108 protein-coding genes, 1 tRNA gene and 1 pseudogene (1 of these 110 only partly in view) are annotated in these 113,706 nt (G+C 68.8%); 64 read left to right on the forward strand and 46 right to left on the reverse strand.

Annotation, left to right across the window (positions count from 1 at the left end):
• Positions 1-301: 301 nt before the first annotated feature.
• The 8 genes from ACYVF6_RS12225 (at position 302) to ACYVF6_RS12260 (ending at position 9,611) form a co-directional block, all read left to right on the forward strand.
• Entirely contained in the window at positions 302-1,642 is a 1,341-nt protein-coding gene (locus ACYVF6_RS12225; RefSeq protein ID WP_460520342.1) for a DUF4185 domain-containing protein, read from the forward strand.
• Between the two features lie 13 nt (positions 1,643-1,655).
• Complete coding sequence (locus ACYVF6_RS12230; protein WP_460520344.1) at positions 1,656-2,147, forward strand: hypothetical protein; 492 nt, start codon at positions 1,656-1,658, stop codon at positions 2,145-2,147.
• Positions 2,144-3,715 (forward strand): hypothetical protein, encoded by a 1,572-nt coding sequence (locus ACYVF6_RS12235; protein ID WP_460520347.1) that lies wholly within the window; start codon positions 2,144-2,146, stop codon positions 3,713-3,715. The genes ACYVF6_RS12230 and ACYVF6_RS12235 overlap by 4 nt, the downstream gene beginning before the upstream one ends.
• Entirely contained in the window at positions 3,693-4,634 is a 942-nt protein-coding gene (locus tag ACYVF6_RS12240; RefSeq protein WP_460520350.1) for a polyprenyl synthetase family protein, read from the forward strand. The genes ACYVF6_RS12235 and ACYVF6_RS12240 overlap by 23 nt, the downstream gene beginning before the upstream one ends.
• The gene (locus ACYVF6_RS12245; protein WP_460520353.1) at positions 4,631-6,463 is read left to right on the forward strand and encodes an FAD-dependent oxidoreductase; all 1,833 of its coding nucleotides are present in this window, start codon (positions 4,631-4,633) and stop codon (positions 6,461-6,463) included. Before ACYVF6_RS12240 ends, ACYVF6_RS12245 begins: the two co-directional genes overlap by 4 nt.
• Before the next feature lie 101 nt (positions 6,464-6,564).
• Positions 6,565-7,878 (forward strand): multidrug effflux MFS transporter, encoded by a 1,314-nt coding sequence (locus ACYVF6_RS12250; RefSeq protein ID WP_460520356.1) that lies wholly within the window; start codon positions 6,565-6,567, stop codon positions 7,876-7,878.
• Positions 7,862-8,233: a nuclear transport factor 2 family protein gene (locus ACYVF6_RS12255; RefSeq protein WP_460520359.1), complete on the forward strand. Its 372-nt coding sequence runs from the start codon at positions 7,862-7,864 to the stop codon at positions 8,231-8,233. Before ACYVF6_RS12250 ends, ACYVF6_RS12255 begins: the two co-directional genes overlap by 17 nt.
• 43 nt (positions 8,234-8,276) lie before the next feature.
• On the forward strand, positions 8,277-9,611 hold the full coding sequence (locus tag ACYVF6_RS12260; protein WP_460520362.1) for an FAD-binding oxidoreductase: 1,335 nt from the start codon (positions 8,277-8,279) through the stop codon (positions 9,609-9,611).
• Positions 9,612-9,624: 13 nt separating this feature from the next.
• Here ACYVF6_RS12260 and ACYVF6_RS12265 read toward each other — a convergent pair whose 3' ends face one another.
• On the reverse strand, positions 9,625-10,203 hold the full coding sequence (locus ACYVF6_RS12265) for a hypothetical protein (protein ID WP_460520365.1): 579 nt from the start codon (positions 10,201-10,203) through the stop codon (positions 9,625-9,627).
• Positions 10,204-11,057: 854 nt separating this feature from the next.
• Between ACYVF6_RS12265 and ACYVF6_RS12270 the strand changes: the two genes are divergently transcribed.
• From ACYVF6_RS12270 to ACYVF6_RS12300, 7 genes are all read left to right on the forward strand, one after another.
• A complete protein-coding gene (locus tag ACYVF6_RS12270; RefSeq protein WP_460520368.1) occupies positions 11,058-11,975 on the forward strand; it encodes a sugar transferase in 918 nt (305 codons plus the stop codon).
• 202 nt (positions 11,976-12,177) lie between these two features.
• Complete coding sequence (locus tag ACYVF6_RS12275) at positions 12,178-13,248, forward strand: glycosyltransferase family protein (RefSeq protein WP_460520371.1); 1,071 nt, start codon at positions 12,178-12,180, stop codon at positions 13,246-13,248.
• The gene (locus tag ACYVF6_RS12280) at positions 13,245-14,600 is read left to right on the forward strand and encodes an O-antigen ligase family protein (protein WP_460520374.1); all 1,356 of its coding nucleotides are present in this window, start codon (positions 13,245-13,247) and stop codon (positions 14,598-14,600) included. The genes ACYVF6_RS12275 and ACYVF6_RS12280 overlap by 4 nt, the downstream gene beginning before the upstream one ends.
• Entirely contained in the window at positions 14,593-15,543 is a 951-nt protein-coding gene (locus ACYVF6_RS12285) for a glycosyltransferase family 2 protein (RefSeq protein WP_460520376.1), read from the forward strand. The genes ACYVF6_RS12280 and ACYVF6_RS12285 overlap by 8 nt, the downstream gene beginning before the upstream one ends.
• Positions 15,543-16,763: a glycosyltransferase family protein gene (locus tag ACYVF6_RS12290; RefSeq protein WP_460520379.1), complete on the forward strand. Its 1,221-nt coding sequence runs from the start codon at positions 15,543-15,545 to the stop codon at positions 16,761-16,763. Before ACYVF6_RS12285 ends, ACYVF6_RS12290 begins: the two co-directional genes overlap by 1 nt.
• Positions 16,760-18,274, forward strand: a complete 1,515-nt coding sequence (locus ACYVF6_RS12295; protein WP_460520382.1) for a hypothetical protein — start codon at positions 16,760-16,762, stop codon at positions 18,272-18,274. Before ACYVF6_RS12290 ends, ACYVF6_RS12295 begins: the two co-directional genes overlap by 4 nt.
• Entirely contained in the window at positions 18,268-19,815 is a 1,548-nt protein-coding gene (locus tag ACYVF6_RS12300) for a lipopolysaccharide biosynthesis protein (RefSeq protein WP_460520385.1), read from the forward strand. The genes ACYVF6_RS12295 and ACYVF6_RS12300 overlap by 7 nt, the downstream gene beginning before the upstream one ends.
• 39 nt (positions 19,816-19,854) lie before the next feature.
• Here ACYVF6_RS12300 and ACYVF6_RS12305 read toward each other — a convergent pair whose 3' ends face one another.
• Positions 19,855-20,295, reverse strand: coding sequence for a MarR family winged helix-turn-helix transcriptional regulator (locus ACYVF6_RS12305; protein ID WP_460520388.1), 441 nt, complete (start codon positions 20,293-20,295; stop codon positions 19,855-19,857).
• Between the two features lie 55 nt (positions 20,296-20,350).
• Here ACYVF6_RS12305 and ACYVF6_RS12310 point away from each other — a divergent pair, with 55 nt between their 5' ends.
• Positions 20,351-20,857: a hypothetical protein gene (locus ACYVF6_RS12310; RefSeq protein ID WP_460520390.1), complete on the forward strand. Its 507-nt coding sequence runs from the start codon at positions 20,351-20,353 to the stop codon at positions 20,855-20,857.
• Between the two features lie 40 nt (positions 20,858-20,897).
• Here the strand turns inward: ACYVF6_RS12310 and ACYVF6_RS12315 are convergent, their stop codons facing one another.
• A complete protein-coding gene (locus ACYVF6_RS12315; protein ID WP_460520392.1) occupies positions 20,898-22,037 on the reverse strand; it encodes a cysteine desulfurase family protein in 1,140 nt (379 codons plus the stop codon).
• On the reverse strand, positions 22,034-22,696 hold the full coding sequence (locus ACYVF6_RS12320; RefSeq protein ID WP_460520394.1) for an ArsR/SmtB family transcription factor: 663 nt from the start codon (positions 22,694-22,696) through the stop codon (positions 22,034-22,036). Before ACYVF6_RS12320 ends, ACYVF6_RS12315 begins: the two co-directional genes overlap by 4 nt.
• A gap of 52 nt (positions 22,697-22,748) precedes the next feature.
• On the opposite strand from ACYVF6_RS12320, the gene ACYVF6_RS12325 reads away from it, so the two are divergent.
• Positions 22,749-24,098 carry an MBL fold metallo-hydrolase gene (locus ACYVF6_RS12325; protein ID WP_460520396.1) on the forward strand — a complete coding sequence of 450 codons (1,350 nt, stop codon included), beginning with the start codon at positions 22,749-22,751 and terminating at the stop codon, positions 24,096-24,098.
• A complete protein-coding gene (locus tag ACYVF6_RS12330; RefSeq protein WP_460520398.1) occupies positions 24,095-25,342 on the forward strand; it encodes an MFS transporter in 1,248 nt (415 codons plus the stop codon). Before ACYVF6_RS12325 ends, ACYVF6_RS12330 begins: the two co-directional genes overlap by 4 nt.
• A 199-nt stretch (positions 25,343-25,541) precedes the next feature.
• On the opposite strand, the gene ACYVF6_RS12335 is transcribed toward ACYVF6_RS12330, so the two are convergent.
• Genes ACYVF6_RS12335 through ACYVF6_RS12345 form a run of 3 tightly spaced genes read right to left on the reverse strand, consistent with a single transcriptional unit; the run spans position 25,542 to position 28,395 of the window.
• Entirely contained in the window at positions 25,542-25,817 is a 276-nt protein-coding gene (locus ACYVF6_RS12335) for an SPW repeat protein (RefSeq protein ID WP_460520400.1), read from the reverse strand.
• 31 nt (positions 25,818-25,848) lie between these two features.
• Positions 25,849-26,676 (reverse strand): class I SAM-dependent methyltransferase, encoded by an 828-nt coding sequence (locus tag ACYVF6_RS12340; RefSeq protein ID WP_460520402.1) that lies wholly within the window; start codon positions 26,674-26,676, stop codon positions 25,849-25,851.
• A 60-nt stretch (positions 26,677-26,736) separates the two neighbouring features.
• Entirely contained in the window at positions 26,737-28,395 is a 1,659-nt protein-coding gene (locus tag ACYVF6_RS12345) for a LuxR C-terminal-related transcriptional regulator (RefSeq protein ID WP_460520404.1), read from the reverse strand.
• 126 nt (positions 28,396-28,521) lie between these two features.
• On the opposite strand from ACYVF6_RS12345, the gene ACYVF6_RS12350 reads away from it, so the two are divergent.
• Entirely contained in the window at positions 28,522-28,764 is a 243-nt protein-coding gene (locus tag ACYVF6_RS12350; protein WP_460520406.1) for an acyl carrier protein, read from the forward strand.
• A 6-nt stretch (positions 28,765-28,770) separates the two neighbouring features.
• On the opposite strand, the gene ACYVF6_RS12355 is transcribed toward ACYVF6_RS12350, so the two are convergent.
• On the reverse strand, positions 28,771-29,031 hold the full coding sequence (locus tag ACYVF6_RS12355) for a hypothetical protein (RefSeq protein ID WP_460520408.1): 261 nt from the start codon (positions 29,029-29,031) through the stop codon (positions 28,771-28,773).
• A 226-nt stretch (positions 29,032-29,257) separates the two neighbouring features.
• Between ACYVF6_RS12355 and ACYVF6_RS12360 the strand changes: the two genes are divergently transcribed.
• Together ACYVF6_RS12360 and ACYVF6_RS12365 are read left to right on the forward strand one after the other, a co-directional pair.
• Positions 29,258-29,449 carry a hypothetical protein gene (locus ACYVF6_RS12360; protein WP_460520410.1) on the forward strand — a complete coding sequence of 64 codons (192 nt, stop codon included), beginning with the start codon at positions 29,258-29,260 and terminating at the stop codon, positions 29,447-29,449.
• Positions 29,424-30,119, forward strand: a complete 696-nt coding sequence (locus tag ACYVF6_RS12365) for a CBS domain-containing protein (RefSeq protein WP_460520412.1) — start codon at positions 29,424-29,426, stop codon at positions 30,117-30,119. The genes ACYVF6_RS12360 and ACYVF6_RS12365 overlap by 26 nt, the downstream gene beginning before the upstream one ends.
• 150 nt (positions 30,120-30,269) lie before the next feature.
• On the opposite strand, the gene ACYVF6_RS12370 is transcribed toward ACYVF6_RS12365, so the two are convergent.
• From ACYVF6_RS12370 to ACYVF6_RS12395, 6 genes are all read right to left on the reverse strand, one after another.
• Positions 30,270-32,282 carry a glycosyltransferase family 2 protein gene (locus ACYVF6_RS12370; protein ID WP_460520415.1) on the reverse strand — a complete coding sequence of 671 codons (2,013 nt, stop codon included), beginning with the start codon at positions 32,280-32,282 and terminating at the stop codon, positions 30,270-30,272.
• Between the two features lie 210 nt (positions 32,283-32,492).
• Positions 32,493-32,699 (reverse strand): ferredoxin, encoded by a 207-nt coding sequence (locus ACYVF6_RS12375; protein WP_460520417.1) that lies wholly within the window; start codon positions 32,697-32,699, stop codon positions 32,493-32,495.
• A gap of 5 nt (positions 32,700-32,704) precedes the next feature.
• Positions 32,705-33,964 (reverse strand): NADH-ubiquinone oxidoreductase-F iron-sulfur binding region domain-containing protein, encoded by a 1,260-nt coding sequence (locus tag ACYVF6_RS12380; RefSeq protein ID WP_460521620.1) that lies wholly within the window; start codon positions 33,962-33,964, stop codon positions 32,705-32,707.
• Between the two features lie 5 nt (positions 33,965-33,969).
• Entirely contained in the window at positions 33,970-34,533 is a 564-nt protein-coding gene (locus ACYVF6_RS12385; RefSeq protein ID WP_460520419.1) for a ferric reductase, read from the reverse strand.
• Positions 34,530-35,480 (reverse strand): FAD:protein FMN transferase, encoded by a 951-nt coding sequence (locus tag ACYVF6_RS12390; protein ID WP_460520421.1) that lies wholly within the window; start codon positions 35,478-35,480, stop codon positions 34,530-34,532. Before ACYVF6_RS12390 ends, ACYVF6_RS12385 begins: the two co-directional genes overlap by 4 nt.
• A complete protein-coding gene (locus ACYVF6_RS12395; RefSeq protein WP_460520423.1) occupies positions 35,477-35,827 on the reverse strand; it encodes a hypothetical protein in 351 nt (116 codons plus the stop codon). The genes ACYVF6_RS12390 and ACYVF6_RS12395 overlap by 4 nt, the downstream gene beginning before the upstream one ends.
• A gap of 126 nt (positions 35,828-35,953) precedes the next feature.
• Between ACYVF6_RS12395 and ACYVF6_RS12400 the strand changes: the two genes are divergently transcribed.
• Genes ACYVF6_RS12400 through ACYVF6_RS12410 form a run of 3 tightly spaced genes read left to right on the forward strand, consistent with a single transcriptional unit; the run spans position 35,954 to position 38,435 of the window.
• A complete protein-coding gene (locus ACYVF6_RS12400; protein WP_460520425.1) occupies positions 35,954-36,631 on the forward strand; it encodes a response regulator transcription factor in 678 nt (225 codons plus the stop codon).
• The gene (locus ACYVF6_RS12405; protein ID WP_460520427.1) at positions 36,628-37,842 is read left to right on the forward strand and encodes a sensor histidine kinase; all 1,215 of its coding nucleotides are present in this window, start codon (positions 36,628-36,630) and stop codon (positions 37,840-37,842) included. Before ACYVF6_RS12400 ends, ACYVF6_RS12405 begins: the two co-directional genes overlap by 4 nt.
• 41 nt (positions 37,843-37,883) lie before the next feature.
• Complete coding sequence (locus ACYVF6_RS12410; RefSeq protein WP_460520429.1) at positions 37,884-38,435, forward strand: DUF2231 domain-containing protein; 552 nt, start codon at positions 37,884-37,886, stop codon at positions 38,433-38,435.
• A 71-nt stretch (positions 38,436-38,506) separates the two neighbouring features.
• On the opposite strand, the gene ACYVF6_RS12415 is transcribed toward ACYVF6_RS12410, so the two are convergent.
• On the reverse strand, positions 38,507-40,036 hold the full coding sequence (locus tag ACYVF6_RS12415; protein WP_460520431.1) for an ABC transporter permease: 1,530 nt from the start codon (positions 40,034-40,036) through the stop codon (positions 38,507-38,509).
• Entirely contained in the window at positions 40,033-40,683 is a 651-nt protein-coding gene (locus ACYVF6_RS12420; protein WP_460520433.1) for an ATP-binding cassette domain-containing protein, read from the reverse strand. Before ACYVF6_RS12420 ends, ACYVF6_RS12415 begins: the two co-directional genes overlap by 4 nt.
• A gap of 350 nt (positions 40,684-41,033) precedes the next feature.
• On the opposite strand from ACYVF6_RS12420, the gene ACYVF6_RS12425 reads away from it, so the two are divergent.
• The 7 genes from ACYVF6_RS12425 to ACYVF6_RS12455 all read left to right on the forward strand — a co-directional run bounded on the left by ACYVF6_RS12425 (position 41,034) and on the right by ACYVF6_RS12455 (position 46,203).
• Positions 41,034-41,546 carry a hypothetical protein gene (locus tag ACYVF6_RS12425; protein ID WP_460520435.1) on the forward strand — a complete coding sequence of 171 codons (513 nt, stop codon included), beginning with the start codon at positions 41,034-41,036 and terminating at the stop codon, positions 41,544-41,546.
• Between the two features lie 27 nt (positions 41,547-41,573).
• Entirely contained in the window at positions 41,574-41,960 is a 387-nt protein-coding gene (locus tag ACYVF6_RS12430) for a hypothetical protein (protein ID WP_460520437.1), read from the forward strand.
• An 86-nt stretch (positions 41,961-42,046) separates the two neighbouring features.
• Complete coding sequence (locus ACYVF6_RS12435; protein WP_460520439.1) at positions 42,047-42,343, forward strand: PadR family transcriptional regulator; 297 nt, start codon at positions 42,047-42,049, stop codon at positions 42,341-42,343.
• 133 nt (positions 42,344-42,476) lie between these two features.
• On the forward strand, positions 42,477-43,205 hold the full coding sequence (locus ACYVF6_RS12440; protein WP_460520441.1) for an ABC transporter ATP-binding protein: 729 nt from the start codon (positions 42,477-42,479) through the stop codon (positions 43,203-43,205).
• Positions 43,202-43,993: an ABC transporter permease gene (locus tag ACYVF6_RS12445; protein WP_460520443.1), complete on the forward strand. Its 792-nt coding sequence runs from the start codon at positions 43,202-43,204 to the stop codon at positions 43,991-43,993. Before ACYVF6_RS12440 ends, ACYVF6_RS12445 begins: the two co-directional genes overlap by 4 nt.
• Positions 43,994-44,009: 16 nt before the next feature.
• On the forward strand, positions 44,010-44,642 hold the full coding sequence (locus tag ACYVF6_RS12450; RefSeq protein WP_460521622.1) for a substrate-binding domain-containing protein: 633 nt from the start codon (positions 44,010-44,012) through the stop codon (positions 44,640-44,642).
• 469 nt (positions 44,643-45,111) lie between these two features.
• The gene (locus ACYVF6_RS12455; RefSeq protein WP_460520445.1) at positions 45,112-46,203 is read left to right on the forward strand and encodes an asparaginase; all 1,092 of its coding nucleotides are present in this window, start codon (positions 45,112-45,114) and stop codon (positions 46,201-46,203) included.
• Positions 46,204-46,384: 181 nt separating this feature from the next.
• On the opposite strand, the gene ACYVF6_RS12460 is transcribed toward ACYVF6_RS12455, so the two are convergent.
• Together ACYVF6_RS12460 and ACYVF6_RS12465 are read right to left on the reverse strand one after the other, a co-directional pair.
• On the reverse strand, positions 46,385-46,711 hold the full coding sequence (locus ACYVF6_RS12460; RefSeq protein WP_460520447.1) for a cupin domain-containing protein: 327 nt from the start codon (positions 46,709-46,711) through the stop codon (positions 46,385-46,387).
• A gap of 31 nt (positions 46,712-46,742) precedes the next feature.
• Positions 46,743-47,378 carry a class I SAM-dependent methyltransferase gene (locus ACYVF6_RS12465; protein WP_460520449.1) on the reverse strand — a complete coding sequence of 212 codons (636 nt, stop codon included), beginning with the start codon at positions 47,376-47,378 and terminating at the stop codon, positions 46,743-46,745.
• A gap of 487 nt (positions 47,379-47,865) precedes the next feature.
• On the opposite strand from ACYVF6_RS12465, the gene ACYVF6_RS12470 reads away from it, so the two are divergent.
• The 3 genes from ACYVF6_RS12470 to ACYVF6_RS12480 all read left to right on the forward strand — a co-directional run bounded on the left by ACYVF6_RS12470 (position 47,866) and on the right by ACYVF6_RS12480 (position 50,727).
• Positions 47,866-48,339 (forward strand): ester cyclase, encoded by a 474-nt coding sequence (locus ACYVF6_RS12470; protein ID WP_460520451.1) that lies wholly within the window; start codon positions 47,866-47,868, stop codon positions 48,337-48,339.
• 277 nt (positions 48,340-48,616) lie between these two features.
• A complete protein-coding gene (locus tag ACYVF6_RS12475) occupies positions 48,617-49,762 on the forward strand; it encodes a monooxygenase (protein ID WP_460520453.1) in 1,146 nt (381 codons plus the stop codon).
• A complete protein-coding gene (locus tag ACYVF6_RS12480) occupies positions 49,759-50,727 on the forward strand; it encodes a Rieske 2Fe-2S domain-containing protein (protein ID WP_460520455.1) in 969 nt (322 codons plus the stop codon). Before ACYVF6_RS12475 ends, ACYVF6_RS12480 begins: the two co-directional genes overlap by 4 nt.
• On the opposite strand, the gene ACYVF6_RS12485 is transcribed toward ACYVF6_RS12480, so the two are convergent.
• Entirely contained in the window at positions 50,711-51,697 is a 987-nt protein-coding gene (locus tag ACYVF6_RS12485; RefSeq protein ID WP_460520457.1) for a helix-turn-helix domain-containing protein, read from the reverse strand. The two genes, ACYVF6_RS12480 and ACYVF6_RS12485, sit on opposite strands and share 17 nt — an antisense overlap.
• A gap of 71 nt (positions 51,698-51,768) precedes the next feature.
• On the opposite strand from ACYVF6_RS12485, the gene ACYVF6_RS12490 reads away from it, so the two are divergent.
• The 4 genes from ACYVF6_RS12490 (at position 51,769) to ACYVF6_RS12505 (ending at position 55,693) form a co-directional block, all read left to right on the forward strand.
• Positions 51,769-53,166 (forward strand): MFS transporter, encoded by a 1,398-nt coding sequence (locus ACYVF6_RS12490; RefSeq protein ID WP_460520459.1) that lies wholly within the window; start codon positions 51,769-51,771, stop codon positions 53,164-53,166.
• A gap of 129 nt (positions 53,167-53,295) precedes the next feature.
• Positions 53,296-54,537 (forward strand): sensor histidine kinase, encoded by a 1,242-nt coding sequence (locus ACYVF6_RS12495; RefSeq protein WP_460520461.1) that lies wholly within the window; start codon positions 53,296-53,298, stop codon positions 54,535-54,537.
• On the forward strand, positions 54,534-55,226 hold the full coding sequence (locus ACYVF6_RS12500; protein WP_460520463.1) for a transcriptional regulator: 693 nt from the start codon (positions 54,534-54,536) through the stop codon (positions 55,224-55,226). Before ACYVF6_RS12495 ends, ACYVF6_RS12500 begins: the two co-directional genes overlap by 4 nt.
• Before the next feature lie 56 nt (positions 55,227-55,282).
• Entirely contained in the window at positions 55,283-55,693 is a 411-nt protein-coding gene (locus ACYVF6_RS12505) for a VOC family protein (protein ID WP_460520465.1), read from the forward strand.
• Between the two features lie 86 nt (positions 55,694-55,779).
• On the opposite strand, the gene ACYVF6_RS12510 is transcribed toward ACYVF6_RS12505, so the two are convergent.
• The gene (locus tag ACYVF6_RS12510; protein WP_460520467.1) at positions 55,780-56,496 is read right to left on the reverse strand and encodes an MFS transporter; all 717 of its coding nucleotides are present in this window, start codon (positions 56,494-56,496) and stop codon (positions 55,780-55,782) included.
• Between the two features lie 500 nt (positions 56,497-56,996).
• Complete coding sequence (locus tag ACYVF6_RS12515) at positions 56,997-57,206, reverse strand: hypothetical protein (RefSeq protein ID WP_460520469.1); 210 nt, start codon at positions 57,204-57,206, stop codon at positions 56,997-56,999.
• Between the two features lie 485 nt (positions 57,207-57,691).
• On the opposite strand from ACYVF6_RS12515, the gene ACYVF6_RS12520 reads away from it, so the two are divergent.
• The 3 genes from ACYVF6_RS12520 (at position 57,692) to ACYVF6_RS12530 (ending at position 62,666) form a co-directional block, all read left to right on the forward strand.
• Entirely contained in the window at positions 57,692-59,755 is a 2,064-nt protein-coding gene (locus ACYVF6_RS12520) for a hypothetical protein (RefSeq protein WP_460520471.1), read from the forward strand.
• A 76-nt stretch (positions 59,756-59,831) separates the two neighbouring features.
• Complete coding sequence (locus tag ACYVF6_RS12525) at positions 59,832-62,144, forward strand: alpha/beta fold hydrolase (RefSeq protein WP_460520473.1); 2,313 nt, start codon at positions 59,832-59,834, stop codon at positions 62,142-62,144.
• A 138-nt stretch (positions 62,145-62,282) separates the two neighbouring features.
• Positions 62,283-62,666 carry a VOC family protein gene (locus ACYVF6_RS12530; protein ID WP_460520475.1) on the forward strand — a complete coding sequence of 128 codons (384 nt, stop codon included), beginning with the start codon at positions 62,283-62,285 and terminating at the stop codon, positions 62,664-62,666.
• A gap of 97 nt (positions 62,667-62,763) precedes the next feature.
• Here ACYVF6_RS12530 and ACYVF6_RS12535 read toward each other — a convergent pair whose 3' ends face one another.
• From ACYVF6_RS12535 to ACYVF6_RS12570, 8 genes are all read right to left on the reverse strand, one after another.
• Positions 62,764-65,562, reverse strand: a complete 2,799-nt coding sequence (locus tag ACYVF6_RS12535) for an ATP-binding protein (RefSeq protein ID WP_460520477.1) — start codon at positions 65,560-65,562, stop codon at positions 62,764-62,766.
• Between the two features lie 329 nt (positions 65,563-65,891).
• Positions 65,892-66,431 (reverse strand): DinB family protein, encoded by a 540-nt coding sequence (locus tag ACYVF6_RS12540; protein WP_460520480.1) that lies wholly within the window; start codon positions 66,429-66,431, stop codon positions 65,892-65,894.
• A 101-nt stretch (positions 66,432-66,532) separates the two neighbouring features.
• Positions 66,533-67,396 (reverse strand): Rossmann-fold NAD(P)-binding domain-containing protein, encoded by an 864-nt coding sequence (locus ACYVF6_RS12545; protein WP_460520482.1) that lies wholly within the window; start codon positions 67,394-67,396, stop codon positions 66,533-66,535.
• A 74-nt stretch (positions 67,397-67,470) separates the two neighbouring features.
• Positions 67,471-67,914 (reverse strand): YybH family protein, encoded by a 444-nt coding sequence (locus ACYVF6_RS12550; protein WP_460520484.1) that lies wholly within the window; start codon positions 67,912-67,914, stop codon positions 67,471-67,473.
• Between the two features lie 283 nt (positions 67,915-68,197).
• Positions 68,198-68,677 carry a carboxymuconolactone decarboxylase family protein gene (locus tag ACYVF6_RS12555; RefSeq protein ID WP_460520486.1) on the reverse strand — a complete coding sequence of 160 codons (480 nt, stop codon included), beginning with the start codon at positions 68,675-68,677 and terminating at the stop codon, positions 68,198-68,200.
• Between the two features lie 299 nt (positions 68,678-68,976).
• On the reverse strand, positions 68,977-69,888 hold the full coding sequence (locus ACYVF6_RS12560) for a hypothetical protein (RefSeq protein WP_460520488.1): 912 nt from the start codon (positions 69,886-69,888) through the stop codon (positions 68,977-68,979).
• Positions 69,889-69,938: 50 nt separating this feature from the next.
• The gene (locus tag ACYVF6_RS12565) at positions 69,939-70,277 is read right to left on the reverse strand and encodes a hypothetical protein (protein ID WP_460520490.1); all 339 of its coding nucleotides are present in this window, start codon (positions 70,275-70,277) and stop codon (positions 69,939-69,941) included.
• A gap of 378 nt (positions 70,278-70,655) precedes the next feature.
• Positions 70,656-71,240 (reverse strand): helix-turn-helix domain-containing protein, encoded by a 585-nt coding sequence (locus ACYVF6_RS12570; RefSeq protein ID WP_460520492.1) that lies wholly within the window; start codon positions 71,238-71,240, stop codon positions 70,656-70,658.
• Positions 71,241-71,333: 93 nt separating this feature from the next.
• Between ACYVF6_RS12570 and ACYVF6_RS12575 the strand changes: the two genes are divergently transcribed.
• Positions 71,334-72,518: an MFS transporter gene (locus tag ACYVF6_RS12575; protein ID WP_460520494.1), complete on the forward strand. Its 1,185-nt coding sequence runs from the start codon at positions 71,334-71,336 to the stop codon at positions 72,516-72,518.
• Here ACYVF6_RS12575 and ACYVF6_RS12580 read toward each other — a convergent pair.
• The gene (locus ACYVF6_RS12580) at positions 72,493-72,666 is read right to left on the reverse strand and encodes a mycothiol transferase (RefSeq protein WP_460520496.1); all 174 of its coding nucleotides are present in this window, start codon (positions 72,664-72,666) and stop codon (positions 72,493-72,495) included. The genes ACYVF6_RS12575 and ACYVF6_RS12580 overlap by 26 nt on opposite strands.
• 144 nt (positions 72,667-72,810) lie before the next feature.
• Entirely contained in the window at positions 72,811-73,305 is a 495-nt protein-coding gene (locus tag ACYVF6_RS12585) for a hypothetical protein (RefSeq protein ID WP_460520498.1), read from the reverse strand.
• A gap of 293 nt (positions 73,306-73,598) precedes the next feature.
• Between ACYVF6_RS12585 and ACYVF6_RS12590 the strand changes: the two genes are divergently transcribed.
• Together ACYVF6_RS12590 and ACYVF6_RS12595 are read left to right on the forward strand one after the other, a co-directional pair.
• Positions 73,599-73,802, forward strand: a complete 204-nt coding sequence (locus ACYVF6_RS12590; RefSeq protein ID WP_460520500.1) for a helix-turn-helix domain-containing protein — start codon at positions 73,599-73,601, stop codon at positions 73,800-73,802.
• Between the two features lie 409 nt (positions 73,803-74,211).
• A pseudogene (locus ACYVF6_RS12595) lies at positions 74,212-74,283 on the forward strand (hypothetical protein); the annotation flags it as partial.
• 417 nt (positions 74,284-74,700) lie between these two features.
• Here the strand turns inward: ACYVF6_RS12595 and ACYVF6_RS12600 are convergent.
• The 4 genes from ACYVF6_RS12600 to ACYVF6_RS12615 form a co-directional block, all read right to left on the reverse strand.
• Positions 74,701-75,927 carry an epoxide hydrolase family protein gene (locus tag ACYVF6_RS12600; protein ID WP_460520502.1) on the reverse strand — a complete coding sequence of 409 codons (1,227 nt, stop codon included), beginning with the start codon at positions 75,925-75,927 and terminating at the stop codon, positions 74,701-74,703.
• On the reverse strand, positions 75,924-76,424 hold the full coding sequence (locus tag ACYVF6_RS12605; RefSeq protein WP_460520504.1) for a MarR family winged helix-turn-helix transcriptional regulator: 501 nt from the start codon (positions 76,422-76,424) through the stop codon (positions 75,924-75,926). Before ACYVF6_RS12605 ends, ACYVF6_RS12600 begins: the two co-directional genes overlap by 4 nt.
• Before the next feature lie 153 nt (positions 76,425-76,577).
• Positions 76,578-76,997: a DUF4267 domain-containing protein gene (locus ACYVF6_RS12610; protein ID WP_460520506.1), complete on the reverse strand. Its 420-nt coding sequence runs from the start codon at positions 76,995-76,997 to the stop codon at positions 76,578-76,580.
• Between the two features lie 34 nt (positions 76,998-77,031).
• Positions 77,032-77,670: a hemerythrin domain-containing protein gene (locus tag ACYVF6_RS12615; RefSeq protein WP_460520508.1), complete on the reverse strand. Its 639-nt coding sequence runs from the start codon at positions 77,668-77,670 to the stop codon at positions 77,032-77,034.
• 102 nt (positions 77,671-77,772) lie between these two features.
• Between ACYVF6_RS12615 and ACYVF6_RS12620 the strand changes: the two genes are divergently transcribed.
• Together ACYVF6_RS12620 and ACYVF6_RS12625 are read left to right on the forward strand one after the other, a co-directional pair.
• Positions 77,773-80,988, forward strand: coding sequence for a BTAD domain-containing putative transcriptional regulator (locus ACYVF6_RS12620; protein WP_460520510.1), 3,216 nt, complete (start codon positions 77,773-77,775; stop codon positions 80,986-80,988).
• A 498-nt stretch (positions 80,989-81,486) separates the two neighbouring features.
• A complete protein-coding gene (locus tag ACYVF6_RS12625; RefSeq protein ID WP_460520512.1) occupies positions 81,487-82,881 on the forward strand; it encodes an alpha/beta hydrolase family protein in 1,395 nt (464 codons plus the stop codon).
• 312 nt (positions 82,882-83,193) lie between these two features.
• Here the strand turns inward: ACYVF6_RS12625 and ACYVF6_RS12630 are convergent, their stop codons facing one another.
• Positions 83,194-83,787, reverse strand: a complete 594-nt coding sequence (locus tag ACYVF6_RS12630) for a TetR/AcrR family transcriptional regulator (RefSeq protein WP_460520515.1) — start codon at positions 83,785-83,787, stop codon at positions 83,194-83,196.
• Positions 83,788-83,883: 96 nt separating this feature from the next.
• On the opposite strand from ACYVF6_RS12630, the gene ACYVF6_RS12635 reads away from it, so the two are divergent.
• The 3 genes from ACYVF6_RS12635 (at position 83,884) to ACYVF6_RS12645 (ending at position 86,106) form a co-directional block, all read left to right on the forward strand.
• Entirely contained in the window at positions 83,884-84,780 is an 897-nt protein-coding gene (locus tag ACYVF6_RS12635; protein WP_460520517.1) for an LLM class oxidoreductase, read from the forward strand.
• Positions 84,777-85,352, forward strand: a complete 576-nt coding sequence (locus ACYVF6_RS12640; RefSeq protein WP_460520519.1) for a DinB family protein — start codon at positions 84,777-84,779, stop codon at positions 85,350-85,352. The genes ACYVF6_RS12635 and ACYVF6_RS12640 overlap by 4 nt, the downstream gene beginning before the upstream one ends.
• 217 nt (positions 85,353-85,569) lie before the next feature.
• Positions 85,570-86,106, forward strand: a complete 537-nt coding sequence (locus ACYVF6_RS12645; RefSeq protein ID WP_460520521.1) for a tetratricopeptide repeat protein — start codon at positions 85,570-85,572, stop codon at positions 86,104-86,106.
• A 426-nt stretch (positions 86,107-86,532) separates the two neighbouring features.
• Here ACYVF6_RS12645 and ACYVF6_RS12650 read toward each other — a convergent pair whose 3' ends face one another.
• Positions 86,533-87,420 (reverse strand): helix-turn-helix transcriptional regulator, encoded by an 888-nt coding sequence (locus tag ACYVF6_RS12650; RefSeq protein WP_460520523.1) that lies wholly within the window; start codon positions 87,418-87,420, stop codon positions 86,533-86,535.
• Positions 87,421-87,593: 173 nt separating this feature from the next.
• Between ACYVF6_RS12650 and ACYVF6_RS12655 the strand changes: the two genes are divergently transcribed.
• A complete protein-coding gene (locus tag ACYVF6_RS12655; protein ID WP_460520525.1) occupies positions 87,594-88,619 on the forward strand; it encodes a zinc-dependent alcohol dehydrogenase family protein in 1,026 nt (341 codons plus the stop codon).
• Complete coding sequence (locus tag ACYVF6_RS12660) at positions 88,619-89,878, forward strand: multidrug effflux MFS transporter (RefSeq protein WP_460520527.1); 1,260 nt, start codon at positions 88,619-88,621, stop codon at positions 89,876-89,878. The genes ACYVF6_RS12655 and ACYVF6_RS12660 overlap by 1 nt, the downstream gene beginning before the upstream one ends.
• 10 nt (positions 89,879-89,888) lie before the next feature.
• On the opposite strand, the gene ACYVF6_RS12665 is transcribed toward ACYVF6_RS12660, so the two are convergent.
• The 5 genes from ACYVF6_RS12665 to ACYVF6_RS12685 form a co-directional block, all read right to left on the reverse strand.
• Entirely contained in the window at positions 89,889-90,416 is a 528-nt protein-coding gene (locus ACYVF6_RS12665; RefSeq protein WP_460520529.1) for a hypothetical protein, read from the reverse strand.
• A gap of 1 nt (position 90,417) precedes the next feature.
• Complete coding sequence (locus ACYVF6_RS12670) at positions 90,418-90,879, reverse strand: MarR family winged helix-turn-helix transcriptional regulator (protein WP_460520531.1); 462 nt, start codon at positions 90,877-90,879, stop codon at positions 90,418-90,420.
• Positions 90,876-91,235 (reverse strand): DNA glycosylase AlkZ-like family protein, encoded by a 360-nt coding sequence (locus tag ACYVF6_RS12675; protein ID WP_460521624.1) that lies wholly within the window; start codon positions 91,233-91,235, stop codon positions 90,876-90,878. Before ACYVF6_RS12675 ends, ACYVF6_RS12670 begins: the two co-directional genes overlap by 4 nt.
• A 619-nt stretch (positions 91,236-91,854) precedes the next feature.
• Positions 91,855-91,938 (reverse strand) — tRNA-Leu (locus tag ACYVF6_RS12680).
• A gap of 104 nt (positions 91,939-92,042) precedes the next feature.
• Positions 92,043-92,261 carry a three-helix bundle dimerization domain-containing protein gene (locus ACYVF6_RS12685; protein WP_460520533.1) on the reverse strand — a complete coding sequence of 73 codons (219 nt, stop codon included), beginning with the start codon at positions 92,259-92,261 and terminating at the stop codon, positions 92,043-92,045.
• 375 nt (positions 92,262-92,636) lie between these two features.
• Between ACYVF6_RS12685 and ACYVF6_RS12690 the strand changes: the two genes are divergently transcribed.
• Positions 92,637-92,915 carry a hypothetical protein gene (locus tag ACYVF6_RS12690; RefSeq protein ID WP_460520535.1) on the forward strand — a complete coding sequence of 93 codons (279 nt, stop codon included), beginning with the start codon at positions 92,637-92,639 and terminating at the stop codon, positions 92,913-92,915.
• 700 nt (positions 92,916-93,615) lie between these two features.
• On the opposite strand, the gene ACYVF6_RS12695 is transcribed toward ACYVF6_RS12690, so the two are convergent.
• A complete protein-coding gene (locus ACYVF6_RS12695; protein WP_460520537.1) occupies positions 93,616-96,405 on the reverse strand; it encodes an AAA domain-containing protein in 2,790 nt (929 codons plus the stop codon).
• A 367-nt stretch (positions 96,406-96,772) separates the two neighbouring features.
• Here ACYVF6_RS12695 and ACYVF6_RS12700 point away from each other — a divergent pair, with 367 nt between their 5' ends.
• Positions 96,773-98,401, forward strand: a complete 1,629-nt coding sequence (locus ACYVF6_RS12700; RefSeq protein WP_460520539.1) for an FAD-binding oxidoreductase — start codon at positions 96,773-96,775, stop codon at positions 98,399-98,401.
• Positions 98,402-98,439: 38 nt separating this feature from the next.
• Here the strand turns inward: ACYVF6_RS12700 and ACYVF6_RS12705 are convergent, their stop codons facing one another.
• Entirely contained in the window at positions 98,440-100,638 is a 2,199-nt protein-coding gene (locus ACYVF6_RS12705) for a HelD family protein (RefSeq protein ID WP_460520542.1), read from the reverse strand.
• Between the two features lie 165 nt (positions 100,639-100,803).
• Positions 100,804-102,015 carry an aminotransferase class I/II-fold pyridoxal phosphate-dependent enzyme gene (locus tag ACYVF6_RS12710; RefSeq protein WP_460520544.1) on the reverse strand — a complete coding sequence of 404 codons (1,212 nt, stop codon included), beginning with the start codon at positions 102,013-102,015 and terminating at the stop codon, positions 100,804-100,806.
• 186 nt (positions 102,016-102,201) lie between these two features.
• Between ACYVF6_RS12710 and ACYVF6_RS12715 the strand changes: the two genes are divergently transcribed.
• Both ACYVF6_RS12715 and ACYVF6_RS12720 read left to right on the forward strand, forming a co-directional pair.
• Positions 102,202-103,089, forward strand: a complete 888-nt coding sequence (locus ACYVF6_RS12715; RefSeq protein WP_460520546.1) for a sulfotransferase domain-containing protein — start codon at positions 102,202-102,204, stop codon at positions 103,087-103,089.
• A 28-nt stretch (positions 103,090-103,117) separates the two neighbouring features.
• A complete protein-coding gene (locus ACYVF6_RS12720) occupies positions 103,118-104,272 on the forward strand; it encodes a winged helix-turn-helix domain-containing protein (RefSeq protein ID WP_460520548.1) in 1,155 nt (384 codons plus the stop codon).
• 21 nt (positions 104,273-104,293) lie between these two features.
• Here the strand turns inward: ACYVF6_RS12720 and ACYVF6_RS12725 are convergent, their stop codons facing one another.
• Complete coding sequence (locus tag ACYVF6_RS12725) at positions 104,294-105,055, reverse strand: IclR family transcriptional regulator (RefSeq protein ID WP_460520550.1); 762 nt, start codon at positions 105,053-105,055, stop codon at positions 104,294-104,296.
• Between the two features lie 282 nt (positions 105,056-105,337).
• On the opposite strand from ACYVF6_RS12725, the gene ACYVF6_RS12730 reads away from it, so the two are divergent.
• The 9 genes from ACYVF6_RS12730 to ACYVF6_RS12770 all read left to right on the forward strand — a co-directional run.
• Positions 105,338-106,741, forward strand: coding sequence for a type 2 periplasmic-binding domain-containing protein (locus tag ACYVF6_RS12730; protein ID WP_460520552.1), 1,404 nt, complete (start codon positions 105,338-105,340; stop codon positions 106,739-106,741).
• Between the two features lie 2 nt (positions 106,742-106,743).
• Positions 106,744-107,691, forward strand: coding sequence for a carbohydrate ABC transporter permease (locus ACYVF6_RS12735; protein ID WP_460521626.1), 948 nt, complete (start codon positions 106,744-106,746; stop codon positions 107,689-107,691).
• Positions 107,688-108,527, forward strand: a complete 840-nt coding sequence (locus ACYVF6_RS12740) for a carbohydrate ABC transporter permease (protein ID WP_460520554.1) — start codon at positions 107,688-107,690, stop codon at positions 108,525-108,527. Before ACYVF6_RS12735 ends, ACYVF6_RS12740 begins: the two co-directional genes overlap by 4 nt.
• A gap of 29 nt (positions 108,528-108,556) precedes the next feature.
• Positions 108,557-109,006, forward strand: coding sequence for a Rieske (2Fe-2S) protein (locus ACYVF6_RS12745; protein ID WP_460520556.1), 450 nt, complete (start codon positions 108,557-108,559; stop codon positions 109,004-109,006).
• Between the two features lie 25 nt (positions 109,007-109,031).
• On the forward strand, positions 109,032-110,132 hold the full coding sequence (locus tag ACYVF6_RS12750; protein ID WP_460520558.1) for an amidohydrolase family protein: 1,101 nt from the start codon (positions 109,032-109,034) through the stop codon (positions 110,130-110,132).
• A gap of 28 nt (positions 110,133-110,160) precedes the next feature.
• Positions 110,161-111,270: an amidohydrolase family protein gene (locus tag ACYVF6_RS12755; protein ID WP_460520560.1), complete on the forward strand. Its 1,110-nt coding sequence runs from the start codon at positions 110,161-110,163 to the stop codon at positions 111,268-111,270.
• On the forward strand, positions 111,267-112,355 hold the full coding sequence (locus tag ACYVF6_RS12760) for a mandelate racemase/muconate lactonizing enzyme family protein (protein WP_460520562.1): 1,089 nt from the start codon (positions 111,267-111,269) through the stop codon (positions 112,353-112,355). Before ACYVF6_RS12755 ends, ACYVF6_RS12760 begins: the two co-directional genes overlap by 4 nt.
• 81 nt (positions 112,356-112,436) lie before the next feature.
• Positions 112,437-113,087 (forward strand): DAPG hydrolase family protein, encoded by a 651-nt coding sequence (locus tag ACYVF6_RS12765; RefSeq protein WP_460520564.1) that lies wholly within the window; start codon positions 112,437-112,439, stop codon positions 113,085-113,087.
• A gap of 65 nt (positions 113,088-113,152) precedes the next feature.
• Positions 113,153-113,706 carry the 5' portion of a phytanoyl-CoA dioxygenase family protein gene (locus ACYVF6_RS12770; RefSeq protein ID WP_460520566.1) on the forward strand. The gene runs 301 nt beyond the window's last position, so 554 of the gene's 855 nt are visible here — the first part of the coding sequence; the start codon lies at positions 113,153-113,155; the stop codon falls past the right edge of the window.

Genomic DNA, 113,706 nt, shown 5'->3' on the forward strand with positions numbered 1-113,706 from the left:
CCAGTCTCGCGGTATCCGATGTCGCGGTCATCCCGACTCCTTCTCCGCCAGCCCATCAGGCCGGCGAGTCAAGCCGGAAACACCGTTCGATCCACAGTCCCCAGCGCTGCGCCAGCGGTGCTCGCCATTGTGTACGCGAGACCTTCGGTTGAGGGTCGCGCCAGGTGGTGTTCGTCCGCGTGTGGGGAGGGACGGGGTCGTGTGGGGTAGATCGAGACGTCTTTCGTACGTGTGTCTTGCGGCTTGTGCGTTGGTGCTCGCCGCGGCTCAGGTCGCGGTCGCGGATCCACCAACGGTACTTGTGGAGAAGGTGACCGGGCCGGGCTCGCCCAACAACACCGAGACGAGGTTCGGCCTGAAGGCCACCGACGTCGGGCTGATGTGGGAGGACAGCCGCGGGCGGATCCTCACCGCGTTCGGTGACAGCTACGGCTCCGGATGGACCGGACCGGGCGGCCCGGGCGATCCGTTCGCGCCGGGAATGGACTGGCGGTGCAACACCCTGGCCGTCAGCACTGACAACACGCTCGCCGACGGTATGCGGCTCGACTCGATGATCACCGATCAGCCAGGCCATGCCAAGCAGGTGCTTCCCTGCAAGAAAGAGCAAGAGCCCCAGGGCGAGCACACGGTGATCCCGACCGGTGGCGTGAGCATCGGCGGCAAGGACTACCTGGCCTACATGACCGTTCGGCAGTGGAAGCCCGGCGGTGAGTGGCTGACCAACTGGGGCGGCATCGCCGGCTCCACCGACGGCGGCCAGAACTGGGCCGACGTGTCCACCCTGCGCTGGGTCAACAACATCGGCTACACCGACCACTTCCAGCAACTCACGTTCGTCAAGCGATCCGGCTATGTCTACGTCTTCGGAACGCCGAACGGCCGCAACGGCAGTGTCTACGTCGCCCGTGTTCTCGAGACCGACTTCGAGCACAAGGACAGCTATCGCTACTGGAACGGCAGCGACTGGGTGGCCGGCTCGGACGAGCAGGCCGTGCCGATCTCAGGCCCCGCCGGCGAGTTGTCCGTGCAGTACAGCCAGTACTCCCAGACCTGGCTGATGATGAACCTCGACAACTCCAGGGCCGAGATCGTGCTGCGGGAGGCGACCAACCCGCAGGGCCCGTGGACGAGCCGGCGCGTGGTCGCCAGCGGCCAGAACTACCCCGGTCTCTACGGTGGTTTCATCCATCCGTGGTCGACCTCGACCTGCGACCTCTACTTCACGATGTCGCAGTGGGATCCCTACAACGTCTTCCTGATGCGCACGCCGCTCGGCTCGGCAGACTCTCGCAGCACGACACGGGTGAACATCCCCGACGCCAGCAGTACCGCACCCGGCACGCCGGTGGCGAGCAACGTGACGCTCGCGAACTGCGCGCGTCAGGCGTCCAACCAGACGTCTGTCGAGGTGCACATCAAACACACCTACGTGGGCGATCTCAAGATCACGCTGCGCGGGCCGAACGGGTTCAGCAAGGTCGTGAAGAACCCCGACCAAAGTGATGGCCGGACAGCGCTCGACGCGACCTACACCGTCGACGCCTCGGCCACGATCGCGAACGGCCAATGGAGCCTGGAGGTCCAGGACATGGCCTGGGTCGACACCGGTTACATCGAGAGCTGGGCCATCACGGCCTGAGAGGGGACTCGACATGGATCTCAGCCGACGCCGTTTCCTCGGCGCATCCGGCACAGCGGCACTCACCGCCGGCGGACTGTTCGTGACAACGGCGCAGCCGGCCGCCGCCATACCCGCTGCCGGCCCAGCGTTCAGTTCCGTCGACGCCGCCGTGATAGCCCGGCTGGCCCGCCTGATGTCGGTGTTCCCGATGCCGTTCCCGAACATCGGGGCGGAGCACACCGACCGGATCGCCAGGCCCGATCTCGACGGGCTGACGGCGAGCTTCACCCGCGCCCGGCGACAGCGGGTACGGGTGGCGATCCAGCGGCTGGCACCGTACGCCAATGCTGTGGACGCCCAGTTGCTCGCGGCCATCGCTCGTATCGACAGCGCCGGGATCGTTCCCGCCGTCGCCGTGGCGGCGCGCCTGGTGAGCGACCGCTCCGACCCCGCCCGTGACGACGGTGCGACCGTCTGGCTGGCAGCCGTCCGCCGCCACGTCGGAGAAGGAGGGGCGCGATGATCCAGGAAGAGTTCGACCGCGACCATCGCGGAACGCTTCGCCACGGCCGCGACGAGTTGGCGAGAGCGTTCCGTTCGGACCGCAACGTCACAGCGGTCGGCCTCGGTTACCGGCACCGCGACGGCGAGCCCACCGACGAACCCGTGGTGATAGCCGCAGTCGCCAAGAAACGGCCCGAGGCTCACGTCGCCCGGACGCGAATGCTGCCACAACACGTCGACATCGACGGAACGCGCTACGGGGTCGACGTCATCGAGGCCGGCCCGTTCCGCACGGGACCCGCGGTGGCCGGCGGCGAACCGATGGTGCGCAACGCCGCCAACACCGCCTGGCAACCGCTCCAGCCGATCCTCGACCGGCTCCGGCCGGCGCTGGAGGGTGCGCAGATCGGAAACGAGGCGGGCATCGGCGCCGGAACGTTCGGCTGCCTGGTGCGTGACCGGACCGACGGCACGCTCGGCCTGCTGAGCAACAACCACGTGCTGGCCAACCTCAACGGCTCGGTCGCTGGACGTGCGATCCTGCAACCGGCGTTCGACGCCAACCTCGCCAACACGATCGCCAATCTGAAACGCTACGTGCCGGTCGGGTTCACGCAGGCAACCGCGGGCACGGTCGACTGTGCGATCGCACAGGTCACCGATCCGGCTCTGGTCAGCAAGAACGTCGCGTTCGGGTTGATGCCGCCGATCTCCAGCGCGCACCCGGCGGTCGGGTTGCTGTTCGCCGGCGACTCCTACGCCAACATCATGATCTGCGACATGGGTCAGGTGCTGAGTCAGCTCAACGTCGATCTGCTGGCGACCAGTGCCGTCCGCACGGCGACGCTCGGGATGAACGTCGACAAGGTGGGCCACACGACGCGATACACCGCCAGCAAGGTCGCCGGGCTCGACTTCACCCTCGAGATTCAGCACGGCATGCCCGGTCTGCCCGCGACCTACTGGATCAAGGGCGTACACCTGGTCGCCTACGCGGGATGGGCAGGCGACTCGGGCTCGGTGGTCTGCGCCGGCGGCAACGCCGACCGGCCGGTCTACACCAAGGCCGGGCCGTGCTTCGCGTTCCCGAACATTCCCAACATGTACGACCTCCCCGCGACCGCGACAGCGGCGTTCGGTGACCGGATCCGCGACGAGTTCCTCGCGCTCACTCCCGTCGGGCGGCTGCTCATCCAGGTGCTGTATCTCAACTCCGACAAGGTGATCAGCCGCACGAGCGGTGTGGAGGCATCGGACGCGGAGAAGATCTACGCGAACAACCTCTACACGAAGTACCGCACGTTCATGGAGCAGGCGCTCAACGCTCCCGACGATCCGCGATTCGTCTTCACGCAGGAGCACTACAACGACACCAATCAGGCGTTGTACGGATTCTCGCTGCGCGCCACCCGGGAGGAGGCCGACGCGGCGAACAAGCTGTACACCCAGGTGCTCAACCGTGCGATCGGCATGACCTACCGCCAGTTGCTCGCGTTCATGAGCGACATCTCGGTCTACAACGAGGTCTACAACATCCTCGCGGTCGTCCCCGGAGTCGTGATGCGTGAACGAGCAAAGACGTTCTGACGGCCCGTTCATCTCCGGGGTCGAGGAACGGCTGGCCGAGCTCGCCAGGGACCTGCCACCGGCGTCGCGGTCGCTGATCGCGGACCTGATTTCCCAACCTGGTAAGGGAGTCCGGCCGCGGCTGTTGTACGCGTGCGCGGCGTTGGGCAGCCCTTCGTCCGGCCGGCTGGTGCGGGCCGGAGCGGTGGTCGAGCTCGTTCATCTCGCGTCGCTGCTGCACGACGACGTGATCGACCGGGCCGAGCTGCGGCGCGGGCTGCCTGCCGCTCATGTGGTCGCCGGGCACGAGCAGGCGATGCTGGCCGGACTGGCGTGCTTCGCCTGTGCGGGCAAGGAGGCCGCCGACCTCGGTCCGGCTGTCAACGACGCGGTCAGCCGCTCGGTCGCGGCATTGGCGTACGGCGAGATGCTCGATGTCGAGCGGGCGTTCGACGTCACGTTCCCGGCCGACGACTACGAGGAACTCGTCGCGCGAAAGACCGGCGAGTTGTTCCGGCTGGCCTGTGCGCTCGGTGCTTTGGAGGGCGGGCTGCGGGCCGAGGCAGCTGTCGCGGTGGCCGAGTTCGGGCTGCGGCTCGGTGTCGCCTTCCAGGTGCTCGACGATTGTCTGGACCTCGATCTGGCTGCCCGCGACAAGCCCGCGGGTACGGACCTGCTGCTCGGGTTGTTCGGGGCTCCCGTCCTGTTCGCGCTGCGGTCGGACTCGTCTCGTCAGCTCGCGTCGGTCCTGCTCGATCCGGCGTTGAGCGTTGCCGATCTGCCGTTCGTGGCGTCTCTGGTGGAACGGCTCGGCGGTCTGGCGGCCGCGCGAGAACTCGCCGTCGCGCGTTACCGGGAAGCGGTCGCGGAGCTGGCGAGCGTTCCCGGAACGGTGAGCCTGTTGGAGGACGTCGACTCCCTGTGGCGGTCTCTGCGATGACCGACGTGGTGGTCGTCGGGGCCGGCCCGGCCGGTTGCGCGGCAGCGCTCACGCTCGCGCAGGCCGGCCTCGACGTTGTCGTCCTGGACCGGGAAGCACCAGTCGGAGCTTACGACGTGTTCGTCACCGGACCCGCCGCGGAACTGTCCGACGCGTTGTCGCGGCGAGTCCCGCTGGCCGGACTCTCGTTGCGCTTTGGCGGGGAGCAGGCCCGAACGTTCCGCGAACCGCTGGGATTCTCCTGCGACCTGCGCTCGTTCGTCGCCACATTGTGTTCGCACGCCCGGCTCGCCGGCGCCCGCTTCCTGAGTCGTGTCGCGGTTTCGGTGGACGACGCTTGTGTCAGGCTCGCGGACGGGTCGAGGATCGCGGCCCGGCACGTGGTCTGGGCTGCCGGTGCGTCCCGTGCCGATGGGATCGTCCTGGCACAGCGCTACACAGATGTCGCGATCGACGACAAGCTCTCCTTGACGTTCGAACCTCCAAACGCCTCGGGCGGCCTGCGCTGTGTCGCGGTCCTACCGGCCGGCCCACGCGCCTGCACGCTGCTGGTCGTCGCGCACGGCGACGTCGCTGACGCCGGGATCCCCGTGCCCGCGTGTGGCCGGCCGGTCGGCCGGGTCTTCCGCGGCCGGATGAACAGCAGCTTCGCGCCGGAACTCGCCGTCCGCGACGGGCGCCTTCAGGTCGGCGATGCCGCGGGCTTGACCAATCCCTTCACGGGTGAGGGACTGAGCTACGCCGTACAGAGCGGACGGCTCGCCGCGGAGGCCATCGTCGAGTACCGCGACGACCCGGACGGTGCGATGGCGGCCTATGCGTCACGGTTGGAGCAGGCGTTCGTCGGCTACTTCGAGACCGCTCGGCACGCCTCCCGCCGCTACCAACTCGCCTGGCGGACGCTCGCGGCGACCGCACACAGCGACAACGCGTTCTTCGTCAAGGGCCGGCGAGCGATCCTGCTGCCAAGCGGCATGCCTGCCCTGGGCGGAGGGCTACGGATGGCGTTGACCTCGGCGGAAGACCTGATGGTGCGCCCGTTCCTGGCAGCTTGCGAGACCGTTCAGGTGGCGGCCGTCCGGTCGGAGTGGCCGTTCCTCGCCCGCCTGGCGGCTTCCGGTACCGGCCCGACGGGGACGCAGGTACGGCCGGCGGCGCTGTTCCTGGCCGCGTCGGTGTCCGGTGGAGCGATGCCGCCGGTGCACCTCGCACCGGTCGCCGCCGCGATCGAGCTCGCCACGCTGGGCGCGCTGGCATTCCTCCGTCCGCCGCGGGGACGGCCGATTCGCGGTGTCGACTGGGCGTCGACAACCGCGGTGCTCGCGGGCGACTTCCTGCTGAGCGTGGCCGCGAGGCTCGTGGCGTCGACCGCACCAGAGGCGTCGTGGGCATTCGCGGACTGGCTCGCCGAGCTGACCCGGCTGCGCGTTCTGCGGCTCTCGGAAGGTGGTGCGGCGGTGGACCTGTTCGCGACCCTGTTCGAGTTCCCGGCACGGATCGGCGCCTGGCTGACCGGGGCTCCGGTGGCCGCCGTACGAGAGGTGGGCTATCAGGCCGGCCGGGCATTCCTCTACACCGAGGACCTGCTCGCGCTGACAAACGCCGAGACCAGGCTGGGGTCTCCACTCGCCGAACTGCTCGCCGCGCGCATCTCGTCCGTACCGGACATCTTCGGCGGTGCGCAGCCGGACCCAGCCGTCATGGCATCCCTGGCGCGCAAGGCGCGAGCGCTGGCGGATGCCGCGGCGGCGGATGTGCCGACCCCGGAGGGCCGCCGCCTGCTGACCGCGTTCACCGCCGCTGTCACCGAGCCGTCGTCACCGCGGTGATCACGCTCGCCTCCGAGATTTCTCACGTTTTTCGGCGCGGTTTTGTCCATCGGCGGTCCGCTCGTTCGACGTCCTGTGTGAAGGCGCTTCGAAGGAGCGCGGTGACGGAAGGAACCCTGATGACCCAGTTGATCGCCGAACCGGCGGCGACGGACGACCGTCTGGTGGAGGAGGCTCACTCCCCTGGTGGGCGGCGTGGGTGGCGGCTGATCGCGGTCCTGGGTGCGCTGATCGCGCTGGGTCCGCTGTCCGTCGACCTGTACCTGCCTTCGCTGCCGGCGATTCGAACCGGTCTGCACACCACACCGGCCGGGGTTCAGCTGACGCTGACCGGCATCATGGCCGGGATGGCGGTGGGCAACCTCCTGGTCGGACCGCTGTCGGATGCGCTGGGAAGGCGCCGGCCGTTGCTGGCAGGTCTCGGCCTCTACGCGATCGCGTCCGCGCTGTGCGGCCTCGCCCCCACCATCGCGGTCTTCGGAGTGCTACGCGTGCTGCAGGGCGTTGGCGTGGCCGCTGCATCCGTGATCGCCACTGCCGTGATTCGTGACCTGTTCGACGGCTCGGCGCTGGCTCACCTGATGTCCCGGATCCTGCTCGTCCCGCTGGCCGCGCCCGTGGTGGCACCCAGTATCGGTGGCGCCCTGCTGCACTGGACCCAGTGGCGGGGCGTCTTCGTCGTGCTCGCCGTACTCGGCCTGCTCCTGATCGCACTTGCCGCGGCCCGAGTCGCCGAGACTCTCCCACCGCGGCTGCGCCGGCCCGCGCGGCTGGGCGCCATGCTGTACTCGTATCGGGTCCTGCTGGGCGATCGTAGGTTCGTCGCGCTGACGTTGATGACCGGCTTGGCGATGGCCGCGCTGATGGCCTACGTCGGCGGTGTCTCGTTCGTACTGCAGCAGGAGTACGGGCTGAACCAGCAGCAGTTCGGGCTCGCGTTCGGCGCCGGTGGGCTCGGCCTCGTGGTGGTCAGCCAGGTCAACGTGCTGTTGCTGCGTCGGCTGGCTCCAGGGCCTATCCTGCTCGGCGCTCTGGTGGTGGGCTCGACGGCTGGGCTGGCGTTGCTGGTGTTCGGCAGCACAGGGACGGGTGGTCTGGCCGGCGTGCTGGTTCCGTTGTGGGTCATGGTCGCGGCGATCGGGCTCACGTTCCCCAACGGCCCGGCGTTGGCGCTGTCCCGTCACGGCGAGATAGCCGGCGCTGCCGCGGCTCTGCTGGGCGCGGTGCAGTTCGGTCTTGGCGGGGTGGCCGCGCCGCTGGTGGGACTGCTCGGCGGCGGCATCGTTGCGATCGCCGTCGTCAGCGCCACCGCGATGCTGGCGGCGACCGGGCTCAGCGTCCTGGTCCTCTCGGCCGGGCCTGCCAGAGTGGGATCCAGTTCATCGATCAGGAGGACAGATGACCGTCGAGGATGAGATCCGTGCCGTCTCCCTCGCGTGGGACAACGCTCTGGTGAGCAACGACGCCGAGCTGATCGCAACCTTCATGACCGACGACTGGGTGTACGTCGGTCCGTCCGGCGCCGCAGCCAAGTCCGACGTCATAGCCTGGATCGCGGCGGGCCGGCTGGCACACCACACGATGCGAGTGGTCGGCGGTGAACGGCTGACCCGGGCCGGCTCCACCGTCGTCCTCACCGCCCGCAAGTCCAGCTCAGGCACCTGGGACGGAACCCCGTACGCCGCCGACGAGTGGATCAGCGAGCTCTTCATCCCCACCGACACCGGTTGGCGGTGCGCGTTCAGCCAGAAGACCGACGCCGCCGGGTGACCCGGACCGATGAGTTTGCGGCACTTTCGTGGTCCAACCACGCATGACAGAGCTGATGATTCAGGGCTTCGACGGTGTGCTGATCCGGCCGGGCGATGAGGAGTACGACGCGGGCCGGGCGGTGTGGAACGCGATCGTGGACCGGCGGCCGGCGGCGATCGCGCGATGTGGGAGTACGGCGGACGTGGTGGCGGCGGTCCGGTACGGGCGGGAGGCCGGGCTGGAGATCGGCGTTCGGTGCGGCGGGCACAGCTTCCTCGGCCTGCCGGTCGCCGACGGCGGGCTGGTGATCGACCTGTCCGGGCTCACCGCCGTACGCGTGGACCCGGCCGGCCGACGGGCGTGGGTGGGCGGCGGTGCGCTGCTCGGGGCGCTGGACGTCGCGGCGCAACGGCACGGGCTGGCCACCACCGCGGGCAACGTGTCGCACACCGGGGTCGGTGGGCTGACGCTTGGCGGCGGAATCGGCTGGCTCGCCCGGATGTACGGCCTGACCTGCGACAACGTGATCTCCTACGAGATTGTGACCGCGGACGGTGAGGTGCTGCGCGCCAGCCGGGACGAGCACCCCGACCTGTTCTGGGCGCTGCGCGGTGGCGGCGGGAACTTCGGTGTCGTGACCGAGTTCGAGTTCCGGCTGCACCCGGCCGGCACGCAGGCGCTGACCGCGAACCTCTACTACGAGCTGGACGACGCGGCCTCGGCGCTGCGCGGCTGGCGGGACCTGCTCGCCGATTCGCCGCGGCAGGCCACACCGGTAGCCCGGGTCGGCCGGCGGGAGGAGTTCGGCGGGCGACCCGTTGCGAGCATCGGGTACGTCTGGGTGGGTGACCCCGCCGACGGCCGGAGGCTGCTCGAAGCCTACGAACGGATCGGCCGCCCGATCGCCGTCCAACTGCAGGAGATGACCTACCTCGACCTGCAGACCAAGGACGACGACGATGAGGGACATGCACTGCGCAGGTATGCCAAGGGTCTCTACCTGCAGTCGCTGCCGGACGCCGCGATCGACGCGTTCCTCGCCTGGAGCGGCGACCCGTTCCGGCCCGGCGCGCGGCTGACTCTGAACGGCGGCGCGATCTCCGACGTGCCCGACGAGGCATCCGCGTTCAGCCACCGCGACGCGTTGTTCGAGTTCACCACCTCCGCCGGCTGGACCGACCCGGACGAGGACGCCGCCCGGATCGCCGCCGCGCGTACGTATGCGGCCGGCCTCGAACCGTTCGCCAGCGGCGTGTACGTCAACACCGTCTCCGACCCCGGCGACGGCGTACTCAAGAGCGTGTACTCCCCCGCCAAGCTCGCCCGGCTCCAGGCCGTCAAGCGCACCTACGACCCGACCAACACCTTCCACCTCACCCAGAACATCCGTCCCTGACCTGTCGGCGTGGTCATCCGGCCGTCGGGGCCGGTTCGCTCGCGGCTTCGGACTTCAGGTAGGCCACGACCAGACGTGACAGGTCCTGGACTCTCGGCGGGTTCAGCAGACGGCGCGACCCGAGATTCCCGTACGGATCGGTTTCGGAGAACTCGGCAAGCACCTGAGCCGCCGGTCCCACCGCCTCCCGGAGGAGCCAGAGGCCCTCGCCGAGCAGGCAGGGTGGCACGGCGCCCAGGAACGTGGAGCGTTGCAGCGCCATCCATACACCGAACCGCTTCGCCAGCGGGTGCGCCGACCACTGGAACAGCAGGAACAAGCCAGGCAGGTCGATCCACAACGATGGTTCGTGGACGGTACGGATGTGGTCGAGCGGATGGCCAGGCTGGATCGGCGTCGCCGGCAGGTGCTGGTCGGCCAGGTTGACCGCTCTCGCACATTCCAACGGGACGGTGGCAGCGAAGGCCTTGAGCGACCGATATCGCAAGCGTGCGCAGACATCGAGTCCGTAGACGTACAGGCGACGGTCGATGAGTACGGCCGACAGCGGCCCGGGCGCCGCTGGCGACGCTTGCGAGGCGGGTGATTCCACGACGTTCTGGTTCCTTGTCGGCTCGAGCCTGCGGATGGTCGACGTTGACAGGAGCCGGCCCGCGAGCAACTCCTCCACGCAGGACCCGGTGGCGGAGTTCCAGAGCGCTCGCAGGCCGACTCCTTTCGCCCGGCCGGAGTGAGAGGCAGTCCGGCCGGGCCGCACGGCTGGCGCCCGACCTGCCCCGGGCACCAGCCTCAAGCGGTCCGTAGAACATCGGCTGCGGGTGGGGGTGATTCCCTTGCCTTACGGACCGCGGCTTGGTGAATTCGCGACCAGTCTTCAATGGCGTGAAAATTGGCGCAAGTGCCAGTTTCGGGCGTCGAATTCGTCGCGGCGATATCCGCGGACTGACCGGCGAACAACAAAAGGCCGCCTCAAAACAGTCGGACCGATAGCCTGGCGATAACCAAGGCCCACACACCGGCATGCGCACAACGCCACCGGTCGAGTGCGAATCGTTATCTACGTATCGCATTGCGAGACGGCCATGCATGCATCCGCGCTCAGCGCAGCCTACCGGGCGCCCTGTTACTTTCCGTAACCGCAGGTCAGAAGACGTGCCCACGCCTCCGAGCCGGAGGCGATACCGCCCCGCTATGAAATAGCAACGAGCCGCCAGGGCCGATGCTTCACATCGGTTATTGCCCGGTTATCGACGTGCGGAAAATCGCCGGCAAGGCGAAAAGAATTCTCGGCGTTTCATGAGCGCCTCCGACAATTTCGGCCACCCACTCACCCATGATCTGCGTTGTTCACGTTCGTGCTGGGTCGTTCGAATTGCGAGGTTGTGCGTGCTGGATAGACGTGCGAGGACAAGTGGAGACGCGGGTATCCAACCGCTCCCTCCGATCGTGTCGCCCGATGCTGTGGCGCTGTCGTCTGGACGGGCTCGGGCGATCGTCATCGAAGCGACCGAGTGGCATGGCGACCACCTCGACGCCGAACTCGATGTGGTGGCACGGCTGCCCTCCCACACCCGGCTCACGACGCTGGTGGATGTGCTGGCGGCCCGGCGACCGAAGTACCTTCTGCTGAAGGCATCGCTCCAGGACGTCGACTACACCACGTTGACCACCTGCCTGGCCTGGCCGGTCCAGGTGATGGTGCTGGCCCGGCCGGAGTACGGCCTGCTGGGCTCGGCTCCCCCGCATCGGTTCGGCGGGCTGCCGTGGCTCCGGTTGCGTTGGCGCCATCAGCGCAGGGCCAGAGCGGTCAAGCGGGCCATGGACATCGGGTTCGTCCTGCTGGCCGCACCGCTGTTGCTGCCCATGCTGCTGTTGATCGCGATCCCGCTGTGCCGGGATGGCGCACCGCTCTATTGTCAAAGGCGCGTAGGCAGGGCGGGCCGATGCTTCCTGATCGTCAAGCTGCGCACCATGCGCCCGGACGCCGAAGCCGAGTGCGGACCGATCCTCGCCACGCCGGCCGACCCACGGCTGACCCGGCTGGGAAGGCTGCTGCGCCGCTTCCGTATCGACGAGTTGCCTCAACTGTGGAACGTCCTGCGTGGAGACATGAGTCTGGTCGGTCCCCGGCCGGAGCGTCCTGAGTTCGCGGACGACCTCAACCGGCTTCCGGGCTACGAGCTACGACACGTCCTTCGCCCCGGCATCACCGGAATCGCGCAACTGACCGGTGGCTACGGCGCCAGGGTGGCCGACAAACTTCGTTGCGACCTGTTGTACGTGAGTTGCTGGTCGTGGTGGCTCGACGTTCGGCTCATCCTCCTCACGATCCGCGAGCTGGTCCGGGGGTTCCCCCGTGGCTAGGCGGAGCCGCTGCGGGCGCGGCGTCCTCCCCAGGCGCTCGCGCCGAACCGGCACGTGTCCCCCGCGGGCCACCAGCGGAGACGCCGGGCCGTCGCCCGAAGAGACACAACGCACGTGGGTCGTGATGCTGTCCGGCACACGCTGGGCATCCGGCAGGCATCGTCAACACGAGCTTGCTCACGAGATCGCCAAGGATCGGCGAGTGCTCTACGTCGACCCGCCGGGACGACGGATGCGATGGCGGTTCGCCGTTCGCCAGGTCGGTCCCGCGCTGTGGCACGCCATCCCGCCGGCCGTACTGCCGTTCGGCACGGTGGTCCCGCCGGCGAACTCCGTCAATCGCTGGGTCGCCGCGTGGTTCCTTCGCCGCTTCCTACGTCGCCGGCCCGGTCGGCGAGTGACGTGGATCGGCGAGGCGCTCGCCGCGTCGATGTCCGGCCGGCTGGGCGAGCGCGAGCAGGGCGTCGTGTACGACGTCACCGACCTCGACTGGACCTTCACCCGAGCATGGAACCGCCGGCACCTGCGCCGCGCCGAGCGACGGGTCATGGAGAAGGCGGACCTGATATTGCTGTCGTCGCCGGCCCTGACGACAAGGATCCAGCGAGCCGCCGGCCTGGACGCTCGGATCGTCATCGTGTCCAATGCGTGCGATCCCGAGCGGTTTCGCCCGGACCGGCCCAGCTCACCATGGATCGAGCAACTACCGTCACCGCGGCTGGTCTATACGGGAGCGGTCGACACGCGCGCCTTCGACGCGGCACTCATCGCGCGGGTCGCCGCGGACCACCCCGAGTGGACGTTCGTCCTCGCCGGGCCGTCGACGAAGGAGGGCCGCGCACGCCTTGCCGGGTTGGCCAATGTACGGCTGACCGGCCAGATCCCCTACGACATGGTGCCGGGACTCCTTCGTGGCGGCGACGTCTGCCTGATCCCGTACCGGCTGGGCTCGCTGGTCGACTACGTCCAGCCCAAGAAGCTGTACGAGTACCTCGCGATGGGCAAGCCCGTGGTCGCGACCGCGCTGCCCGCTCTTGGTGTCCTGGAGGGTCTGGTCCACCTCGCTCACGATCCGCCGGAGTTCGCCGCCGGGATCGAGAAAGCCCTGACGGGGCAGGCATCGCCGGCTGCGGTGTCCGCACGCCGGACCGCGGCAGTGGCCAACAGCTGGACGGTCAGGGGTGCCCAGGTTCGCCGGCTGCTCACCGACCTCGAGCAACGCAGTGGTCCGCCGACGACCACGGGCCGGCGGAGTACCGGGGAGCACGCATGACACCTCACCACCCCGGCGCACTGGCGTCGGCGCTCATCGCGATGCCCTGCGGAGTCCTGGCTGCCCTGGCCGTGGCCCTGCTGCCCAGCCCAGCCGGCTGGTTGGCCGGCGCCGGCGTCACGTGCTACCTGGTCTTCCTGGTACTGCCGTGGCTCTGTCTCCCGGCCGGGGTCCTCGGCGGCGGGATTGCCGCCAGTCCGGCGGCGGGCCACGACCTGCCCACGGTCGTGCTGATCCACAGCGGCATCCTGCTGGCGGGAGCGCTCGCCCTCGCCACCCGCCGGCTGGTCGCACCTTCACAGTTCCGTCGACGACGCACAGCGGTGGACGTCCCCATGCTGATCCTCATCGCGGCGATCGTGCTCGGCGCCGGCTACGGACTGGCCCGCGACAACGAGCCCTATCTCGTCATGGTGGCGGCCTATCAGGTGGCCGTCATCCCGGCGTACTTCTTCCTCGCCACCGCCGGTCTCAGCGCGCGCCGCGCGGTCGAGGCGGCCGGAGCGACGTTCGTGGCGGCGCTCCTCGTCGTCATACTCGCCGGACACTACAAGGACGTCGGCCTGTTCTCGGCCCTGGCACTCACACCGCTCATGGCGTGCGCCGGCGCCGTGTCCGGCCGGCGGCGGGCCGGCCTGTCCGCGGTTTGCGCGGTGCTCGCGGCCAACATCATGCTCACGGAGTACCGGACGCTGTGGGTGGCCGGCGGCGCCGCGGTGCTGATCCTCCTGATCCGGGGTTCGGCACGCGTCCGTACGACTGCCGGTGTCGCGGTGGCCGCCGGTGGTCTCGCGTTGCTGGGCGGAGCGGCCCTGGACCCGGGCATCGGCGATCGCTGGAACATCGTCAAGGCAGGCTTGTCAGACTCGCCCGGCTATCGGCAGGCCGAGGCGGTCGTCGGCCTGCGGGCGTGGTCCGAACACCCGCTCATCGGCGCAGGTCTCGGCCAGAGCTCCCGGAGCGTCTACCTCGAGGGCCTCGGCCGCACCGACGTGGGACCGACCTACCACGCGTTCTGGGTGATCGTGCTCGCCAACCTCGGGCTCGTGGGCCTGCTCGCGGTCCTCGCGCCTCTCCTGCTGGCCGTCAGTGCCGGCTTGCGCACGACGTCCGGCCCAGCTCTGGGGCTCGCCGCGACGTTGTGCGGGTTCCTGCTCAGCGCCACGTTCGCCGCCCCGACCGACGGGCACTGGGAGCTCGGCCTGCTCGCCGCGCTGACCATGCTCACCGCGCATTGGAACGACCGGCAATCGGGCCGGAAATCCCATCCGTACGAAGGAACCGAACATGTCTGCTCGCCCGATCTTCCGTCCCGTGAACACCTGTTACGGCGTGGCCCCGCCTATGCCTGAAGCGACCGCGATCGTGGTGACCTACGACTCCGCGGCGCACATCACGCGGTGCCTGACGGCGCTACGCCAGACAGGGCTCGCGATCCAGGTGGTCGACAACGCCTCCACCGACAGCACGCTGAGGACCGTCGCCCGGAACCATCCCGGCGTGTGGCTGCGCGGCAACGACAGCAACCTCGGCTTCGCCGCCGCTGTCAACCAGGCCCTGGCGGAGGTGCGAACCGACGTGGCGGTGCTGGTGAATCCCGACTGTGTGGTCGCACCGGGCAGCATCCGCATCCTGCTGCAGACCCTTCGCGACCACCCCGAAGCAGGCATCGTGGGACCCCGGCTGGTGGGGCCGGACGGCCGGCCGCGGATCAGCGCCCACCCGTTCGAGTCCTGGAGAACCGTGCTCGCCAGCAGGTTCGGCGGCAGCCTCCTGCCGGTGCGCGTCCGCCGGTTGTGCAGCGGCCGGTACCGCCGAGCGGCATACGACGCCTGCCAGGCAGGCCATCCCACGCCGCCGGTCGCTGTCGACTGGCTGTCCGGCGCCTGCCTGGCCATCCGTACCGAACTGCTGACGAAGCTGGGCGGGCTGGATGCCGGCTACTTCATGTACTACGAGGACGAGGAGCTGTGCCTGGCAACGTGGCGGCACGGCGCGAGCGTGCTCTACCAGCCCGCGGCCCAGGCGATGCACATCGGTGGAGGCAGCAGCAAGGTCGCGTGTCAGACCTGGCCGTATCTGTACCAGAGCATGCTGCGTTTCTTCCGGCGCCACCGGCCCGGCAGCTACCAGGTGGTGCGTTCGGCCATCTTCATCCGGGCGCTGATCGGTATGACAACCGGATCGGTCCGCACGATCTTCGCCTCGAACACAGGCACCGAACGGGTTCGGGTCTGGTGGCGGATCGCCCGGCTCGCCTGGTCCGCACACGCGAAGAAAGCAGGTCGTCCCTGATGCACGTTCTGATCGCCCCGATTGCCAAGCCCCTCGACCACTGGCTCGCACTCTGCGCCGAGTTGGCCGGCCGGCCAGGCATCGAGCTCACCGTCTTCTCCGCTTCGGTGTCGCCGGCGAGCCGGCGCGGTGCCCGTGAGCTGATGCGCGCCTACCCACAGGTCCAGGTCCACATCGCCCCGCGCCTGGTCGGCGACCAGGCAACCGGTCACAACGCCTCCGTGATGTATCGCCCGAGCAGCGGGCGCGAACTGGCGAAGCAGGTCCTCGGGCAACGCCCGCCCGACATCGTGCACGTCATCGGCGAGGCCGGCTATCTCTCGACGTTCCAGATCCTCAACCTGTGCACGCGTTACTGGCCGCAGGCGGCGGTGACGCTGTACGCCGCGCAGAACCTCGTCACGCGATACCCCTATCCGTTCCCGGCCCTGGAACGCCGTGCCTACAGCCGGATCAGCTGCGCGACTCCGATCACTCCCGCGGCCGAGGGAGTGCTGCGCGCCAAGGGCTACCGAGGGAGGTCTCACGTCGTTCCGCTGGGTGTCGACACCGACCTGTTCACTCCGCGGCCCGCGCTGAGGCCACGCCCGTTCACCGTGGGCTTCGTCGGCTGGCTCGAACGCCACAAGGGGATTCCCGACCTCCTCGCCGCGGCCGACCTCGTCAACGCCAACCTCCTGCTGGTCGGGAAGGGCCGGCTCGAGAGCGCCGTCGAGCGGGAGTCCGTCCGCCGGGCGGGCCGGGTCCGCCTGCATCCGTGGGCGAACCGCCATCAACTGCCGGACCTGCTCGCGCAGATGGATGTCCTCGTCCTTCCGTCCATACCCGTGATCCAGCGCAACGTCGCACCGTGGATCGGCATCCCGCTCAAGGAACAGTTCGGCCGGGTCCTGGTCGAAGCGATGGCATGTGGCGTTCCCGTGATCGGCAGCGACGTGGGTGAGATCCCGCATGTGATCGGCGACGCCGGACTGGTCTACCCCGCCGGTGACGTGACAGCCCTGGCGCACTGCCTCGCGCAACTCCGCGCCGACGCCCGGCTGGCCGCGCATCTGAGCGCCGCGGGCAGGGCGCGTGCGCAGGAGTTCAGCTGGTCGCGAATCGGGGACGAGCTGTGCCGCGTCTGGCGTGAGCTGGCAGCCAGCCCGAGCCCGCCGGCCCGAGGGGCGCCGGCCGCTCGCCGCGGTACGGCACGCCGGCCGGACGGAGGCCGGGGATGAGCACGTCGCTGGGACTGTTCACCGTCGTCCGCACAGCTCCATGGCGCATCGGTGTCATCGTGCTGGCGGCCTGCTGTGGCCTGGCCGGTGCGTACGCCGTGACGAGCTTGTTGACGCCCACGTACCAGGCCCGTTCATCAGTCGTGGTGATGTACGCGGACGACGTACGGGCAGCCGACGCCAGCAACCCACCCACCGGACAACGAGATGGCGACGAGTCGTCCAGGTTCGACCTCTCCATGCTGCAGGCCATGGTGCCGACCGTCGCCCATCTGGCGGAGTCGGCGAACGTCGTACAGGCAGCCGCGCGGTCCGCTCGGGTGCCGTCCGGCCACGCACTCGGCCGGGCGGACGCCACCTACGAGCCCGGTGACACGATCATCACGCTGACCGCCTCCGCCACGTCCCCCGAGGAAGCCAGCGGGTTGGCCAACGCGGTCGCGGACGTCGTGCACGAACAGGTGTCCGGCGGCCGGATGGTGCTCGGCCGGCGCGGCGTCCTGGCCGCCCAGCCGTTGGACCGCGCCAGTCCGCCGGACGTCGCCACCATGCCGAAGCCGGCGCTGAACCTCGCGCTCGGCGGCCTGCTCGGCCTGCTGCTCGGCGTCGCGATCGTCGTGCTGGGCGCCCAGTCCGACGCGCGGCTGCGGTCGCCCACCCAGGTCGAGACGGCTCTTGGCACAGAGGTTCTCGGCGTTGTCCCGAAGACTCGCCGGCTCCGCGAGGACGCCAGGCAGGCGTTCCGCCGGCGTCGCGTCGCGGCCTCCGTCCGTTCGACGGTGGCCGCGCTGGCACCGTACGCGGCGCTTCCCGGCCGCAGGCTGCTCGTGACCAGTCCCACCGAGTCCGAGCCGACGACGTTCGTCGCGGCTCTGCTCGGGCTGGGCCTGGTCGAGCAGGGGCTGTGGGCGGCCCTGATCGACACCGGCCTCGGCCGGCCCGGCCTGGCCAGGCACTTCCCCGAATGCGCGGACGAGAGCCTGCAACGCCTGCTCGCCACCGGAGGTGAGCTGTCGTCCACCCGTCCAGAAGGGCTACGGGTGGTGCCTGCCGACGCCGGCACACCTTCCGTCAGCCGGCGGTTGCTGAGCAGCCTGGCGTTCCGGTCGCTCGTCGGCCGGGCGACGTCCCGCTGTGACCTCGTGATCCTGAACGGTCCCCCGGTCCTCGCCGGAGCCGACCTGTCCGCGCTGGCAGACCAGGTGGACTCGGTGATCCTGGTGGTCTCCAGCGGATCGACGGAGGAGTCCGAGGCTCGCAGGGCGGCCCGGATTCTCCACCAGTTCGGTCTACCCCTCGCCGGGGTGGTGATCGCCAACGGTGGACGTACCGGTATCGGTGGGGCCGGTACGTCCGCCGTTGGCGGGAAGCCCGAGTGGGTTCCGCAGCCAGGACAGCCGGAATCGGCGGAACAGATCGGTCAGGAGCACCACGCCGACGTCCTCGCCCCGCTCCCCGGGCCGGCGAAGGAGCGACCACGGCACGAAGCGGGATCGCCGCAACGATGGTGACCACCGCCGATCCCGTGGCCCGGGTCGTGCGGAACGGAACGATCCTGATCCTGGGCCGGCTGGTCTCGCTGGCAGCGGGCGTAGTGACGCTCCCGGTGCTGTTCAGGGGGCTCGGCGCCCATACGTTCGGCGTGTGGGTGCTGCTCAGCGGCCTGGCCGGAATCCTCGGCTACTTCGACCTGGGCCTCGGGTCCGCGCTGATTCGCGAGGTCGCGCAAGGGACGGAGCCAGCACGTCGGCGCCGGGCCCGGGCGGTGCAGATGATGTGTGCCCTGTGGGGACTGGGATTCGGCGGGCTCGCGTTCGCGGTGGGCACCGTGTCGTGGCCGCTGGTCGCGTCGCTTCTCCCCCAGCCAGGCCTCGGAGTAGACCGCCTCGCGATCGCGTTGATCCTGCTCTCGTCCTGGATCGGTGGGATGGCGCTGCCGTGGCGTGCGGTCCTGGAAGGGACGCAGCGCTACTTCGCGCTGGCCGGAATCGAGTGTGGTGCCGCGCTCCTGACGGCGGCGATCTCCATCCGGATCGCGGTCGCCGGTGGCGGGCCGACGGGCCTGGCGGCAGGCGCCGCGTCGGTCGCGGTCATCCGTACGGTCGTCGTGGTGTGCGTGGCGCACTCCGAGGTGCCGGCACTCACGCCGTCGCTGCGCCTGCTGCGGTGGTCCGACGTCTCCGGCACGTTGCGCTACGGCCTGCGGGTGCAGGCGACCCGGCTTGCGACGGTGGTCAACCTCGAGGCCGACGGGATCGTGCTCGGCGCGTACTTCGGACCGGCCACAGCAGCGGCGTACGAGCCAGGGCGCCGGGTCGCGAACCTCTTCCGCCTGCCGGTCTCACTCGTCACCGCCGCCGCCTTCCCGGTGGTGGCTCGGGTCGCCGCCAGCGGATCGCGACACCGGCTGGACAAGATCTATCTCCACATGACCCGTTACCTCGCGACCTTCGCCGCGGTTGGTGGCGCCGCCCTCGTGGTGTGCGCGGACCCACTGATCCGGCTGTGGATCGGCGAACCCGTACCGCTCGCGGCCGTCACACTCGCGATCCTGGCCGCGGGGAGCGTGGTCAACCTCGCAGTGCATGCCGCTTCGGTGCTGACCTGTGCCGAAGGCGAGCCCGGGCGCGAGACGCGCTACGCGTTCTTCACCACCGGGCTGAACCTGCTGCTCACCTACCCCTGCCTGAAGCTGGCCGGCCCGGTCGGCGTGCCGCTGTCCACGGCGGTTGCGGCCGCTGTGGCGAGCACCTATTTCGTCGTGCACGTTCAGCGCCGCTCCGGCCGGCCGGCCTGGCCGGCCGTACGGATCCTCATCCCGCCGTGTGCGGCCGCCTTGGCGGCGACGAGCCTCACGTTCGCACTGGCCGGCACGCTGCCGGACGGTCCTGGCCGCGCCGGGGCGGCGTTGGCTGTCGGCTGCCGGGGTGCGCTCGCGACGGTCCTCGTTGTCACCGCCTTGGTGGCCGTCCGCTACGTCGACGCGACTGAACTGCGTCGGCTCAGGACGGTCCTCGGATCGCGCCGCCGGCGATCTCAGGCCATGCGGTAGGCAGCGTGATCGACGTCGTGACTGAGAACGAAGGCTGGTTCATCGCGTGCTGGTTGCCGGGTCGAGGTTTGCCAGCACGCGGTCGAGGAGGTTGACGAAGGTGGCCAGGTCGGCTGCGGGTGTGTTGGCGAAGATGGCCGCGGTGTTGTGGTCGCGGTCGTGCCGCCAGCTGGTGACGAGCGCGGTCCCGGCTGCTGTCAGCCTGATGAGGAAGGCGCGGCGATCCGTCGGGTGTGGAGCCCGGGTGACGAATCCAGCGTTTTGCAGGGCGTCGATGAGTCCGGTGACGTTGCGGGGCGTGCACTGAAGCAGTTCGCTGAGCCGGCGCTGGGTGAGTTCGCCGTTGGCGCGTAGCAGCCAGAGGACTTCGGCACGGGCCGGGGTGAGCCCGTGGTCGGCCAGCCGGCGGTTCATCAGGTCACCGAGGACTACGGCCAGCTCGAAGAGCCGATCCACGGCCACGTCGGCGTCAGCGTTCACAAGAATCCATCCAAACTAGTGAAGTTTCCTTCACTATGTAGTAACCTTCCGAACCATGGTATCCAGTCCGGGGCCGATGCGGCTCATGGTGTCGATTCTGGCGTGGCCGACACGGCGATGGCTGACCGCGGCAGCCACGGCGGTGGTGTTCGCGGTGTTGGCGGGTGGATTGACCGATGTGCTCCCGAATCCGTTCACCGACCGGGTCGTTCCGGCAGCCTGGTGGACCTACGTCACGCTCGCGATGTCGGCTGTTCTCGGCGGGCTGCTTGCGGGCACGTACGTACACTCCCCGGCCGATCCAGTCGGTAAGGGCCGAGGCGCGGGAGGCGGGCTGCTGTCGTTCCTGGCGATCGGGTGCCCGGTCTGCAACAAGCTCGTCGTGCTGGCCGTCGGCGCCTCTGGTGCTCTGACGCTGTGGGCGCCGATCCAACCGGTGCTGGCGGTGGCCTCGATCGGGTTGCTGGCCTGGGCATTGCGCACTCGACTGGCAGCCGAGCTCTCCTGCCCGACACCACGCCCGCCTCGCGGTGGAGCAGGTCGCGATGCTCGGGTTCGGTGACTGTGGTGATGTTCTTCGCGACGCGCCGTACCGGGGCGGATCAGACGCCGCTGACGGCCTCGGCGAGCAGAACGGCCGCACGGTCAACGTCGTCGGCGGTGGTCCAGCGGCCGAGGCTGAGCCGGACGGCCGAGGTGGCCCGCTCGCGCTCTCCGGTCATCGCCATCAGTACGGGAGAAGGCTCACTGGTTCCGGCGTGACAGGCGGATCCCGTGGAGACAGCCAGATCCGGGACGGAGGCGAGCAACTGATTCGCGTCGATGCCGGTGATACCGAGGTTGGCGGTGTTGGGCAGCCGCCCAGTGGGATGGCCGTTGAGCTGTACGCGGCCGGGTAGCCGGTCGGCGAGTGTTTGCTCGAGCCGGTCGCGGAGGCCGCGGAGCCGTGCAGGTGATCCGGCGGACAGGTCGGCTGCGGCGAGGTCGGCCGCGGTGCCGAGTGCGACGGCGAGCGCGACGCTCTCGGTGCCCGCGCGCAGATCGCGTTCCTGTCCGCCGCCGTAGAGGATGGGTTCGAGCTCGACTCCGGCGCGGACCCACAGCGCGCCGACGCCCTTGGGTGCGTACATCTTGTGGCCGACGACGGTGAGCAGGTCGACGCCGAGCTCGTGAACGTCGACGGGAAGCTTGCCGACGATCTGGGCAGCGTCGGTGTGGAACAGGACGCCGTGCCGGTGTGCGATGTCGGCGAGCTGCCGGATGGGTTGCAGGGTGCCGGTCTCGTTGTTGGCGGCCATGATCGATGCCAGGACGGTTGCGGGCGTGATGGCTGCGGCGAGGGTCGCGGGGTCGACCTGGCCGTACTGATCGACGGGCAGGTAGGTGATGTCGGCGTCGTGGAAGCGGCGCAGGCTTTCGCAGGTGGCGAGCACCGCCGGGTGTTCGGTCTCCTGCGTGATCACGTGCACCTGACCGGAGCCACTCGCCAGGACGGCGCCGCGGATGGCGAGCGCGTTGGCCTCGGATCCGTTGGCGGTGAACGTGATCTCGTCCGCGCTACCACCGATCAACGCGGCGACCTGGCCGCGCGCCTCCGCAAGTGCGCGCTGTGGCTGGTGGCCGTAGTGGTGGGCGCTGGAAGGGTTTCCGAAGTGTTCGGCCAGGTACGGCAGCATCGCCTCGACGACCCGCGGATCCACCGGCGTCGTGGCGTTGTAGTCGAGGTAGATCGGCTCGTTCACGCCGCCGCCTCCTGGACGGGCAAGTCGGCCAGACGCCACTCGAGCAGACCCTCCTCGAGCCGGCTGGCCTGGCGTCCGGCGCCGGTGAGCAGGCGTACGGCGTCGTGGGCGAAGACGCAGTAGGCGCCGCGGCAGTAGGCCACGACGTGGGTGTCGGCCGGGATCTCGGAGAGCCTGGCCTCGAGCTGGTCGACCGGAACGCTGAGCGCGCCTGGGATGTGGCCGGAGGCGTACTCGTGCGTGGGCCGGACGTCCAGCAGCGTGACTTCACCGCGGTCCAGCGCCGACAGGAGCTCGGTACGGGTGACCTGCCGCACGTCGTCGCCGAGGTAGGCGCGGGCAGCCCGTTCGACCGCGGCCACGCGGGCGGTCGCGACGTCACGGGCCCGAGAGTAGAGCGCGGCGACGTCGGCGCCGGCGAGCCGGTAGTGGATCTTGGTGCCCTCGCGGCGGGTGGTCACCAGCCCGGCCTGCTTGAGGGTCTGGAGGTTCGCCGACACGGTGGTCAGACCGATCCCGGTGGCTTGGGCGAGCGCTTCGACGCTGTACTCCCCCTGTGCCAGCAGGTCGAGCAACTCCAGCCGGGTTGCATTGCCCAGCGCCTTGCCCACCCGGGCCAGCTGGTCGAACAGAGCCGCCTTCGCTCCTCGATCACCCATCGGTTCGCTGCCCTCTCTACGCTTCTCCATAGTTCTATGGAACACTGTAGCAATGATCGAACCGATCGGCCTGGTGGACGAGGGCCTGGGGAACTCGACGTACCTGCTGGATCTCGGCGACGGCCGCGGCCTGCTGGTCGATCCGTCGCGTGACCTGCGGCACGTACGGCAGGAGGCCGAGCGGGCCGGTCTGGCCATCGCCTACGTCGCGGAGACACATCTGCATGCCGACTTCGTCTCCGGCGCCCGGCAGCTGCAGGCCCGGGACGGCGCGACGGTCCTGGCGTCGGCGGCCGGGAACCGCGCGTTCGGGCACGTAGGCCTGGCCGATGGCGACGAGCTGGACCTGGGCGGGCTGACGCTACGGGCGTGGGCCACACCGGGCCACACCGATGAGCACCTGGCATACGTCCTGCTGGACGGCCGGCGCCCGATCGGCGTGTTCACCGGCGGCTCTCTGCTGGTCGGCTCGGCAGCCCGGACGGATCTGGTCGACGCCGCGCGAACGGAGGAGCTGGCCCGGGCCCAGTTCCGCTCCATCCAGCGCCTGCTGGCGCTGCCCGACGAGACCGCCATCTGGCCCACGCACGGTGCGGGCTCGTTCTGCTCGGCACCGCCCGGGTCGGAGCGAACCACCACGATCGGCGCCGAACGTGCCCACAACGCCCTTCTGACCGAGGGCACGGAAGACGCGTTCGTGGCCAGGCTGATCGCCGGGATGGGCAGCTATCCGACGTACTTCGGCCGGCTGCAGCAGGTGAACCGCGCCGGGCCGCGCGTTGTCGACGAAGCCGCCGTCCTCCCTCGGCTGGACGTCGCACACGTCGAGCGGCTGCTGGCCGACGGTGCCACGGTGGTGGACGCGCGACCCGTGGCCGCGTTCGGCGCAGGGCACATTCCCGGCGCGGTGTCGATCCCGCTGCGGGACCAGTTCGCGAGCTGGCTGGGCTGGGTGCTGGACGACCGGACGCCGATCGTCGTAGTCCGCGATCCGGGCCAGGACCCGGCCGAGATCGTCTGGCAGGCATGGAAGATCGGCTACGAGAACCTGGCCGGCGAACTGGCCGGCGGCATGAAGGCATGGCCCGGTGAACTCGCGCGGATCGACGTGGTGAACCCGCGGGAGGCAGCCGAACTGCTGCCGAAGTCGACACTGCTGGACGTACGCCAGGACAGTGAATACCGCGCGGGCCACCTACCCGGCTCCGTCTCGGTCGAGCTCGGGTCGGTCCAGCAAGCTGACCTGCCCGACGGCCCGTTGCTGACGATGTGCGGCCACGGCGAACGGGCGATGACCGCGGCCAGCCTCGCTGCCCGAGCCGGACGGCCCACCACTGTGGTCGCCGGTGGCCCTGACGAGGTCGCCGAAGCCGCCGGCGTCGGGCTGGTCGAAGGTTCATGACCGCACCGGCGCCGGTTCTCGGCCTGCGCGCCAACCTCGCCCAGTTCAGCCTGCTGGTGCTCGTCAACGCCCTGGTCGGCGGGCTGCTCGGCCAGGAGCGCATCCTCACCAGCTTCGGCGAGTCGGAGTTCGGGCTGACCAGCGCCACCTTCGGGCTGCTGTTCATCGTGGTCTTCGGGGCCTCCAAGGCGGTGACGAACTTCTTCGCCGGTACGTGGAGCGACCGGTACGGACGCAAGCCGGTCCTGATCGCCGGCTGGCTGGTGGCCGTACCCGTGCCGTTGCTGCTGATCTGGGCACCCAACTGGGGTTGGGTGATCGCTGCCAACCTGCTCCTTGGCGTCAACCAGGGCTTGGCATGGTCCACAACCGTGATCATGAAGATCGACCTGGCCGGCCCGGCGCGGCGGGGTCTGGCGATGGGCCTGAACGAGGCCGCCGGCTACGGCGCGCTCGCGGTCACGGCGATACTGACCGGCGCTTTGGCCGCCCACTACGGATGGCGGCCCGTACCGTTCCTGCTCGGCGCGGCCTACGTCGCGATCGCGCTCGGCCTGTCCACACTCGCAGTCCGCGAGACCAGAGCACACGCCGACCACGAAGCGGCGAGCTATGCCGGGGCGTCGGAGGAGCTGTCCACCAGGGCGGTGTTCAGGCGGGTCAGCCTGACCGATCCCACCCTGTCGTCAGTCAGCCAGGCCGGGCTGGTCAACAACCTCAACGACGGGCTGGCCTGGGGACTGCTGCCCATCCTGTTCACCGCCCATGGACTGACCCTCGCGCAGGTCGGCGCGATCGCCGCGATCTATCCGGCGGTGTGGGCGCTGGGTCAGCTGGTCACCGGGCACCTGTCCGATCACCTTGGCCGCAAGTACCTCATCGTGGCCGGAATGCTCACCCAGGCAGCCGGTCTGGCCCTGTTCGCCACGATGACCGGGTACGCGATGTGGGTGACGGCCGCCGTGCTGCTCGGCGCCGGCACCGCCATGGTCTACCCCACGCTCCTGGCCGCGATCGGCGACGTCACCCACCCGCGATGGCGCGCCAGCGCGGTGGGCGTCTACCGACTGTGGCGAGACGCCGGCTTCGCCGTCGGCGCCCTGATCGCCGGCCTGCTGGCCGACGCGTTCGGCATGACCACCGCGATCGCCTGCGTGGCAACCCTGACCGCGGCGTCCGGGCTCGTGGTCCTGGCCCGGATGAGCGAAACCCACCCCAAGCAGGGCAGGCAGGGCAGCAGATAGGCCCTCCCCCTCCGAGTGCGGCGGCCGGTGTCGGATACGCCACGACCACCCGCGAAACGGTTGACCTGGACGGCAGAATCGACCTCGTGACCACCGGCGCCGGCCATGGCCATCGTGCCATCAGATGGATTGTCATGGCCGGCACCAGGTGTTCGCTCGCTGACACCCCTCAGACGCCGTGGTGCTGAGCGCGATAGACCTACATGCTCGCAGGCACAGCTGTCAGTGCGACGATCACGACCAAGAGCCCCACAATCCACGAGGTCCAGGCCGCACCGTCGTATGTCGTGTAGGAGAACAGCCACGGTGCGATGAACGCGACGCCACCAGCCGCGGCCGCCATCCACTCGTCGATGAAGGCCCCGGGCAGCGCCAACGCGACCACGGCCAGAATGCCGCGCTGGGCGGTCAGGTGCCTGCCGTCGTGGTCCTGCACCCACGGACACGCAAGCGCGCGAACAGCCAGGCAGAACACAACATCGGAACGAGCAGCCAGGCCGCCGAAACTACGGCTGGACAGCCCGCGGGTCTGGTTTGGTTCCCGTGCCGATGTTGAGCTCGAGATGGAGGACCGCGCCGGGGCTGCCGCCGGAACGTTCGCGCAGGATGCCGTCCAGGACGTGGCGCACCTCTGCGCGCTGTTCGGCTGTCAGGCCGGCGACCATGTCCGCCCCGATCGGGTTGCTGGACGTGACCATGTCCCACAGGTGCCGGGCGGAGTCGAAGGGCGTGTCGCAGCTGATGGTGTCGACCCGGACGTCCCGCAGACCAGCCTCGGTGAGCCTGGCCCGGAACACCGCGGGGTCGGACAGCTGGAACGGCGGCGGCGGCGCGTCGGCCGCCAGCCCGGTGAATCCCGGCACCGCGGCCTGCATCGCGCTGAGCAGGAAGCCGATGAACTCGGCCTTCTGGAACGCGCCGAACGCCACCACGACGACCTTCCCGCCCGGCTTGGTGACGCGAACCAGTTCCGCCAGCCCGCGGCCGACCTCTGGGAAGAGCGACACCCCGTGCTGGGAGGCCGCGACGTCGAAGCTGTCGTCGGCGAGCTTCAGGTCCAGGCCGTCCATCACCTCGGTTTCGAGCCGCGTCAGCCCTTCGGAGCGGGCGCGGGCCCGCAGCCGCTCCATCATCACAGGCGACAGGTCGGTCGCGAGGACGTCCGCGCCGGACCGCGCCGCCGGGATGCTCAGCGCCCCGCTGCCCGCCGCCACGTCCAGGAACCGCATGCTGCCGCCGATGCCCAGCAGGTCAAGGATCTCCGCGCCGTACTGGAGGCTCTTCGGAGTCGTGTACTCGTCGTATCTTTCTGCGATGTCGTCCCAAGTAGTCATGGAGGTGACGGTACGAAGGCCAGGGCCAGTCGCTCATCGCCCGCGTGTGCCAAGTTCGGCTCAGCCGGTGTGGTCCGTACGTACCATGCCGTGGCGGTACGCGTAGGCCGTCGCGGCGGCTCGGGTCCGGAGGTCGAGCTTGCCGAAGATGTTCTGCAGGTGCCGCCGTACGGTGTGCTCGCTGACGGTCAGCGCGGCGGCGACTTCGCGGTTGGTCATGCCGGTGGCCACCAGTGTGAGCACCTCGACCTCCCGGCCGGTGAGCCCGCCCAGAGCGGCTGCGGCACCGGCAGCGGCCGACCCGCCCAACGCCTCCAATCGAGCCAGGTCAGGTGCGGCGCCCAGCTCGCCGAACACCTGGCGGGCGGCGCCCCACTCCAGGCCCGCGCCGTCGGAGTCACCCAGCCGCGCACACGCCAGCCCGAGCAGCAGCCGGGTCCGGGCCGCCTCGTACGGCGCCGCGAGTCCCTGCCACGACGCCAGCGCCCGCCGCAGTGCAGCACACCCGGCCGCCGCGTCCTCGCCGGAGAGCAGAACGGAGCCGCGGGCGTGGTCGGCGACCGCGCGCAGGTAGACCGAGCCGAAGTCCTCGGCGATCCGGTCCAGCTCGCCAGCGGCAGACGATGCCGCCGCCAACTCACCGGTGGCGAGCAGGATCTCGACGTACGCCGCGAGCACCCGTGCTCGCTCGACGGCCGCGTCGGCTTCGTCCAGTGCTCGCCGGATCGCCGCCACGGCGTCGTGGATCCGACCCTGGGCCAGCCGCAGGAGCGCCAGGCCCGGTTGTACGCAATGGCCCCAGCCGCTGGCCTCCCGATACGCCTGCTCCGCCCGGTCGTAGGCCCCGCGCAGCCGGAACAGCTCGGCCTGCTGGTACATCGCCATGCCCATGGCCGGGTTGCCGGGCGGGTCGGACAACTGGTCGCAAGCCCGGCGTACCTCCGTCATGGCCTCGACCCAGTCGCCACGCAACTGCGCGATCTCCGAGCGATGCACCAGGCACTGTCCGCGGTACGGCTTGAGGTCCGGCTGAGCCGCGCACCAGCGGTTCAGCGCGATGGTCCACTCCTGCGCGCGACGGAGATCGAAGACCTCCCGGCAGGCGATGATCACCGCGCAGTAGATGATGCCCGCGGGGATCGGAGACACCTCGCCGGTCGTAACCGCGATCATCGTCTCGTCCAGGAGGGCGATGCCGGGACCGGACTCGTCCTGAGCGATCAGCGCTTGCCCCAGGCCCAATCGGGCAAGCGCCAGGAGATCGGGATCGCCGAACCGCTGGGCGATCCCGGCGATCTCCCGCGAGATCCGATATGCGGTGCCGGGATCGCCCGCATGCATGGCCTGGAGCGACGGCACTATCCGCAGATAGCCCTGCTCCACACAGTCGGGCATTTCGTCCAGTAGGCGACCGGCGCGGGCAAGCCAGCCGCCGCCACGGGCGGCTTCGCCGTGCAGGTTCAGGACCAGTCCGAGCCAGAACGCACACCGAGCGGCTCGGAGAGGCTGGTTCTCCCCCAGCCAGGCGCGGTGGGCCTGTTCCCACGCGATGGTGCAGGCCTCCAGCCGGCCGGTCAGGTACGCCGAGACCGCGAGCCGCTCGAGGCCGTCAGCATCCAGGCCGGCGGCATCGGCCAGTCGCCGGTACCGCCGGTACGCCTCACCCCACGCGCGGCGCTCGTCTGCCTCACGCGCCGCCTCGATCGCGTCATCTGTCATCGCCATCTCATTGTGAACCGGAAATGCCCCAGGAACAGCGAACCGCGGATCGCGATGCTCCGGGCACCCCGGCGCTCCTTCACCAGGAACCGGGCCGGCACGGCACGAGTCACCATCGCACGCGCCATGACCGTTGACGAAGCTTTCACCGCCGTGCGCGAGGCGTTGCAGAGAATCGCACCGGATGTCGACGCGGAGCACCTCGAATCCGGAACGCGGCTCCGCGAAGACCTGGAACTGGATTCACTCGACTTCGAGGGCTTCATCGTCCAGCTCAGCGAACGTTCCGGCCACACCATCGCGGAGGACGACTACCCGCTGCTCAGCTCCGTAGGTGACTGCGAGACCTACCTCGTCAAACATTCCTGACGGCCGTCATGGGATGCGCTGGTAGACCGTTACTTCGAAGTAGCGATGCCGGCGCCCTCGGCCACTGTCCGTATCGGTTTCGGCGTAGACGTCGTAGCGTCGGTAGTCACGGCACCAGCCGTCGATCCTGCGGCTCCTGACCTTGGCGTGGTTTGGCTGATGCGTCCGGTCGAGGTATGCGCTGACCGCCCGCTCCAGCATGTCTTCCAGATTCTTGGCTCGACAAGCCACCTGTAGCCTGGTTCCCTCGATCTCGACGAAGGCCATCGCCTCGTCAACTCCGTTTCCCGTGAAGGCTTCTTGGTACGGACCGGTCCGTACCACCTCCCTCCAGTGAAGCCCTCACTCACGCCTGCGGCCAGTGGCCAACGCCCAGTCATCGCGCGAGGCGAAGTGCCTCGGTAAGCGTTGCGAGTGGCCCTGGGGCGCCTGCGCTCTTGGATCCGACACTGAAGCTGTGAGGCATCGGCTCAGCACAAAAGGGACCGAACACATGACGACCCGGCCTTGCATCGTCGTCGGAGTGGACAACACCGGCTCCTGGCCGGTCCGCCGGATAGCCGCCAACCACGGCGGCGACTTCCGTAACCCCGAACCGATCGCCGCCTGGGCAGACCAGATCGCGGCGGAGCTCAAGCGACTCGAGGAGACCAACGAGGATGCGCAGCTACAAGACCGTCGCTGACGTGATGACCCGTGACCTGATCAGCGCGGAGCCGTCCCGTTCGTTCAAGGACATCACCTACCTGCTGTCGGCGAAGGGCATCAGCGCCGTCCCCGTCCTGGACAGCGCGGACCGGCCACTTGGTGTCATCTCGGAGTGGGATCTGATCCTCAAGGAGGAACCGCAGGCACCTCCTCCCCAGCCGGGTTGGCTCGGCCGGCGCTTCCGAACGGTGCGCTCCCGCGCAGCGGCGCCTACCGCGGAAGAGCTGATGAGCTCGCCCGCCGTCACGATCGAGCAGGGCGCGACCCTTCGGCAGGCGGCGAGCCTGATGGCCGGCCGGCACATCACCAGGCTGATCGTCGTCGACCACCGGGGTGTGGCCGTCGGCATCGTCACCAGATCCGACCTCCTGCGAGCCTTTCTCGTCTCCGACGCCGAGCTGCGGCGAGCCGTCCAGCGCGACGTGGTGGAGTACGCGCTCTGGCCGGATCCGCGAGCGATCCGTGTCGACGTCCACGACGGCGTCGTCACGCTCACCGGCGAGCTCGGGCGCAGGAGCCTTCTTCCGATCGCCGAGCTCATGGCCCGGCAGGCGGACGGAGTGGTCGACGTCGTCAACAAGCTCGCCTACACCGTCGACGACACGATCTCGATGCTCGGCACGGCCCGTTCCGCCACATCGGGGTAGGAGAACGATGAACGGCCTGCCCGCCTCGTTCGCCCTTGCCCCCTCGCTGTCTCCGCAGGAGAAGCGCATGACCGAAGCCGCCGTCTACGCCGTCGTGCGAACCCACAAGCCACCGGTTGGCTGATCTCGGCTGGGGCGCGCGGCCTGGTTTCATCGCGTGCCGGTGAGGATCCACTGGACGGTGCGACGTATCAGGCGCTCCGGCCGGGCGGGTGCACGCCGGAGCAGCTGTGTCCCGATTCTGCGAACCCGGGGTCTGGACAGCACGGACAGCGCAGTCCTGCGGACTGCGCCGACGGCGGGCCTGGCGTGTAGGTGTCCCGATCTCGTGCTCCGGAGGTGGGCGATGGGGTGCGGATTCGGCGCTCCAGCGGGCTGGACCACCAGCGCGGCACGCTCACCGGGCCGCAGGTGGGTGCCGGACAGGTCAGCCGAGAGGACCGCCCCACCCGCGTCGTCGGTCATGAGCAGGGCAGACTCCCGATGAAGGAGCCGCTCGCTCCGGACGGCGATCGGGAGGCCGCGGGGTTTGGCTCCGGGTGAGATCTTCACCGGTACGGGAACTGCCACGGTTCGCCCGTCCACGCGGGGCGCAAAGCCGGCTTGCCGGCGAAGTACGTTGAGCAGAACCGCATCGTCGTCCGTGGCTTTGATCGCCAGGTTGGAACGAACGGTCCAGTAGGGCTCGAAGTATCGCCCGGGATCGCCGGTGAGGGCGAGCTCCGGTGCTTGGCCGACGCCTCTGTCACGGCATGCGCCGACGTTGGCAGAACCGGACAGCCCGAACGCGCGTACTCCGGCCCGCAGATCCCAGACGCCCGGATTGAGCGGCTCGCCGCCTGCGGCTGTACCCGGGTCGAGCTCGAACCCGCCCTGCCAGGACAACGACGTCCGGTCAGCCGACTCGCTCGTCCGCGGGTGGCCGAACCAGCTCCGGGCGAACCAGATCACCGAGGACTGGCGGTGCTTGATGGACACGTCGGCTGTGAAAGCGTCCAGCTCGTCGGTGAGGTGGGCCAGGTCCGAAGGCACCAGACCTTCGGTCAGCCGGTCATCGAGGGTGTAACCCGAACCCTGCCTTCTCACTGTCACCGGCTGACCGTCGGGGTGCCGCAACGTCAGGGTGAGCCGACCCGACAGCCGGCCTTGCTGCCAGCCGACGTTGTGCAGCCGTACGTCACCGCGGATCCCGTCGACCCGCAGCGCGAACTCCATCAACGTATCCATCCGATCCTCGGCGAGGAGCGCGGCCCGCACACGCATGATCGGCGAGATCACGTCCAGAACCGACTGGCCGTGGAAGCGTTCGAGATAGAGCTTGCGGATCTCACCGTAGAGCTCGGCCCGTCGCTTCGGCCCGAATCGATGCAGGGGCATGCCCAACCTGTGCAGCATCTCCTGCTCCAGAAAGCGACTCAGGATGCGGTCACGGAACGGTCCTGGTTCCGTACGGGCCATGACCGCGTCGAGGACGCCGCGCAGGTTGACGAAGTATCCTTCCGGTGCCGACCACGAGCGGCTGGCATGCTTGCCGTCGTCACGCAGCAGCCAGTAGTAGCAGGGATAGTCAGCGAGCACGGAGATTGTGCGAGCGTCCAGGTACGCCTTTACCATGAACAGCTGATCCTCCAGGCGGCATTTCCCTTCTGGGAAACGAATTCCGTGTTCACGGAGAAAATCCAGCTTGAAGACTTTGTGCGGGCTGAGGCTCCGGATCAACGGAACTTCGTCGAGAGTGCAGTTGCCGTGGTTCCTGCTGAAGAGGTTGTGCGCGACGGCTCCGACTGTATTGACGATTTTCCCCACCAGGACATCGCAGTCGTTGCGCACCGCGAAATCGAACTGCCGCTCCAGTGCCTCAGGCCCCAGCACGTCGTCCTGGTCAACGAACTGGACGTACCTGCCACGAGCCAGATCAATGCCGACATTGCGTGGCTTGCCAGGCCACCCGGAGTTTTCCTGGTGATGCACGCGTACGTTGGCGTGCGCTGCGGCATAGTCGTCCAGAATCGCCGAGGAGCCGTCCGTCGAGCCGTCGTCGACCAGGATGATTTCGTACGAATCACTGTTGAGAGACTGCCGAAGCAGCGATTCCACGCAGCGGGGCAGGTACTTCCCAGGATTGTAGACCGCGACAATCACGCTCATCTTGATGCCGATCACGACATCCCCTCCCCGGAACGCGGTTATCTTCCGCAATCTGGCAGCTTCCGGGCCGACCCGAAAACAGGCGAAGGTCCCTGCTCGCAGAGGAGAGAAGTCACCTCCGGTGCGGCCGACGAGGCAGAACCGGCCGATCCAGCAGTCCGGATCGACTCTGGCTGGCGGCGTCAAGTGGTGGTGTCAGGGAGCTCACGAGACCAGCCACGGCGTTCAGTCGCCATGGGTGAGCCTGAGCGCGAGGGTGGGACAGGCGGCGACGGCCTCCTGGGCGTGCGCGCGCAGCCGCCGGTCGATGTCTCCGTCAACGATGATGGGGTAACCCCACTCGTCCAACTCGACGAGCTCGGGGACGAGCTCGGCGCACAGGCCATGGGCGTGACACGCGATCGGGTCGACGCTGAGTCGTGGCCGGCTCATCGAGCTCACCACCCGCTCATCGCATACATGCACGGGCGGCCGTTGGTGTGACGGCGAAGGTCGGCGGCGAACGTGAGCAGCGCGCTACGGGCCAGCCGGACCGCGCCGTCGGGGTGCCGGCATGCGCCTCGCCTGGGTATGACGTCCAGCCGTTGGCGAAGCCGTTGTTCGGTACCGGTGCCGGGTTCACCGATGGCGAGCCGACGGAAGTCCTCGGCGATGGCGGGCAGGCCGAACATGCACGGCCCGCACTGCCGGGCGGACTCGCGGGCGAGGTAGTCGAGGATGCGTGCGGTCTCGGTCAGTCCGCAGGTGTCTGCTGGAAGCACGAACAGTGCTCCTACGCCCATGGCCGCACCCGCGGCAGCGAGTCCTTGATGGGTGAGCGGCACCGCCGCGGCGTACGGCATCGGAAGCCAGGTGCCGCCGTAGCCACCGGTGAGGACGGCCTGGCCGGCGTCCGCGTCCGCGAGCTGGAGGGCCGTGCCGATCGGGCTTCCGCCGGCCGCCTCGTACACACCGGGTGCACCGACGGCACCGGAGATGGTCAGTAACGCCGTACCCGGGAGGTCGTCGGTTCCGCATTCGCGGAACCAGTCCGGCCCGTGACGGGCGATCAGCGCGAGGTGTGCCAGCGTCTCAGCGTTGCTGATCAGCGTCGGCCTGCCGCGGACGCCGCGCTGAACGGGCAGCGGTGGTCTGCTCGTGGGCCGAGCGTCACCGGTGTTGATCAGGTTGACCAGGGCCGACTCCTCGCTGGCGACATACCTGCGGGGAACCTCGACGATCCGGATCCCGGAGCCACGTTCGGCGATCGCATCCCGCAGCCGCGGCAGGAGGACGCCACCCCGGTGCAGGCAGATGATCACCTCGCGGGCACGTACGGCGTGCGCCGCGAGCTGAGCGCCGTCCAGGACGAGATGAGGGGCGACGGTCAGCAGCGCCTGGTCTTTCCCGCTGACTGGTTCGCCTTCGCAGGCGTTGACGACCACCGTCGCGCCCGGACTACCGGCGGCGACCGCCAGCAGCTTGCGGGCTGTCGGAAACCCAGCGCCGCCCCTGCCCCGAAGGCCGGCCCGTTCGACCGCTTCGATCAGCCGCTGCCGGCCTTCCCTCCCCCGATACGCGAGCAGCGGCGCCGGGCCATATCTGGCCTGGTGGGCGGCGAGATCGGCGGTCTGCCCGGTCTCCCACCAGCCTCCGAGCAGCCGGTAGTCCGCGGGTGCCCGACGAGCGCCGGCGGCGTCGTTGGCAGCGTCGATCATCGCGTTCACCGCCGCTCCCGGAGCTCGTGCTGCCGCGCTTCGGTGTCGGGGTGGCGAACCCAGAGCCGTACGGTCAGGGCGGCGGAGACGGCCAGTGCGCAGCAGGCCATCAGTGCGACAACCCACGGCGACCGCAGGTCGTTGTCGCTCATCGCGATTCCGTGCAGGTAGGCAAGTGGCCAGCACACGTATGCGACCCAGTGCAGCCCACGCCACCACCGCACCTTGATCCACGGCCGTGACAGGCTCGAGAGGACCAATGCGGCGAACAGGTCGAACGCGGCCGCGCCGAGCCCGAGCCAGAACGGGTGGTAGGCCGACACGAACGGGATCAGGATGTCGAGCCAGCCGATGCCGGCGTAGGTGTCGATCACGGCGGTCGAAGCATGCACGACCAGGAACGCCACGGCGAGCAACGTGAGGTTGCGGTGCAGGCCGGCCACGGCGAAGCGCGGCCATCGCCGGCCGGAGACCCGTGCGCCACTCAACAGTCCGAACACCACTACCGCCGACAGCAGGAGCAGCGCCACGATCCCGGTGGCACGGCTGGCATACCACAGCGCGATCACGACGCACGCTGCTCTGTGGCGGAGGGCCTTCTCGGGTCAGCGGGCCAGCCGCCGACTGCTGTGGCTTCGCCGTCGACCGAGATCAGCAGCGCCGGCAATCCGCGTTGGGCGAGCCAACCGGCAGCGTCATGGCCGATCACGATCGCCGCGGTCGTGGCGGTGTTGGCGTCCAGGCACGTCGCGGCGGCCACGCTCACGGTGCGCCACGCCGGATCGGAAAGGTCTCCCGTACGTGGGTCGACGATGTGGTGCAGGACGCGACCACACCGACGCCACGTCCGGACGGTTGTGCTCGAGGTCGCGAGCCCACCGGAACCGATCACGACGGTCGGGTCGCGATCAGGGTCGGTACGGGCGTGGTCCTCGCCGAGAACGATCCGCCAGCCTTCGGCGGGAGGCGGGCCGGCGACGGCGATGTCCCCACCCAGTCCGACGAGTACGCCGCATCCGGCCAGGCGCGCGAGCTCTGCTGCCGCCCGGTCTGCCGCCCAGGCCTTCGCGGTCGCACCGAGGTCGAGCCGCACCCCTTGTGGTATCAGCACCTCCCGGGTGACCGGATCGAGCCGCAGCCGCTGCCAGCCCGGCACCGGTGTCGCGGGATGTGAAGGGACAGACCTGTCACGGTCGAGCAGGGCGAAGTCGCGGTCGTACCCGAGCCGGCTGATGGCGTCACCGACAGTCGGATCCACCAGGCCCTCGGTGAGCCGCGCGGCCCGCAGAGCGACGGACAGGGCATCGAACAGCAGCCGGCTCACGCGTACGCGGGTTCCGGCTCGCTGCTGCAGACCTGACAGTTCGGAGTCGGCGCGGAAGCGGCTGCAGGCCGCGTCCAACTCCTCGAGGCGTTGCCGCAGCACGCACTCGGCGGCGGGCAGCTGGGCCGGCTCGGTCAGGACCAGCTCGGCTCTCGTCCCCAGCGCGGAGAACGCGACGCGTCCGATGTTCACGACCCACCTGACGAGCCGTGGCTTGCCTGGCCATCGTTCTGCCTGTAGTCCGGCAGCCGGACTGGCGGCTGCAGCGTTCCGGAGTCGCTCTGAGAGTTGTCCTGGCCGGTTTCGTCGGAACCGTCGCCGTACTCGTCTCCGGAGCCGTCGGTGGTGGTCTGTGGGGCCACCGGCTGGGAGTCCGAGGTTCCCGTGCTGCTGTTGGTCGCGCTCGGCTGGTGGGCGAAGCCGACACCGAACGCGACCGCGACCGCTGCGGCGACGATCGCGCTCAGTTTCGTGATCCAGGTGACCCGGCGGCGGCCCGATTCACGCCGTGCCAGGTGTTCGCGCAGTACTCGGTTCACCGGCCTGCTCCTTCCGGTGGTCTAGTCCACTTGTGACTGTGCGACCAGTGTTCGCGCGGCTTCTGGGAAAATCCTGTGACGGCCGAAGCAGCCGGCTGTGTCCGTTGAGTGGGCAAGATAGGGGTCATGGAGAGCCCCGTGGTCGAGCAGCCGAGGCTGCTGCTTGTCGAGGACGATGGCGATCTGGCCGAGATGCTCTCCGTGCTGCTCACCGAGGAGGGTTACGCCCTGGACCTCGCCGCCGATGGGCAACGAGCACTGCACCTGGCGCTGAGCCGCGCCTATGACGTCATCGTCCTCGACCGCGGGCTGCCCGCCATCGACGGCCTCGATGTACTGACCCGGATCCGATCCCGTGCCGTCACCACGCCGGTACTCGTGCTGTCGGCACTGGCCAATCCCGTCGACCGTGTGGAGGGGTTGGACGCCGGCGCCGAGGACTACCTCGGCAAGCCGTTCGACATCAACGAGTTGCTGGCGCGGCTGCGCGCCCTGCGGAGGCGGCACCTCGAGGACGCGCGGTACCTCCCGGTCGGCAACCGCCGGCTGGATCCCCAGACCCGCCAGGTGCGAGGCAGTGCCGATCGGCCGGTTCGGCTGTCGGAGCGGGAGTGTGCCCTGCTCACGCTGCTGGCGACGTATCCCAACCGAGTGTTCAGTCGCGCGGACCTGCTCGCACGGGCGTTCCCGGAGGCCGAGAGCGAGGCGGTCGTCGACACCTACGTGCACTACCTGCGGCGCAAGCTCGGCCGCGGTGTGATCACGACCGTGCACGGACGCGGATACCAGCTTGGAGCATCATGAGCTACACCCGGGACGCCGTGATGCTGCGGCGTACGAGTTGGCGTCTCGGGTTGCAGGTCGGCCTGTGCGCGGCGGTGATCGTCGTCGTGCTGTCGACCCTGGCCCTCCTCGTCATGGTGCAGGGGCAGCAACGGGCGGCGCGGACGTTGCTGGAGCAGGCCGCCGTCAGCACTGACGACGTCGTCGACCCGCCGGCCGGAGTCTGGTTGATCGTGCAGGACGCCCACGGCCAGGAGGCCACTCCTGGCCTTCCGTCCGGCCTGCCCGATGAGGCCGCACTGGATCGCACAGCCCGTACCGGCACGGCTGGCACCAACGACTACTTCGCCGGCGGCAGAGAGTTCCGGATCTACACCATGCGGAAGGCCGGACGAACGATCCAGGCAGCGTTGGACCTCACAGCCAGCCACACCGAGCGCGACCGGCTCGCGGCTGCCCTTCTCCTGAGCGGCGGGCTGGGATTGCTGCTGGCCGCCCTCGCCGGCGTATGGATGGGCCGGCGTGCTGTACGGCCGCTCGCCGACGCGCTCCTGCTGCAACGCAGGTTCGTCTCCGACGCCAGCCACGAGCTGCGCACCCCTTTGACCCTGCTGTCCACCCGGGTCCAGCTTCTCCACCGGCACCTGCTGCGGCAGAACGTTCCGCGGGACCTGACCGACGAAGCGGCCGGTGTGGTTGCCGACGCACAGCACTTCACTGCCATCCTCGACGACCTGCTGCTCGCCGCGGACACCACCGCGCACCGGGTAGAGGAGACCGTGAACCTCGCGACGCTCGCCGAGGAAGCCGTCGCCACCTCCTCCGGCACCGCAGGAGACCGTTCGATCCGGCTTTCCTTCCACAGCAACGGTCCGTTGCCCGTGACCGGAGCACCGACCGCCTTGCGCCGCGCCATGACGGCCTTGCTGGACAACGCGGTTCGGCACGCCGGCTCGATGGTCACCGTGACCACCAGCTCCGAGGGGGCTCTGGCGGTTGTGGAAGTCGTCGACGACGGCCCAGGCATCGACCCGGCCATCCTGCCTCGCATCTTCGAACGCTTCGCCACGAGCCAACCCGAGCCGGCGGACGCTCGAGCAGAGCGCCGCTATGGTCTCGGGCTCGCCTTGGTCAGCGACATCGCAGCCCGCCACGGCGGCGAAGTCACCGCCGCGAACGTAACCGGCAACGGCGCACGGCTGCGTTTGGTGCTTCCGCTGAAACCCGGATAACTCCAAGATTCTTCCCAGAACGCACCGCGATCATCGCCGGTATGACGCTTGCGATTCCGACGTTCATCACGGGTCTCCCCCTGCACGTCCTGATCGTGCACGCGGTCGTTGTGCTCGTACCGATCGCTGTGCTCGCGAGCGTCGCGGTCGCGGTCTGGCCGGCGGCACGACGACGCTACGGCTGGCCGGCGGTGGCGCTGGCAGCTGTCGCCACCGCATGCGTGCCGTTGGCCACGAGCACAGGTGAAGGCCTGCGTGACCGGCTGCCATCAGACCGGTCGATCGCCAGTCATGCCGAACTCGGCGACCAGTTGCTGGTCTTCGTCGCGCCCATGCTGGTGACGGTGACCGCGATGGTCTGGCTCGACTGGTATCGGTCGTCGCGCACCCGGCGCGCCGCCGAACCGGATGCCACGCAGGGCCATGGAAGGTCGTGGCACCGACCAGTGGCCGGCGTGCTGGCCGTGACGACCGTGGCGTTCGCGCTGCTTACAGGCGTGCAAGTCCTACGGATCGGCGACTCCGGGGCTCGGGCAGCGTGGGGAGACACCCACTACGTCGCCCCCTCCCACGCCGACGATGACGACGACTGAACAGCGGTCGCCCACACGCAGTTCCCTCACATATTGACGGTCACGCCTCGCCGGCGCCCCCTTTGAGGGCCTCATCCGTTACGACGCACAGCTTCCGCTCCCGCCTGGACGGGGACGTGGGACAGGCCGTGCCGGAACACCAGCGTGGCAAGGACGATCAGTCCGGCGAGCCAGCCGGACGCCAGCAGCAGTGCGCCGGACTCGTCGAACGACGCGGTGAGCCCGCCATCCAGCAGGACGCGGTAGGCGCCGTATCCGGGCAGGAACTCCGCCCACTCCGGTACGCCGGATCGCAGCATCGGACTCTGCCCGATCCCGAGATCGAGGAACGGCACCAGGAACGCGATGAAGACACCCGCGACACGGCCGAACAGCGGCCCGAGTACGACGCCGATCAGCCCGTAGGTCACGGCGACCAGCACGTTGGCCAGCGCGTACCAAACCCATTGCCGCGCGTCGAAAACCAGAGCGGTGACTCCGATCGCGGCCGCCGCGGCAACCACAGAGGCCAGCACCACGAGAAATATCCGCGCCGCCAGAACGACGCCGACAGGGGTTCCCGCCAGCGTCAACCGGCGATCACCGGTGCGGGTGTCGAGTACCAGGAACAGCCCGGCCAGTGCCGCCAGCGATCCGACCCCGATCGGAGCCATCGTTGCGGGATGAACGTCGGGCAACCAGTACATCCGGAGCACCTCGCGGCCGCCTTCGACCACACTCATCGGCTCCGAGCCGTCGGGCGTGATCGGCACCGAGCCGAGGATGTAAATGGCGGGAACGGCCACCAGCAGCACCCAGAACGTCAGGTTCCGCAGCGCCCCACGCAGTCCCATCCGCAGGGTGACGGCGAGCTGCGCCGGGATCGATCCGGCGCGTGCCAACCGTCGAGATCTCCTCGCCACCCTGCTTGTCACAGCGACCACGACGGCACCGGCGACCAGCGCGCCGAGCAGCCAGACCAGCGCCCAACCGAGATCACCCAGCCGGCCACTGTGCCCGGAGGGCAGGTCGATCATCCATAGCGTGACGTAGTGAGTGGGGAGCCATCGGGTGGCCTCGCGGTCCTTCATGCCCATCGCCGGGCCGAAGAAGACATCGATGATCCAGATCAGGAGGACCAGCACGGTTCCGTTCACCGGGTTGCGTACGGTCGCGCCGGCCAGGGCGCCGATCGCGAGATAGATCAGAGCGAACAGCACCGCTCCGGTGACAGCCCTTCCCGGCGCGGCGACATTCGTACGAGCGACCAGAGCGACCAGCGCGGCCGCGGCTGCCAGCACCGCAAGGCAGAAGCCCGTCACCATCCGAGCGGCCACGAACCGCCACGGGTGCATCCCCGCCAGTACCAGGCGCCGGTCGGCCTCCCGCGCGGAGCGTACCTGGAAGTACATCGCGATGCCGGCGAGGAAGCCCGCCGCCCAGCCGGCCGAAGCCACGAAACCCGTGGGTCCACCTGGAGCCCCGAGCACTTCGGCGACCTCCGACAGCCGGCCCGCGGCGACCACCACGAACACCACAGGTACGAGCACGAGCATCAACACGTTCACGGGATTGCGTGCGTAGTCGGCCAGGAACCTCCGCACCAACGGCAGGCCGCTCATGGGTTTGCTCCCCTGACGACTCCCCGCTCGGCCGCCCTGCCGTCCCGCAACTCCACGATGCGATCGAAGCGTTCCTCGTCAGTGACGAAGTGGCTGATGATCAGCACCGAGCGGCCCGCCTGGCGGCGGTCGGCCACCAGGTCCCAGAACCGCAGGTAGGTGTCGAAGTCGAAGCCGGCGTACGGTTCGTCCAGCAACAGGACCTCCGGGTCGGCGAGCAACGCCAGCGCGAGGTTCAGCTTGGACAACGTGCCGCCCGACAGCTGATCCGCGCGGGTACGTGCGTAACGTTCGAATCCCAGAGCGCCGTAGAGCTTCCGCCGCGACGCCCGTTCGGCCTCGAGCGTCATCCGGTAAGCGCGACCGAACAGCTCGAAGTGCTCGTCGCACGTCAGCCGTTCGTAGACCACGGGTTCCTGCGGGCAGTACCCCAGCCGGCCCTCCCGTGTGATCGCGCCGGCGTCGGCCGCCAGCGCGCCCACCAGGATCTTCATCAGCGTGGACTTTCCCGACCCGTTCTCGCCGACCAGCCCGACGACCTCGCCGGCTCGCAGGCCGAGATCGACGCCGGTCAGAACGGTCCTTCGTCGGCGGACCGGCCAGATCCCTCGCAGGTAGGCCTTTTCGAGCCCTACAGCACTCAACACGACCTCGGCCATCATCCCTCCCGGGCCCTTCTTCCGTGACCCCTTCACCTTCCCCTCGGCCAGCACTCATGCGAAAGCGCCGAACGTCATCGCTCGCCGGGCAGGTATCCCCTACCCCGTAGGGGTATAGGCGGCGTGGTGTCTATCGGCCTGCCGAGCGACGGGCCCATTGGCTTCCTGGCGGATGACCTCGCGTTGGTGGTGAGTTACTCGCTCACGGTTGATGGCGACAGTGCGACGGCGCTACGTCCGATGGGAATTGGGGCGTTCGCCCGTGCTGAGTGGGGCCGATGGCATCTATCGTCAGCGCCGTCGTGGACAGGACCCTCTGGAGGAAAGGAGGTCGTCCAATGGACCTTACCGCACGTGAGTTGTGGGGCCTGATCCATGGCATGGTGCTGGGCTCCCTGTTCCTGCTGTCCTTCGCCGGCGCACTGGCAGAGCTGCACGCCGCCCGAGTCGCCACCGAAACCATCGCCGGCGTACGCAAGTCGATCCGCCGGCTCGGTATCGGCACCACATCGATGGCCGTGCTGGCCTGGCTGACCGTCATCACCGGCACCTGGATCGTCTACCCCTGGTACCGCGATCCCGCCGCAGACAGCCCGCGCTCCACCCTGCTGGCCAGCCCGTCAACCGAGGCTTGGCACACGTTCGCCATGGAGTGGAAGGAACACATCGCCTGGATCAGCCCGATCCTGGCGACCGTGGCCGCCTTCATCGTCATCTACTACGGTCCCGCGCTTGCGCGCAACGACCGGCTTCGCCGGCTGGCGATGGCCGCGCTCGTCGTCGCGTTCGCCATCGCCGGAGTGGCCGGACTGTTCGGCGCCCTGATCACCAAAGCCGCACCCGTCCAGTGAGATCCATCAAGTACGCCGGAGACCACCATGAGCGACACCCAGAAGACCGAGCCCCCGCACGCCGCCGAGAGCACACCAGTTCACCGAGCCGGAACGGCCGGCCGACCAGAAGGCCCGGCCGCCGCCGCCCTCGTCGCCGCCGGCGTGGGAGCCTTCACCCTTGGCCTGCTTACGACCCTCGCCGAGGTCAGCACGACGGTCAAGGACTGGCTCACGTTCAGCGATTCGGTCGGTCCGCTCTCGGGCAAGGTCCTGATCACCGTGACCATCTGGATCGTTGCCTGGATCGTGCTGCACCTGGCGCTGCGCACCCGGGCCCAGCTCAACTCCCGCGTCCTCACCGCGACAGGCGTTCTGCTGGCGCTCGGAATCCTCGGCACGTTCCCGCTGTTCTTCCAGCTCTTCGAAACCTGACACCCGTCCCGCTCGTCGGTAGGACGTCGTAGAATCGGTAGCCGATATCGGAAACGTCACCACTGGGACGACGGAGGTCGGAGCACGTGCGGGAGTTCCAGCGGGGAGCGATACGGCTGCACATCTTGCATCATGCCGCCGAGGGCGAGATCCACGGCGCGTGGATGACCGAGGAGCTGGCCCGGCATGGGTACCACATCAGCCCAGGCACGTTGTACCCCACGCTGCACCGATTGGAGACCGACGGGCTGCTGACGTCGAGGCAGCAGGTCGTCGACGGACGAGTCCGGCGCACGTACCGCATCACCAGGGCCGGCCGGAAAGCACTGGCGGAAGACCGGAAGGCGCTGGCCGAGCTAGCCCGCGAAGTACTCGGTGAGTGAAGTGCCCGGCCAGTAGGCCGGCCGGCGCGAACGTAGCTCGCCCGTGAACGCCATCGCCATCTCCTGCCATCAATATCGAATCTCGATATCGCATTGCGATACCATGGCTGTGTCACCGGGGAAGGAGGCGGAGGTGGACGAGACCGGATTCGCCTTCGACAACGTCGTCGTCCAACGCGGCGAGGCCCGCGCCCTGGACGGCTTGACCGCGGTCGTTCCGGGTGACGGTCTGACCGCGGTGTTCGGTCCTTCAGGTTCGGGCAAGACCACCCTGCTGCGCCTGTGCAACCGCTTGGAGGTGCCGACCGCCGGCAGGGTGCTGTTCCGCGGCCACGACATCACAGGCCTGGAACCGCTACGCCTGCGCAGGCAGGTCGGCATGGTCTTCCAACGGCCCACGCCGTTCCCGGGCACCGTCGCTGGCAATCTGCGCGTCGCGGTTCCGGAGGCAACCGAGGCCGCCATCAAGGACGCGCTGGATCGGGTGGCGCTCACCGGCGCCGACGAGGGTGACTGGCTGGACCGCGACGCGACCACCCTGTCCGGCGGCGAAGCCCAGCGGATGTGTCTGGCCCGGACACTGATCACGCGGCCCGAGGTCCTGCTGCTGGACGAACCCACCTCCGCGGTCGACGACGAGGCGGCCCGGATCATCGAACGGACAGCCCGCGAGCTCGCCGGCGACGGCGTGACGGTGTTGTGGGTCACGCACGACCAGGCACAGGTGGAACGGATCGCCGATCGGGTGCTGCGGATCGAGCGGGGACGCTGCACCGGTGTCGAGGACCTCCCGCGGCCGGCGGACGGGGCAGCGGGCAGCCCACCAGAGAGTCGTCCGGATGGCAGGGAGGCCGGCTCATGAACGACCCGGTAGGACTCTCCGGCCTGGCCACCTCGCTCGCACTGGTCGCGGTGGCCGCGTCGGTCTCGATGTGGCAACGGCTCGGTCTGGAACGGCAGGTGGCCTGGGCAGCCGCCCGCGCGCTGGTCCAGTTGCTCCTGGTCGGCGCCGCCCTGACGCTGTTGCTGGAGCCGGGCCGCTCTCTGCTGTGGTCGTGGCTCTGGATCGTCGGCATGGTCGTCTACGCCGGCGATGTCGCCCGGCGGCGAGCGCCCGAGGTGCCGAAGATCGTGCCCTTGACTGTTCTCGCGTTCGCCGCGGCCGCGGTGGTCACGCTCGGAGTGGTGTTCGGCCTGCGCGTGATTCCGTTGCAGAGCAGCACCCTGGTGCCGATCGCGGGGATGATGGTTGGCAACTCCATGACCGCCACCGTGCTCGCCGCTCGCCGGCTGGTGGACGAACTGCGCGACAAACGCGACGAGGTGGAGGCCCGGCTCGCTCTCGGGCACGCCTCCCGGCAGGCGGCCACGCCCTACGTACGCACGGCGTTGCGCGCGGCATTGTCCCCGCAGATCGAGACCACCAAGGCCACCGGCCTGGTGTTCCTCCCCGGCGCCATGACAGGGCTCATCCTCGCCGGCGTACCCCCGGTGCAGGCGGTGCTCGTACAAGCAGTCGTGATGTTCCTCGTGCTCGGCTCGGTCGCCACCACGACCGCGGTCATGACACTCGGCCTCGTACGCCGCCTCTTCACTCCGGACCACCGACTCCTGCCACTCCCCCGCCTCCCGAAAACCCAACGCAGATAGCCGGCCTACGCCGTAGATCGCACGCAGGTCAGGCGCAGCCGGTGAGGGTGTACGCCAGGCCCGATGGGTTGTCGACGGTTACTGCTCTGCTGGTAACGAGCTCACCAACCGCCTGATCGAGCTCGGCCACGAGCGCATCGCCGCCCTCTGGAGCGAGACGGACTGCACGAGCGCGCAGGATCGGCTGGCCGGCTACAAGCACAGCCTGCGTGAACACGGGCTGCCGGTCACGCCGGAGTTCTCCGCACTTCGCCGTTACTGGACCTATGCCGAAGGCACACATCCCACCTACATGCGGGAATTGCTCGACCATGCCGATCCGCCGACCGTACTGCTGTGCGCGAACGGCTTCGTTCTCGCGGCAGCCGCGAAGAATCTGCTGGAGCTCGGCATCGAGATCCCAGACCAGATGGAGCTGGCCGGCATGGACAACGCCGGCCCTCTCGACCCGCTGCCGATCACAACCGTCGCTGCGGCACTACCGTCACGGCAGCTCGGCCGGGAGGCCATGCGCATCGTCGGCGAACGAATGAGACAAGGCGCTGACGCCATGCCTCTCCAGCACATCGTCCTCCCCATCACCGTAACCACCCGCGCCGCCGCCGCAGGCTACCTCCGGGCCGTCACGACCCCGCCAAAACAGCCATAGCCCACTCTCTGGGTGTGCTCTGCAAGGGCTTGCGTTACAGCCGTGCGTCGCGAAAGGCGAGCCGAGCCTGCTGTCGGAGTGCCGCAACCTCGCTCTCCGACGGGTCTGTTGCCGCCGCCGATGCTGGTGTCTCCGAGTCGGGCACCGATATGCCAGCCAACACAGCGAACCTCGGAACCGGCATCCCGGCCTGCCGTCCCAAGGCTTTGAGGTCGGCGAACGGACCTCGCGGGCGTATCCGCACCCTTCTGCCGGATCCGCGGCTGCGCCATCTGCTCGGCCGGCGCCAGCGGATGTCTCGGGCCTGCTGAACCTCTGTGCTCGGTGTTGTGAGGGTAACCCTGAGGGGAATCCTTTACGTATCAGGGATCAGCCTGGATGTGGTCCATGGGCGAACCTGCGCATGCTTGCCCCCATGTCCTTCAACCGCGTTGCTCAGGTAGCTGTTGCCGCCGCGTTGGGTGTTGTCATGATCGGGGGTGCTACCGCCGGCGCAGCGCTTTCGGCTCCCCCGGCCGCGGGTTCCCGTGACCGGCCGGCTCGTTCCGAACCGAAGGTGGCCATCATCGGAATGGGCGGGACCATCGCCGGCCGGGCCAGCTCGCGCGTCGGCTTCGAGAGTTACCAGCCGGGAAAGCTGCCGGTCGCGGATTTGGTCAAGGACCTCCAACCAGAAATCGGTGACCTCGCAAGGATTACGAGTGAGGACTACGGCCAGAAGGGCTCTGGAGAGTTCACGATCGCCGATTACGCCGCGGTCTCCCGCCTCGTTGACGCACGGCTGAGGACGTCGGATGCCGTCGTGGTCACCAGCGGTACCGCTGAGATGGAGGCGCTGGCGTACTTCCTGGATCTGACCGTGCGCAGCCAGAAACCTGTTGTCGTCACGGGCGCGATGCGGCCGTGGAACGTCATCGGCAGCGACGGTCCGCCGAACCTCTACAACGCCGTACGACTGGCTGCCAGCACGATGACCCGTTGTTTCGGTACCACCGTCTTGATGAACGACCAAATCTTCCCGGCTCGCGAGGTGACCAAGACCGACACGCTGCGGGTGAACACCTTCCAGACCAGGGAGTACGGCGACCTCGGGACCGTCGACGAGAAGGAGATCAGGATCCAGCGGGCGCCATCGAGAGTGCGCGACTGTGCCAACCCCGCCGCCTGGCGGACACCGTTCGACCTCACCAGGACCGCGGCAGAGGACCTGCCGAGAGTGGAGATCGTACCGGCCTACATCGACGCGGGACCAGAAGCGGTGACTGCGTTCGCCGCTGCCCGTGTCGGCGGCCTGGTCATTTCCGGGACGCCCTCCCCCGCCCAGACCCGGGCCGGCATGGCCGCGGCCAAGCAAGGCGTCGTCATCGTCGCCGCCAACGGATACGGAGCCGGCGCGGTGCACGTGGACCCGAGCATCGGTGTCATCGGGGCCGAGGACCTCCCGGCGAACAAAGCCCGGATCTTCCTGCTGCTGGCGTTGTCGCAGACCACCGACACCCGGCAGATCAGCGACTGGTTCGCCACCTACGGAGCCGCCAAGGTGGCGGGCGTCAACCATTGAGTTCCCGCGGGCAGCCGGTAGAGAACGCGACGGTCTTTGCCGGATGTGCCTCCACGCGCAGCAGCCCGGACTGCCCCGGTGACGGCTTCCCAGTGTCTGATCGATCGGAGCGCCACAAGCCGCGTACGCCGTCTCCAGGGAGATGCCGGCCGTGCCGGCAGCTCGGCGAGGCGATGACCGGTCACGCCGCACCGTCGTCAGGCAGCATTGTCAGCAGCATGACGGTCGGCTCGAGCGCGTGGACCGTGTGCGGCAACCGGGCCGGGAGGTGGACCCACGATTCCGGCACCGCTTCGGTCTTCTGGTCGCCAAGCGTGAGAGCTAGCCGCCCACGGACGACCTGGATCACGACGGGCAGGGCCGAGCTGTGTTCGGTCAGCTCCTGATCGGTGTCGAACGCGAAACCGACCACGCGAAGCCGCTCGTCGCGGTAGAGCACCTTGCTGAGGGTGCCTTCTCGCGGGATCTCCAGTTCCGACGCCAGGTCGGCGATCACCGTTGCGGACATGTCATCTCCTCGGTCTGTTTGAACGCGAACGTCACGCGCGTTTGGCCACCACGCTGACGGCTGCGAGCTGGTCCCGGTAGCGGCGAAACACCGCACGCATCCGCAGCACGCGGCGCCTGGCCGGGCCATCGTGCAGGGTGCGAAGGAGGACCCGGAACGCGCCGAACGCGCCCTCGTCGGCAATCAGCCGGCGCGTCTCGAGCAGGCGCATCGGTACGGCGCGTTCGGCAACAGGTGTGAATCCTTCGGACGCCAGCAGCTCACGCCATCCGGCTCTGGTCAGCGGCCTCGCACCGACATGGATCGCCTCGCTCAGCGCCGCGTTGATCTCGTCGGCCAGCGCGGCGTCGATGTCGTCCGGAACAAGGCAGAGCTCGTGGATGCCGTAGTGTCCCGACGGCCCGAGCAGCCGGTGGGCCTCGCGTACGATCCGGCGCTTGGCAGGGTCGGGTTGCATGGTCAGCATCGCCTCGCCGTAGACCACGGTGGCGCTACGACTCGGCAGTCCGGTGTGCTGAGCGTCCGCGCGCTGTCCGCGTACGCGCTGACCCGCGTCGGCCAGGGCGGCCAGCCCGGCGACCACCGCTTCGTCGCGATCGACACCGACGTACCCGCCCGGATCATGGTCCAGCGTGAGGCGGGCCGTGGCACCCAGGCCGGCCGCCAACTCGACAACCTGATCGGCCGATGTCGAGCGTGTCGAGCATCCACCGGGTCAGCTCCACGCCTCCAGGCCGGAGCACCCGTTTTCCCAGCCTGGCCAGCAACCAGTGACCCGGCATCCGGGCGGGGTCCAAGCCGCCGCCCGGCAGCGCGGGCGTTGGTGCGGAGATATGCCGCCCTGTCGCTGGTTTTGCCACCATGTCGTCCTACCTCCGGATCTCGCCCGACTCCACCACGGCCCACGGTAGATGTACGCCGAGTCCCCGCACCGATGCTGGACGTCCCTCGAATCTGAGGACTTCCGCCTCCGTCAGGTCCTCCACCGCCAGGGGCGATCGGCCCGCGGCCGGCGCGTCAGCGATCGACGATGCTGAACGCGGTCTCCGGCCAAGCGCGCGCTCGGCTACGACAACGGGCGTCGTCAAACGCGGAGCGCCTACGCAGATTCCCGTACTCCACGACCATCCACCGCCGGAGGACATTGCCGTGTCGTGGACGCGAGTATCGCCTTCATGGGTCGGAGAAGGCAGATGTCAACCGCAACAACCAACAGGGCGGTGTTCTTCCGTTTCCTGGATGCCCTGAACACCGGTGATGTGGACGTCATATCGACGGCAATCGACGAGATCGTGGAGCCCAACGTTCTGTTCCACACGCCGGCGCCGATGGATACGCCAGGAGCACAAGCGCTCAAGCGGGTGTGGGCGTTGCTCCTTCGCGCCTTCCCCGACGTTCACGTGAAGGTCGAGGACGTGATCGCTGAGGGCGACAAGGTTGTCTGCAGGAACACGGTGACCGGCACCCACCAGGGCGAGTACAGGGGCCGGCCACCGACTGGCAGGTTTGTCACGTACGACGAGATCTTCATCTTCCGCTTCGCCGGCGGCCGAATCGCCGAGATCTGGGGGGTTGTCGATCTCCTCGCACAGCTGCGACAGCTCGGCGTGGTAGTCGGAGACGTTTGATGGCGAGTGCGGCGGGTCTGGACTGTACGGGTTCAGGTGACGCGACTGTCTACGACGACGGGGGTAGTCGGGCACGTGGTCTGTACGCAGGATTGTGTAGGCGTTGCCTCCGGTCGTCGGAGGACGGGTGCTCTCGCCGGACGCGACAATCGAATGCGCGAAGAACCTCCACGGATTCGATCCAACAGAGACGGGATGGATTCAGGTGAAGCGTGAGCCCTGAAACCCCCGCTGGACAAGAGAGGTCGACATGACACGATGGATGAAGCAGTGGCGAATGGTCACCCTGGCGATCTGTTCGGTGGCGGTGGGGGCTACTGCATGTGGATCGGGATCCGCGGAGCCTGAGGCTCACGCGCCGTCGCCCACCAGCCACAGTGTCTCCTCGCCCCCGGCGGCGCAGCCGTTACGCGCTGGCGAACGATTCCGGAACCTGTCCCTGCCGGAGCCCTACACGCCGTCTGCTCCCAATGGCGGCACCGACGACTACCGCTGCCTTCTGATGGATCCGCACCTGACCAAGCCGGCGTTCCTGAGTGGGGTTCAGTTCGAGCCGCAGAACGTCAAGGTGCTGCATCACGCCGTTGTCCAGTTGGTCCCACCTGAGTACGCAGCACGGGCGCGGGCCAAGGACGCCGGGACGCCAGGTCAGGGCTGGACCTGCTTCGGCGACACCGGTTTGGGTCTGAGACGTGCGACCTGGGTCGGCGCCTGGACCCCTAACGCCATGGAAGCCGTTCTGAAACAGGACATCGGGTATCCCGTCAAGCCTGGCAGCGTGTTGATTCTCCAGGTTCATTACAACCTGTTGGCCACCGGCGGGCATGCGGGGGAAACAGACCGGTCCGGCATCCGGCTGCGACTGACCAGCGGAACACCGGCCACCAAACCGCTACGCAATCTCCCGTTGCAGGCACCGATCGAACTCCCGTGCGCCAGCGGTGAGTCCGGTGTGCTGTGCGACCGCGCCGCGTCGATCGCGGATGTCACCAAGCGGTTCGGACCCGAAGTCGGGAGAATCGAGCAGCAACTACTGCACCTTTGCGGAAACGGCAAGCCGGTACCCGGCAACACCCAGCACTGCGACTACCCCGTAACCCAACCCATGACGGTGTACGCGGGATTTGGACACATGCACCTGCTCGGACGCTCGATCAAGGTCGAGCTCAATCCCGGCACCAAGCAGGCTCGTACCCTCCTCGATGTCCCCACGTTCGACTTCGACAACCAGCAGACACACCCATTGCCCACCCCCGTCGACGTCAAGCCGGGAGATACCCTGCGGGTCACCTGTACCCACGACGCCACCCTGCGGCGTCAACTGCCAGAGCTGAGCAAGCTCCCTCCGCGGTACACGGTCTGGGGTGACGGCACCAGCGACGAGATGTGCGTCGGCTGGTTGACCGTCACAGCTACGAAATGACGGCTGTACGCCTGGACTCCCCGCTGCGGCCGCCGGCCTGGGCACTGCTGCCGCTGCGCGCCTTTCTCGGTGGCACCTTCCTGTACGCCGGCCTGTCCAAGCTCTTCGACACGCACTACCTGGACGACGCGTCACCGCTTGGAGTCCACGCTCAGATGCTGCACGCTGCCGCGCGCTCCCCGATCGGCCGACTGGTGTCACTGTCCGCCGAACACTCAACCCTCACAGGCCTGGCGATCGCCTTCGTCGAGATCACGATCGGGCTCGGCACGCTGCTGGGCCTGTTCACCCGACTCGCCGCACTCGGCGGTGTCCTGCTCTCGGTCAGCTACTTCCTGACAGTGAGCTGGACGACCTGGCCGTACTACTACGGGGCCGACATCGGCTTCGCCTTCGCATGGACTCCGCTGCTGATCGCGGGCGACGCCGGGGTCCTGTCGTCGACCGCCTGGCTGCGCGCGAAGGCGCGTCACACACTCGGTCTGCCGATGCACGCCTCACCTGACGAAGGAGCAGCCGTACAGAACGACGTCGAGCGGCGTACCGTACTGCGGGGCGGTCTGATCGCGGCGTCGGCGACCGCTGTCGGAGTCCCTGTGGGCAGCGCGCTGGCGCGTTCACACCGCTCTGTGGACTCATCGACGGACTCCGCAAGTCCACAGGCGAAGGCCGGACCCGTGATCGCCGTCGCCGCCGACCTCGCTGTCGGATCATCGATGAGCTTCACCGCGTCAAACGGAGCGCCCGCCTATCTCCTACACCCAGCCCCGGACACGTTCCTGGCGTTCAACGCCACCTGCACCCATCACGGTTGTCCAGTCACCTACGTCGGACCCGGATTTCGCTGCCCCTGCCACGGCTCCTCGTTCGACGAGAACGGACAGGTGACCGGAGGACCCGCACCCACACCACTGACCCAGATCCCGATAACGGTCATCAACGGCCAAGTCACGATGGTGAATTGATCCCTGCTGATGTCGACCTCTGGTCCCGGAACGCACGCCGATATTCGACGGGCGGTACGCCCACGGTCCGGGCGAAGTGATGCCGCAGGTTGGCTTCTCCCCCAAGGCCGCTGAGTTGCGCGACCCGCGAAGGAGGTTCGTCAGTTGACTCGAGCAGCAGCCGCGCTCGCTGTATTCGCTGTGCCAGGAGCCAGCGGAGCGGGGAGGTGCCGATCGCCGCCTGGAACCTCCGGATGAACGTCCGAGGGGTCAGGTGTTCGCGGCGTGCCAGGTCGGCGATGGTGATCGGGTGATCGAGATGCGCGACCGCCCATTCCATGAGCGGCCCCAGACTGTCGTCCTTGGCGGCAGGGACCGGGGCGTCCACGAACTGTGCTTGCCCGCCACCGCGGTGTGGCGGCATGACCAGCCGCCGGGCGAGCAGGTTGGCGACCTCTGATCCGTGGTCGAGGCGCACCAGGTGCAGACACAGGTCAAGTCCCGCGGTGGTTCCGGCGCTGGTGAGGACCTGGCCCTCGTCGATGTAGAGCACGGCGGGGTCGACGTGGACCTTCGGATAGCGCCGCGCGAGCTGGTCGGCGTACATCCAGTGCACGGTTGCCCGGCGACCGTCGAGGGCGCCGGCCTCCGCGAGGACGAAAGCGCCGGTGCAGAGGGAGACGATCCGAGCACCCCGTTCGTACGCGGCGCGAACGGCCGCGACCAGGTCGGACGGCAGGTCGTGGAGGAGGTTGGCGCAGGCGGGAACGATGACGGTATCCGCGTCCGCGAGTTGATCGAGCCCGTGGGGTGACGAGACCGCGAAGCCAACGTCGGTGTGGGTCTGGCCCGGTTCGGACGAGCACACCTTGAAGTCGTACCACGCGTCTGGCAGCCCGCTTCGAGCGCGCCCGAAGACCTCGCACGGGATGGCCGCCTCGAAGATCGGCATCCCCTCGGTGATCGCTACTGAGACCTGGTGCGTAGCCATGTCACTAATTTAGCGGACATTGTCATTCGTGACACTGGTCGGCACGGTACGTCCGCGGGATCGTCGGAAGCATGACAGCCCAGTCCTCCCGCGGCCGATGGGTTGTGGTCTCGGTCGCGTCCGTAGCCAACTGCCTGACCATCCTGGATCTGTGGGTGGTGAACATCGCCTACCCGACGCTGCGCCAGGACTTCGCGCCCGCAAGCCTCTCGGACGTCTCCTGGGTCTTGAACGTCTACACGATCGTGCTGGCCGCGCTCCTGATCCCCGCCGGACGGCTGGCCGACAACCTCGGTCGTCGTCGATGCTTCTTCTCTGGGCTGATCCTGTTTGGCATCGCGTCCGTCGGCTGCGCCGTCGCGCCCACACTCTTCGTCCTGATCGCGAGTCGGGGACTACAGGCTGTCGGCGCCAGTGTGCTGATGCCGACGTCCCTGGGTCTCGCCATGTCCGCGTTCGGCGAACGGCGTCGCGGGACGGCGGTCGGAATCTGGGCGGCACTGGGGGCCGTCGCGGCCAGCGCCGGTCCGGTACTCGGCGGGCTGTTGATCGCCATCGACTGGCGGTGGATCTTCTTGATCAACATACCCCTGGTCGCCGGCACTGTACTGGTCGGCCGGCGGTACCTCCCGCTCGATGGCGTACGGCGCTCGCGACGGCTCGACCTTCTGGGTGCCCTGCTGATCCTCGTGGCCGCCGGGCTGGTCTGCACCGCACTGGTCGAAGTACGGGAATGGCCCGGCGAATGGATCTGGTCCGCGCTCGCCGCCGCCGGCATACTCGTCCCGGTCCTCGTCGTACACCTGAAGCGGCATCCCGACCCGATTCTGGCGCCCGGGCTACTCACTGTCATCCGGCTCCGGGCCGGCGTCATCGGAATCCTCAGCTACTACACGGGTTTCGCGGCCATCCTGCTCGGAACCACGCTGCTGCTCACCAACACGTGGCACTACAGCGCGCTGCGCACGGCACTGGCGATCGCGCCAGGTCCTCTCGTCGCAAGCGTCATCGCTCCGTTTTCCGGCCGGCTCATAGCGCGGTTCGGCTTCCACAGCAGCGTTCTGATCGGATCAGCCAGTTTTGGGCTGGCCGGACTATGGTCCTTGCTGACAGCCGGCGACACTCCCGCGTACGGCGCCAGCGTGCTCCCGAGCCTCGTGCTCTGGGGAGTTGCCAACGGACTGATCCAGCCGGCGTTGTTCGGGACCGCGTCGGCCGCGGCTGCCGACGACCTGTCTTCCGCCTCCGCCGTCCTCACGACCGCACGCCAACTCGGCTCGGCGCTGGGCGTCGCGCTCCTCGTCGCCATGGTGACGACCGGCAGTCTCGTTGGCCTGGCAGGTTTGCGCCGTGGTTGGTTGATCGTCCTGGCCAGCGCCATCGTCACAGGGATCGTCGGGCTGCGTGCCCCTCTCGGGCGGTCTACCCATCCACCCCGTCAACGCAGGACACAGAAATCCCAGCTGTGACCTCCGACAGCCGATGGAACGTCCTACGTAGTTCGACGTAGCCGGCCCGTCTCTTCTACGTCTGCTGTCGTAGGCGCGTCGCGCGTCTGGATGGTGTGCCCTCGCACACGAGGGCCGTAGGATCCCGGTATGGAACAACCCGCCGCGCTCTTGGAGTCGCGGGTGCGGTCGTGGCGTCTGCCCCCAGTGGTCCAGGACGTGTTGCTCGCGCTCTTCGTCACAGTGATGCAGGTTCAGGGCACCGTGGTCAGCGGTGCGGACGATGTGGCGGCGCGGCCATTGACCGACCTTGGATACCTGGGATACGCCCTGCTGCTGGCAACGGGGGCTGTCGTTGCCGTCCGTCGCCGGTGGCCGGTGCCGGTGTTCGTCATCGTCGCGCTGGCCAGCATGGCGTACTACGGCTTCGACTTTCCGGACGGGCCTGGCTGGCTCGCGCTCTTCGTCGCCCTGTACACCGTCGCCGCGTATGGTGACGGCCGCCGGTCCGTGGCGATCGCCGGCGTGGGGATCACCGTGCTCGCCACCAGTTGGCTGATCGCGGCCGCCGACATCGAGCCACGCGCCGCCATCGGCTGGGTGTTCTTCCGGATCGGCGCGTCGGTCATGAGCGCGGCTCTCGGCGAGTCCGTGCGATCCCGGCGAGTCATCGCGACCGATGCGCAGGAGCGCGCCGCGCTTGCCGAGCGGACGCGTGAGGAGGTTGCCCGGGCGCGGGTCACCACCGAACGGCTCCGGATCGCACGCGAGGTCCACGACACCGTCGCGCACGCCATCGCGATCATCAACGTCCAGTCCGGTGTCACCGCTCACGTACTCGACAAGAGGCCGGAATGGGCACGCGAGGCACTGCAGACGATCGAGCAGACCAGCTCTCGGGCGCTGCACGAGATGCGAGCGATCCTCGGCGTTCTCCGCGAAGACGGTGACGGCAACTACGGGCGGGCACCATATCCCGGCATGGGACAACTCAACGAACTCACCACAAAGGCACGCGAGGCCGGACTCGACGTCGAACTCGAGGGGTCCTCGCCCGCAACCCAGTTGCCGAGCGCCGTGGACAGCGTTGCGTACCGAATCCTGCAAGAGTCGATCACCAACGTGATCCGCCACGTCGGCCCGACTCGGGTGACCGTGGCGCTGAGCCCAGGCGTCGACGTCCTGGAGATCCGCGTGACCGACGAGGGTCCTCGCCAGACTGGCCGTCCTTCGACGCGAGGCGATTGCCCGGCCGAACCCGGCCGCGGGATCCTCGGTATGCGCGAGCGCTGTCAACTGCTGGGCGGACAACTCGACAGCGGTCCGCGTCCGGGCGGCGGGTTCGAAGTCCGGGCACGACTTCCTCTCGCGCCAACCGAGGCGGGCCTATGAATGCTGGGGCCCTGTCCACCGGCGGCCCGATCAAGGTGCTGCTCGCCGATGACGAGAGGCTGGTTCGAACCGGCTTCAGGGTTCTGCTCGATCTCGAAGAAGACATCACGGTCGTGGGGGAAGCCACCGACGGGGCCGAAGCCATCGAGCAGGCTCGCGCAACCCGCCCCCACGTCGTCCTCATGGACATCCGCATGCCGAAGCTGGACGGAATCCAGGCCATCACCGGGATCGCCAGGACGCCCGGGTTGGAGCAGGTTCGCGTTCTCGTCCTCACCACCTACGACACCGACGACTACGTCTTCGAGGCGCTGCATGCCGGCGCGAGCGGCTTCCTCCTCAAGGACGCCGGTCCGGCCGAGCTCCTCCATGCCATCCGCGTAATCGCAGCCGGAGAAGCGCTACTGGCGCCGCGTATCACCAGACGCCTCATCGGCCAGTTCATCGCGCGACGAGTTGTTTCCCAGGTCGCCGATGAACGGCTCGCCATGCTGACCGAACGCGAGCGCCAAGTACTGGCCCTGGTGGGACAAGGGCTGAGTAACAACGAGATCGGTGCCGAGTTGTCGCTCAGCCCGGCCACCGCACGCACCCATGTCAGCCACGCGATGGTGAAACTTGGTGCCCGCGACCGTGCGCAACTGGTCGTCATCGCGTACCAAACAGGACTGGTCAGCCCCAGCCCATGACCCGCCTTAGGCCAATGCAAAGCCTCGGCGGGACGCAGCAAGGAGAATTCGCCACTATGGCCGAGCCGACTGATTCGATCGATCCGACTGATCCGATTGACACTGCCAGTGTCCGCTACATCGTCGACGATGTGCGGGCAGCTGTCGACTTCTACACCAACCACCTCGGCTTCAGCGTCGCCTTCGACGCCGCACCCGCTCTAGCCGACGTCCGCCGCGGCTCACTGCGGCTACTCCTGTCCGGGCCTGCGTCCTCCGGCGCCCGCGCCACACCCGATGACGCTGCCACGGCCGGGCGTAACCGCATCCACCTCATCGTTGACGACCTCGACGCCGAGATCGAACGACTACGCACTGCCGGACTGACCTTCCGAAGCGACATTGTCTCCGGCCCCGCCGGACGCCAGATCCTGCTCCACGACCCCGCCGGAAACCTGATAGAGCTGTTCCAGCCCGCACCAGACTGACTTCGCGCACAGCACGGGTTCGAGCTGGCCTCGATTGTCACCAACGTTGCTCTCCTGCTGTCCTAGCGCTCTTGAGCCTCCGTTTCTCAGGCGCATTCCGGGCGGCGCGCAAGGGAGACGGCAAGCACTACGCCGAGTGCCGCGAACACCGCTGCGGCAACGAAGACGCGACCCGCAGTTGTGTGTTCGGCCGTGAAGCCGGCGAGTCCGGCGCCGACCGCGGCACCGGCGCTGAGCGCTGTCGACAGCCAGCCGAATGCCTCGGCTCGCCGGACATCAAGACGATCGACGATCAGCGACGCGGTCGTCAGCGCCTGGTTGAAGGCGGCACCCACCAGGAACAGGACTGCTGCCAGAACATAGAGCTTGGTCACGAACCCTGCTGGGATCAGCGCCAGCCCCGCGGCGAGGAGGATGAAGACGAGCCGGACCGCGGGGCGAGCTCCCCACTTCACCGATCCATAACAGAGTGCACCGACGATGCCGCCCACGGAGGTGATCGCCACCAGTACACCACTTGCAGCCGGTACGTTGTTCGCCGACGCAAGTGCGGGAACTCCAACCTCCAAGGCGCCGAAAGCCCCGCCCAGCATCACGATCACCACGAGCAGCCGCCTCATGTCGCCGTTCCGGAGCACCTTTCCACCAGACTCACCGGCCCGCTGCGGCGGCGTTCGCCGCATGACAAGGGACAGCCCGAGAGCGCCGACAGCCGAGGCCATCGCGATCACATCAAGCGCGAGCGATGCTGACGCCCAGACCATCAGCGCCCCGAACAGCAGCGGCCCGACAAGGATCGCCATCTCTTGAACGGTGAGGACCAGGCCGTACGCCGTGGCGCGGCACTCCGGCGGCATGCGACGTGCCCACTCAATGCGCATGGCGATCGACACCGGTGGCAGGCCGATCCCAGCAAGGCACGCGAACCCCCACTGGAGCCCAGCCGGCTGGACCACGGATGGGACTCTCCGTCAGACCGACCACCGCAACCACGTGGACAAGGGCTGTCGCGGCCAGTGTCGTGGATGGGCCGTACCTGTCGATCAACCGACCGTGTATCGGGCGAGCGATCCCTGCTCCGATGGAGAAGGCCCCGGCCGCCAAGCCCGCGTAGACGAGTGATCCATTGTCGGCTCGCAGAGCGAGCACCGTACCAATCGCGATGACCTGCTGGGTCAGCTGAGCCAGGACGCCCAGGAGTGCTTGTGGCAATATCATGCAACCGTGCCATGTCCACCGCATGTTCTACGCACATCCGGGTTGCCCCAGGGCTGTCTCGTAAGTGATTGAGGCTGAAGACCGATTAGTGAGAGGCGCGGACGAAGCTGTTGACGACTTCGGCGAATTCGGTTGCCTGGCCTTCTTGCAGGAAGTGTCCGGCGTTCTCGATGGTGATGTTCGGCTGGCTTCGTGCACCGGGTATGCGCTCACGGAACGGCGTCGCGCCGCCGGCGATGTCGAAGCCCTCATCGCTGAAGGCGCACAGGAACGGCGTTCGCAGGGTCTCGAGCACCCGCCACGCCCGGCGGTTGGGCTCCGCCGCCGGGTCATCCGGAGTGACGGGCACCAGCAGCGGAAACTGCCGCGCGGCCGCCAGGTACGACTCGTCGGGAAATGGCGCGTTGTAAGCCGCATGGCGAGACCTGCGGACGCACCCTCGATAGGCCACCTGGCATGGCGGCTGACCTTGCGCTGGCGAGCTCAACTGGATCCGCGGACTGCAGCGTTCAGGGCTGGTCGAACGCCTCGGCCATCCCACCGACACCCGCGCGCTTCAACTAAGCATTACCGACCACGGCGCCAGCGTCCTCACAGCCGCCAGAGCAGCGGTGATCGAACTGGAAGAGCAACGGCTGGCACCCCTTGGCGGACGCCGCGGCAAGCAAGTCGCCGAACTGCGCGAGACGCTACTCGTCCTGCTCGAGCATGCGCAGAACACCTGACGCCCACTTCCCAGATTGGCGACGCGGCCCGGCGGACCCGGCCTACGCTGGGCGCATGGCCGAAGATCTGGCCACCATCGTCGACGCCGCACGGACGAGGGCATTCGTCGGACGGACAGCCGAGCTCGCGAGCTTCGAGGCCGCCCTCGACGGGCGCGCGCCGTACCGGGTCATGCTCGTGCACGGGGCCGGCGGGTTGGGCAAGACCGCGTTGTTGCACCAGTTCCGGGTGCGTGCGCAGGCGGCAGGGAGGACGGTCGTCAGCGTCGACGGCGAGGATGTGGACGGCTCGCCGGAAGGACTGGGGAGGGCGGTCCGCGCGATCCGCTCCGGTGGGCCGTCGGTGCTGCTCATCGACGGGTACGAGCGGTTGTCCACGGTCGATGACTGGGTACGCGACCGGCTCGTCGCGTCGCTCCCCCAGGCGGTCGTGGTCGTGCTGGCCGGCCGCAACCCTCCGGCGCCGGCGTGGCGGACGGATCCCGGCTGGCGCACCGTCGCGGAATGCCTGCCGCTGGACGTCCTCGACCCCGTCGAGAGCAGGCATCTGCTCGCACACGCGGGCGTTCCGGACGAACATCGCGGCCGGCTGGCCCGGATCGGGCGCGGCCACCCGCTGACCCTGGCGATGCTGGCCGACGCCGCCGGGGCGGCCGACATCTCGGATGACCTCGCCGAAGTGCCCGATCTGGTCGCGGCGCTGGCAACCCGGCTCGTGGACGAGGCACCCGACGACGACCACGCCCTGGCGATGGCACTCTGCGCGCACGGCTGGCTGACCACCCAGGACGTCATCGACGAGTTGCTCGGCCGGAGGGCGCCCGAGGTGTGGGCCTGGCTGGAGACCCGGCCCTGGGTGACCCGAGGGACCTACGGCGTCTACCCCCACGACCTGGTGCGCGACGTGCTCGATGCCGATCTGCGCCGCCGTTCGCCCGCGACGTACCGCCGCGTGCACCGGACGTTCCACGAGCACTCCTGGACCGCCCTGCGCTCGCCCGACGAGAGCGAACGTCGGCTCTGGGCACATCAGAAGCTCTTCCTGCACCGGCGCAGCCCGCTCGCGGTCTCGTTCTGGACTCTGCGCCAGCGCGGCACCGGCATCGTCGCTCCAGGCCGGGTCGTGGACCATCCGGCGGTGCTCGAGCTCGTCGAGCGGTTCGAGGGCACGAAGAGCGCGAACCTCGCCGCCCGCTGGCTGGACGCCCAGCCGGAGAACCTCTCGGTGGTCCCCTCGGCCACCGGGACCGGGATCGACGCCTTCGCCCTGCACACCCTCCACCCGGCTGACCCCGCGCTCGTCGACGGCGATCCGGTGGTGCAGGTGGCGCTCGACACGATCGCCCGGACGTCGCCCGCTCGTCCCGGAGAGCAGGTCACCGTCGCGCGCTTCTTCGGGGGGCATGCCGGGTACCAGCGAGACCCGTACGCAGTGGTCGTCGGCTCGGTCAGCTCGACCGTGCTGTGGACCACCCGTGCCTTGGCCTGGTCGTTCGTGGCAACCACGGACCCGGAGTTCTGGGGGCCGATCTTCACCTACCTCGCGCTGACCACCCAGCTGCATGTGGAGTACTCCGGCCGCTCGTACACGCTCTACGGCATCGACTGGCGTCGGCTGCCCCCGGAGCGCTGGTACGACCTGCTGGGCGAACGGGAGCTCACGGGCGAGTCCGGCCCGGCGCCCGCCTCCCTGCTGCGGTCGCCGCCACTGTCCCGGGAACGCTTCAAGACGTCTCTGCGCGCGGCTCTGCGCGACCTGCACCGGCCGGACCGGCTGCAGGACAACGAGCTGATGGGCTCCCGGCTGGCCATGGACCTCGACGCTGTGTCGGCCCGCCGGCTCCGCCGCACCTTGGTCGCCGGTATCGAACGCGTTGCCTGTGAGCCGCGGTCGGAGTCGCTGGGGCGGGTGCTGGACCGCACCTACGTCCACGCCGCGCCCACGCAGGAGGCCGCCGCGGAGGTGCTCGGCCTGCCGTTCTCGACCTACCGACGCCACCTGGCCCGCGCCCACGAGCGGCTCACCGACCTGCTGTGGGCGCTCGAGATCGGCGAGGTGCGGCTGCCGTCCGACGGGCAGGGTGGACAGGAAGTGAGCACCGAATGGTCTGGCAGGTGAGCAGCTGAACGACCCACCGTTGGCCGTGAAGTATCCCGGGCACCAGCCCGGGCGTACTGACCGGAGGGTGGGAACCATGTCGGACATTCTCGTGCTCGGTGCCGGGCTGAACGGGCTCGCGACGGCAATGCTGCTCGCGCACGACGGCCACCGGGTCACCGTGCTGGAACGCGACCCGGCCGAGCCGCGGGGCGACAACGATGAGCTCTGGAAGACCTGGGAACGCCGTGGGGTGAATCAGTTCAACCAGTTGCACTTCTTGCTGCCGCGGTGGACGGCGACCATGACCGCCGAGCTGCCCGAGGTCGTCGCCGAGCTCGAGGGACGCGGAGGACGGCGCTGGAGCTCGCTGCACGCGCTTCCCGCGAAGGTCACCGGTGGACGGCGGCCAGGAGACGAGCGGTTCGAGACCGTCACGGCCCGTCGGCCGGTGATCGAGGCAGCAGCGGCGGGAGTGGCCGCGCGGACGGCGGGCGTCGGGATCCATCGAGGCGTGCGCGTCACCGGGCTGCTCACCGAACCCGGGCCGGGCGGGCTCCCCCACGTCACCGGCGTCCTGGTCGCGGGCGGTTCGACGGTTCGCGCCGACCTGGTCGTCGACGCCTCCGGCCGCCGCTCCGCCGTGGCGGGCATGTTGGAGGCCGCGGGCGCCCGGCGGCCGCTCGAGGAACGCGAAGAGGCGGGGTTCGTGTACTACTGCCGTCACTTCCGCGGCCGCGAGGGTCGGCTGCCCGAGCCGTCCGGGCTGATCCTCCAGCACTTCCACGGCTTCTCGGTCCTCACCCTGCCCGCCGATGTCACCGCGGACTGCGACACCTGGGGCGTTGGGTTCGTGACGTCATCGCGCGACCAGAGCCTGCGCGGCCTGCGCGACGAGGCGGCCTGGTCGCGCGCGATGGCGCGACTGCCGAGAATGGCGGGCTGGCTGGACGGCGAACCGATCACCGGGGTGCAGGTGATCGCCGGGATCGAGGACCGCTACCGGCGGTTCGTGGTGGATGGCGAGCCGGTGGCCACCGGGCTGGTCGCGCTCGGGGACGCCTGGGCGTGCACCAATCCGTCCGTCGGACGGGGCGCCTCGATAGGGCTGCTGCACGCCTTGGCGCTGCGGGACGTCCTGCGCCAGGTCACGCCGGACCACCCCGAGGAGCTGGCGCACGCCTTCGACACGGCCACCGAAGAGGCGGTCACGCCGTGGTACCGCGCGACCCGCACCTTCGACCGGCACCGGCTCGCCGAGATCGACGCCGACCTCGCGGGCGTGCCGTACCGCACACCCGACCCCGCGTGGGCCATGTCCAAGGCCCTGTACGCCGCAGCCATGCGCGACCCCGACGCGCTGCGCGCCCAGACAGCGATCGCGTCGATGCTGGCCACGCCGCCGGAAGCGCTGGCCGTGCCCGGCCTGCTCGAGAAGGTGATCCGTCTCGGCGCCAACCGGCCGCGCTACCCCGCCGGCGCACCCCGGCACGACGAACTCGTCGCCGCGGTCGAGGGACGGACAGTTCCGGCCCACACTGTCCCGGCTCCAGTACCGGACGAGGCACACCTGGTCACCCTCGACGGGATACGGCTGTTCGTACAGGACGAAGGGGCCGGTGAGCCGGTCCTGCTGCTGCACGGCTGGCCGGACACCCATGCGCTCTGGCGGCGACAAGTGCCGGCGTTGAACGCCGCCGGGTACCGCACGATCGCCCCGGACCTGCGCGGCTTCGGTGCCTCGGACAAACCGGATGACGTCAGCGGCTACGGCCTGCTCCAGGTGGTCGGCGACCTGCTCGGCCTACTGGACCGGCTCGACATACCGCGCGCCAACGTCGTCGGGCACGATTGGGGTGGCGCGATCGGCTGCATGCTCGCCGCGATGGCACCTGGCCGAGTCTCCAGCCTGACCTGCCTGTCGGTCGGCCACCCCGCCGCGTTCCGTGCCGCCGGCTGGGAGCAACGCGAGAAGTCGTGGTACATGCTGCTCTTCCAGTTCCCGGGCCCGGCCGAGCAGTGGCTGTCGCAGGACGACTTCGCCAACCTGCGGGCCTGGGCGCGCCATCCCGACATCGACGAGGTAGTGGACAGGATGCGGGCACCCGGTGCGCTGACCGCCGGGCTCGGTCTCTACCGCGCGGTGCTGCCACCTGAGACGCTGCTTGCACCCTCCCCCGAACTACCGCCGATCCAGGTGCCGACCATGGGCGTCTGGAGCATCGGCGACCATGCCGTCACCGAAGCAGCGATGACCGGCACCAGCCAACACGTCGTCAGCGACTGGCGGTACGAGCGGCTCGAGGACGCCGGCCACTGGATGCAACTCGACGCACCCGACCACGTGAACGCGCTCCTGCTGGACTTCCTCCACACCGTCACCACCCACGCCGCCTCGTCCGCGGCGTGACCGACCAGCGGGCGCTTCGCGCGTTGACTCTCAAGTCCCAGTCATGTGACGGATTCGCGGTCTCTTGGCCCGTAGCTACGGTGACGGCACAGGGATGTACTCGGGCGATCTGTTCGAGGACCGAGAACGGAGACGAAGATGCTGAGAAAAGTGGCGTACGTGGCGCTGCTGGTGAGCGATCAGGACAAGGCACTCGACTACTACACGAACGTCATCGGCTTTGAGAAACGGAGTGACTACCCGATACCCGGCGGACCGCGTTTCCTGACTGTCGGCGTTGAGGGTCAGGACTTCGAGCTCGTTCTGTGGCCGGGCACGCCCGCCACAGCGAAGCCGGGTTCGGCTGTTTACACCATTGAGGTGGAAGACTGCCGGGCGGAGTTCGAGAGGCTGAGATCGCGCGGAGTGACGTTCGAACCTCCCGAGATGCTCGAGTTTCCGTGGGGTTTCGCCGCGAGGTTTCAGGATCAGGACGGGAATCTGCTGCAGGTGCGGGAGGGCCGCGGCGCATTTCGGGCGTGAAGCACCATCTCGGTGAGCAACGCCGTCGTCCAGGTGAGCCCGGCAGCCTGGCAGGTGGCTGTGTGATCCGGTAGCCGCTGGAGGTCACGGCCGCGGTCTAGCTTCCGCCTCCCTGGTCCACGTCCTCCGGGGGGTCGAGGTTCAGGCGGGTGAGTTCGTGGCGGGAAGTGATGCCCAGCTTGGGAAACGCCTTGTAGAGGTGGTAGCCGACGGTGCGAGGGCTCAGGAACAACTGCGCGCCGATGTCACGGTTACTCGCGCCGGATGCGGCCTCGCGCACGACGCGCAGCTCCTGAGGGGTGAGGGTGCGAAGCGGGTCGGGACTGGCCGGCGGAGGCTGGACGGTCTCGCCGGCCGCGCGCAACTCTGCCAGGGCCTGCTTGCCCCACGGGGCTGCGCCCAGATGGGTGAATGTGCGCCAGGCGGCGCGGAGCGGGGCGCGGGCCTCGGCGCGCTGCCGGTTGCGGCGCAACAATTGGCCGTAGGCCAGCCGGGTGCGAGCGCGCTCGAAAGGACGCCGGCCGTCCGCATGCAGCTGGAGCGCCGCGGCGTAGTGCTGCTGGGCGTCCCGGTCGGGGTGAACCAGTGCCTGGCAGCGGTGGGCGACCGCAGCCGCCCACGCCTGGCCCGTATGACTCGTCCACGCCTGGTACCGCTCCAGCAGTGTTTCGGCCGTGGCCACTGCTCCGGCGCGCACCGCGGCCTCGATCTGGTCGGGCACGCTGAAGGCCGGCATGATCACATCTCCGATCGTGCCTCGGGGAATCAGATCCAGGCGCTCCAGCACCTCGTCGTAGCAGCCCAGGCCGACGTCGAGCAGGTTCAGGGCGGCGACACTCAGCGCCAGCGTGAGTCCCCGGCGGCTCGGCTCGGCAACGGCGGGCTTGGCCAGCTCCTCACAACGCGCCCGGTCACCCTCGATGGCCGCCAGCCGCGCAAGGGTCGCGCCGAGCTGGTCCAGCGCTTCGACCTGGCCGGTGTCCTGGCCGAGCCGCAGACCTTCGGACGCCCAGGCCCGTGCGTCCTTGTGCTGTCCGGCGCACAGCTCCGCCCAGGCCAGGACACCGAGCGCCAGCGGGAGGGTGCCGATCGCGCCATGGGCGCGGCACGCGGCCACCTGCTCCACCGCCAGGGCCATGGCTGCCTGGTCGTCACCGATCCACGCTGCGAGATAGACAGGGTGGTCGATCAAGCTGACGGGTTGCTCCGAGGCCGCCTCTTCAGGGTGAGCAACCAGCTTGTGAAGAAGCGGCAACGCGACCTCGAACTCGTCGGCGAGCAGTCGCCGCAGGGCCCGTGCCATCGCGGCCAGGTTGTTCGCGTCGTCCTGGTCGGAGGGAGGCAGCGCCTCCAGCGCGGTCATCGCGCGGTCCGCGATCACGCGGTCACCGCCGAACCAGGCGTCGACGGCAGCCGCGCCCAGCAGGCTGGCGGCAGTCGCGTGGGCCTGCTCCGTGAGGCGGATGGCGCCATCCAGGCGGATCTGGGCGGCCACTTGAGGCGACCCCCGGAAGAACTTCGCCACGTCCGCGCGAACGGCAGCGATACGCGCCCGCAGCTCGAGATAGTCGCCGACGCCGGCGGCCAGGTCCGCGAGAGCGACCGCACGGTCGGGCTGGCCGGCCTTCAGCGCCGCCTCGGCCGCACCGACCAGCCGACCCGCTCTGACCCGCGGGTCGCGGGTGAGCTGGGCCGCACGCTCCAACGCCGCCGCCACCGCCGCGATCCCGCCCCGATCCCTGGCCCGGTTCGCGGCTTGCTCCAGGGCGGCGGCGACCGTCTCATCCACTTCCACGGTCGCGGCCGCCAGGTGCCAAGCGCGCCGGTCGGCCTGCTCCGGTACCAGCAGCACCGCCGCCAGCGCATGGTGGGCGGCGATCCGCTCGCCGAGCGGGGAACTGCGATAGACGGCGGCCCGCACCAGCGGGTGCCGGAACACCAACGAGGCAGCGGTCAGCTCGATCAGGCCGTCGCGCTCGGCAGGCTCCGCGTCCTCGATTCGACTGCCCAGCCGCCTGGCTGCCTCCACCACCACACCCAACGAACCGGTGTCGTCCGCGGCCGCGACCAGGAGCAGCGTCCGGGCCGGGGCAGGCAACTGCTTGAACCGGTCGGCGAAGGACGCCTGCACACGTGACAGAACCGGAGCGGCCGTCACCGCCACCGGCAGCGGCTGCGCCATCGAATCCAGCCGCTGCGCGGCCGACAGCCCCCTGGGCATCTCCAGCAACGCCAAGGGGTTTCCCCCTGCCTCGGCGATGATCCGCGTGCGTACCGACGCGGCCAGCTCCCCGGCGTGCTCGACCAGCAACGCATCGGCGGCCTCATCATCCAGCGCCGCCAGCTCCAACTCGGGAAGCCCACCGCCCGCCAGGACCCGGCCGCGATCACCCTCGCCGGGGCGGGCCGCCAGCAGCAGCGCGACACCCTCGGCGTCCAACCGCCGGGCGGCGAACACCAGCGCCCCGATCGACGCCCGGTCCAGCCAGTGAGCATCGTCCACCAGTACGAGCAGCCCACGCTCTCCGGCCAAGTCCGACAACAACGTCAGCAGCGCCACACCGACAGCGAACTGGTCCGCGCCTCGCGCCGGACCCAGCCCCAACGCTCCCCGCAAAGCCGCTGCCTGCCCACCCGGAAGATCTTCGATCCGGTCGGTGACGGTCTTCAGCAGCAGATGCAACCCGGCGAACGGCAGTTCTGCCTCCGAGGAAACCCCGCCGGTCCGCAGCACCCGCATTCCTTCGGCCCGTCCGGCCGCGTCCTGCAGCAAGACAGACTTGCCTATCCCGGCCTCGCCCAGGAGCACCAGCACGCCGCTGCGCCCCGCCCTCGCATCCGCCAGCAATCGGCCAATCGCCGCCTGCTCCCCCGCACGCCCAAACAGTTTGCCCACACGAACTCATCCTCACAACGTGGAAGGAGCCACCGCGCGCTCCGTAGGCTCCGGGGCCACCGTCGATCCGAGCGTCTCGGGCGGTGACGCCCCTCCTCACGGGACGCGACACAAGAACATTCAGGCCGGATCCCGCGTCTAGCCACCATACGGCGCGATCCTGCTGTCGAAGCTGCTCGTCGACGACTGCTCACCGACTGCACTCCTTTCGTACGGCACAAGGCGCGCCACCCGTGCGCGGCGCGCACTCGGCTGGTGCCATGTCGCATCTCGAACTCGGAATGAGCAGCCGTGCGCCGCAGCCGGGCACGTGCGATCCAGCCGGCTCTTCACTCGCCGGTGGTCCCGTCGACGGCTTCGCGGATCAGGTCGGCGTGGCCGGCGTGCCGGGCAGTCTCCTCGATGAGGTGCAGGAGCACCCAGCGCAAAGTGAACGGCCGACCGTTGGCCAGTGGTTTGACTGACTCCTGGTGAAGGCCGGCCGCCTGCGCGGTGACCTGGCGGCTGCGCTCGCAGGCGTCCAAATACCGTCGCCGTAGCTCCTCAGGATCCAGGTCCGCTCCGGTGCGGAACTCCCAGTCCGGGTCGGCGTCCCAGTCAACTCCGGCCCATGGCTCGCGGTCCGGCAGCCCGGCGAACCGGGCCTCGAACCACCCCTCCTCGACCAGCGCCAGGTGGTACAGCAGCCCGCCGAGCGTCAACGACGATGTCGGCAGCCGCACGGCCATCTGCCCGCGGTCCAGCCCGGCCGTCTTCGCGAGCACGGTCGCGCGCTGGAAGTCGAGGTACTGGCTGAGCATGTCCCGCTCGCACGCGGCCGGGTCAGGGTCGGCGCGCAAGGCAGCGGCGGTCTCCCAGGTGCTCGTCAACTGCGGCTCCTCACAGAAATCAACGGCAGGCACGTTCCTGCCCAGGCTGAACGGACGGCGGTGACTGTGCTCGGTGAACGATCTCGCGGCGACGGGCCGCGTCAGCGGAAAGCGTCGGCGTGGTCGGTGGCCCATTCCTGGAACGTTCGGGGCGGCCGTCCGGTGACGTTTTCCACCGTCGGGGTGACCAGGTTCGAGGCCGGCCGGTTCTCCGCGCTGGCCAGCAGGGCCTCCACCAGGGCCGGCGGCCTGCCGTCTGCCAGCATCTGCTCGCGCGCGGCGGCCACAGGGACCTCCTCGAACCGCAGCGAGCGTCCGACCACCTGCCCGATCGTGGCGACCTGCTCGGCTCTGTCCAGCGGTTGCGGGCCCGTCAACACGAGCTTGGCACCTGCAACCCCGTCGCCGGCCAGCGCCCGCACCGCGACAGCCGCCACGTCGCGCGGGTCGATCACAGCCGTGGGGGCGATGCCAGGTCCGCGAACAACGTCCCCGGCACGGATCTGCCCGGCCCAACCCAGGGTGTTGGAGGCGAGCGTGTCGGCCCGCAGGATGGTCCACTCCAAGCCCGAAGCCTCGACCAGGCCCTCCATATCGGCATGAAGCTGACCAACGGGATCGGCCTGCCGCTCGGTCCCGTCGTCGACAACCGACGATGACAGGTACACCACGCGGCGGGCGGTCCGCGCGATCGCGTCCAGGGCGGCGGACGCGCCGTCGGCCGTCAGGAACGGCCAGATCAGGAACACCGCCCCGACGCCGGCCAACGCCCGTTCCAGCGTTTCCGGGACGGACAAGTCGCCCTCCGCGGCCTCGGTGCCTTCTGGCAAGCGGGCCGTCCGTCGATCGCGCACGAACGCGCACACCTCAGCGCCCGTGGCCGCGAGCTGGGCGGCAACCTCCCGGCCGACATTGCCGGTCGCGCCCGTCACCAAGACCTTGCCGCCGATCTGCGAACGGCTCATTGTTTCCTGCCTGTCATTCAGTGTCAGCTCCTTGCCAGAGATAGTGGCACGCACCTCAGCCGTGCCGGGCTGCGCTAGGGCGTTGCGTCAACCACCGCGCTCCAGTCGCCGGGGTTGATCGGGAACGAGATGTGCTCGTGGGTGATCAGCCATCGGTCATCGCTTCGCTGCAGGCACACCGTCGAGCGCACCCACACCACGACATTCTGCCCGCTCCTGCGAGTCCCGCTGTCAGGATGAAGCATGTGCGCGAAGGCCACGTCGCCGCTCACCGCGAGGCTCAGGTGGTGGGTCTCCAGTCCGATGTCGCCCTGGTACTCATCGAACCACCTCAGGAAGTTCTTGCGGACCGCGTCGGCGCCGGTGAACTGGTGCGGCGGGATGATGTCGAAGTAGACGATGCCGGGTGAGTACAGGAACATGAGTCGGTCGATATCCCTGGCCCGGCAGGCCTCGACCCGGCGGTCCAGCACCGCCATGACGTCCGCCCGGGCGGTCTCCGCGTTGTTGGCGGCCATGACTGTTTCCTCTTCTCCTCATTGGTGTCCTGTCCTGTCGTGGCCCGCCCGGGTCAGGCCGCACGCCCGGCCTTGAGTGCGGCCGCGGTCTCAACGGCGCGCCGAGCCTGGTAGCCGGTCCGCCTGCAAGGCCACCTCGCCAGGTGAACCATCGCCACTTACGTGGGAGGTGCCGTAGGGCTTGCCCACCAGTGGCGCTGTAGTAGATGATCGCGGCGTTCACGGATGCCATGAACGAGTCAGTGGTCATGGTGTCGCTGGGCTCCTTGCTGACGGCAGAGTGCTAGGCGGGCTGGCCGGGCTGGCCGGGCTGAAAGTCGCCGCCGCGCTGCTTGACGATGACGGACATCCGGTTGGTGGCGTTCATGAGGGCGACGAGCATCACCAGATCGGCAAGTTGCCCCTCGTCGTAGTACTTGACGGCGTCCTGCCAGGCCTCATCGGTGACGCCGCCGGCGGCATCGGCAACGCGGGTGCCCTGCTCGGCCAGTTCCAGGGCGGCGCGCTCGGCATCGGTGAACACCGTCGACTCGCGCCAGGCCGCGACCATGCTGATGCGGGCCGAGGTCTCGCCGGCCTGCGCTGCAAGCTTGCTCCACACATCAGTGCCATATCCGTCGCCGTTGATCTGGCTCGTACGCAACAGCACCAGCCTCTGGGTCACCGCCGGCAGCGTCGAATCATCCAAGATCACCTTGCTCGCCGAACCAAAGTGCTTCGCGGACTGGGCCGCGGTCGAGGTCGGGTCGCTGAACAGGTTCAAACGAGTAGCCATCGTGCACTCCCACTTGTCAGTTGTCACACACAACGCGCCGGCCGCGCGATGTCCACGGATCGTCCGGGTCCGTCCCCACGCGGTCACCGTAACCAGCGGCCAACAGGCCGCGAATCCGTCACATGACTGGACCTTGCCGGCGACGAACGCGCCCTGCCATTCCTACGGTCACACTGCGCAGCCGATCCACGTATCCGCATGACCGGGATGCTCGCAGCGGCCCGACACGGCGGCCCGAGCGCTTCTCGTCCCGGCGGTGAGCGCCGCGCCGGTTGGTGACAGCTGGTTCAGCATCCGGTCCAGATCACCGGCTGGCCGCCGAATTCGGCGGTGTTGCCGGCGGCCGTGCCGCGGTCGGTGACGGCGACTGGTCTGGCGTCGTAGCCGAGCGGGACGGTACGTCCGTCGCGGTGGAGGATGGCGCCGACCGCGCCGATGGTGCCGTGGCGGTTGACCGACAGCGCCAGCGGATAGTCGGTGGAGGTTCTCTCCACAGTGTGACGGCGGAGGTTCCAGCGCAGGCCGACCAGGCGGTTGCCCTCCTGCCCGTAGCCGGCGACCCAGCCGTTGCGGATGGCGGCCACGTTGGTGTCCTCCAGGTTGAAGCCCGGCGGCACGCTGAGCGGGTATGGCGCCCCGTGTGGCGGCCAGATGTACGGAATTCCACCAGGGATTCCGCCGAGGATGCCGAGGACAGTGCCGTCATCATCGATGTCCAAGGCGTAGGCCCGAACGGACTGCCCGGGAACGGTCAGCACCCGCAGCGTTCCCGGCCGGTTCGCCGGCCACACCAGGCCCTGCTGTGAGTTTCCGATCACGTCGCCCCGAGAGTTGATGGCCTCGGTCCCTGTGTCGTCGTTGGGGGTGAGCTCGGGGAGGATGGTGAACTTGCCGTTGCGGTACAGCCAAGGGTCTTGGAACGCAGTGGGGGCTCCATGCCTGTACCCCGTGATCGCGCCGTGCCGGTTGATCCCCGTCGGTCTGATTTCGACGTACGGTCGCAGCGGTTTGGTGTCGAGCAGACGCGGCTGTCCGCTCGCCCAGACCAGGACGCTATAGACGTAATCTGTCTGCTCGAAGGTGGACGCCGAGCCCAGCAGATACCGGCCGGTCGGGTCGCCGTCGACCACTTCGGTGCGCTGGTGGCCGAGCGTCGGCAGTGCCGTGGCTTGGCAGGTGTCGGTGGCGGGGCACTTCACCCGTCCCTGGGTTTGAGCGACGACGTTTCCCTCGGCACTGAGGACCTGGATCAGGTATCTGCTGTTGGGGATACCGCCGAACGCACGGACCTCGGCAGCCTGGGGGCCAGCGTCACGGCCTGGGCCTCCTGTACGTCCCCCGCTGACAGCTGGATCTGGTAGGACAGCTCTACCTGGTTGGGGTTACGCAGCTCGACGGAGACGGCCGCGCCCTCGTCGCCGCAGGTGTACCACGCATCGCTGAGGACCGGGGGCTCGACCGTGGCGGATTGGTGGACCGAGCGGAACTCGGTCTTCTGAGTGAGGGAGACCGCCGACGCGGGCGCACTCGCGAGGAGTGAACCTGCCGCCAGCGCGGCGACCAACAGGCCGCCGGCGAAGGGTTTCACTGCCGTTCCTTTCAGCAAAAAGACCTCGGCACGTCGTGTGCGCCGGCGATTGCCGCGACGCATCACACCACCGAGGTCCAGAGCGACAGAACCAAGCTACTACTCCGCGGTGTTCATGGATGCCGAATCCTCCGCGTAACCGATTCCGCGTAAGGAAACCGATGTGCTGAACTGCGATAAAGCGCCAATTAGCACCGCATGGTCGCCGTAAGACGAATGACAAATTGAGGCGAGAATTGCCGGCATGTGCGCCCCAACTCATCGCCTGGCCCGTGGTGATCAGGCCGACCGCCAAGAGCCCGCCCACGACTGCCGCGAGCAAACCACCTTGCGGGCCTGCGGCGTCGTACGCACAGCGACGTTCACCATCACCGCGGCCTAGGTTCGAGGGCGGGCCCGGACGTGGATCCGTTCGCCCTGTTTGCCGAAGAGGCTGAGCAACTCGACCGGACGACGGCCGGCGGCGCCGAACCAGTGCGGCGTATGGCAGTCGAACTCCGCGACCTCACCGGCACCCATCACGAACTCCTGGTCGCCGAGCCTGACGCGTAGCCGGCCGCTCAGGACGTAGAGCCATTCGTAGCCGTCATGGGTTCGCAGGCGAAGCTCCTCGCCGTCGTCGGCCGGGATGATCTGCTTGTACGCACGTGGCTCGCCCTGCTGGCGGCTGAGCGGGATCAGGACCCTGCCACCGATGTCTGTGGGTGTCTGCGGCACGCGCGGGTCGAGGATCCGCGGTGCGGACACGATCTCGTCCAGGCGCAGGCCGAGCATCGCCGTGATCGGCAGCAGCAACTCCAGGCTCGGCCTACGCTGCCCGGACTCCAGCCTGGACAGCGTGCTGGTGGAGATGCCCGTGCTACGGGAGACCTCCGCGAGCGTCACCCCGCGTTTCTCGCGGGCCCGTCGCAGCCGTGGAGCGATCTGGTCGATGGCGGCGGCGACCGCCGGCTGGTCGTCCATGCCGTCCAGTGGAGCACCTCATCCCGGTTTCAGCAACAACTGTTGATGAAACCGGGTGCCGGCACGGAACCTTCCAGCCGGAGGTGGTTACCGATGAAAGAACAACGGGACAGCGCGCTCCCGATCGGTGTGTATCTGCTGGCGTTCAGCCTGTTCGCGATGGGCAGCGCGGAGTTCCTGCTCGCCGGCGTGCTCCTTTCGGTCGCCGACGACTTGGAGGTCTCGCTGTCGTCCGCGGGAGCACTGATCACCGCGTTCGCCGTCGGCGTCGTGGTCGGAGGGCCGCCGTTCGCCGTGCTGAGCGTGCGGTGGCCGCGTCGTACCGCGCTGCTGGTCACCCAGCTGGTCTTCGCCGGCGCTGTGGCGATCGGTCTCCTCAGCGACTACTGGGTGCTGCTCCTGGCCAGGTTCGTGGCCGGGCTGGCCTACGCCGGCTTCTTCGCCGTCGCCTCGGTGACCGCGATCAGCCTGGTGACGCCCGACCGCAACGCTCGCGCTTCCGGCGTCGTGGTCAGCGGCCTCGGCGTGGCCATGGTCGCTGGCGGCCCGGCGGGCACGTTGCTGAGTCAGTTCACCCAGTGGCGTGGCGGCTTCTGGGCTGTCGTCGCGCTCACGCTGGCCGGGGCGATCGCCTGCGTGGCCGGTCTTCCGGCAACCGAGGCGGGGGTCGCCAACCGAAGCGTGCGACGAGAACTGGCGACGATGCGGAGGCCGCGGCTCTGGACGATCTACGCTGTCACGATCCTGAGCACGGCGGCGTACATGATCTCGTTCAACTTCCTCGCGGCGATGCTCACCGACATCACCGCGATTCCGGAGGCCTGGATCCCAGCCGTCCTGGCGAGCTTCGGCGTGGGCGCGTACCTCGGACTGTCCATCGGCGGACGGATCGCCGACCGGCGCCCGCATCGTGTGTTGCTGGCCGGAGGGTCCGGGATCGCCGCGCTCTCCGTGCTGCTGGTGGCGCTCGTGGAGCACGCGTGGGCACTGGTGCCGATCGTGTTCCTGCTCGGCGTCGTCGCGTTCGTCCTCAACCCCGCGATCTACGGGCGCGTCTTCGCCATCGCGGGCGACGCCCCGACCCTGGCGGGCGCGACCACCGTGTCGGCGTTCCAGCTCGGCATCAGCCTCACGCCGGTCCTCGCCAGCGCGGCCCTGACCCACGGTGCCCCGATCACCGTCGTGTCCTGGATCGGAGCCGCCCTCGCCACAGCAGTGATCCCCCTCATCCTGCTGGACCGCCGACGTATGGCTATCGGCCCGTCGAGCCATCGGTGAGCTCGCGCAGAAATTCGGCATGGCCGGCGTACCGGGCCAGCTCCTCGACCAGGTGCGCGAGGATCCATCGCTTCTCCATCGGGGGTGTGGTCAACCGGCCCTGTGCGCCAGCGCGTTGGCAGCGTCCAGTTGGGCTTGGACCAGGCATTGGTAGGGCAGGCAGGACTGGCGCACCTTGTCCATGACCACGAGGCGGTCCGGCTAACCAGGCTGGGCGATGACCTGCTCGCCGCAATGGCTCTGCTGCACAACTGGTTCCGGCGTTGGGCCGAGGCAGCCGAAACCCAAACGATCAGCCCGAGGTGTGGTCCTCGTCGGTGGACAGGGTGGCTTGGCTGGTCTTGGTGTCGTCGGTCCAGGTGCGGCGGCCGCCGAGCCGCTTGTACCGCTGGAACATCGCTTGCCTGGAGCTGCGACCGAGGGCTGCGGCGAGTTGACCCCAGCTCATGCCGGAATCGCGGGCGGCTTCGATCAGGCGCCGTTCGTCGCTTTCCAGATCGTCCTGCAGGATCGGGATCAGCTTGAGCGCCGCGGCGAAGTCCTCGGCGGTCAGGTCGTCGGGGGTGGCCTGGTCGTACTGGCGCAACGGCCGGTAGACCTCCTCGGGGTCCTCGCCCTCGACGACGCGCTGCTTGCGCGTCAGCATCCGCACCACCTCGCGTACGAGTTCGGCGGCGCTGGCGTACTGGTCGTCGCGGACGTCCTCCGCACGGAACCGGTCCAGGCGTTCTCGGATCTCGAGGCGATCGGACTCGTAGTAGCCGGAGATGCGCTTGGTGTCGGTCATCCAAGGAGCGTAAACGAAATCGTTGACAGCCGTCGGCGGATTTGTGAATGTCCGAAGTCGTGTGCACGGCTGAGCTGGGCGTTTGTTGCGGCGTGCAGAGGAGTTCGGGTCATCGCGTTGTACTGAAGTCGTCTGCACTACGGTCACGTCGATCATGATCGTGTGCACGGCGGGGGTCCGGTTTGGCCGAGGAGACGGTGGTCGAGCGTGGTGTGCTGACCGCGCCTAGCCCGAGGTGGGACGCGGCAGTGCGGCGTGCCGAGGTGATCGGCGGGTTGGCCGGGTAGGACACGGTGGGCTTGGCGGCCGTTGACGAGGCTGCCGCTGAACTGGGCATTTCCCGCCGTCAGGTGTACGCGCTGGTCAGCCGGTGGCGGGCAGGCGAGGGGATGACTTCCGACCTTTGCCCGGCCGGTCCAGCGGCGGCCGGGCTGGTGCCCGGTTGCCGGACGAGGTCGAGGCAATCGTGCGGGACGTGCTGCGCGCGCGGTATCTGACCCGGCAGCGCCGTTCGGTGGCAGCGGTGTGCCGGGAGATCGCGCGGCAGTGCCGGGCACGTGGGCTGCGGGTGCCGTCACGGGGAACGGTGTTGCGTCGAATCGAGATGCTGGACCCGACGAGTTGCCGGGCTCCACCTTCTCCAACACCGCCCAGCGCGGCAGCTACGACAGCGACGGCCGCGCGGTGCTGACCCTGACCGAGTTGCCGCAGTGGCTGGCGCTGGCCGTGGCCTGCTACCACGGCCAGGTCCACGACGGGCTAAGCCGTACCCCGGCCGGTGTGTGGGCCGACCTGGTCGCCGAGCACGGGACGCCGGTGACGGTCACCAACGAGACGGCGTTCCTGGTGGACTTCCTGCCAGTGATCCGCCGTTCCCTGTCCCGCACCGGGTTCCAGCTCGATCACGTGCAGTACTACTGCGACGCCCTCAAGCCGTGGATCGCCCGCCGGGAACGGCTGGGGAAGTTCGTGCTGCGCCGCGACCCGCGCGACATCAGCCGGATCTGGGCGCTCGGCCCGGACGGCACCGTGTACCTGGAGGTGCCGTATCGGACGCTGTCGCGGCCACCGATCAGCATGTGGGAGCAGCAAGCCGCCGTCGCCCGGCTACGCGAGCAGGGCCGCGCTGAGGTCGACGAGAACGCGCTGTTCACGATGGTGGAACGGATGCGCGAGATCACCGACACCGCCACGGCCACCACCCGCAACGCCCGCCGCGATCGGGAACGCCGGTCGGCGACGGCCAGGCCACGACCAGCGGAATCGGCCTCATGTCCACCGGTGCCGGAGACCAGCGAAGATGCGGTGGCCAAACCGTTCGAGGTGATCGAGCAATCACGAGCGTTTCGTTATGTCTGCTGGCCTTTCGGGGACGAGCACCGTCGGAGCCGTGGCTCAGGGCCTGCGTCCGTGGAAGGTGCGGCGCAGGTCGCTGACCCAGGCGTCGGGATTCTCCCATGGGACGAAGTGGCCGCCGTGGTCGTGGGCGTTGACGTTGATGTGGTTGAACCAATCGGCTTGGGGGCCGTTCCTGAACGCGCGAACGCGTTCGTCGGCGGTGTGGATGCCGGGCGGGTTCTCGTAGGTGACCAAGGTGAGGCCGACCGGGGCCTGCACGACCGGGGTGCGGTCGTGGGCGGGGGCCCATGGGTAGCGGTTGGCGTTGGCGTAGTAGCGCATCGACGTGGCGATGGAGTTGTTCACCCAGTAGATCACGGCGTGGGTGAGCAGGTCGTCCTTGGTGAAGACGGACTCGACGTCGCCGCCGTTGTCGCTCCAGGCGTTCCAGCGCTCCAGCAGCCAGGCGAGCAGTCCGGCGGGTGAGTCGCTCAGCCCGTGGGCCAGGGTGGCGCCGTCGAGCATGTGCACGGCGAGATGGACCGCGAAGTGGTGGTCCAGCTCGATGATCCGGGCGCGGACGTCGGCGGGCTGGTCGTCGGTGAGGGGCCGATTCCGGGCGAAGTCCCAGGCGCGGGGGCCGGTGAGGAAGTCCAGCGGCCGCCCGGAGCCGATGTGGATGCCGTACAGCTCGTCGGCGTACTTGTGGCCGAGCTGGCTGGAGACGATCGCGCCGATGTCGCAGCCCCCGGCGGCGTACTTCTCATATCCCAGGGTCTCGGTCATCAGGGTGTGCCAGAGGTCGGCGACCTTCCAGAAGTTGACGTCCGGAAAGCCGGTGAGCGGGCCAGGGAAACCGAAGCCGGGCAGGGACGGCACGATGACGTCGAACGCGTCGGCGGGGTCACCGCCGAACCTGGCCGGGTCGGCGAGTGGGTCGATCACCTTCGACCAGTGCCAGAACGTCCACGGCCAGCCGTGGGTGAGGATCAACGGGATCGGGCGGGGGCCGCGACCGGGCTTGCGCATGAAGTGCAGCGGGACACCGGCGACGCTCACCTGGTAGTGCTCGTAGGCGTTGATGGCGGCCTCGGCCTTGCGCCAGTTGTAGCCGCCGCGCCAGTAGGCGACCAGCTCACAGAGGTAGCTGGCCGGGACGCCGTAGGACCAGTCCTCGTTCCCCTGGTCCAGCGGCGGACGAGTCAGTGTGAGACGGGCGCGCAGGTCATCGAGGACCTCGTCGGACACATGGATCGGGGTGGGCTCCAGGGGAAATCCGGTCACGTCCTTCTCCTCGCGTGTGGTCGGACCTGTGAACCGCTTGGCGGCTCAGTGGGTGCGTCGTTGGCGATGGCAACCAGCCGCGACAGCACCTCTTGGGCGTCTGCGAGTACTGCGCGGTCGTGGTCGTCGAGTCGGTCGGTCAGCCGCGCCAGTTTTGTTACTCGGTCGGCGTGCCGGGACTGGACGACCATCTCGCCTGCTGAGGTCAGCGAGAGCAGCGCCGCACGGCCGTCGCTTGGATCGGGCCGCCGAGACACCAAGCCGGCCGCTTCCAGCTTCGAGACCAGGCTGGTCAGAGCCGGCTGTTTGATCTGCTCGGTCGCCAGCAGGTCAGTCAGCCGCATCGGCCCTCCACGCGAGAGGCTGTGGAGCACCGACAGCGTCGAGAAGTTCAGCCTCTGCACCGACGCGAGCCGGATGAACATCGTGTTGAAGTCCTCGATCACCGTTGCCAGGCGATCGACATCGAGCACTCCGCCTACCAGTTCACGGCCCATGCGGAAATTATATCAAGTTTCGATGTACTGAGGCCGGACACGCTGCCGATCGAACAGCGCGTGCGTCAGCAGGCTGCTGTGCCCGTAGCCCGTCCGACCTTTCCCTGACCTCTGCTGCTCTGGGGTCGCCGACGCCCTTCGGACGTGCAGACGTCAGGCGGATTGCGTGGCGGGTGCTGGGGCGACGGCCTCCTGGGCCTTGCTGGTCTCGCGGAGGAACAGCAGGCCCGTGACCGCGATCAGCGCCGAGGTCAGGCCGTGGATGCCCAACGCGGCGGCCATCGAGCCGTGATGGGCCAGGACATTGATCATGTCGCCGAACGGGGCGACGGCCACCATCAGCAGAACCCAGCCCAGGGCACGGCGGTGGCCCGTCACCAGCAGGACGCCCATGGCCAGGCCCATCGCGATCTCCCGGCTGCCCTTCACGATGTTGACGCCGCCGTCGCCAGAGGGCCAGTGCGGCAGGCCCGGGAAGGACGTCTCGAGGGGCAGGACGAAGGACATCCCGAGGTAGAGGGTGAACAGGACGCAGACGGCGGCAAGGACGGTGGTGAGGATCTTCAGCGACATGGTTCTTCTCCTTGATGTTCAGACTTGGCAGGATTCAGCCGCGGACACGGTGGATGTGGAGGGCGTAGCGGGGGCGCCCGATGACGTGCCAGATGACGCGGGCCGGGGCAGGGAGGCCGCGGAGGACGATGGCGCGCTCGGCCGGGCTCGCGTCTTCCAGGACGGCGCCCAGGAGAGTGAGCAGGGTGAGCTTGGGGGTGTTGTTCACCAGGTGGTCGCCCAGGGAGGCCCACTCCTGTTCGGTGATGTGCCTGGCCGCGAGCGGGAGAAGGGTGGCCTCCTCGTCGTCGAGGTGTTCCAGCAGGACCGCGCGGTGCTCGGTCAGGGCGGCTACGAGGGCATCGCGCTCGTCGGCGCCCGCGGTGGCCTCCCAGGCGGGGACCGCGGCGTCCAGCCCGGTCAGGGTGGCCGCGATGCGTTCGTGCTGGGCCTGCATGCGCAGGACGATGTCGGCCTCCAGGTCCACCCGGGAAAGGAGCGGCGGCCACAGCAGCTCGTCCTCGCCCTCGTGATGGTTGTGCAGGCCCATGCGGTAGACGCGGAAGTGGCCGGCGATCACCTTGGCGCGAGCGGTGTCACCCGGGGTGACGGCGGCGACGAGCTCCACCAGCAGCCGTGACTCGCGGCGGAGCACGCGGTGGACGATCTCCATCTCCTGGGTGTTGACGCTCATCTGTTCCTGCCCTTCATCGGTTGCGACGTGTCCAGGCTGCCCCGGGCACTTGGAGGGGACTTGGAACCGACTTGGAACCCGCGTCTACGTACGATGCGGACCATGGTGTTCGTCCGGGTGCTGGGCGCGTTCGCGACCGAGGTGAACGGTGAGGCCGTCCACCTCGGCGGGCCCCGGCAGCGGGGCGTGCTGGCCTTGCTGGTGGCCGCGCGTGGGCAGGTCGTGCCCGTCGACCGGATGATCGAGGATCTGTGGCGCGGGGAGCCACCCGCGCGGGCGCTGATGTCCTTGCAGGCCTACGTGTCCAACCTGCGCCGGCTGCTGGAGCCTGGACGTCCGCCGCGCACGCCGGCCCGGCTACTGGTGAGCGCGGCGCCCGGTTACGCGCTGCGGGTGCCGCCGGAGTCGGTCGACGCGTGGCGGTTCGAGGACCTGCTCGACCAGGCTCGTGCGGACACCGACCCGCGCGCCTCCCGGGCACACCTCGCCGATGCGCTCGGACTGTGGCAAGGACCGGCGTTCGCCGAGGTCGCCGACGAGCCGTGGGCCGCCGCCGAGACGGCCCGGCTGAACGAGCTGCGCCTGGTCGCCACCGAACTGCACGTCGCAGCGGGTTTGCGCATCGGCGACCCCGCCGCGGTCGTTTCCGAGGCCGAGCGGCTCACCCGCGACGAGCCCTTCCGCGAGGAAGGCTGGCGGCTGCACGCCCTGGCACTGTGGAGCAGCGGCCGCCAAGCCGACGCGCTGGCGACGCTTCGCCGCGCCCGCGGCATTCTCGCCGAGGAACTCGGGCTCGACCCTGGCCCGGACCTGGCGGCATTGGAGGAGGCGATCCTCACCCAGCGCACGGACGTCATGCGCGACACCGTGCCCCCGCCACCGCCGGCCGCACCGCTGCCACTGTCGGCTCCGATCGTGAAGGCGCCGTTCGTCGGACGCGAGGCACAGCTGTCGGCACTGGTCACGGCCGCCGCCGAGGCCGCCACCGACGGCGCCCGCATCGCCTTGGTCACCGGCGAGGCCGGGCTCGGCAAGTCGACGCTGCTGGAACACCTCGGCAGGCGGCTCGAACGGGACGGATGGCTGCTCGCCGTCGGCCACTGCCCCGAGGTCGACGGCGCGCCGCCCGCCTGGGCGTGGACCGAGGCACTGAGAGCCGTCGCCGCGACCACGTCACCCGGCGAGCTCGCAGATGCCGTCGCGCCGCTGCTCACCGACACCGAGCCGCTGAACGCCGACGCCACCGCCGGACGGTTCCGGCTGCGCCAAGCCGTGTGGACATGGCTCGCGGCGGTCGCCACGAAACGCCCGGTCGCTGTCCTGCTCGACGATCTGCACTGGGCGGACGCCGCCACGCTGGAAATGCTCGGGGGCGGCCTCTGCCTGCGGGCCCCGATCCTGGTCGTCGCCGCATACCGCGCGGAAGAGAGCGGGCACCTCACCGAAACGCTGGCTTCCCTCGCGCGCGCCACGCCCCTCCGCCTGGCGCTGCCGGGGCTGAACGACGAGGCCGTCGCGGAGCTCGTACGGGCCGAATGCGATACCGACGAGGAGACCATCGCCGGGATCGCCGAGCGCACCGGCGGCAACCCGTTCTACGTGCGCGAAAGCGCCCGGCTGCTGAACGGCGAGGGCGCGCTGGTCGCCCTCTCCGAGGTCCCCGAAGGCGTACGGGACGTGCTGCGGCGCCGCCTCGCACGGCTGCCCGAGGGAGGCGTAGCCGTGCTGCGGCTGGCCGCGGTCGCGGGCCGGGAAAGCTCGGTGGACGTCCTCGTGAAGGCTGCCGACACCGACGAGGACGGCGTGCTGGACGCGCTGGACGCGGGCGTGATCGCCGGATTGCTGAGCGAGCCCGCACCCGGGCGGGTCCGGTTTGTTCACGCGCTGGTTCGCGATACCCTCGTCGCCGACGTCAGCCGGCTGCGGGCGACTCGCATGCACGCTCGCATCGCCCAGGCATTGGAAGGCACCGGTGACATCGCGGCCCTGGCCCATCACTACGCACACGCCGGGTCACCGAAGGCCGTCGGCTACTGCATCCAGGCCGCCGAGCTCGCCGAGGCCCGCTACGCCCACGACGTGGCGGCCGGTCTCCTCGCCGACGCGGTCTCCAACGCGACCGGACCGGACGAACGCGTCGAGTTGCTCGGCAGGCTGTTGCGCGCGCAGGTCCGGGCAGGAGCCGTCGGAGCCGCCCGCGAGACACGCCGCGAAGCCGTGGAGTACGCGGAGTCCCTTGGCCGCGACGACCTGATGATCGCCGCGTTCACCGCGTGGACAGAGCCGACCCCCTGGCAGGTCCGCACGTACGGCACGGTGGACCGGTCCATCGTTGACCGCCTGGGCCGCCTGCTCAAGCGCGAACTGCCCCCTTCGGTGCGGTCCCGACTCCTGACGGTGTACGCACACGAACTGGTCGGTGAGGACGACCCGACCGTCCTGGAGGCAGCGCGGGAGGCACTCGACCTCGCCACCGGACCCCGGCTCCGCGCCGCGGCTCTTGATGCCCTGGCCAGAGTCCATGTCGACGCCGAGATCAGCCGGGAGCTCGTGGAAATCGGTACCGAGCACGACCTGCCGATCTACCGCGTCGCCGGGCTGCACAACCTTGCCCGCGTCGCCGCCGAGGCTAACGACCCGGTGACCGCGCACCGGGTGATTACCGAGGCCCTGGACCTCGCGCGCGCCTACCGAATGCGCGAGGCGATCGCCGTCGCCGAGATCAAGCTGGCGACCATGGCACTCATCGAAGGCCGATTCGCCGACGCCGAACGCCTCTACCTCAAGGCCGACGAGGGCATGCGGCGCGCCGGATCGATGCACGCCACGAGCTTTCTCCACCTCGCCCTGGCCACGATCTGGCTGAACGACGGCACGCTCGGGGCGCACCTGGACGACGTGCGCACCGTCCACGCCGTGCTCGCCCCCATGGGCACCGACCTGCTCGCGCTCGCCCTCCACGCAGGCGGCCTGGACGCCGAAGCCCGCGAGGTCCGCGCGTCACCCAGCCCGATCCGCCCCGACTCCTTCTTCACCTTCTTCACAACGTTGCGCGCGATGGCCATCGTCGCCATGAACGACCGCGACGCCGCCGAGGAGATCTACGAGACACTGCTTCCGCACCGCGACGGCCCTCCGGCAGGCGCCACGAGCCTGTCGGTGGCGCTGTGCCCGGTCGCCCACGTCCTCGGCGAGCTTGCCGTCCTCCTCGGCCGCGAACACGAGGCCGCCGCCCACTTCACCCAGGCCGCCACCATCGCCGACCAATGGAACGCGCCCCACTGGGCCGCCGAGGCACGGTTGCGAAGGCCCGCCTAGCCTCTGCCCGCGGCGCCGCACGTCTGCAGCTTGAGCCTTCTACACGGCATTCCGACAGCTCCGATAGCCGACGAGGCGGGCACCCCGACCTACCGCGCCAGCAGACTGGCCGTGCTGTCCGGAAACCACCGCAACATCGCCCACTGACCCAGCAGGCCATCCAGCGCTACCTCGCCTACCGCAACCAGCGCTGGCCCAACACGGCCAACTCCCACCTGCTCATCACCCAGCAAAGCGCCCACAGCGACCAGGCCACGGCGATCGAGGTCCGCGCCCCACACGGCGAACGTACGCATGGCGCTCCCTTCTGGGAGGCTGACGTTTGCCGTCAGGGGCGAGGTCGGCGTGGCTGCCACAGGCTCTCCAGCCGGACGCGGCTTCAGCAGGAAGTAGGACAACGGGTTTCCCCGGGCCTCGGGCTCCGGTAGGGGTTACCCCACCGGGAACCGGTGACTTCCCGGATGGACAGGTGCCGTGCCCTTCGGCAGGGTCGTCACCATGCGACTTGTTGGAATCTCGCTGGCCGCTGTCGGGTTGCTGGCCGGGATTCTGGGCGCTGCGGCGCCGGCAACCGCGGCGCCGGCCGATGACGAGGTGTCGTTCGCCGGTTCTGGTGGTGTGCGGCTGCACGGCAGCATCCTGGTACCGCCCGGGTCGGTCAGTGCTCGCCGGCCCGGGCTGGTCATGGTCGGCGGGGCGACCAACGCCGCGCACGGACCGAAGCACACCCGGGACGACCTGCGTGCAGAGGCAGAGGAGTACGCGCGGCGCGGCATCGTCACGCTCATCTATGACAAGCGGACCGTCGGCTACTCGATGTTCCACCGCGACTATGCAGTTCTGGGTGATGACGCGCTGGCCGCGCTGCGCGTACTGCGGGCACGACCCGACGTCGATCCTGACCGGATCGGGCTGTGGGGGCGCAGCGAAGGAGCCTGGGCGGTGTCGCTGGCCGCCGCCGAGTCCGACGCGGTCAAGTACGTGATCACCGTCGGCGCTGCCGGTCTGACCCCGGCCCGGCAGACCGCCTGGTCGAACGAGCAGTACTTGCGGCATGCCGGCGTGTCCGGGTCGCTGGTGTCCGCGGCGGGAAAGGCCCTGCGGCTGGCGGTCGCGACGCGCCTGTTCCCGGAGGCGCACTACAACCCGGTGCCGGCTTGGCGACACGTTCACCAGCCGGTACTGCTGCTGTGGGGTTCCCGGGACCGGGTGGCCGCGCCTGAGGAGAGTTCGGCGATCATCCGGCGGGCGCTGGAGCAGGGCGGCAACACCCACGACACGATCCGATTCCTGCCCGGTGATCACGACATCCACGTCACGCACGACAACGGCTTCGACCATGACCCGACGCCAACCCCGGGCGCGTCCGACGTAGTTGCCGCGTGGGTCGCCGACCTGGCAGACGACCCGCCCGCCACCAACACCCAACCTGCGCCACGACAAGCATCGACCAGCCACCCGCTGGCGCCGTTGAACGCCTGGCTGGTGCTCGGCGCGGCTTTACTGATGCTGATCGGATTCGCCGAGTACCCGGTGGTGGCGGCGGTCCAGCGGCTTGCCGGCCGGCGTGGTGCGCCAGCAGTACGGGCGCCGGCACGGATACTGGCCGCCACCGGCCTGGCCGCCGTTGTCGGAACGATGGGCTACCTGCTGTTCGTGCTGATGACCGGCGCGATGGTGATCGGTCCAACGGTCGCGGGCGGGCCAATACCGTGGCGAGTAGTGCAAGCGCTGACGGTCGTGACCGTTGCGGCGACCGTGTGGACAGCCGTCGCGTGGTGGCGCAACCGCCACGGGGTTGCCGGTGCGTCCCGCGTACGGCTGACTGTGCTGATGGCCGCGGCCGCGCTGTTCATTCCATGGGCGCTGTTCTGGGGCCCACTCGCACCGTAAGCCACGCAGTAACAATCAGCGCTCGACAGCCCAGGACGGGTGCTCGCGGTACAGCTTCCACGCGGCCAACATCTCGCCGTGATCGCACAGCCCGCAAGGCGCCGGAGACGGAGACGGTTGCGGCCGCCCGGCGAACGTGGATCTGGATCTACTCGTGGCGCCCGCCGATGACGGCCGGCTGGCACCGGTGGTCGGCATGCAGCCGAGATCGCCGAATCACAGCCCGGCGCCCGCGTGGCGTTGGGCCCGTTGCCGGACCTGAGCCGGGACGCGCGACGGCGGGCCATTCGCGACCCTCCTGCGGGGGCTCGGTTAGGGACCGCTTGCCTGCAGGGGGGCATCGGTGGCCGGCCGGTCGCGGTCGTCTGTCTGGCGCAGCCCGTCGAGGGTGAAGCCGAGCAGGCGGGCGGCCTGCCGATGGTCCCCGGTGGCCGAGGCGATGCCGATGACGAGCTGGAACAAATCGTCGACCTCGAGATCGGGCCGTATGGCCGCCGCCTGCTGCGCTCGGGTGAGCAGGCCCGAGGCGGCCGAGTGCAGCATCGCCGAGCAGTCGAAGCCGGACTTGGACTCCTTGATCGCCATGGTGGCTGCGAGGCCACGGTCGGTCAGGGCGTGGGCGAGCATGGCGTGCAGCCACGCCGCCAGCGCCTCACCGGGCGCGTTGTCGGCCGCGAACTCGCTTGCCTTGGCGCACAACGTCTCGATCCGGTCCCGGAACACCGCGATCAGCAGCTCGTCGCGGGTCGGAAAGTGCCGATACAGCGTCCCGGGCCCGACCCCGGCCAGGCGGGCGATCTCGTTCAGCGACGCGTCCGGTCCTTCTTCGGCGATCACGCCGGCCGCGATCGCGACCAGCCGGTCGCGGTTGCGGCGGGCGTCGGCGCGCATGGGCCGTGTTCCCATCGGCATCCCTGGAGGTGCAATTCGGAGAGGTTCTCCGTATGATAGCCGGAAGTATCCGGAGAACCTCTCCGGATCTGTCCAGGCAGGGAGTCGAATGTGAACGACGGACGGCTTGACCTCGGCCGGATCGGGATCTGGACCATGGCCTTCGACTGGCAGCCCGCGGCACGGGCGCGCGAGGCGGCGGCACAGCTCGAAGAGCTCGGCTATCGGGCGCTGTGGGTCGGGGAGGCGTACGGCCGCGACAGCGTCAGCCAGTCCTGGCTGCTGTTGTCGGCCACCCGGCACCTGGCGGTGGCCTCCGGGATCGCGAACATCGCCGTCCGCGAGCCGGTCGCCATGGCCGCGGCCGAGCGGGCGCTCAACGAGGCGTTCCCTGGGCGCTACCTGCTCGGCCTGGGCGGGCACCGGACCAGTGACACGCCCACCTACTTCCCCGGCCGGTACGGCCAGGCGGTGAAGACGATGCGGGCCTACCTCGACGCGATGGACGCGGCCCCGCTGACCTCGGTAGCGCCGCCGGCGCCGCCGTGGCGGCTCCTGGCCGCGCTCGGGCCCAAGATGCTGGAGCTCGCCGCCACCCGGGCCGCGGGCGCACTCCCCTACTTCGTGTCCGTCGAGCACACCCGGCGGGCCCGGCAGGCCCTGGGGCCCGACGCCTTCCTGGCGGTGGAGCAGGCCGTGGTCCTGAACACCGATCTGGACAAGGCACGGGAGATCGCCAGGGCCCACGTGGAGGTCTACGTCACCGCTGCCCCGTACCAGAACGCGAGCATGCGCCGGGTCGGCTTCGACGACGCCGACCTGGCCGGGCCCAGCGACCGGCTGGTCGACGCCATCGTGGCCTACGGCGATCTCGACGCGGTCGACAAGCGGATACACCGGCACCTGGACGCGGGCGCCGACCACGTGTGCCTGCAGGTGTTGACCACGCAACCGGCCGATCTGCCGATGGCCGAGTGGCGAGAACTGGCGGAGCTGCTCAAGCCATGACCACGAGCATCAGCGAACTGATCGACGCGACCGCCCGCACGGCCGCGCCCGTGGTGCGCGCCGTGCTCGACGACCGGCTCGGGGACCCGACGCCGTGCCCCGAGTACACCGTCCGCGACCTGCTCAACCACCTCATTCACACCGTCGTCGGCGGCCAGGCGCTGGCCGCCAAGCAGAGCGCGGACTTCTCCCACCCGCCCGACTACCTCGACGGTGACTGGCGACGTCGTTTCGCCGACGAATGCCTGCGCCTCGCCCGCGCGTGGGCGGCGCCGGACGCCGAAGAAGGCATCTACCCCGGGTTGGGCTTCCCGGCGCGCACAATGGGCCTCATGGAACTGCTGGAGCTGACCGTGCACGCCTGGGACGTGGCCCGGGCGACCGGCCAGGACTTCACACCCGAAGCGACCACCGTGCGCGAACTGGGCACATTGCTGGAGGAGTTCGCACCCAAGGGCCGGGAGATGGGAATGTTCGGCCAGCCCGTCGCCGTACCGAAGGGAGCGTCCGGCTTCGACGCCGTGCTGGCAGCCACGGGCCGCAACCCGCAGTGGCGACCCGGCCCGGCCTGATCATGGTTCCCGGACCCCTGCTGCGACCAGAAGCCCCATGACCGGGGCGCTGATCGCCTGTCGCCGATAGACATCGACGATCCTGAAGAGCGCCCGTTGGGACTGGCCTCAGCCAGCGACAACTCGACCTGGATGGCCGAAGATCTCCCGATGTGCTGGTGTGCCGCAAACCGGGTCACGCCAGCACCTCGAACACGCCCTCGAACTCTACGAGCGGGTGGGAGATCGCGCTGGACAGACGGACACCGAACGCGGGTTCGCCGTCCTGATCGGGGACCAGGGCCGCCACGAGGAAGCGCTGGCTCACGCCAAGCGGTCGGTGGACCTGCACCGGCAGTCCGGTCATCGCGGCGGGTTCGCCAGCGCGCTCAACCAGCTCGGCTGGTTGTACGCACAGCATGGCGAACACCGGCAGGCTCTGACTCACTGCGGCGAGGCACTGGAGACGTTTCGGGAGCTCGGCGACCCCGTCGGCGAGGCCTTCACCATCGACTCGCTCGGGTATGCCCATCACCACCTCGGCCAGTACGCGCAGGCGATGTGCTGCTATCGGCGATCCCTGGAGCTGTACCAGGAGTTCGGCGACCGCTACTACGAGAGCCAGGTGCTGCCCTGCCTCGGTGACGTCTGTCAGGATTCCGGCCTGGAGAACGTCGCCATCAACGCCTGGCGGCAGGCCGCCGACATTCTCGTCGAACTGGATCACCCCGACGCGGAACAGGCGTACGGCAGACTTCGTGGCCGTCGACGCTGACAAGACGATGCGGTGGTTCCGGGCGCATGGTCCCGGAACCACCGCATCAGGACGGGTCCTGGCTTGTCTCTACGCGAGCCTGGAGCTGGGGCTTACCAGATCCAGTACCAGCCGCCGGCCCATCCCTGGTCGCACTTCCCGCTCTTCCCGAGGCCTTCCTGGACCCAGACGCCTGTGACGGAAGGCGCGAAGCTGTAGTAGCCCTGCGAGCCGAGCTTGATCGACCGGCCCTTACCGCCGACGTAGTCGTACTCGGTCCGGCGGCCGCCATCCCTGTAGTGCGTCTGGGTCCAGAGGCAGTCAGATTCCCCTTTCGTTCGCGGACCGTCTTCGTGACGAGAATCGACGCTAGGGGTGGGGCGTACACCGCGCGGTACACGACGCTGTACGCCACCGCGTACATGCCCCGTCTGCGGCCGTGCGGAGTCAGGGCCGGTCGCTGGTGTGTTCGCGGGCGAGGCTGGTGGCTGCCCAGGAGGCGAGGAGTGTGAGCGCGTCAGCGGTCGGTGAGGCCGGCTCGGCCGCGTAGATGGTGAGGGTGAGGCCGGGATCGGAGATCATGTCGACGCTTTCGTAGGCCAGCACCAGATCGCCGACGGCTTCGTGATGGAAGCTCTTGGTTCCCGCGCCGTGCAGGCGGACGTCGTGGGCGCTCCAGTGCTGCCGGAACTCCGGGCTGCGGGTGGACAGTTCGCCGACGAGATCGTGGAGCGTCTTGTCGTGGGGATCGCGGCCGGCTTCGGTGCGCAGGATCTGCACACAGGTGTCGGCGGCGGTGTCCCAGTCGGGATAGAAACGGTGGGAATCCTCGTCGAGGAAGGTATAACGGGCGAAGTTGGGGTAGCTCGCCGGTTCTCTGTCGTAGAGCGCGGAGTGCATGGCCCGGCCGAGGTGGTTGGCGGCCAGCAGGTCCATGCGGCCGTTGCGTACGATCGCGGGTCCGCCGGTGATGGTGTCAAGCACCCATTGCAGGCTGAGGTGGGGCGTCCAACGTTTCGTGGTCCGGCGGCGTGGCTGGGCCAGACCGCTGCTGCCGTTGGCCGCCTGGGCGAGGTGGTACAGGTGGGTGCGTTCGGCGTCGTCCAGCTGCAGCGCGCGGGCGATGGCGTCCAGCACGGAGGCCGAGACGCCAACGAGGGATCCGCGTTCGAGCTTGGAGTAGTACTCGATGCTCACACCGGCCAGAGCCGCGACCTCGCCGCGGCGCAGCCCGGGCACGCGGCGCTTGCCGGCCTCAGGCAGGCCGGCGGCTCGCGGCGTGACCTTGGCCCGCCGGGTGGTCAGGAACTCTCGGACCTCGGCGCGGTTGTCCATGGCATCCACGGTACGAGCATTCCCCGAGGTGCGGGATGTACTGCCGGTACACCCTTCAACAGAGACTCCCCCACCGCCGGCCCACGAGGTTCTCTTGATCCGTGGCCCCTGGCCTCCGGCCGGCATGCGTGCCAGCCGATCGATCTGAACCAGCTTCCTGGAGGAGACCTTTCATGCGTGGTGTCGTCATGCACGCACCCGGCGACGTCCGTGTCGAGGACGTGGCCGAGCCGCGGATCCTGAAGCCCACCGACGCGATCATCCGCCTGTCGGCCACGTGCGTCTGCGGCTCGGACCTGTGGCCCTACCGAGGCGCCGACGAGGTGACCGAGCCGCTTCACATGGGGCACGAGTACGCCGGCATCGTCGAGGAGGTCGGTCCCGACGTAAGCGCGATCCGCCCGGGCCAGTTCGTGGTCGGCTCGTTCTTCGCCTCCGACAACACCTGCGAGATCTGCCGGGCGGGATACCAGACGTCCTGCCTGCACCGGGAAGTACTGGGCACGACAGGTGCCGCACAGGCCCAGCGCATGCGAGTGCCGCTGGCCGACGGCACCCTGGTCGCCACACCGGACGTGCCCGCCGACGACCTGGTGCCCAGCTTCCTGGCCGCCTCCGACGTGCTGGGCACGGGCTGGTTCGGCGCGGTCGCGGCCGAGGTCGGACCCGGCAAGACCGTCGCGGTCGTGGGTGACGGCGCCGTCGGGCTGCTCGCCGTCCTGGCCGCCAGGCAACTCGGGGCCGAGCGCGTCATCGCCATGAGCCGCCACGAGCCTCGGCAGCAGCTGGCCGTCGAGTTCGGCGCGACCGACATCGTGGAGGAACGCGGCGAAGCGGGAGCGGCCAGGATCAGGGAACTGACCGGCGGGATCGGCGCCGACTCGGTGGTCGAGGCCGTGGGCACGCAAGAGTCGATGATGCAGGCCGTCGACGCCACCCGCCCGGGCGGTCACGTCGGCTTCGTCGGCGTCCTGCACGACGTCGTACTCCGCGGCGACGACATCTTCATGACCCACGTGCACGTGCACGGCGGGCCCGCGCCCGTACGCCGGTTCCTGCCCGAACTGATGGAGCTGATCTGGAACCGCCAGATCGACCCGGGCAAGGTGTTCGACCTCGAACTGCCGCTCGACGAGGCCGCCGAGGGCTACCGGGCGATGGACGAACGCCGCGCGATCAAAGCCCTCCTGCGGCCCTGATGACCGTTGCCCGCCCATCCACCCGCTCACTCACTCCCGCAACACCGGCGACCTCCGAGGCGGCCGGCCCCGGCCGGCCACGGTTGACGACCGCGCTGGTGGCCACCGTGGTGTTCCTGACCGCGATCGCTCCGCTGGCCACCGACATGTACGTACCGGCCTTCCCCCAGGTCGCCGGGGACCTGTCGGCCGGCGCTACTCAGGTCCAGCTGACCCTGACCACGTTCTTCGTCGGCATGGCTCTCGGGCAGCTCGTCGGCGGCCCGGTCTCCGACCAGTGTGGCCGGCGACGGCTGCTGCTCCTGGCCATCCTCCTGATGACCGCCGCGTCGGTCGTGTGCGCTCTGGCGCCCTCGATCACGGTGATGACGGTCGCGCGGTTCGCCCAGGGCTTCAGCGGCGGATGGGCGATGGTGATCGGCCGTGCCGTGATCGTCGATCTCGCCACCGGTGCCCGGCTCGTCCGGGTCCTCAACACGATCGCCGCTGTCGGAGGCATCGCCCCGATCCTCGGCCCGCTTCTGGGCGCGGTGATCCTCCAGCTGTCCCACTGGCGGGTGTCGTTCTGGGCCGTCGCCGCCCTCGGCGCCGCGATGGCACTGGCCGTACTGCTGGCGGTACCGGAGTCGCTGCCCCCTGACCGGCGGCGCGGCGGGGGCCTGCGGGCCCTCGCCCGGGCCGGCCGGCACGTACTCGGCGAACGAAGCTACGTCGGCTACCTGGTGGTCGCCGGCTCGGCGATGGGCGCCCTGTTCGCCTACGTCGCGACGTCGGCGTTCGTGCTGCAGTCGATGAACGGCATGACGCCGGTGGCGTACTCCGTCGACTTCGCCGCCAACGCCGCGGGCATGACGCTGGCCGCCCTCGTGGCGGCCCGGCTTGCCGGGAGAGTGTCCACGCGCAAGCTCATCCTGATCGGACAGGGAGCCGCGCTGGCCGCGGGCACGGCGATGCTGATCGGCGCGGCCGCGTTCGACACCCCACGGCTGCTGGCCATCGTCTGCTTCTTCGTCCTGATGACCGCGCAAGGGCTCATGATCCCCAACGCCGGTGCACTCGCCTCGGCCCAGGTCCCCGATCACCCGGGCACGGGATCGGCGTTGCTCGGCTGCGTCCAATGGGTGGCTGCGGGCGTCATCCCGCCGATCGCCGGCCTCGGCGGCGCCACGACCGCCGTCCCGATGGCGCTCCTCATGGTGGCCGGGGCCGCCGTGTCCATCCTGGGCCTCCTGGTGCTCGCCAGGCCCAAGGCTCGCTGAGCGGAGACGGTCAGCGTTCGTCCTGGGGTTCGCCGGCGGCAGGCCGTGGGCGAGGGCTGCCGATCCGGCGATCCAGCTTCCGGAAGGCGCGGAACAGGTAATAGGCCGTCATCGCGGTGAGCAGCATGCGTACGACGTTGAGGATGTTCCATTGCCAGGCCGCGGCGTTGAGGTTGTCCGGATGCGCGAGCGCGTCTGCGCCGAACATTTTCGGGATGACCATCGACACGATGTAGACATTCAGCGCGGCCAGGGCGATGGCGACGATGCCTGCGTGCCGATGATCCGCGGCAAGGTCACGGTCGCGATTGCGCCACCACAGCAGCCACACCAGCGCCAGGGCCAGCAGCGTGAGTGGGACGAAGTACACGGTGGCAGTGGTGACGGAGAAGAACTCGTGCAGCCTGGTGAACTGGGCTGGGCTGTCGTGGACCCAGTTCGGGGAGAAGACCACCGCCTCATAGAGGTTGCCGAACAGCCAGTAAGCCATCCCGAGCACCGCGGCCAGGGTCAGCTTGAGTTGCAGCGAAGATCGCACGTCATTCCTCGGTGGTGGTGTGGCCGGCCAGCTTGGCGAGCAGGTCGTGGAACGTCAGGCGCTCCTGCCGGGTGAGCGGGGAGAAGAACTCGTCGGTGGCCCGTTTGTTGGCCCTTTCGACGACCTCGAGGCGGCGGCGGCCGGCGGGCAGCAGGCCGACGATCCGTGCGCGCCGGTCGGTGGGATGCGGCTGCCGTTGAACCAGGCCTTGCTCTTCCAGGTCTCGCAGGACCGCCACCATGACCGGCTTGAAGATGCCCAGTCGCTCGCTGAGCCGCGACTGCGGCATCGGCCGATCCTGGAGCAGAGTCAGCACACCCACGTGGTGGGCCTTGAGCCCGACCGATGCCAGCGCCCGGGCGTAGTGCTCACTGCTGCCGGCTGCCACCCATGCCAGCAGGAACCCGGTCGAGCGACGGAGCGGTTCAGGAGGGCCGTCACCCCATGATTCGTTATCGTTCATAACGTTAAAGATATTAACGATATGTGGCAGCCTGTCAACCAGCGCGGGGACGCGGCGATCCCGACGCGCTGGCTGCCGTTGTCGGAGAGGAACGAGGCGAGCTCCCGCGCCTGTTCGCCGACGGCGCTGCGGTCAGCCCAGGAGAAACGGCGCAGCGGGTTGACGATCACCGTGCCGTCCTCGACGTTCCAGGTCGCGGCGACGCGGCCGTCGACCAAGACGCACGACCGGGACATACTCCGCGAAAGTCGGCGCTGGTGGGCGCGCCAGTGCCACGCCCAGAAGGTCTTCGGGCGCCAGGCCCGCCCGATCCAGCAGCAGCCTGGCGGCCTCCAGCTCGCTATGACGGACAGCAGTGCTCGGCTGAGCGGTCACTCGTCCTCACCGCCCAGCAGGTAAGCCCGGAAACCCGACAGCATCGCTTCAATGGCGGCCGGCGGATACACCACCAGCAACCCATCGACTGGTTCGGCGGCCAGCAGCACCCGGTCACGAGCACGGACCCGGCAGCGGTACCGCAGACCGGCAGGCAGGTGGAGATGACCACGGCCGGTCAGGTGAGCCGCACCGTCTGGACTCGCGGTCGCCAGGAGCAGCCCGGCACGGACCCCGGACGTCCACCCGAAGGCCCGGCGACCAGCCCAAGGCCCCCAGCACGGACCGATCCGCGATCCGACCACGATCATCCACCGTGGCCACCCCGACCGTTAACGACGAACCACCGGCCTGGGCGTCGAAGGCAGCGGAAGACGGCCCTCGGGCGTTCCGCTGATCGTGGATGGTGCGTCATCAGCCAGCCTGCGGGTCAGGCGTACGGCAGGGGATCAGCAGCGGGGAAGCGGTATTCATACGAACCGCCTCCTCGTCCGGGCAGACGAGGAGGAACGCCGAACGGCGGCTCCATCGAGCGTGAGAGAGGTGTCAGAGTGCGCTTGAACACGCACACCATTCCGTGGGAGGTGTCCCACACTTGGGTGTCCGAGAGGGGACTTGAACCCCTATGCCCTTGCGGGCACTAGCACCTCAAGCTAGCGCGTCTACCAATTCCGCCACCCGGACAGGGCACACACCAACGCTCCGTTGGGGTGCGGCGACTACTCTAGCAGGCCCTCGGCAGGGGTGTGATCGGGCTCGGCGTTCGCCCGACCTGCGCCCCGGTTGGGTCAGCGGCGGTGGCGGGCGCGGAGCTCGTCGGTGGCTTGGTGTTGGGTCAACGGGAGCAGATGGGTGTCGATCGCGGCTTGGGCGCGGAGCTCGTTGTGGATGCGGTGGACGATCGCCGATACGGTTGCGCGGTCCTCGGGGAATCGGTCCGCCAAGGTGTCGATCACGTGGTCGATGGCTTGGTCTGGCGGATGGATTCCCGTCCTGTCCGACGACATTCTTCACCTTTCGGATCGCTCGGTACGACGGACTCGCGTACTCGCTCCCCGTTCCACCGGGACGAGCGGAGAAACGTCCGCACCACCCATCCGCAAATGATCCTGGCCCCCGCATCAACTTCCACGCCGTGAACTAGGCGTACGACCAGCGCCGAAGGCCTGTTGCGGCTCAACCGCAGGTCAGGCGCGGTGATCGTTCGCGATCCGAGGGCTGGTCCGCCGCAGGACCGCGTGGCCGAGTGCTGGCCGGGCCGGGCGAGGACCCTGCTCGCGGAGGCGATGGCTCACGGCATATCCGAGGCCGAGGTCATCGACCGCTGCCCGCGGCTTGTCTTGAGTTTCTGGAGCCAGTCATGGCCCTCAGGACCACCGGTCATGCTGATCGTTCTCTTGATCGTCGCCGGGATCACCGCCATGTTCCTCCTCCTGCCGCGGTTGGCCCGGCCGACCGTGCCGTTCGGCGTACCGGTGCCCACGGCACAGGTCGACGCGCCGGCCGTACGCCGGGCGAACGTCCTCTACCGGCGTGGCCTGCTGACTTCCATGCCTGCGGTCGCGGCCCTGCTGGTGGCGCTCGCCCGGCTGCTACGGCCCGGGCCGTGCCGGCCGCAGCGCTGCTTGCACCGTTGGTCGCCTGGCTCGTGCTGTACGTGAACACCCGGGCGGACCATGCAGGCCGCCAAGCGGGCCGAACGGTGGCACGAGGGCGTCCGGCAGGCCGTCGTGACCGACACCTCGTTGCCAACCTCACCGCCGCCGTATCCGCGGGCCTGGGCGACGCCGGCGATCGCGGTCACGGTGGGGACGACAGCGGTGGGCGTCGCGAGATATCCGGCGCTCGCCGACCAGTCCCGCGACCGGGCGGATCGGTGCGCCCAACCCTGCCCTCAGCGACACGACAGTGGTCCGCGTTCGCAATCTGGGCCTGCAACTGCTGCTGACGGTCGCGCTGCTCAGCACCGGCGGGGTCGGCCGGCCAGTACCGCCGGTACGCCGCGGCGATGGCGCGTTGCGTACTCCTGCTGGCCGCGGCGTGGCGGTCAGCCTGCTGCTGCTCGCCCTGCGGATGTGGGAGGTGGTTCGCCCGGGCGCACTCTGGTACGTCGCGGCCGTGCTCCCACCGGTAGCCACCGCAGCCATCCTGATCGCAGTCGTGATCCGCCTCGGCCAGTCCGGGCATCGGCTCCCCGCCACCACCGACGATCCTGCCCGGCCCGGGTCGAGCAACACGACGGCGACGCGCACTGGATCCTCGGCCTGCCCTACCTCAACCGCGACAACCCGGCGGCCTGGGTGCTCACTGCCGCCGTCGTCCTCCTCACTGCCGCCTGGCTGCTCCCGGCTCCGAGCCAGGTCAGCTAGGTCGGCCGGCTTCGTTGAGCCGACGATCGAGTGCTTGCCGGATGCGTGCCACCTCGCGACTCCCGGTCGTGGGAAGACGCAGAAGCGGAATCCGGCAGGTCTCGCAGATCATGTCCTTGAGCGCGTCGCGGGCCAGTTGCCTTGGGTCGTTCTCGTGGTAGGCGAAACCGTCGACTTCGATGACCTGGACGAGGGCGTTCGTGACACGGTTGTAGACGACGAAATCCACCGACGCGCGGTTTCCGACGTACCTGAGTTGTTCCGGAGTGAGACCGCTCGGATCGGTTATCAGGCTGTGGAGCAGCACCTGGCTGACGGCATAGAGATCGCTGTAGGCCGGTTCGGTGAACATGCCGTGCAGCACGGTCCAGATGATGTCCTCCGACCGATACCTCAGCTCCCCCTTCAGCCGGGCCGCGAGTGGTTTCAGCCGTTCCGAGTAATCGCGGTAGAGCAGGTCGAAGACCGAGACGATCCTGCTGTCAACGACCTCCTGGTCAGGATTGTGGTACTGGATGTAGCCGATCAGGTCGCGGAGATGACGGCTCTTGGACAGCAGATCGTAGTTTGTGACAAGCACGAATTTCTTCGCCGCTCGCGAGACCGCGACATTCACCAGATGCGGATCGTCGACGAACTGCATGCCGACCGTGCCACGCCACGTCTCGTCGAGCACCGTGGTCATGACGATGGCCTGCTTCTCGCGGCCCTGGAACTTGTGCACCGTCTCGGCTTGGATGCTTTCGATCAGAGCATCGGCCACCTTGTCCGCCTGCCGCCGGTACGGCGTGGTGACTCCGATCTGCGCCCAAGGGATTCCCTTGCACTCCTGCGGCACGACCTCGTCGACGATGACATCGATCTCGCGTTGGTTCGTACGTCCTCCCCCGCGGTGCTGGCGCATGTGATTGCCCTTCACAGTGCGCACCACTGTCAACGGTCGTTCGGTCGGATTCGGGTGTGTGAAAGGTATGAGATTCCCGTCATAGAACTTCTTGTTGCAGAACCCGATGATCGCCGGGTCGCAACGATAATGCTCGCGAAGCATCGTCCTCGGGAGAGTTTCGCCATACAGTTCGATCAGAGAAGACAGAATGTTGTGCTGCGCATAGTCGTACGCGCGCATCGGTGCAGGCTCGACGCGAGCACAAGCCGACTCGTCCGGGATGTGCTGGATCTGACGAAGATCGCCTACCACGACGACGTTACGAGCGCAGGCGAGTGCCAGCGCGGCGGTGAGCAGATCGACCTGAGATGCCACGTCGATGATCAGGTAGTCGAGCAGGAAGGTGCCGGCGAGGCTGCGCCGGAGCGAGTGACAGGTGCTCAGGATCACCGGATAATCGTGGACGAACGTTCTGAACTGTCCACGGAACGACTCCTGCGTGTACTCGACTCGGCTCAGTTGTGCATAGCGATGCCGGAGGCCAGCCCGAAGGGTCTGGATCGAGAGATCTCTGTGCTCACCGGCCCTGGCGTGGAAGTTCGTCCGCTGGAGCGCGGCCTCGTGCTCCCTGATCTGCTTCTCGAGCTCGCTGATCTTCCGCTCGTAGTACGCCCGTTGGAGCCGCAGGATGACCTCGGTGTCGCTTGGATCAATCGCACCGGTCGGCCCATATCTGAAGTAGCCCCTGACGCGGCGGAAGAGGCCACGGATCGGCCTGCCACCGGCATCGCCGAGCTCGGTTTCGGCGAGATAGTCGAGAATCCGGTCGGCCGATCGCCGCAGCAGAGGGAGTTTCTCCAGCTCTGGAAGGTCCTGCCGCTCGACATACCGAGTGAAGTGCTGGAGCTCCAGCCGATAGGCATCGAGCTCCTCATGATGCCACGCGAGCTCGCGCTGGGTCACCTGCTGCGTGCGCAGGCTCCGGTCGAGCTCCGCGATCTGCTCCGACGGCGGCCGGGCCACAGCGGGACCCGCGACGAGGGCCTGAACGTCGATGTTCCTGGCGGACTGCTTTCCGAAGAACTCGCGCTGCTTCTCCAAGCGTCCCAGATTCGCTACGACGTAGCCGAAGCGTTCGTTGGTCAGCTTCTCGCCAACGTTGTCGACCGCGGCGTTGTTGAAAGAAACGACACCAACTGTCGACTCCGAGGAAACGATGATGTTCGCGATCAGGTTCAGGATGGTCTGTGTCTTTCCTGTACCTGGTGGTCCATCTATCACCGATATCGGGTGTCGCAACGCCTTCTCGACGGCCTCGCGTTGGCTGAGGTTGCACGAGAACGGGAAGATCAGCGGCGCGTTCCATTCCGACGTGGTGATGGGCTCGGCGCTGAGGTAACGGCTCAGGGCGCAGTCTGGATGAACGAAGCCGAGATTCGCGTAGAGCTTCCGAAGAGGATCGTCCTCGGCGGACAGCTGCGCCACCAGACTTCGCCAGTACGCAAGAATGCTCGATCCCCGCTGACGTTTTGCTGCGTCCTCGATGACGCTGACGTCTGATGCCGAGTATGTTCCGTATGCCTCCTCGCTCCCGCCTGGCCGGAAGAAGAACCTCCACCAGACGGCACCGTCGACCTGGAAGCGGTACGCCTCCGGAACGCTGTGCCACAACGTGCCGCGCACCTCCACCCGGCAGCCGGAGAGGTCGACACGCTCCAACGTCTTCACGATCGCGACCCGCCAGCGGGCGTACGGGTATTCCCTGCCTCCGCGATACTTGACATACGTGGTGTTCGCGTCCGATCTGTACGAGAGAACCGAAGCCGTCTTCTCCACATGGGCGCTCCCGGGCTCCTTGGGCCGGATGACGATGGCTTCGCAGCGCGGGTCGATCATGACGCTCCCCCTCGATCTCAGCCGGACCCCCAATGATGAAAGGTTAGTCGAGGGTGCGAGGCGCGTTTGGGAAAGAGCGTTTCGAACAACGCCCGAGCCCCTGCGGTAGATCAGCTCAGCATCAACCCGTCACCCAAGATCTCGTCGCATGCGCCTCCAGACAGCGCGGCGCCGACGACATGAAACCGCCTGTGTGCTGGACCAGCCGACTACACGCGGGATAACGCAAGTCGTCCGATCGGGGGTGGGGTCCTCCGTTCGGACGATGGCGGAGATCAGCCGTCGATTAGGGATATCGGACGATGTGCGCTCCCCCGCCGCAGCGGCAAGCTGGCGATCTCCGAACCGGGATCGAGAGTGGGGCGACATGTCAGAACAGAATGGCGGCAGCCTGAGCCGTCGAGGTTTGCTAGCGGGTGCGGCCGCGGCCGGGGTCGGCGCTGCCGCGGCCGGCACGGGCCACGCCGAGCGGGCCGCGGCAGAGGGACGCCCGGCAGCCGGCGCCGTGGCGATCCGGCCGGGCGACGTGCGTTACGACAATCTGTTGCGCGGCAACAACTTCCGGTTCGCCGGCAGGCCGGACGAGATCCGCGTCGTGTCGTCGACTGAGGAGGTGGTGCGAGCGGTCGACGACGCCGTACGCACGGGTCGCCGGGTGGCGGCGCGGAGCGGGGGGCACTGCTTCGAGAACTTCACCGCGGACCCGGCCGTACGGATGTTGCTGGATCTCTCGCCGATGAACGCGGTCGAGTACGACGCCGGCCACAAGGCGTTCGCGGTGCAGCCCGGCGCCACGCTGGGCCACGTCTATCGCACGCTGCTGACTCGCTGGGGCGTGACGATTCCCGCCGGGGGTTGTCCGGAGGTCGGCGCCGGCGGGCACTTCGCGGGTGGCGGCTACGGCACGCTGTCCAGGCGGTACGGCTCCGTCGTGGACCACCTGTACGGCGTGGAGGTCGTGGTGGTCGACCGCCACGGCAAGACCAGAGCCGTCATCGCCACCCGCGAGCCGGACGATCCGAACCGCGAGTTGTGGTGGGCGCACACCGGTGGTGGCGGTGGCAACTTCGGCGTCGTCACCCGCTACTGGCTCCGCTCCCCCGATGCCACCGGTTCCGACCCGGCCAAGCTGCTGCCGCCCTCGCCGCGGCGGATGCTCGAGCGCGTCGTTCTGTGGTCCTGGGACGGAATGACCGAGCAGGCCCTCACCGGCCTGCTCCGCAACTTCGGCACCTGGCACGAGCGCCACAGCGCACCCGGCGATCCGCACACAGCGCTGTACGGCATCCTCCAGCCATCCCATCGCGCCGGTGGGACCGTCATGCTGGCCGTACAGATCGACGCGGATCTCGCCGGCGCCGAACGGATGGTGAGCGAGTTCGTCGACGCGGTGACCGCCGGCGCCGATCTCACGCCGATACTCGACGTCCAGCAGGCGATGCCGTGGCTGCACCCGCTGACCTGGCCGGGCACCGGCGAGCCAGGCGACATACTCACAAGGCGATACAAGATCAAGGCCGGCTACTTCCGCCGCTCGCTCACCGAAGCACAGCTCGCAGCGGTCTACCGCAACTTGAGGAACGACACCGGCGGACCAGGCGCCGGCATGCTCCTCATCGGCTACGGCGGCCAGGTCCGCGCGGTCCCGCCCGGAGCCACCGCGGTCGCCCAGCGGGACGTCATCATGAAGGCGGTCTACCAGACGATCTGGCGCGAGGAGGACGACGACGATGCCAACCTCGCGTGGGTACGTGCCTTCTACCACGACGTCTACGCCGGCACCGGCGGCGTGCCCGTACCCGGTGAGGTCAACGACGGCTCGTACATCAACTACCCGGACGCCGACCTGGCCGACCCGACCTGGAACTCCTCGGGCGTGCCCGCGCACACCCTTTACTACAAGGACAACTACCCACGCCTCCAACGAGTCAAGGCCGACTGGGATCCGCGTAACGTCTTCCGGCACGCCCTCGCGATCGAGCCGCCCGAACGCTGAGGACGCTGCGGACACCGAGGACGCCGGTGCCGCCGGCGTCAGGCCAGCGCCGGCGGCACCGGATCCGCGTGGAGCACGGTGAGGGCGGAGACGGCCCGGGTGAGCACGACGTACAGCCGGTTCAGCCCACGCGGCTCGGCGGCGACGATGCGGCTGGGCTCGACGGTCACCACGCTGTCGAACTCCAGCCCCTTCGCCAGCGAGGCGGGTACGCAGACCAGCCGGAAGTGCTCGAGTACGTCGTCCGTGCGGCCGAGCATCCCTGGCGTGAGCCCCCGCCCGGCGAGCGCTTCAAGCAACGTAGAGGCGCTCAGCCCGTCGAACAACGCCTCGATCTGACCGTCGGCCGCGATCACGCCGATCGAGCCGGTGTTCCCGCCGTCCGCGTCGAGCTCGAGACACGCTCGCGCCACATCGTCCGCGGTCACCTCCGCACCCGGCACAGGAGTGATACGCAACGCGCCCTCCGCCCGCCGCAGGCTGACGGGCATCGCCAGGTCCGGCTGCAGGAGAGGCAGGAGCCTGGCCGCGTAGTCGATGACCACGGCCGGCACGCGGAACCCCCGCGTCAGCTCCACCAGTTCGGCGTCGCGGCCGGCGCCCAGGTGCTCGAGGACGGCATCCCACGACGAGGTGGCGTGTGGCGTCGTGGCCTGCGCGAGGTCGCCCAGCACGGTGGCCGTACGGCAGCGCCGGCCCAGCGCCCGCAGCTGCATCGCCGACATGTCCTGCGCCTCGTCCACCACCAGGTGACCGCGGCGAGGAGCGCTCTCCAGCAGCTCGCGCAACTCGTCCAGCAACACCAGGTCGGCCTCGGTCCACTGGGCGGATTTGACCGAACGACCCGGCTTGGCCCGCAGCAGCGCCGCCTGCTCCTCCGCCGTCAGCAGGTCACCGGCGGCCGCGGCGAGGGATCCGGCGTCCGACAGCAGGCGGAACAGCACCTGCTCCGGCGTCTGTTGGGGCCAGACCTTCGCCAAGATCCGCTTGACAGGCGTCGAACGAGCGACGGCATTCTGGGTGCGGTCGTCAGGGCTCTCGCCGCGTCGTTCCATCCGCAGCAGCACGGCGTGGGCAAGCCGCTGCGCCACCGCCGTACGCCCGGAGGCGTAGCGCGTCGCGGTGTCGACCACGCCCTGGACGATCTCGCGTACCTCGAACTCCGGCACGCGATAACGGTTGGCGCCCTTGCTGTAGACGAGGCTCTCGATCTCGTCACGAACTCCGGTGCCCGACCACAGCGCGTTGCGCAGCACGGTCGCCATCCGCGGATCGCCTTTCAGCGTTGCCGTCTCGGCCGGCTCGGAGCCGGCGGCTCGCGGGTGCTCCGGGAACGCCAGCTGGAGCAGGTCGGAGAACGTCAACTGCTGAACGAAGACCTCGCCGAGTGCCGGCAGGACGTGCCGGATGTACTGCAGGAACGAGCGGTTCGGCCCGACGATCGCCACTCCACCGTCGCGGGCCAGTCGCGTGCGCTCGGCGTAGAGCAGGTAGGCGACCCGGTGTAGGCCGACCGCGGTCTTTCCGGTGCCCGGCGCCCCCTGGACGCAGATCGTGGTGTCGAGCGACGCGCGTACGAGCACGTCCTGCTCGGGTTGGATGGTCGCCACGATGTCGCGCATCGGCCCGGACCTCGGCCGCTCGATCTCCGCCGCGACCAGCTCGGACATTTCGGCCCGGGCGATGTCGATCGCGCCGCTGACCTGCTCGTCCTCGTAGGCCGTGAGCTCGACGTAGCCGCTCGGCCCGGGCTCGAGGGAGTAGCCGTGCCGGCGGCGCATCAGCACGCGCTGCGGATCCGCCGGGCCGGCTCGGTAGAAGGGTACGGCGACCGGCGCCCGCCAGTCGATCACCAGCGGCGTGCCGTCAGGCTCGCGGACGTGCCGCCGGCCGATGTAGATCCGGTCGGCGCCGGCCTCGGGCAGGTCGAACAACGCGCCGGGCTCGTAGTCCAATCGCCCGAAGAACAAGGGGATTCGCGGCTGGTCCAGCAGAACTTCCGCGCGGTGCTCGCGGGTCCACCGGTAGAACTTGTTGTCCCAGTAGCTGTCGGTGTCGGAGTTGACGATGGTCGGCGTATCGGTGTCGACGACATCGGCGTACATGAGCTTCAGGGCGGCGCGGGCGGCCTCCAGGTGTGCCCGCTCCGCCGACAGTTCCGCGTCGGGTTCCGCCGGGTCGGCGTCCCCGGAACCGGAGTTTCCAGTGCTGATCGTGGTAGGCCGCGCAGGCGACATCACAAGCCTCCAGTGGCTGAAATCAGGATGCTCGTCAGCAGTGGGCGCGGGCCCCCGCTCCGGCGCTGTCGCCCGTCCGGCTCGGTTCGGTCCCTACTCTCCGGCACTACTGCCGCAGGACGAAACCGATCACGCTACCAGCGACGATCGCGAGGCGAAACTGATTTACGCGCGGGTCGCGCCGGCGGTGGCGAGGCGGATAGCCTCCAGCGTAGGAGCCACGTCGGCCATGTCGTGGTCGGCGGTCGAGATCAACCGCAGCTGGACGATGCCCTGCGGCACGACCGGATAGGTGACGACCGAGCAGAACACGCCGTACTCCTCCCGCAGCGCTCGCACCAGGTCGTTACCCTCGGCCGGGGTCATCGGCAGATACACCGGCGTGATCAGGCTGGCCGGGTTCCCGATCTCGAATCCACCGTCACGTAGGCCGGACTGCAGGTGCTCGGCCACGGTCCACGCCTGCTTGCGCAGCTCCGGACGGGTACGGATCAACCTCAGCCGCACCCGGTTACCCGCCACGATCGGCCACGGCATGCTCTTGGCGAAGATCTGCGATCTCAGCGAATACCGCAGGCTCCAGATCACGTCCGGCTCGGAGGCCACGAACGCGCCGATGCTCGCGCCGGCCTTGGCGAACGTACCGAAGTACAGGTCGATTCCGGCCTGGACGCGCTGTTCCTCGCCGATGCCGCCGCCGTCCGGGCCGAGGACGCCGAACCCGTGCGCGTCGTCCACGAGCAGCCGGAAGTCGTACTTCTCCTTCAGCGCGACGATGTCGGCGATCCGGCCCTGCTCCCCCGACATCCCGAAGACGCCCTCGGTCACCACGAGTACGCCCTCGTCGGCTCCTCGTGCCGACTCGATCCTGGCGAGCACGGCGTCGAGCCGTTCGATGTCGTTGTGCGGGAACGATCTCGCGCGGCCCCGCTGGAGCCGAACGCCGTCGATGATGCACGCGTGCGACTCGGAGTCGTAGACGACCCAGTCGTGCCGGCCGGCGAGGGAGTCGATCAGCGAGACCATGCCCTGGTAGCCGTAGTTGAGGAACAGGGCCGCCGGCTTACGGGAGTAGTCCGCGAGCTCGGCTTCCAGCGCTTCGAGCTCGTCGGTCTCGCCGGTCAGCATCCGCGAGCCCATCGGAGCGGCGAGTCCCCAGCGGGCCGCACCCTCGGCGTCGGCCGCCCTGACCTCGGGGTGGTTGGCCAGGCCGAGGTAGTTGTTGAGGCTCCAGACCAGCATCCGCTTGCCGTGATGGCGCATGCGGCTGCCGATGTTGCCCGTGAGCTTCGGAAACGTGCCCACGCCGTGGATCTCGCGCGACAACGCGGTGATCGGGTCGTCCGCCTTGGCGGTGAACTTCTCGAACAGGTCCATCGGCTGCTGCTCCCCCCTCTGGGCTCAGCGGCAGATTGGCACGTGGCGATGGCGTACCGCTGGCGCGGCGTTCACATCGCTGACGGGGAACGTGACAGCCGCGCGGCGGCTGACACCTCGCTCCTGGCCAGGGGCGCGTGGGGATGGCCGCGGCGCTCAGTGCCATGAGAGCGCTACGCTGCGCCGATGCCCGAGCTGCCGTATCGGTACGTGTCCTGCGACGAGGACAGTGGACGCTGGGTCGGATTCGGATTCCGTCGCGGCGACATCGTGATCAGTACCAGGTCGAAGAGTGGGACGACCTGGATGCAGATGATCTGTGCCCTGCTCGTCTTCGGCTCGCCGCGGCTGCCTCGCCCGCTGGCTGAGCTGTCCCCCTGGCTGGACCATCTCGCGACTCCGCGGGAGGACGTCCAGTCCCACCTCGCCGCGCAGCGGCATCGCCGGTTCGTCAAGACCCACACGCCACTGGACGGAATCCCTCTCGATCCACGCGCGACCTACGTCGTGGTCGCCCGCCATCCGCTCGATCTGGCGGTCTCGCTCTACCACCAGATCGGCAACATCGACCACGAACGTCTCAGCGAGCTCACCGGCGCGCCCCCGCCCACAACGCCTGCCAAGCCGCGGCCGGCACTGCGGGACTGGCTGGTGGACTGGATCGAGTCGGACGCGGATCCTCGCGAGTCGATGGACTCCCTGCCCGGCGTCATGTGGCACCTGTCCGACGCCTGGGCGCGCAGGGACGAGCCCAACGTGCTGCTGGTGCACTACGCCGACCTGTCGTCCGACCTCGACGGCCAGATGCGCTGGATCGCCGGCCGGCTCGGCATCGACGTGCAGGAGCAGGTCTGGCCGAGCCTGGTCCGGGCCGCGAGCTTCGACGACATGAAGTGCCGCGCCGGCGAGCTCGTCCCCAACCGGGACGGTGTTCTGAAGGACAACGCCGCCTTCTTCCGCCGCGGCAGGTCGGGAGCGGGCCGTGAGGTGCTGACCGACGGCGAGCTGACCGGCTATCAAGCACGCGTTCGAGGGCTCGCCCCGGCCGATCTGCTGGCCTGGCTGCATCGATAGCGCGCCAGCCAGCCGTTATTATGCTGCGATGCCCGCTCCGATCGCCCTCAGCGTCGCCGAGGCGAGGCGGGTGTGGATGCACGCGCAGCGGCTCGACGTTCGCGAGCCGTTCGGCAGCGGCGACCACGCCGTCCGGGCGGCCGTGGAGCAGCTGGGCTACGTGCAGATCGACACGATCAACGTGGTCGAACGCTGCCACCACCACATCCTGTGGAGCCGCATCCCGGCCTACGAGCGCGCTCACCTGCACAACGCGCAGGCGATCGACAAGAACGTCTTCGAGTACTGGACGCACGCGCTGTCCTACGTGCCGACCCAGGACTTCGGCTTCTTCGTCCCGCACATGAAGCGGCAGCGCAACGGTGAGATCCCGCAGTGGTTCGGCTCGGTCACCGAAGCCGACGTGCGTCGCGTGCTCAGGCTGATCCGGGACGACGGCGCGCTGACCATCCGCGACATCAAGGACGACGTGCTCGTCGAGAAGGTCCACCTGTGGGCGAGCCGCAAACCGTCCAAGGCTGCCTTGCAGGTGGCGTTCTATCGCGGTCACGTCACGGTCAGTGAACGAGACGGCATCGTCAAGACGTACGAGCTCACCGCCCGCCACTTCGGCTGGGACAAGCCACCGCGGGCGGCGACGGAGCGACAGGTGCACGCCTATCTCCTCGACCGGGCGCTACGAGCGCAGGGCGTGGTGAGCATCGATTCGGTCTGCCACAACCAGCGCGGCGAGACGAAGGCAGCCATCCGCGCGCTGGTAGACGCCAGAGTCCGCCGCAAGCAACTCGTCCCGGTAGCCGTCGAAGGCGCCGGCAAGACCCAGCACTGGGCAGAGCCGGCCACGCTCGACGCGATCCCGGAGCCCGTGGACCCGCTGGTGCACATCCTGTCGCCGTTCGATCCGTTGATCATCCTGCGCAAGCGGCTGTCGCTGTTCTTCGGCTACGACCATCTCTTCGAGGCGTACGTACCCAAGGCCAAGCGGCGGTTCGGCTACTTCGCGCTTCCCGTGCTCGTCGGCGACGAGGTCGTGGCGGCGATCGACCTCAAGGCCGATCGCGACCAGGGAGAGTTGCAGATCCAGCAGTGGACCTGGGTCGGCCGCGGCAACGAACGCGACCACCAGCGACCGATCGAGGCCGAGCTCGAACGCTTCGAACGCTTCCAGCTCGCGAAGACCTGACGAGACCGCCGGGCCCACGCGCTACACCGACTCGCCAAGCAGCTCTTGACTCAGCGCCGCGGCCTCGGCGTGCAGCAGCGGAACGGCCCGGCGGCCCAGCTCCTTGGTCATCCGGAACGTCGGGCCGGAGACCGACAGTGCCATCGAGACCGGGAGGTCGGGAACCGGCACGGCGTAGCAGGAGACGCCCTCCTCCTGTTCCCCGCTGTCGACCGCATAGCCCTGGCGGCGGATCTTCTTCAGCTCGGTTCCCAGCTTCGCCGGATCGGTGATCGTACGCCGGGTGCCCGGCGGCATACCCGCACGCTCCAGGATGCGGCTCACCTGTTCCGACTCCAGCTGCGCCAGGATCGCCTTGCCGACTCCCGTGGAGTGGGTGTAGGCGCGATGGCCCACCTCGGTGAACATGCGCATCGCGTGCTGTGACGGCACGTGTGCGACGTAGACGATCATGTTGCCTTCCAGCACCGCGAGGTTGGCCGACTCGCCGATCTCCTGGGCCAGCTTCTCCAGATGCGGTCGCGCGATCGGCGCGAACTGGGCGTCGACCCGGCCCGCCAGCCGAACCAGGCCCAGGCCCAGGCCGTACTGCCGGTTGCGCAGCTGGCGTACATAGCCCAAGCCGACCAGGGTCTTCAAGAACCGGTGCGTGGTCGGCACCGGAAGGTCGATCGCGGCAGACAGGTCGGTCAGCGACTGGTGACCGTTCTCGGCCAGCAACTCCAGCAGGCCGAACGCCCGCTCCACCGACTGCACGCCCCCCGACGACTTCGGCTGGCCCATCCTCCCACCCTTCGCTCTCGATCGGGCTCGAAATCATAACTCCACTTGGCGGAAGGACTCGGCGGGCCGTCGGCGTGTCGCGACCGGCCCACCCAAGAGCGGCCGAGTAGCCGGACCGGCAGCCCTTCCAAGCACCGGACCGGTCTGCGCAGGCGACCGGAACCGGTCCTTGCCATCTATCACACCCAGGTTTAGCCTCCAAATACCGACATCCAACTTCCACGATGATGAAATCCGCGCTCCGGCGCTCCCGGCCGACGAGCGGTGGTGAGGACGTCAGGCATGCAATCTGGCATACGGTTCCCCCGCAGAAAACTCCTCCGAGGTGGCCTGGCGCTGGCCGGCGCCGGCGCGCTCGGAACTGGATCGCTGGCCGCTTGCGGCTCGAGTTCGGAGGGGGCACCCAAAGGGTTCACGGCGGTCACCTTCAGTTCGATCGGTGATCCCACCACGCAGAAGCTCTTCAAGGACATGATCGCCGCGGCCCAGGCCGAGAGCCTCGACGACCTGAAGATCAAGATCATCTGGAAGCCGGCTCCCGGCGACGACTGGCCGGCCGTGATGTTGCAGTTCGCGTCCGGCACCACCGCCGACATCCAGCGCATCGACGACGACCGCGTCTACGACCTGGCGACGAGCGGCAAGATCCTCCAGCTCGACAAGATGATGCTCGATCCGAAGATCGGGTTCGACCTGAAGAAGTACAGCCCCACGTTTCCCACCCGGGTCGCGGTCGAGGGCTACCAGTTCTCGATCACACCGGCTGTGAGCGCGAACGTCCTGTACTACAACAAGAAACTGTTCGCAGCAGCCGGCCTGGAGGCACCGACGTCGTGGGCCGACGCCTGGAGCTGGGACGAGTTCGACGCCGCCGTCCGCGCGCTCACCAAGAAGAACGGAGACAAGACCGAGGTCTACGGCCTGCAGTTCGCGGTCAACACGATCCAGCCGACGGCCTACGGTGCCGGCGACACCGCGCTTTCCGAGGACCAGACCGAGTGCGGCTATGCCAAGCCGGAGACGCTCGAGGCGATCGACAAGCAGGTCGCCTACATCCGGGAGGGATTCGCGCCGACCGTCGACGTCGACGTGCTCCCGCTCTTCAACGCGGGCAAGGTCGCGATGGCGTGGCAGGGCATGGACATCGCCGCCCAGATCAGCGACGACATCGAGTGGGACATCATGCCGTGGCCGAAGACGCCGCTGTACGCGATGACCAAGAACTACGCTCGCACCTGGGTGATCCCCAAGACCGCCAAGGACCCCGAGGCCGCCTACCTCGCGCTCAAGGCCCTGTCCGGCAAGGCCGCCTCCGAGGTGCTGGCCAAGTCGCGGTTCGCCGTGCCGGCTTACACCGAAACCGCCCAGAGCAAGGCGTTCACCGACCACCCTTACCCGGAGACGCCGAAGATCTGGTCCGAAACGCTGGACGAGATCGAGGGAAAGCCGATCGACATCCCGTTCCCCCGCGGCCCGATCGGCACCGCGCTGGCGGACGCGTTCGTCAACGGCGTCAACGCCAACGGCCTGATGAGTGGCAAGCTTCCCACCGACCAGTACATCAAGCACGGCCGCGACCAGGTGAACGCCGAGATCGCCAAGCGGGCCTGGAACATCGGCAAAGGCAAGGAGCTGCTGGAGAAGGGCGGATCGCTCACCGACCCCGACACCAAGGTGATCAAGTGACCATGCCCTCGCTCACCGCGCCCGCCGGCACCGGCCGGCAGGCCGGTACGGACGAGCACCGGACGCGGCAACGGCAGCGGAACCGGCGCCATCTGCGAGGCTGGCTGTTCATCGGCCCGGTGGTGCTGGGGACGCTGCTGTTCAACGTGATTCCGGTCCTCCCCACGCTCGTCACCAGCTTCGCCAACTGGAACGGACTGACCGCTCCCGACTTCGTGGGCCTGGACAACTACGGCGACATGGTGAGCGGGGCCGACCCGCTGTTCACCCGCAGCCTGGTGAACACGCTGATCTACACGGCCGGCTTCGTGCCCGGCGGAATCGTCATCGGCACCCTGCTGGCCCTGCTGGTCAACAACCGGTTGCCCGGCATGCCGGTGTTCCGCGCGCTGATCTTCCTGCCGTACGTGACGTCGCTCGTCGCGGTCGGCATCGTCGCCCGCTGGGTGTTCAGCGACCAGTACGGCGTGGTCAACGCGCTGCTCGACGGTGCCGGCATCACGGGCCCGCACTGGCTGGGCGAACGAGCCTGGGCGATGGCCGCCGTCATCGTCACCGCGGTGTGGGCCAACATGGGCTTCACGATGATCATCATGCTCGCGGCCCTGCAGAACGTGCCCGAGACGCTGATCGAAGCGGCGACTCTCGACGGCGCCGGAAGGCTGGCGAGGTTTCGTCACGTCACGCTGCCGTTCCTGACACCGACCATCTTCCTGCTGCTGATCCTGCAGACGATCGGCTCGTTCCAGGTGTTCGGCCTGATCCTCGTGATGACGCAGGGCGGCCCGGCCGACGGAACCTACGTCTACATCTACCACCTGTGGTACGAGGCGTTCACGTTGCGCAAGATGGGCTACGCCTCGGCGCTGGCGATCGTGCTGTTCGTCGTGCTCGCCTCCATCACCTGGCTGCAGAACCGCATGTCGCGAAGGTGGGTGTTCTACCAGTGAGCGCCCGCACGCGCAAGATCTCGGCGGCGACGGCGACGTACGCCGGTTGCGTCATCATGGCGGCGATCGCGATCGGCCCGTTCCTGTGGATGGTCTCGAGCTCGTTCAAGCAACCCAGCGACGTGATCAGCCTGCCACCAAGACTGGTTCCCGACCCGTTCACACTGGAGAACTACGCCTACCTGATCAACAACGGCATCCTGCCGTTCGGACGGTTCCTCGGCAACAGCGCCTACATCACGATCCTGGTCATCATCGGCCGGCTGCTGGTGTGCGCACTCGCGGCGTACGGCTTCGCCCGGCTGGAGTTCCGCGGCCGCGACCTCGCGTTCGGCGTGCTGCTGGGCTCGCTGATGATCCCGGAAATGCTGATGGTGCTGCCGCTCTACTCCGCCTACGTCCACCTGGGACTGATCAACACCCACTTCCCGCTGATCATCCCGCCGATCGTCGCCAACACGTTCGGGACGTTCCTGCTGCGTCAGTTCTTCCTGTCGATCCCCAAGGAGTACGACGAGGCGGCGCTGGTCGACGGTGCCGGCCACTTCCGCATCTTCGCCAGCATCATCCTGCCGCTGTCGAAGCCCGCGCTCGCCACGCTCGGCGTGCTGACGTTCGTCAACGTGTGGAACGACTTCTTCGGCCCGCTGGTCTACCTCAGCGACCTCGACAAGTTCACCGTTCCGGTGGGCCTGGCCTTCTTCCAGACCCAGGACGCGACGCAGTACGGACCGCTGATGGCCGGCGCGACGCTGGCGATCATCCCCACCGTCGTGGTGTTCGTCGCCGCGCAGAAGTACTTCACGCGCGGCATCTCGCTGACCGGAATCAAGTAAGTAGCCGGAACCAAGTAGGGAGACAACTCTTGACCAAGTACGTGGTGGCCACCGTCGACGAGATCCCACCCGGCAAGCGCAAGATTGTCAGCGTCGCCGAACGGTCCATCGGCGTGTTTAACGTCAAGGGCAGCTACTACGCCATCCGCAACAAGTGCCCGCACGCCGGCGGGCCGATGTGCGAGGGGGTGATCTCGGGGTTGGCGCGCTCGGAGGATCCCGGCACGTACGACTACATCATGCGCGGCGAGATCATCCGCTGCCCGTGGCACGGCTGGGAGTACGAGATCGCGACCGGGCAGTCCTGGTTCGATCCCGGCAAGACCAGGGTGGCCGCCTATCCGACGCTGGTCGAGTCCGGTGGGGAGATGCCGCGCAGCAACCCGGAGTTGCTGGCCGCTGGCTACCAGCCCGGGCCGTACGCGAGCGAGACCTACGAGGTCGAGATCGACCGCCACTACGTCATCGTCAACATCTGACCAGATCTGATCGAGCGGGAACGTGATGACAACCCAGACGAACGCACTGACCGGCTACGCCCGTCCGACGCAGTGGACCGGCCTGCCGCTGGTCGACACCGACGTCCACATCAACGTGCCGGGCCTGAAGGCGCTGTATCCCTACCTCGAGCCCCGATGGCAGGACTACATCACCGAGTCGGGGATGGGTGGTCTGCCCTCGAACCTCTATCCCGACGGCGCACCGAACCTCTACCTCGACGGATCGCGGCCGGAGTCCGGTCCGCCCGGCTCCAGCGCCGAGCTGTTGCGCGGCCAGCTGCTCGACCCCTGGCAGCTCGACTACGCCGTCCTCAACTGCACCTACGGGGTCGACTCGATCCACAACGACGACTTCGCGGCGGTGATGGCACGCGCGGTCAACCGCTGGCAGCTCGAGGAGTTCCTGCGTTCGGACACCCGGTTGCGCGGCTCGGCGGTGCTGCCGTTGCAGAACCCCGAGTACGCGGTCGCCGAGATCGAGTGGGCCGCGCAGTTCAGCGAGTTCGTCCAGGTGACCGTGCCGGCCCGGACGCGAGAGCCGCTCGGGCGGCGGGCGTTCTGGCCGATCTACCAGGCCGCGCAGGACGCGGGTCTGGTCGTGGGCATCCAGGCCGGCGGCATGAGCGGCAACCCCGTGACGCCGGTCGGCTGGGCGACGTACTTCGTCGAGGACTACATCGACGTCTCGCTCGCCTTCCAGCACCAGTTGCTCAGCCTGGTGGCCGAGGGGGTCTTCGTGAAGTTCCCCGAGCTGACGGTCGCGACGATCGAGGGCGGGTTCTCCTGGTTGCCGTCGTTGATGTGGCGGTTCGACAAGGACTGGAGGGGCTTGCGCCGCGAGGTGCCGTGGGTGACCCGGCCGCCGTCGGAGTACGTGCGCGACCACGTCCGCATGACGATCCAGCCGCTGGACGACCCGGCGACCCCGACGCAGCTGATCGAGGTGATCGACCAGCTGCTCTGCGAGGACATGCTGATGTTCTCGACCGACTATCCACACGCGCATTTCGACGACCCGCTCCGTTCGATGCCGCAAGGGCTTCCTGACGAGCTGCGGCCCAAGGTGATGGCGGGCAACGCGCTCGCCACCTATCGCTTCGAGTGAGTCTCCGTCCGTACCGAGGAGCACCGACATGACCGACACGATCGCTACACCGCGGACCGGCAGCAGCCGCCGGGTGCGGCAGATGATCATCGACTGCGACATCCACAACGTGGCGATGCCGACGTCGATCGATCCGTACCTGCCCGACAAATGGCTGCGGCACAAGCGGACGTACGGATCGCGGCAGCATTCCGGAAACGTCTATCCCAAGGGATCCCCCGCCCGCTGGGACTCCTTCCCGCCTTCGGGCCTGGCGCCGGGAGCCGACCTCGACTTCATGCGCGAGCAGCACCTGGACGCGCTGAACGTCGAGTTCGGCCTGCTCGGCTGCCTGAGCGGCGCCGGCAGCCAGCTCAACCCCGACTACTCCGCCGCGCTGTCGGCGGCGACCAACGACTGGCAGATCGCCGAGTGGCTGGACCCCGAGCCTCGGCTGCGGGCCGGGCTGATCGTGCCGGCGGAACACGCCGAACACGCGGTCGCCGAGATCGAGCGGCTCGGCGACCATCCCGGCTTCGTCCAGGTGCTGTTGATCGCGCGCAGCTCGGCGCCCTACGGGAACCGGAAGTACTGGCCGATCTACGAGGCGGCCGCGCGGCACAACCTGCCGGTCGGGATCCATTACGGCGGTGGCGTGCGTGGCGTTCCGATCACGGCGGCCGGCTGGCCTTCGTACTACGTCGAGGACCACACGGGCATGTCCGGTGCGTTCCAGGCGCACGTGACGAGCCTGATCTTCGAGGGTGTCTTCGAGCATGTACCCGACCTGCGGATCGCGTTGATCGAGGGCGGGTTCGCGTGGCTGCCGCCGCTCACCTGGCGGATGGACAAGCAGTGGCAGCGGTTCAGGTCCGAGGTGCCGCACGTACGCCGGAAGCCGTCGGAGTACGTCCACGACCACTTCTGGGTGACGACGCAGCCGATGGAGGAACCGCAGCGCAAGAAGGACCTGCTGACGGTGTTCGAGCACGTCGGCGTCGACAAGGTGATGTTCTCCACCGACTACCCGCACTGGGACTTCGACCATCCGGTGCACGCGTTCCAGATCCGGCTGCCCGCGGAGTACCGGGACCAGATCTACACCGAGAACGCCCGGGCGTTCTACGGCCTGCCCGCTGCCCAGGAGGCCGCCGGGTGAGCAGGATCAGTTCGATCGAGACGTTCGGCGGCCGCGGCTGCATCGTCCGGGTGCGGACGTCCGACGGGCTCGAAGGCTACGGCCAGACCGCGCACTCGGAGGCCGAGATCACGGCCGCTGTGCTGCACCGGCGGGTGGCGCAGCACTATCTCGGCCAGTCGCCGTTCGACGTGGCCGGGCTGGCCGAACGCTGCGCGCGGGCGGAGTACAAGGTGTGGGGCAGCTTCCTGTTCCGCGCGCTGGCCGGCGTCGACACCGCGCTGTGGGACCTTGTCGGCAAGGCGCAGGGGCGGCCGGTGTACCGGCTGCTCGGGGGTGCCGCGCGGGCGTCGGTGCCGTTGTACGGATCGGGCATGCGCCGGGACACCACTCCGGAGGAGGAGGTGTCCCGGATGGTCAGGGCCGTTGCCGAGCACGGGTTCCGGGCCGTCAAGATCAAGATCGGCGAACGCAACGGGCGGGACGCCGAGCCTGCCTGGGGCCGGACGGCGAAGCTGGTGCCGCTGCTGCGCAAGGAGCTCGGCGACTCGATCGCGCTGATGGCCGACGCCAACGGGGCGTACTCCCCCGGCGAGGCCGTCCGGGTGGGGCGGCTGCTCGAGGAGCACGGCTACCTCCACTTCGAGGAGCCGGTGCCGTTCTGGGAGCTGGACAACGCCGGCAGGGTCGCGACGGCGCTCGACATTCCGGTGGCCGTGGGCGAGCAGGAGTACTCCCTGGAGAACCTGCGCCGGATGGTCCAGGAGCCGCTGGTCGACATCATCCAGCCCGACGTCGGCTACGTCGGCGGGATCACCCGGGCGCGCACGGTGGCGGAGCTCGCCGAGCTGGCCGGCATCCCGTGCGTGCCGCACTCGTCGGGCCGTTCGCTGACCGCGATCTTCACCGCCCATCTGGCCACCGCGATGCCGGCGTGCACGCACTTCCACGAATGGACGATCGAGGACGTCTCCTCGATGCGGGCCTACGAGCCGTTCCCGGTGGCGTCCAACGGCGAGCTCACCCTGTCCGACGCACCCGGCTGGGGCGTCGAGATCTCCCCCGCCGTCCTCCGCGAGTGGAAGCACGAGGTGTCGAAGGTATAGCCGGCGCGGTGTTTCGTCCGCCGGCCGCGAGGTAAAGCAGCAACCCGTACGCTCCGGCACCGAGACGAAAGCGAGCGCGGGATGACCATCGAGCTGCCACCTCCACGACCGGCCCTGTGGGCGCTGCGGCCTGCCGAGTCCGCGAACGTGGAGGCGAAGCCGGTGGACGGGCGCATGGTCGTGACGATCGAGCACGCGCTGCTGGCCGGCGTGACACCGCCGATGGTGGCGTGGTGGTACGCCCACGTACCCGGCACCATGGCGTACGCCGGGGCGACGTACCCGCGCTACCTGGTCTGGCATCCGTACGACCACATCAGCTACGAGGTCGAGAGCGGCAGCACCGGCGGCGACGGCGGAGCCGAGGTAGGCCCGGGCACTCACCTGCACATCGTCGAGGCGCTGGGCCGCGATCCGGCGAAGGTGCTGAACCTGCACGTGACGGTCGAGGAGCTCACTGACAGCCGGGCCGTGATCGCTCGCCGGGTGCTCGGCAGCTCCGTCGTACGGCTGGAGAACGAGTTCACCGCCGAGCGCGGCGGCACGCGATACCGCAGCCGGATGACGCTCGGCGACGACACCGCGCTCGGCCGGCTGCTGCTCAACCAGGTGGCGCGGACCCGCGCGCTGCCGCCGGAGAAGCTGACCAGCTGGATCGGCCATCACATCGAGGAGATCGGCAACCTCGAGAACTTCCTGCCCGGCCTCTACGACGAGCAGGCGAACGGCTGACCGGTTTGGCCAGCTTGACAGCGCAGCGCGGTCGATCGCTGTCAACCCGTGTCATCGTTGATGGAATGCGAGAGACCCAGCTGAGATTCGACGCGGAGCACGGCGGCGACTATCCCGAAGGGTTGTACAGCGACCATGTCGTCGCGCCGGTCGTCGCTTCGCTGGAGGATGTGGGTGAGGCGGAGCTGGCGCGATATCGCGAGGACGGCTTCCTCGCGGTCGCGTCGGTCTTCGACGCCGGGCAGGTGCGTTCCGCCGTCGACGGGCTCGAGTCGTTGCTCACCGAGCCGCGCGGTGGAGGGATCGAGTTCGAGGCGTGGGCCGCCGACCGTCTGGACTCGCTCGACCTCACGCAGCGGATGAACGCCGTACGCAAGTTCATGTACTACGTCGACCACGAGGAACGGCTGCACGCGCTCGCGTACGACGAACGCCTGCTGGCGTTCCTGCGCCGGCTGCTCGGCTCGGACGATCTCACGATGTTCCAGGACATGGCGCTGGTCAAGCCGCCCGGCGGCGGGCGCGAGAAGCCGTGGCACCAGGACAACGCGTACTTCACCTGCCCGCCGGGCACACCGATCGCCGGTGCGTGGATCGCGCTGGACCAGGCGACGCACGA

Source organism: Flindersiella endophytica (assembly GCF_054779015.1).

Bases quoted from the DNA above. Each gene is read 5' to 3' on its own strand.
- ACYVF6_RS12575 (WP_460520494.1), top strand. From the start codon at position 71,334: ATGAAAGAACAACGGGACAGCGCGCTCCCGATCGGTGTGTATCTGCTG.
- ACYVF6_RS12520 (WP_460520471.1), top strand. From the start codon at position 57,692: ATGGCCGAAGATCTGGCCACCATCGTCGACGCCGCACGGACGAGGGCA.
- ACYVF6_RS12430 (WP_460520437.1), top strand. From the start codon at position 41,574: ATGAGCGACACCCAGAAGACCGAGCCCCCGCACGCCGCCGAGAGCACA.
- ACYVF6_RS12415 (WP_460520431.1), bottom strand. From the start codon at position 40,036: ATGAGCGGCCTGCCGTTGGTGCGGAGGTTCCTGGCCGACTACGCACGC.
- ACYVF6_RS12475 (WP_460520453.1), top strand. From the start codon at position 48,617: ATGGTCACCCTGGCGATCTGTTCGGTGGCGGTGGGGGCTACTGCATGT.
- ACYVF6_RS12350 (WP_460520406.1), top strand. From the start codon at position 28,522: ATGACCGTTGACGAAGCTTTCACCGCCGTGCGCGAGGCGTTGCAGAGA.
- ACYVF6_RS12510 (WP_460520467.1), bottom strand. From the start codon at position 56,496: ATGGCGATCCTTGTCGGGCCGCTGCTGTTCGGGGCGCTGATGGTCTGG.
- ACYVF6_RS12660 (WP_460520527.1), top strand. From the start codon at position 88,619: ATGACCGTTGCCCGCCCATCCACCCGCTCACTCACTCCCGCAACACCG.
- ACYVF6_RS12710 (WP_460520544.1), bottom strand. From the start codon at position 102,015: ATGGACCTGTTCGAGAAGTTCACCGCCAAGGCGGACGACCCGATCACC.
- ACYVF6_RS12580 (WP_460520496.1), bottom strand. From the start codon at position 72,666: ATGCCTGGTCCAAGCCCAACTGGACGCTGCCAACGCGCTGGCGCACAG.
- ACYVF6_RS12715 (WP_460520546.1), top strand. From the start codon at position 102,202: ATGCCCGAGCTGCCGTATCGGTACGTGTCCTGCGACGAGGACAGTGGA.
- ACYVF6_RS12585 (WP_460520498.1), bottom strand. From the start codon at position 73,305: ATGACCGACACCAAGCGCATCTCCGGCTACTACGAGTCCGATCGCCTC.
- ACYVF6_RS12730 (WP_460520552.1), top strand. From the start codon at position 105,338: ATGCAATCTGGCATACGGTTCCCCCGCAGAAAACTCCTCCGAGGTGGC.
- ACYVF6_RS12625 (WP_460520512.1), top strand. From the start codon at position 81,487: ATGCGACTTGTTGGAATCTCGCTGGCCGCTGTCGGGTTGCTGGCCGGG.
- ACYVF6_RS12655 (WP_460520525.1), top strand. From the start codon at position 87,594: ATGCGTGGTGTCGTCATGCACGCACCCGGCGACGTCCGTGTCGAGGAC.
- ACYVF6_RS12545 (WP_460520482.1), bottom strand. From the start codon at position 67,396: ATGAGCCGTTCGCAGATCGGCGGCAAGGTCTTGGTGACGGGCGCGACC.
- ACYVF6_RS12525 (WP_460520473.1), top strand. From the start codon at position 59,832: ATGTCGGACATTCTCGTGCTCGGTGCCGGGCTGAACGGGCTCGCGACG.
- ACYVF6_RS12685 (WP_460520533.1), bottom strand. From the start codon at position 92,261: ATGTCGTCGGACAGGACGGGAATCCATCCGCCAGACCAAGCCATCGAC.
- ACYVF6_RS12320 (WP_460520394.1), bottom strand. From the start codon at position 22,696: ATGGGTGATCGAGGAGCGAAGGCGGCTCTGTTCGACCAGCTGGCCCGG.
- ACYVF6_RS12400 (WP_460520425.1), top strand. From the start codon at position 35,954: ATGGAGAGCCCCGTGGTCGAGCAGCCGAGGCTGCTGCTTGTCGAGGAC.
- ACYVF6_RS12505 (WP_460520465.1), top strand. From the start codon at position 55,283: ATGGCCGAGCCGACTGATTCGATCGATCCGACTGATCCGATTGACACT.
- ACYVF6_RS12360 (WP_460520410.1), top strand. From the start codon at position 29,258: ATGACGACCCGGCCTTGCATCGTCGTCGGAGTGGACAACACCGGCTCC.
- ACYVF6_RS12500 (WP_460520463.1), top strand. From the start codon at position 54,534: ATGAATGCTGGGGCCCTGTCCACCGGCGGCCCGATCAAGGTGCTGCTC.
- ACYVF6_RS12405 (WP_460520427.1), top strand. From the start codon at position 36,628: ATGAGCTACACCCGGGACGCCGTGATGCTGCGGCGTACGAGTTGGCGT.
- ACYVF6_RS12725 (WP_460520550.1), bottom strand. From the start codon at position 105,055: ATGGGCCAGCCGAAGTCGTCGGGGGGCGTGCAGTCGGTGGAGCGGGCG.
- ACYVF6_RS12280 (WP_460520374.1), top strand. From the start codon at position 13,245: ATGACACCTCACCACCCCGGCGCACTGGCGTCGGCGCTCATCGCGATG.
- ACYVF6_RS12690 (WP_460520535.1), top strand. From the start codon at position 92,637: ATGCTGATCGTTCTCTTGATCGTCGCCGGGATCACCGCCATGTTCCTC.
- ACYVF6_RS12670 (WP_460520531.1), bottom strand. From the start codon at position 90,879: ATGAACGATAACGAATCATGGGGTGACGGCCCTCCTGAACCGCTCCGT.
- ACYVF6_RS12705 (WP_460520542.1), bottom strand. From the start codon at position 100,638: ATGTCGCCTGCGCGGCCTACCACGATCAGCACTGGAAACTCCGGTTCC.
- ACYVF6_RS12345 (WP_460520404.1), bottom strand. From the start codon at position 28,395: ATGACAGATGACGCGATCGAGGCGGCGCGTGAGGCAGACGAGCGCCGC.
- ACYVF6_RS12485 (WP_460520457.1), bottom strand. From the start codon at position 51,697: ATGGCTACGCACCAGGTCTCAGTAGCGATCACCGAGGGGATGCCGATC.
- ACYVF6_RS12330 (WP_460520398.1), top strand. From the start codon at position 24,095: ATGACCGCACCGGCGCCGGTTCTCGGCCTGCGCGCCAACCTCGCCCAG.
- ACYVF6_RS12410 (WP_460520429.1), top strand. From the start codon at position 37,884: ATGACGCTTGCGATTCCGACGTTCATCACGGGTCTCCCCCTGCACGTC.
- ACYVF6_RS12295 (WP_460520382.1), top strand. From the start codon at position 16,760: ATGAGCACGTCGCTGGGACTGTTCACCGTCGTCCGCACAGCTCCATGG.
- ACYVF6_RS12255 (WP_460520359.1), top strand. From the start codon at position 7,862: ATGACCGTCGAGGATGAGATCCGTGCCGTCTCCCTCGCGTGGGACAAC.
- ACYVF6_RS12340 (WP_460520402.1), bottom strand. From the start codon at position 26,676: ATGACTACTTGGGACGACATCGCAGAAAGATACGACGAGTACACGACT.
- ACYVF6_RS12610 (WP_460520506.1), bottom strand. From the start codon at position 76,997: ATGTCGCTGAAGATCCTCACCACCGTCCTTGCCGCCGTCTGCGTCCTG.
- ACYVF6_RS12550 (WP_460520484.1), bottom strand. From the start codon at position 67,914: ATGGCCGCCAACAACGCGGAGACCGCCCGGGCGGACGTCATGGCGGTG.
- ACYVF6_RS12650 (WP_460520523.1), bottom strand. From the start codon at position 87,420: ATGGACAACCGCGCCGAGGTCCGAGAGTTCCTGACCACCCGGCGGGCC.
- ACYVF6_RS12425 (WP_460520435.1), top strand. From the start codon at position 41,034: ATGGACCTTACCGCACGTGAGTTGTGGGGCCTGATCCATGGCATGGTG.
- ACYVF6_RS12310 (WP_460520390.1), top strand. From the start codon at position 20,351: ATGGTATCCAGTCCGGGGCCGATGCGGCTCATGGTGTCGATTCTGGCG.
- ACYVF6_RS12490 (WP_460520459.1), top strand. From the start codon at position 51,769: ATGACAGCCCAGTCCTCCCGCGGCCGATGGGTTGTGGTCTCGGTCGCG.
- ACYVF6_RS12245 (WP_460520353.1), top strand. From the start codon at position 4,631: ATGACCGACGTGGTGGTCGTCGGGGCCGGCCCGGCCGGTTGCGCGGCA.
- ACYVF6_RS12640 (WP_460520519.1), top strand. From the start codon at position 84,777: ATGACCACGAGCATCAGCGAACTGATCGACGCGACCGCCCGCACGGCC.
- ACYVF6_RS12285 (WP_460520376.1), top strand. From the start codon at position 14,593: ATGCCTGAAGCGACCGCGATCGTGGTGACCTACGACTCCGCGGCGCAC.
- ACYVF6_RS12235 (WP_460520347.1), top strand. From the start codon at position 2,144: ATGATCCAGGAAGAGTTCGACCGCGACCATCGCGGAACGCTTCGCCAC.
- ACYVF6_RS12460 (WP_460520447.1), bottom strand. From the start codon at position 46,711: ATGTCCGCAACGGTGATCGCCGACCTGGCGTCGGAACTGGAGATCCCG.
- ACYVF6_RS12720 (WP_460520548.1), top strand. From the start codon at position 103,118: ATGCCCGCTCCGATCGCCCTCAGCGTCGCCGAGGCGAGGCGGGTGTGG.
- ACYVF6_RS12380 (WP_460521620.1), bottom strand. From the start codon at position 33,964: ATGATCGACGCTGCCAACGACGCCGCCGGCGCTCGTCGGGCACCCGCG.
- ACYVF6_RS12375 (WP_460520417.1), bottom strand. From the start codon at position 32,699: ATGAGCCGGCCACGACTCAGCGTCGACCCGATCGCGTGTCACGCCCAT.
- ACYVF6_RS12735 (WP_460521626.1), top strand. From the start codon at position 106,744: ATGCCCTCGCTCACCGCGCCCGCCGGCACCGGCCGGCAGGCCGGTACG.
- ACYVF6_RS12230 (WP_460520344.1), top strand. From the start codon at position 1,656: ATGGATCTCAGCCGACGCCGTTTCCTCGGCGCATCCGGCACAGCGGCA.
- ACYVF6_RS12300 (WP_460520385.1), top strand. From the start codon at position 18,268: ATGGTGACCACCGCCGATCCCGTGGCCCGGGTCGTGCGGAACGGAACG.
- ACYVF6_RS12615 (WP_460520508.1), bottom strand. From the start codon at position 77,670: ATGAGCGTCAACACCCAGGAGATGGAGATCGTCCACCGCGTGCTCCGC.
- ACYVF6_RS12630 (WP_460520515.1), bottom strand. From the start codon at position 83,787: ATGGGAACACGGCCCATGCGCGCCGACGCCCGCCGCAACCGCGACCGG.
- ACYVF6_RS12445 (WP_460520443.1), top strand. From the start codon at position 43,202: ATGAACGACCCGGTAGGACTCTCCGGCCTGGCCACCTCGCTCGCACTG.
- ACYVF6_RS12530 (WP_460520475.1), top strand. From the start codon at position 62,283: ATGCTGAGAAAAGTGGCGTACGTGGCGCTGCTGGTGAGCGATCAGGAC.
- ACYVF6_RS12325 (WP_460520396.1), top strand. From the start codon at position 22,749: ATGATCGAACCGATCGGCCTGGTGGACGAGGGCCTGGGGAACTCGACG.
- ACYVF6_RS12290 (WP_460520379.1), top strand. From the start codon at position 15,543: ATGCACGTTCTGATCGCCCCGATTGCCAAGCCCCTCGACCACTGGCTC.
- ACYVF6_RS12365 (WP_460520412.1), top strand. From the start codon at position 29,424: ATGCGCAGCTACAAGACCGTCGCTGACGTGATGACCCGTGACCTGATC.
- ACYVF6_RS12765 (WP_460520564.1), top strand. From the start codon at position 112,437: ATGACCATCGAGCTGCCACCTCCACGACCGGCCCTGTGGGCGCTGCGG.
- ACYVF6_RS12620 (WP_460520510.1), top strand. From the start codon at position 77,773: ATGGTGTTCGTCCGGGTGCTGGGCGCGTTCGCGACCGAGGTGAACGGT.
- ACYVF6_RS12480 (WP_460520455.1), top strand. From the start codon at position 49,759: ATGACGGCTGTACGCCTGGACTCCCCGCTGCGGCCGCCGGCCTGGGCA.
- ACYVF6_RS12695 (WP_460520537.1), bottom strand. From the start codon at position 96,405: ATGATCGACCCGCGCTGCGAAGCCATCGTCATCCGGCCCAAGGAGCCC.
- ACYVF6_RS12755 (WP_460520560.1), top strand. From the start codon at position 110,161: ATGACCGACACGATCGCTACACCGCGGACCGGCAGCAGCCGCCGGGTG.
- ACYVF6_RS12570 (WP_460520492.1), bottom strand. From the start codon at position 71,240: ATGGACGACCAGCCGGCGGTCGCCGCCGCCATCGACCAGATCGCTCCA.
- ACYVF6_RS12260 (WP_460520362.1), top strand. From the start codon at position 8,277: ATGACAGAGCTGATGATTCAGGGCTTCGACGGTGTGCTGATCCGGCCG.
- ACYVF6_RS12455 (WP_460520445.1), top strand. From the start codon at position 45,112: ATGATCGGGGGTGCTACCGCCGGCGCAGCGCTTTCGGCTCCCCCGGCC.
- ACYVF6_RS12700 (WP_460520539.1), top strand. From the start codon at position 96,773: ATGTCAGAACAGAATGGCGGCAGCCTGAGCCGTCGAGGTTTGCTAGCG.
- ACYVF6_RS12495 (WP_460520461.1), top strand. From the start codon at position 53,296: ATGGAACAACCCGCCGCGCTCTTGGAGTCGCGGGTGCGGTCGTGGCGT.
- ACYVF6_RS12605 (WP_460520504.1), bottom strand. From the start codon at position 76,424: ATGGGCCGTGAACTGGTAGGCGGAGTGCTCGATGTCGATCGCCTGGCA.
- ACYVF6_RS12750 (WP_460520558.1), top strand. From the start codon at position 109,032: ATGACAACCCAGACGAACGCACTGACCGGCTACGCCCGTCCGACGCAG.
- ACYVF6_RS12355 (WP_460520408.1), bottom strand. From the start codon at position 29,031: ATGGCCTTCGTCGAGATCGAGGGAACCAGGCTACAGGTGGCTTGTCGA.